Raw genomic sequence first — 115,343 nt, forward strand, 5'->3', positions numbered from 1 at the left:
CGGCAAAGGTGGTGTCATCACCCAAACCGCTACTATCAGTGTCGCAGCAGTGAATGATGCACCGGTATCAGAGAACAGCACGATTGCGGCAACAGAAGACACCGTTGCTAAAGGAATACTCGCTAAAGCCACTGACGTTGATGGCGATGCACTGACGTATGTTATCGCTTCAGCTGCTAAAAACGGTACGGCGGTTGTCAATAAAGATGGTAGCTACAGCTATACGCCAAATGCCAACTTTAATGGTAAAGATAGCTTCACCTATACCGTCACTGATGGGACAGAAACGATAATTAAAACGGCCAATGTTACTGTGGCTTCAGTGAATGATCTACCCATCTCAAAGAACAGCACTATTGCAGCGACTGAAGACACCGTTGTTAGTGGCAAGCTAGAAGCGGCGACTGACGCTGATGGTGATACCTTAACCTATGCCATCGCAACCAATGCTGCTAATGGTAAAGTAGTCATCGGTAAGGACGGCAGCTACACCTACACGCCTAATGCAGATTTCAATGGCAAAGACACTTTCACCTATACCATCAATGACGGCAAAGGTGGTGTCATCACCCAGACCGCGACTGTAAACGTTGCAGCAGTGAATGATGCACCAGTATCAGAGAACAGCACGATTGCAGCGACAGAAGACACTGTTGCTAAAGGCATGCTGACTAAAGCCACTGACGTTGATGGCGATACCTTAACGTATACGCTAGCCACTGCTGCCGCTAACGGCAAAGTGATCATCGGTAAAGATGGTAGCTACAGCTATACGCCAAATGCCAACTTTAATGGTAAAGATAGCTTCACCTATACCGTCACTGATGGTACAGAAATCATTACTAAAACGGCCAACATTACTGTGGCTTCAGTGAATGATCTACCGATCTCAAGCAATACTGCGATCACAGCGACTGAAGATACGGTAGCAACAGGCAAATTGGCCGCAGCGACAGACGCTGATGGCGATACCTTAAGCTATGCGTTAAAAGACACAGCCGCTAATGGCATCGTGGTGATTAGCAAAGACGGCAATTATACCTATACGCCAAATGCTGACTTCAATGGTAGCGACAGCTTCACCTATACGATTAGTGATGGACAAGGCGGGGTTATTACGCAAACGGCGAGTATTACCGTGGCCTCTGTCAATGATTTGCCAGTCTCAAGCAATACTGCGATCACAGCGACTGAAGATACGGTAGCAACAGGCAAATTGGCCGCAGCGACAGACGCTGATGGCGATACCTTAAGCTATGCGTTAAAAGACACAGCGGCTAACGGCAAAGTAGTCATCGGTAAAGATGGCAGCTACACCTATACGCCAAACGCTGATTTCAATGGCAAAGACACTTTCACCTATACCATTAATGACGGTAAAGGTGGTGTCATCACCCAGACTGCTACGGTTAATATGGCAGCAGTGAATGATGCACCCGTATCAGAGAACAGCACGATTGCTGCGACAGAGGACACTGTTGCTAAAGGCATGCTAGCCAAAGCTACTGACGCTGATGGCGACAGCTTAACCTACGCCATCGCCACTAATGCCGCTAATGGCAAAGTAGTCATCGGTAAAGATGGCAGCTACACCTACACGCCAAATGCCAACTTCAATGGCAAAGACACTTTCACCTATACCATTAATGACGGCAAAGGTGGTGTCATCACCCAAACCGCTACTATCAGTGTCGCAGCAGTGAATGATGCACCGGTATCAGAGAACAGCACGATTGCGGCAACAGAAGACACCGTTGCTAAAGGAATACTCGCTAAAGCCACTGACGTTGATGGCGATGCACTGACGTATGTTATCGCTTCAGCTGCTAAAAACGGTACGGCGGTTGTCAATAAAGATGGTAGCTACAGCTATACGCCAAATGCCAACTTTAATGGTAAAGATAGCTTCACCTATACCGTCACTGATGGGACAGAAACGATAATTAAAACGGCCAATGTTACTGTGGCTTCAGTGAATGATCTACCCATCTCAAAGAACAGCACTATTGCAGCGACTGAAGACACCGTTGTTAGTGGCAAGCTAGAAGCGGCGACTGACGCTGATGGTGATACCTTAACCTATGCCATCGCAACCAATGCTGCTAATGGTAAAGTAGTCATCGGTAAGGACGGCAGCTACACCTACACGCCTAATGCAGATTTCAATGGCAAAGACACTTTCACCTATACCATCAATGACGGCAAAGGTGGTGTCATCACCCAGACCGCGACTGTAAACGTTGCAGCAGTGAATGATGCACCAGTATCAGAGAACAGCACGATTGCAGCGACAGAAGACACTGTTGCTAAAGGCATGCTGACTAAAGCCACTGACGTTGATGGCGATACCTTAACGTATACGCTAGCCACTGCTGCCGCTAACGGCAAAGTGATCATCGGTAAAGATGGTAGCTACAGCTATACGCCAAATGCCAACTTTAATGGTAAAGATAGCTTCACCTATACCGTCACTGATGGTACAGAAATCATTACTAAAACGGCCAACATTACTGTGGCTTCAGTGAATGATCTACCGATCTCAAGCAATACTGCGATCACAGCGACTGAAGATACGGTAGCAACAGGCAAATTGGCCGCAGCGACAGACGCTGATGGCGATACCTTAAGCTATGCGTTAAAAGACACAGCCGCTAATGGCATCGTGGTGATTAGCAAAGACGGCAATTATACCTATACGCCAAATGCTGACTTCAATGGTAGCGACAGCTTCACCTATACGATTAGTGATGGACAAGGCGGGGTTATTACGCAAACGGCGAGTATTACCGTGGCCTCTGTCAATGATTTGCCAGTCTCAAGCAATACTGCGATCACAGCGACTGAAGATACGGTAGCAACAGGCAAATTGGCCGCAGCGACAGACGCTGATGGCGATACCTTAAGCTATGCGTTAAAAGACACAGCGGCTAACGGCAAAGTAGTCATCGGTAAAGATGGCAGCTACACCTATACGCCAAACGCTGATTTCAATGGCAAAGACACTTTCACCTATACCATTAATGACGGTAAAGGTGGTGTCATCACCCAGACTGCTACGGTTAATATGGCAGCAGTGAATGATGCACCCGTATCAGAGAACAGCACGATTGCTGCGACAGAGGACACTGTTGCTAAAGGCATGCTAGCCAAAGCTACTGACGCTGATGGCGACAGCTTAACCTACGCCATCGCCACTAATGCCGCTAATGGCAAAGTAGTCATCGGTAAAGATGGCAGCTACACCTACACGCCAAATGCCAACTTCAATGGCAAAGACACTTTCACCTATACCATTAATGACGGCAAAGGTGGTGTCATCACCCAAACCGCTACTATCAGTGTCGCAGCAGTGAATGATGCACCGGTATCAGAGAACAGCACGATTGCGGCAACAGAAGACACCGTTGCTAAAGGAATACTCGCTAAAGCCACTGACGTTGATGGCGATGCACTGACGTATGTTATCGCTTCAGCTGCTAAAAACGGTACGGCGGTTGTCAATAAAGATGGTAGCTACAGCTATACGCCAAATGCCAACTTTAATGGTAAAGATAGCTTCACCTATACCGTCACTGATGGGACAGAAACGATAATTAAAACGGCCAATGTTACTGTGGCTTCAGTGAATGATCTACCCATCTCAAAGAACAGCACTATTGCAGCGACTGAAGACACCGTTGTTAGTGGCAAGCTAGAAGCGGCGACTGACGCTGATGGTGATACCTTAACCTATGCCATCGCAACCAATGCTGCTAATGGTAAAGTAGTCATCGGTAAGGACGGCAGCTACACCTACACGCCTAATGCAGATTTCAATGGCAAAGACACTTTCACCTATACCATCAATGACGGCAAAGGTGGTGTCATCACCCAGACCGCGACTGTAAACGTTGCAGCAGTGAATGATGCACCAGTATCAGAGAACAGCACGATTGCAGCGACAGAAGACACTGTTGCTAAAGGCATGCTGACTAAAGCCACTGACGTTGATGGCGATACCTTAACGTATACGCTAGCCACTGCTGCCGCTAACGGCAAAGTGATCATCGGTAAAGATGGCAGCTATAGCTACACGCCAAATGCCAACTTCAATGGCAAAGACAGCTTTACGTACACAGTCAGTGATGGCACAGCAACCATTACTAAGACTGCTAATGTGACTGTTAACTCATTCAGCGAAGTGTATAACCGTGAACTGCAAGAAACGTTTGAAACTACTGTTGTTAGTGAAAAGCAAGTATTAGTAGAGAAGCAGTCATCTAATGCTTTGTATGACACTATAGTTTTTGAAGTAACGGGTGATAATGCAGGTGTAACTTTAAGTCTTTTTGATTCTTCTCGAAATATTAATGCAAATGGTAGTTATACATTAACTGGTCCATCAGGCTCTTCTTCAGGGAATATTAGTGTTTTATCGGCAGGATCGAGCTCATATAATAAGAGTTTAGGTAGTAACCTTTTACCAGGTATCTATACTCTAAATATAGGTATACAAGAAAATGGTTCAATCATTAGTGTTGATGTCATTGAGTTTAAAGACGTTGAGAAAACTGAGTTTACGGGTTATCAAAGTGTCACTGGTAATATCTTTGCTGATGACGACGGCGGTATCAACGCACCTAATGATTATGAGCTTCAGATAAACGGACAATCACTGATATCTCAAGCAGGAAGTTCAGCATCTAGCCCTATTGTTATAGATACAGGGAATGGTCAACTGGAGTTATCAGCTGATGGCTCTTACGTCTATCGCTCAAACGGTAATGAGCTTGGTTTAGACTCAGCTCAGTTGGCAGAAAAGTTCGATATCAAAGTAGTTGATTTACAGGGGAATTATGTTGGCGCTTATCGTGTCAATATCACTTCTGATACAACACCTCCAGAATCAGGTGAGTTAGTATTCAATAACTTTGAAGATACAGGACTATCGCAGGACGATGGTATTACCCAAGACAACACCTTTGATCTAACCGTTAAGAATAATGAAGTAGGTAGCCAAGTTGAGTATCAGTATTCAACGGATCAAGGCGTGACTTGGGCAGTCTTGGCAAACGGTATGGCTTCTAACCTTTCAGATGGTGACTATAGCTTTAGAGCTAAGGTGACAGACGAAGCGCTCAATCAGAGCTTTACCGCGGTAAAAGATATTACTATCGATGCTACTGCTCCTGTATTGGGCCAAATTCTAAACTTCAACACCGCTACTAATCAGTTAGAAGTTAATGCAGATATAGATCAAGACACGCTACAAGCCTTTAAATCCGAAAACGGTACTTTAGTACCTATTGCTGATGCTTCTAACATTCCATTTGCAGAAGGTGATTACCAGATTAAAGCGTCTGATGTGGCTGGAAATAGCACAACCTTAGATTTCGTTATGGCAAATGCGTCTGGCGAGTATAAACCATCAACTGATAGGATTAATATTGTTAAAGGTTCTACTGGAGACGATACTATCTATGGTGGCAATGGTGACGATATATTAATCTCTAATGGTGGTTTTGATAGTTTGTATGGTGAAGCTGGTAATGACACTTTAATTTATGGCGGGAACTCATCTTCTCAAACCGGTCTTCGTGGCGGAGAAGGAGACGACACTTACATCGTTGATACTAGAGATATATCAAATAACTCGAATATTACTATTCAGGATTATTCTGGCTCTAATAGATTGAACTTAGAAGGTGTTAATCCATCCGATCTAATATTGAATAGGAACGATACAAGCCTAGAGATATCAACTGTAAACGGAACCATTAATCTAGTTGATCAGTTTCAAACTGGAATTCTTACTGGAGGTGTTGATAATATCTATTTCGACGATGGAACCGTTTTAGATAGGGCTGCTATTGAAACATTAACGGGTGGAAAAGTAGTTGGTACCGATAGTGACGATGTATTGACGCTTGATAGCGAAAACTCAGTACTTTATGGTTTAGATGGTAATGACACACTAAAAGGTGGTGTAAATGACGATACTATCTATGGTGGCAATGGTGACGATATATTAATCTCTAATGGTGGTTTTGATAGTTTGTATGGTGAAGCTGGTAATGACACTTTAATTTATGGCGGGAACTCATCTTCTCAAACCGGTCTTCGTGGCGGAGAAGGAGACGACACTTACATCGTTGATACTAGAGATATATCAAATAACTCGAATATTACTATTCAGGATTATTCTGGCTCTAATAGATTGAACTTAGAAGGTGTTAATCCATCCGATCTAATATTGAATAGGAACGATACAAGCCTAGAGATATCAACTGTAAACGGAACCATTAATCTAGTTGATCAGTTTCAAACTGGAATTCTTACTGGAGGTGTTGATAATATCTATTTCGACGATGGAACCGTTTTAGATAGGGCTGCTATTGAAAATATGGTAAATAATGGCAATAGCAATGCTCGTAGTACAATGTCATTCGATGAAGCGGAAGACTTTTCTGATGATGCTTTCAGCATAAGTGATGACTCTATTGAGTTAAGCGCACTAAGTAATAATGGTTTTTATTACAACAAGGACATTAATTTAGCTTTCGAAAGTTCAGACTCTAATATTCAAATGAGTACCTTTACAGAGTCACAACCAGCAGAGATACCTAGTATTAACGATTTACTTGATATAGGTAGTAATGAGTTAGTGTTCGAAAGCGCCAATGTAGAGGGATCGAATGCAATTAACGAGACCGTTGCTACGTCAGTATTTAGCGGAAGCTCTGAGCCGTCGATAATAGCAGACTTCAATATAGGGCAACAATCGCTTAGTGATAATATGCAGACAGAAGTGATGTTCCATATTATGTAGAACTCTGTTGTATAAATTAAGCAGTATTGAAAAAGGTGGGCGATTGATCTTCGCTCACCTTTTTTAATGCTTAAAATCAGGATTGGCGAGATACTTCTGCGCTGAAATGCTAAAAAGAAAACTGTAACGATACATTCGATAAAACAATTTAAAAAAGCAAACCTCGCTTACCAACACATCTTAAACAATGATTTATTGATAGATACGCTATGATTATAAAAATCACAGCAAGCTGTCGCTTACATTATCAAAAACTAGGATTTGTTATGCCAGTTAATTCGACCAAAACTAACTTTAAATGGCTAATAAACCCTCTGTTAGCGGTCGTTGTAGGTAGCGCGTTTACGATTCATGCAAGCGCCAGCACTCTGATTAGTAGTACCGATTATCTAGAGTATGAGTTACCACAGACTATTCAAGATGAGTGTTACGAGCGCAGCAACTGTCCAAAGATTGAAGTCAAATATCTCAATACTAATCACGATTGGATAAATAGTATCGTCAATGCGCGTATCAACAATATAGTTGTGTATGATCAGTCAAAAGAAGCGCCTATTGATATGACCATAAATAGCGATTTGGTCAAGATGGCTATCGATACCTTTGTCAAATCTCAGTTTGAAGATTTGCCAGATGATGTGCCGTGGTCTTATGAATTGATCATAAAGCCTGATTACCTTGGTCATGTGAAGTTAAGACAGAGCGAGGACTTAGAGTTATTTGAGATTAACTCTTACGTATTCACTGGCGGTGCTCATGGTATGCCCTTTAGCGAATATCTAATGTTTGATCCGAATACTAAAACACAAATTATGTTTGCTGATATGTTAGAGCAAGGCCAAAAACCTTATTTTGAAGCTTTGGCTTATGACGCTTATAAAGAGTGGGTCAAGACAGTTGACGACGACATTAGCAGCTATGAGGAAAGTTGGCCATTCATGTTAAGTGATAATGTTACTTTGACCGATAAAGGCATTGATATTCGCTACCAGCATTATGCTATCGGTCCTTATGCTTATGGAATGCCAGTATTGAGTATTTCTTATAACAAGTTAAACGGTATTATCAAACCAAATTTTTTGCCAAAATAGTTTTTGCTAAAATAATAGAACCGTCAAAAAGTTATCAGTCTTAGATTAATTAATGACAGGGTAGTTAGAGCGATTAAGTAACCACTCAGTTAAGTATCAAATAAATTAATGATTAAATAAATTAAAACGAGGAGTAGGGTATGAGCGATCATTTGAGCGAATTGGATGTGGATAATACAGATAAGCAAGCGAGCTGGCAGCTCAATGCACTGACAGAGGCGCTAGGTGATTTGAAAGTGACCGTCAGTAATAGCTTATCGATAGGTCGCGGTAGTGACAATGACGTGGTGTTAGGCAGCAAAGAGGTTTCGCGTAATCATGCGCTACTTAGCGTATTAAATGGTCAGCTATACGTCAAAGACTTGACCTCATCGAATGGTACCTTCGTTAATAATGAGCGTATTGAGAGCAATCAGTCAAAGCTGTTAGAGCTAAATGATACTTTGGGTTTTGCCAGCTTTAACTTTACCGTGCTCCAGCCTGACGTCATTACTGATGCTGATGCTGATGCTGATGCTAATGCTAATGCTGATATTGATATTGATACTAGCGTTGCAAATGATATAACCGCAGCTCCTGTGACGGATGCTGATGCTAGTATTGACACACAGAGTGAGATCGAAGCGCTGTCAGCTGGCGTTGAAAGCGACATAACGACAGATCCTGCATCCGACTTTAGCCCTAATACCTCAGCTGATCCAGTAGCAGAATTAGTGCAGAACGATGTCTCTGAACTGGTTAGTAATGAAGCCGAGCCGCCTGTTGTGAAAAAAACAATTATAGAAGATGTTTTGCAGTCTAGTGACGCTATTAATAATGAAAGCTCGGTCAGTGACAGCACAAATAATAACATTGCAGCGGCGATGCCTATAGCAGCAGCTCTAGCGACAGAATCAACAACATCTAAGCCAAGTACGGTAACTGAGACAGTAGCTGAGAAAGAGACAGCGACCTCCAATGAGATACCTACACAGCCTTTAGTCGAAGAGCTGCCAACCAAAGAGCCAGTCTCGCCAGAGCCATTGACCACAGCGCCAGTAACCGACGAGCCATTAATGTATAATAACGCCAGTCATCAAGAGTCGGTAGTCAGTCCTGAACATGACAAAACGACGACTACTGAGCTTCAAGAGGAAGCAGATCCTGATGTATTGCGCGCCAAACAAGCAGCAACGTCACAGTTCTCAGGCACAGCTAATTTAGGTGCAGGTCGTGACTTGGGCACTGAGGGTAATAACGCGATGGATCAAGCTATCGATAATCCTGCCAATGCGGGACACCCTGATAAAAAGCCTAGTGGCGGCTGGTTTATTTGGGTGTTTTTAGCCATTGTTATTATCGCTATAGCGATGTGGCTATTCAATATGGGCGGTGCATAGCGGTCAGTTAAATAGCTATTAAGTGAATAGTCTTTATTAATTAATATAAAGTAGTCGTTCATTTATGAGCGGCTACTATTTACGTATTGGCTAACAGTTTAGTTCTAAGACCGTCATTTAGGCCTATAAAGCTTGCCAGTTTTGCTATACTGGCGGGCTAAGCTATAGTTAGTATTTATACTTTAACGCTATTTTGTCTTATCTATATAGCATTCAATTATTACTACGCTTATTCCCATCTTTTAATCTGCATTTTTTATATTGCGTATTAGAGTCTTACTCTTTATTACCTTAAACTTTGCCAATTCATACCTAATTACTTTAGCATTAAGAGATCGTTTATTATGATGACCTTTAAAGAGTATCAAGCCCTTAAAGACGAAGGTTTTAGCCATGTCCCTTTAGTCAAAAAGCGTCTTATGGATGCGCAGACTCCCGTTTCGGTGTTCTCTAAAGTACGCGATTTAAGCGGTTCTGCTTATCTGTTTGAGTCAGTAGTAGGCGGCGAGCGTTGGGCGCGGTATTCGATGATTGGCTTAGGTAGCGATTTAATTTTGCAATACGCCAACGGTATAATGACTGTAAAAAAAGATGATCAAATAGATAGCGATGCGGTAGATGAGCCGTTCAATTATATTCGTAAGCTGATGGCGCAGTACAAAATGCCAACTGCGGATGATGTAGCAGGCTTACCTAGCTTTAGTGGTGGGCTGGTCGGTTATTTTGGCTACGATATGGTACGTGTCATTGAGCCAAGCGTTGGTGAGTCTGATGCGCCAAATACGATGTCGCTACCTGATATGTGGTTGATGCTGTCGATGAGTGTCATTGTCTTTGATAACCTAGAAAACACCTTATCGATTATCGTCTATGCAGATTGCAGTAATGAGGATGGCTATGGTACTGCTATCCGTGAGCTTGAAAAAATCGAAGATAAGCTGGCGGAGATGCCAGATCTGCATGCGCCTATTATGCCGACGCCCAAGTTTATCTCGCAAACAGGTAAAGAGAAATACTGCGCCGACGTGAATAAGATAAAAGATTACATCATGGCAGGGGATGTGATGCAGGTAGTGCCAGCGCAACGCTTAACCGCTGACTATAGCGGTGACTCTTTAGCTGTTTATCGAGCGCTACGATTCTTAAATCCATCGCCTTATCTGTTTTTGGTGCATGGTTATACTTTGGATGATCATAAACGCTTCGATATTATTGGTGCATCGCCTGAAATTTTATCGCGGGTTGAGGATGGTAAGGTAACCGTGCGTCCATTAGCAGGCACACGGATGCGTGGTCGCGATGAAGCGGAGGATTTAGCGCTTGAGCAAGAGCTGCTCTCAGATACCAAAGAAATCGCCGAGCATCTAATGCTGATTGACTTAGGTCGTAATGATATCGGCCGCGTTTGTGAATACGGTAGCGTTAAAGTCACCGAAAAGATGTTTATTGAGCGTTACTCACAAGTGATGCATATCGCCTCTAATGTCGAGGGCACCGTATTGCCTGACAAAGACGCGTTAGATGTGTTTTGTGCGACTTTTCCAGCAGGTACGTTATCAGGTGCGCCTAAGATCCGCGCGATGCAAATTATCGATGAGGTTGAGCCAGTACGCCGCACTGTCTTTGGTGGCTCAGTGGGCTATTTAGGATGGCATGGCAATATGGATACGGCTATCGCTATTCGCACAGCGGTAATGCGCCGAGGTAAGATTCATATTCAAGCAGGTGCTGGGGTAGTAGCGGATTCTGTGCCAGAGGCAGAATGGGATGAAACTAACAAAAAGGCCTTGGCGTTGGTTAAAGCGGTCAAAATGGCTTGTGATGGTTTGCGTATTCGCTAGAACTGACATATTAATAATATTTCCATGTATAAAAACTAGAGTAGAAATATTTGCATGCGAAAATTAGTAATATAATCAAAGTATTAAAATTTAATTTTAAAAAGTTAATAAAAAAGAAGAAAAAGGGCTTGCGTTCCAGCAAATATTTGATAGAATACACCCCTCTTTGAGAGAACAAGCCGACTTAGCTCAGTTGGTAGAGCAACTGACTTGTAATCAGTAGGTCGCCAGTTCGATCCCGGCAGTCGGCACCATCTCTTTCAAAGACGCTTTTATTAAAGACAGTTGAATATTATTCAAAGTCATTTTATAAAAGCAAACTAAGGTGGGATTGGGGAGCGGTCAAACCCAACAGACTGTAAATCTGTCGCGAAAGCTTCGAAGGTTCGAATCCTTCTCCCACCACCATATTTTTTAGTTTTGCAATCATTTTTGCAAAAAGTATTGTAAGACATCATAGCGCCAAGCACACTCTAAGCAACATCGTTTGATTTAAATTAGAGTATTGCGGGTGTGGTATAATGGTAACACCTTAGCCTTCCAAGCTAATGACGCGGGTTCGATTCCCGCCACCCGCTCCATATACAGCACTAGTCTTAGACAATGTACGATCAATCACGACAATCAGTTATTTTGGCTGTTTCGTGATATTTTTTTATAAGTGATACGATAAGTTATCAGTTATAGCTTAGTTATAAAAAGCATGCTCATATAGCTCAGCGGTAGAGCACTCCCTTGGTAAGGGAGAGGTCTTGAGTTCAATTCTCAATATGAGCTCCATTTTTTAAAGCGGCTACAATCACTATATAAAGTTTTATGCTAATATTGAAAATGATAAAGTTAACTCGGTAGTGATAGATTGAAGGCGACACTGAGGTGTTGCCTTTTTGCGCTGTCTACAGCTGATTAAATAATATCTGTTGACCGTACTATATTAATAATACGGTCATTAGTGAATAAAAATCGTTACCAGAATTAATATTAAGATTGAAAAATTCAGTCTAATACCCATATATAGTAGCTAAGTTAATATACTGTATTTAGTAGATAAGCCATAGCGTCAACGGTGCGATGTTTTCATTGTGTCATAAGCCGTCAAACCGCTATTTATTAATCTTACTGTTTATTATTTTTTAAGCATAAAGATTCACCAATAAAAGAGGAAACACCCATGGCAAAGGCCAAGTTTGAACGCAAAAAGCCACACGTCAACGTCGGAACTATCGGACACGTTGATCACGGCAAAACCACATTGACAGCAGCTATCGCAACAGTTGCTGCTATTACCTCAGGTGGCGAAGCCAAAGACTACGCGTCTATTGACTCAGCCCCAGAAGAAAAAGCACGTGGCATCACCATCAACACCTCACACGTAGAATATGACACAGATGCCCGTCACTATGCTCACGTTGATTGCCCAGGTCACGCCGATTATGTTAAAAACATGATCACCGGTGCAGCCCAGATGGACGGCGCAATTTTAGTCGTATCTGCAACTGATGGCCCAATGCCACAGACTCGTGAACACATCTTGTTATCACGTCAGGTTGGCGTACCGTACATCGTCGTATTCATGAATAAATGTGACGTAGTAGATGACGAAGAACTACTTGAGCTAGTCGAAATGGAAGTACGCGAATTACTTTCTGATTACGACTTCCCAGGTGATGACACCCCAATCATCCATGGTTCTGCGACTGAAGCCCTAAAAGGCTCACAAGAAAAATATGGCCAACCAGCCGTAGTTGAACTACTAAATATTCTTGACACCTATATCCCAGAGCCTGAGCGTGACATCGACAAAGCATTCCTAATGCCAATCGAAGACGTCTTCTCAATCTCAGGTCGTGGTACCGTAGTAACCGGCCGTGTTGAATCTGGTATCGTAAAAGTTGGTGACGAGATCGAAATCGTCGGTATCCGTGACACTCAAAAAACCACCTGTACCGGTGTAGAGATGTTCCGTAAACTGCTTGACGAAGGTCGTGCAGGCGAAAACTGTGGCGTACTACTCCGTGGTACTAAGCGTGAAGACGTTCAACGTGGCCAAGTACTTGCTAAGCCAGGTTCAATCACCCCGCATACCAAGTTTGACGCTGAAGTATACGTACTAAGCAAAGAAGAGGGTGGTCGTCATACGCCATTCCTAAACGGCTATCGTCCACAGTTCTACTTCCGTACTACTGACGTAACTGGCGCAATCCAATTACAAGACGGTACTGAAATGGTTATGCCTGGTGATAACGTTGAGATGGGCGTAGAGCTTATCCACCCAATCGCTATGGACAAAGGTCTTCGCTTCGCTATTCGTGAAGGTGGCCGTACTGTAGGCGCTGGTGTTGTTGCTAACGTTAATGTTTAATAGCTGATATCATTTACTGATATTAGACTTTGAATAGTTAGTCGAAAGCCATTCTCGAAAGAGGGTGGCTTTTTTGTGGGTTAGGGTTTTGATATCGATTGCTATTAGTCTTAAAATTGACTTAAATTAAGCGCTTAAATTAATGTAAGGTATCGAAGTGACAATTCTTAAAATTAGTAGCCAAATTAAATCCATGTTTAATCAGGATAAAAATCTTGATGTTTCAGAATGGAATAAAGTTTTCATTAACTTTGAAGATGCACTAGAAAAATGTTCAGACGCAAGTACTTTAATCAAATGCATTTTAGAGGACAATAATTGGTATATTCCATTTGACTATAGAATGAAGATAATGGAAAAAGCTAAAAACTTAGGAGCGAATTCTCATGAATTCCTTTGTGATTATTATTCTTATAAATGTGCATATTTAGATCCAAGTATCGAATGGGCAGAAGCAAGTTTGAAGCTAGATGAGTTAAATAAAAGACACAACTTATTATCAGAAAATGATTAGTCATTGTGTAGTTGGTGTAGGGTGGGTTAGCTCAAGCGTAACCCACCAAATTTTCGGTTTAAAATCAGGTGGTGGATTACTTTCACCCTTTAAAATTTACAAGAGCTTGAATAAATCTACCCTACGCGCTGTTCATTCCATTTTATTAGGTGAAATATGATATGCCCACGCTGTAATTAGGGTAGTGTTCTTAAGGTTTTAATTAGAGAACTGCAAGCTGAAACGTTTTTATGTGATGAATGCGATGCAATGTGGTTCAATCGCACTAATATTGGAAAAATGCCCTTTGTGGATTTTGAAACCTATATGATTAGTAAAGGATTAAAATCTGCTTGGAATGAAATAATTGTGGTTGATAGTAGAATATAAAAAACTAAAATTGTATTTTACTTAATTAAAGAGTATTTAAAAGGCCTTTAGGTAATACAGAGTATGAACAATGCAAACCATCGAATCATTCAATAAAGAACCATCCAACGCTCAAATCGCTATTCAATTAGTTGCCGATATAGAAACTATTATTCAACCGCAAGATGCTTGGTCTTATCAGACAATAACAGAACTGCTTGCACAAGAAAGCATTGATTTATTGATCGTTTATCAAAGCGATAAAGTCGTTGGCTATTGCTTGTATCAAGCCCTATTTGAGCAAGCAGAGATATTACGCATAGGCACGCATCCTGACTATCAGAGGCAAGGCATCGCTTCGCAATTATTTAAGGTATTAAATAAAGGACTGCAAGATAACAAGGTAGAGAGTTTATTATTAGAAGTGCGGGCAGATAATTTGCCTGCAATTGCCTTATATCAAAAGCAGCAATTTTGTATTATTCATCGCCGTAAACGCTACTATCAGATGGCGCAACAACCTGCGATTGATGCTTTAATTATGCAGCTTACATTTAAAAAAAGTTAAATGTATAAAGAATAAAAATTAGGGCAAAGTAGAAGATTTAAACGCTTTTTTATTATTAAAGCTATCAGCACTCTTCATTTGCTCAAGGGTAGCAATGCGCTGAGCTAATAGCTCGACCATTAGATTGATATTGGCTTGTTGTTTTTTGACTTGTTCAAGCTTTTGCTCAGTGAGTATCAGCTGCTCATCTAGATCAAGATTGCCGTCATAATAGTCATTCAGGCTATCTTTGATTTCTATCAAGGTAAAGCCAATCGCTTGCGCACTTTTTATTAGCTCAATACGCTCAATACATTCAGGATGAAACTCAGTGTAAAGCCGTGATCCTGCTTGGCGCTTACGTGATTTGAGCAACCCCAGCTCATCATAATGACGGACTGTGTCTTTGGTGGTATTGGCTTGAGCAGCTAATGTACCGATTAGTAGAAATGTACTATCTTTACTCATAGCTCACCTATTTATAGCGCGAGCTGCCAAGGTGTGACAGTCGCTAATTGAGACACGGCTAAGGGTCTGTGGGAATTGGCTTGCCATCGGACAGAACGGCTACTGATAAAGGTCTCTAGTTGCGTCAAAAACTCAGGACGAGCCAAAGTCGTAGCACCTAAGCTCATTAGATGGTCATTAGGTAATTGGCAATCTACTAGCTCGACATTGCTTTGTTCACATAAGCGCATCAGTCCCCAAAAGGCTAGTTTGGAGGCGTTAGAAGCGGTATGAAACATCGACTCGCCAAAGTAGATACTGCCTATCTTGAGACCATATAAGCCACCGATAAGCTGTCCATGCTCAGGACCGTCTTCATCCCAGACCTCAACACTATGAGCAAAACCGTAGCGGTGTAGCTCAGTATAGGCGTCAATCATCTTATCGTGAATCCAAGTGTGCGCGCCCTCATCAAGGCCATCACAGCGCGGTAAACTACACGCTCGTATGACCCCATCAAAAGCTTGATTGAGTGTCAGCTGCCAGCGTGAGTTTTTGGCTTGTTTGCGTAGCGATTTACTAGGCTTATAGTTTGTTGGCATAATGATACAACGTGGATCAGGACACCACCAAGCGATAGGTTCGTCTTCATTGAACCACGGAAATAGCCCTTGCGCATAGGCAGATAAGATAGTCTCAGACGCCAAGTCAGCGCCCATAGCGACTAGTCCCATACCATCAGGATCAACGCTTATAGGATCGGGAAAGTCATAATGCCCAAGACTGCGAATGGTTCGACCATAAATCTCAGGCGTTATATCATTAGCAGTATCATCAGCATAGCTAGCATCAGTCATCTTACCAAATGCAGAGTCACTCACTGATTAGACCTCTGACGCTTTATCAGTCGCTTGGTTATCAGCAGTCAAAGTGGAGGCATAAGTATGATCGCGAGCAACGGTTTCGCCTATAGCGTCTAAATATTTTTCGGCATCAAGGGCAGCCATACATCCTGTACCTGAGGAAGTAATGGCTTGACGATAGACATGATCGGCCACGTCTCCGGCGGCAAATACGCCTTCGACACTAGTCTGAGTGGCATTACCGTTAAGACCACTATTGACGATGATATAGCCATCTTTCATTTTTAATTGGTCTTTAAAAAGATCAGTATTTGGCTTATGACCGATCGCGACGAACATACCAAACACATCTAATTGCTTAGTGCTGCCATCAACGGTAGATTTAATTATCACCCCATTAACGCCCATATCATCGCCGACCACTTCTTCGACGCTATGGTTCCATTCAATTTTGACATTACCATTTTTGGCTTTTTCGAACAGTTTATCTTGTAGTATTTTCTCTGAGCGTAAGCTGTCACGGCGATGGACTAGTGTCACCTCAGCTGCGATATTGGATAAATAAAGCGCTTCTTCGACAGCTGTATTACCGCCACCGATGACCGCGACTTTTTGATCTTTGTAGAAGAAACCATCACAAGTTGCACAAGCCGATACGCCTAAGCCTTTGAATTTTTCTTCAGACTCAAGACCTAAGTACTGTGCAGAAGCACCCGTTGAGATAATCAGTGCATCACAAGTATAGCTACCATTTTCACCGGTTAACTTAAAAGGGCGAGAGCTAAAATCAACCGCGTTGATATGGTCATAAACCAGCACCGTACCAAAACGCTCGGCATGGGATTTCATACGCTCCATAAGCGCAGGGCCCGTCAAGTCATAAGCATCGCCCGGCCAGTTATCGACCTCAGTGGTGGTGGTTAGCTGTCCACCGACTTCTAGACCTGTCACCATAACGGGCTTTAGATTCGCGCGCGCCGCGTAGACAGCAGCAGCATAACCTGCTGGGCCTGAGCCCAAGATGATGAGTTTTTCGTGACGTGGGTCTTGGTTGTCGGAGGTTGTATCAGTGCTCATAGAGAGTCCTTATTTAGATTAGAATTTTTAATGGATATAGAAGTTAACTATCGGTTTTTCAATATGTATTGTTGTACTGGGTATTTGTGTTTTCTACTTATATTTTGAATTATTATAGGCTAGCACTAACATAAGGGCTGAGAGCCAAAAGTGCAAGTTTGCTAAAATAAACGTGGGTATTGTTATAACTTAATCTAGTTCTTAAAAACAACACTAATTATATCGCAAACACAGTCGCCACTTAGCGTAGGTATTTGTTATTATAGGCAGTTAAAGCCCAGTCTAAGTTCAAATTCAAAATTTTAAAACTAATTACTCATCAGTATCGATTATATTTAGTATTGATTATATAGAGGCAGACCTTACGTGATATCAGCAGCGACTATCGACTATTTAAAAAAAGGCATTTTTACTATTTTGGGGATTATAGTAGCTATCTATCTATTTGTCATTTTGCTCACCTTTACAGGTAACGATCCTAGCTGGTCGCATATTAGTAGCGATATGACGACCATAAATAATATGGGCGGCGCTATGGGCGCTTGGTTATCTGACTTATTGTATAGCTTTTTTGGCTTTGGCGCTTGGTGGTTACTGGCATTTTTGATTTATGAATCTATACTAATTTGGTGGGATAGTAAGCCGACGTTTTGGGTTTTACGTCTAGTGGCTTATGTGTTTTTGCTATTGAGTGCCAGCGCCTTATTTGCGCAAGTGGTCGCACTCATTCAGCACGTCACCGATCCTTTAACAGTTGGCTTGCATGGGGTGGCAGGTGGTATTGTCGGTCTAGAGCTACAAGCGCGCTTGGCGCAGCTACTGACTAAATGGGGCAATGTGGCATTCTTGACGGTATTTGTCATTATTACCGCAACTTTTGCCTTTAATATCCATTGGCAGGCGCTATATCATAAGCTGACTCGTTTGACCAAATTTGGCTCTGGCGTGCAAGCTCAAGAGCAGCTCAGCACTCAAAAGACAATAGAAGATAGCGACGAGCAGCTGCAAGATGACGCATTGCCACGACGTACAGATGATAAAGACCTAGTAACCAGTACGCTTGCTCGGAATAAAACAGATTTTGATCAGCTACCGCTTGAATTGCAACCGCAACCATCTGATACAGCTCTAGAAGCTGACGATAGTCATTCTCGCTTCGGTCATGTGTTAACAGACTTTTTGAGTAAATCAGGGCTGGGTGCTAGTGTCAAAGCTTCGATGCTTGCGGCTACAGAAGTGGCGGCGACTAATAGAATGATAAGCGATAATCTACAACCTTCTACCGCTGTATCAGGTACTCAAAGTAGCGCAAATAATGCTCATCATTCAAATGCGTCAGTAACTAAAATAATTGAGCCTAACGCTTCTATCCGCAAAGTTGAGCCAAGTTTTGCTTGGAATGATTCAGGTATGGTCGATGACTTATTAGCTAATAATGAGTTTGCACCTCAGTCGCCTATGCCTGACTCTACTACTCCTGCTACTGAGTCTACTAATAAAGAACCAGTAGCGCCTAGTCATCGGGTTGATCAAGCTAATCAATACGATCAGCCCAACAATAATGAAAGCGCCTATAGTGAGTCAGCTCCAGCTCATATCGAAATCGATACTAGTGCTGAGACCAATATCAGCGCCGATACTGACGAATCACAGCCTCAAAGCGAACAATCTCAAGCGACGACTGTTGATAAGCTGGCAGACTCATGGTTAGCAGAGCATGAATCGAACCTAGTAGAGATAGAGCCTACTGCTATTGATAATGCAGCTGAGACAAGCGCTGGGCAGACGATAGAGCAGCCTGCTAAATCTGAGACTGTAGCACCAGTAAATGCAACGCCAGTAGCCACGCTGCAAATACAAGAAGCGCCTGAACTGGATACTAAGCTTGAGAAAAAGCTAACCGTACAGCAATCAGCACCAGTGGCAAATGAGTCAGTGTCGGCAGTAGATATGACCCCGACTAATACGCCACCTGCCGATCCAAAGGCTGCACCGACTGCTACTGCTAAGCCAGCAATGAGCTTCGCGGTACCTGATGGCGACTCTAGCAATCATATCGAAGATATGATACCTGAGGAAGATGATTCGCCAGCGCCAACGATGCCAGAAATCCATGATGATGCGGCGTTCAGTACTAAGTCAAGATCGATGCAAACTGCTCAATATCGAGCACAACTGACGCCGATACCTGAAGTGTCAATGTTGGATAAACCTGATCCTAATCGTGAGCCAAGCTATACTGTTGCTGAGCTTGAGCAATTATCGGAGTTGCTTGAGATTAAATTGCAAGAGTTTAACGTCAAAGCCAATGTTGTGAACGCCATTCCAGGTCCAGTTGTTACCCGTTTTGAAGTAGAACTGGCTGCTGGGATAAAAGCCAGCAAAGTCACGGGTATCTCGCGTGATTTAGCACGTTCCCTATCGATGGCGTCATTGCGGGTGGTCGAAGTCATCCCAGGCAAACCTTATATCGGTATTGAGGTGCCTAATAAACAGCGTGAAATGGTACGCTTGATTGAGCTGCTCGACACCGATAAATTTAAAGATCCAAAAGCCCAGATCAGTATGGCGATGGGTAAAGACATTGGTGGTAAAGCGATTATCACCGATTTAGCACGAGCGCCGCATATGCTAGTCGCAGGTACGACAGGCTCAGGTAAATCAGTCTTGGTTAACTCTATGTTGCTATCGATGCTACTCAAATACACACCAAATGAGCTACGACTGATCTTGATTGATCCTAAGCAGCTTGAGCTGGCTAATTATAACGACATACCGCATTTGCTCACGCCAGTCGTGACTGATATGACCGAAGCGGCCAGCGCCTTATCATGGTGTGTGGCTGAGATGGAGCGTCGTTACCAGCTGATGAGCTTGCTCAAAGTGCGTAAATTAGATGAGTTCAATAAGAAGGTACGTGCTGCTGAAAAAGCGGGCAAGCCAATGCTCGATCCTCTATGGCGACCTAATGATAATGTCAGTATTGATCAAGCGCCTAAGCTTAAAACGCTACCTATGATTGTCATCGTCGCGGACGAGTTCGCCGATATGATTATGCAGGTCGGTAAGCAAGCTGAAGAGCTGATCACACGGCTAGCGCAAAAGTCACGGGCAGCTGGTATTCACCTCATACTTGCGACTCAGCGTCCGTCAGTCGATGTTATTACTGGTCTGATCAAAGCCAATATTCCAGTGCGAGCAGCGCTACGGGTTAACTCAAAAGTCGATTCGCGCACGATCCTAGACAGTGGCGGTGCTGAGGATATGCTTGGTAACGGCGATATGCTGTTCTTAGGGCCAGGACAGATCGAACCTGATCGCGTCCACGGTGCTTATGTCAGTGATGAAGAAGTCAACCGCGTCTGTGATGCCTGGCGTGAGCGCGGCGCTCCTGATTATATTGATAATATGGCAGGCAACTTTGAGCTATCTAGTTCAGGTAGTGGCAGCTCAGGCGGCGCGTCTGGTGAAGATGACGATCTGTATAATGACGCAGTCGCCTTTATTATAGAAACCCGTAAAGTCTCCGCATCGTCCATTCAGCGCAAATTTAGCATTGGTTACAACCGCGCTGCACGTATTGTCGACTCGATGGAGGAGGCAGGATTGGTCAGCTCTATGGGCAAAAGTGGTAAGCGTGAGTTATTGATGTAGCGCTTACAGGAGTTTATTTTTAGCAAATTATAAAAAGCGAGTTACGAAAGTAGCTCGTTTTTTTTATATAGAATAACTATTATAGTTTTATTGAAAGTTTTAGTTACGCTTAAACTATTAAAATATTAATACTCAAGGACGATAAATTATGTTTAAAGAATATACCCAATACGACGCATTAGGATTGGCAGAGTTAGTCAGCTCTAAACAAGTTAGTGCTAAAGAATTACTCGATGCTGCGGTTCATCAAGCGAATAAACTCAATCCAAAGCTCAACGCTATTATTCACCGCTTTGATGAGCGAGCCTATGCTTCAGCCGAAGCAGGACTGCCAACGGGAGCGTTTACGGGCGTGCCTTATTTGCTAAAAGATTTATCGTTCAGTCTTGAAGGTGAGCCTATCACGATGGGCAGTCGTAGTGTCAATATCATCTCAGAGCAAGATAGCGAAATCGTTAAACGTATGAAAGCATCAGGGGTCAACACTTTTGGTAAGACCAATACTCCAGAGTTTGGTCTGATTATCACTACTGAGCCCAAGGCGCATGGCGTCGCTCATAATCCATTCAAAAAAGGCTATAGCACGGGCGGCTCATCGGGTGGCAGCGCAGCAAGTGTTACTAGTGGTATCGTACCGATGGCAGGCGCGGGTGATGGTGGCGGCTCAATACGTTTTCCAGCGGCGTGGTGCGGGGTATTTGGCATGAAGCCTAGCCGAGGTCGTAACCCAATGGGACCCGCGATTGGTGAAAGTTGGGATGGTGCGGCGACTGATCATGTGATAACCCGAAGTGTGCGTGATAGCGCGGCGATGCTAGATGCGACTAGTGGCGCGGAAATTGGCGCGCCATATGTAATAGCGCCACCTGATGGGACGTTCCTACAAGCGGCAATGCGCGCCCCTCGGCCACTGACTATTGCACTACAAAAGCGGCCTCTGATTGCTAATACAGTAGTCGATAAAGAAGTACTGGCGGTGCTAGAGCAAACCGTTAAGCAGCTAGAGTCCATGGGTCATCGAGTGGTATCTGCTGAGCCTACTATCAATATAGAGCAGTTCTGGCACGACTTTATCGTCGTGGTGTGCGCGCATACTGCTTTTACTATCGATAACATTGAGCGTAATTTTGGCTCAGAGCATATCAAAAATTTAGAGCCACAAACCTATAACATGGCATTGCTAGGACGCTCATTATCCGCGGTGGATTTAGTGCATGCCAAGCATGGCTGGCATAATAGTCAATATCAGACAGGCCTGCTGCTTGAGCAGTACGATATGATATTATCGCCGACAGTGCCGACCTCTGCGGTCAAGCATGGCGTATTACCACCGAGCCGTATGGATGAGCTATTAATGCGTAGCTCAGGCGTTCTCAATAAAGGTCTTAATATGGGTAAGTTTGCTTTTAATTCGGGCGCGATTGAGAAGCTTAGCCATCCAGTATTGAGCAAAATGGCCTTTACTTTACTCGGCAATATTACAGGGCTACCCGCGATGTCCGTACCGCTTGGCATGAGTAAAAAAGATCTACCTATTGGTATGCAGTTCATCGGGCGTATGAATGATGAGGCGACTTTGTTTAGCTTAGCAGGAGAGCTGGAACGCGCAGGTCTATTTACCAAACCTGCTTTTGAGAAATAGGGTTTTAAATAGGTTTAACAATAGTTAGACATTACCCTTAATCAAAACGATAAATATCCATACCTAAGCTATGATGCGCCATGCTTTGATGCACAACCGAAACCCGTTGACCCGCGCCTAAAGCAAAGAACAACGGTAACAAGTGCTCATCGCTAGGATGGATATCTTTGTATTGAGGATACTGCTGCCAGTCTAAAGCTGTAGGAATATCGATTTTTAATTGTTGCAATAACCACAGCTTAAAGTCTTTGGCTTGTTTGTCGATGCTATCAGCATCCCAGCGCATCGCTTGTAGGTTATGAGTGATATTACCTGAGCCGATAATCATAATCTGCTCATCGCGCAATTGTGCCAGTTGCGCTCCTAACTGATAACAAGCTACGCTATCGTAATTTTGCGGTAGCGATATTTGCACAATAGGCACATCAGCCTCAGGATAGAGGTGGCGTAACGGTGCCCAAACTCCGTGATCACAGACTCGTATCGGGTTCACTCTACAAGTGATGCCGCGCTCGCTCAGTTGCTGCGCTAATGACTCAGCCAGCAGCGTATTACCCGCTACAGGATACTGTATTTCGTACAGCTTTTGGTTAAATCCCGAAAAGTCGTGCCACGTCTTAGGACTAGGGTTACTGCTAATCTCAAGCTTAGCCGATTGCCAATGTGCTGACATGATTACAATCGCGCGCGGCTTAGGTAGGTTCTGACCGATACGCGCTAGAGCGCTAGTAGTTGCTGACTGCTCAAGAGCAAGTGTTGGCGCACCATGCGAGATAAAAAGCGCAGGCAAATGTGCCGCATTGGTCAAGCCAACAGGCATATCTGCCCAAGCGGCAGCACCTGTGATCGGTAGCACTGATAAAGGAGAAAGTGACACTTTGGACTTACTAGGTTTTGAATAGCTCATGTGCCATTTATTAGGGCGCAGAGCCATTTTTCAATCATAGGTTGGGTAGATATTTTTATTGGACTATTTTGTTAAACTATTGCTTTAAATAAGGAACGTGCTAATTGCCTCGATGATAGGGATGATTGTTATTGATGCTCATCGCCCGGTATAACTGCTCCATCAATACTACTCGCACCAATGGGTGTGGCAGCGTCAAAGCAGATAGCGACCATTTCATATCGGCCTTTGCCAAGACCTCAGGTGAAACACCGTCTGCGCCGCCTATCACTAATGCTACGTCATCACCTTGTTGCATCGCCTCAGATAGTTTGTCCGCCAAGCCTTCGGTCGATAGCATCTTACCCTTGACATCTAGCACCCATAATTGCTCGTTATTAGCGCTATTATGCGTGGCTAAGATAGTGCTGCCCTCACTGTCACGGTACTGTGCCAAATTAGCATCAGAGGGGTTTTTGGCGCGTTTAGCAGCTGCAAGCTCGACGATCTCTGTCGTTAGCATGGGCTGAATGCGTTTATGATATTCATCAAAGCCGCTTTGTATCCAGCTGGGCATCTTATTGCCTACGGTCAAAATTCTTAATTTCATATTGATAGCCACTTTTAATTGATAGTCATTTTTAAAATTGAGTTGATTGACAGGCGCTAATGAATCACTCGTCCACAATAAATCATTGTTTTTTTGAGAGATTTACTATAATAATAGCGCTGATTGTACTTAGAGCTAAACACGCCCTAATCTTTATTTTTCATTTTTATTATACGAAAGGAATCGTTTATGAAACGTATTATACCAAGTCTACTCATTGCAGTTACTAGTACTCTGCTCTCTACTGCGGTATTTGCCGCCTCTTTAAATAATACCCAATGGCAAACGGTCGATGAAAAAACAGGTGAGAAAAAGGCTATTATTCAATTGAGTGAAAGCGGCGATCAAGTATCAGGCAAAATCATTAAAGTGCTTGATAGCAAGAAGGCTAAAGCCAATTGTGAAAAATGTACAGGTAGTCTGAAGAATAAACCCATTGAGGGCTTACAGATATTGACAGGTATGCGTGCAGACGGCACCAATCAATGGAGTAACGGTAAGCTGGTCGATCCTGAAACGGGTAAGATATACTCAGGCAAGATAAACTTAAGTGATAATGGTCAATCGCTAAAGCTACGAGGTTATGTTGGTTCACCTATGTTCGGACGTACGCAAACGTGGCAACGTATAAAGTAGCTTTATTGACTCTAAACAGTGCTCTTAAGCATTAAATAGTACTCTTAAGTATTAAATCTAAATAATGTCTCTAGACTTTGACTTTAAACAAGGCAGTCTTTAGCCACTTTATGACGCTTTAATCAGTCAGTGGTTTTAGCGTCTCTGAAATACCAGCACTGCCTTTTTCTTTATCTTTGGTAATGACATTGAGCGTAGCATCTGATTCAAAGACGATAGCTTCTATCTCATCAAAGCTATGAATACCGTTTGAGCGCATAACACTCTCGATCTCTTGACGGGTCAAACGCTCGTCTTGCATGGCTTCTGGTAAAAACTGCCCTTGATAAAAGACAATCTTTGGATCGGATAAAATAAAACTACTAAATTGTGGTGAGATAGAGGCGTATTTAGTCACTAAAAATTGCAATACATATAGCACTATAATGGAGGCGACACCTTCAATAAAAGGAACGTTTTTTAGCAAAATAGTACTAGCACCGATTGAGCCGATCATCACTGTGACTATCCAATCAAAGTTATTCAGCTGAGAGGTTGAGCGTTTGCCAGATATCTTGGTAATAAGTACTATAAAGATATATACCATAACAGTCGTCAGAATAATCCGTGCTAGCTTTTCAATATCGTCAAAAAACAACATGTCCATTATATTTCTCCTTATGCTGATACTTTAAAATATCACTGTTTAAAATGAGCGTAACGGATTTTATACCAAAGTAGTGCAAAAGTTTTGTAGCGGCGTTGAATAAAGGGTACAGACTAAACAAAACTGGCTTATGAATAGCGCTAGCTTATAAATAAAGAGCGCAGTCTTTATTTGTAAAGAATCAAACAGCTCCTAGTGTTTTGGCGCTAATAGATGATTAATAGCCCATAGGCTTAGGCGAGTGACTAGTAGCGTAAAGACAATTATCATAGCCAGCGCGAATAATAAAGGCATGGGTTGCTGGCGCGTCATATCTATTAATACTTCGCGACTGACAGCATCGAACACCAAGAGCCACAGACATAAAAAGTACAGTGCCGCTAGTAGCCAAATGATAGCAGTACTACTAACGGTCAATCGGTTTATCTCCTTGGCCGTTAGTGCACGCTGTTGATGTTTGACAAATTTATAGATAGCGACATAAGCACCCATAACGATAGATAGCCCTGTGATTAGTTGCGAGTTTAGGGTGATTTTGCTTTGTATCATCATAAATAAAGCGCTGGCGATGATAAACCCAAGCGCGAAAAAGCCGACATAGAGTGTCAGCGCTGTACTGGCTAGTTGCTGATTGGGCATGTTTTTCGCTTTTGACTTAGCCTTGGATTTAGCTTTTGACTTATTTAGGGTAGGGTGTGACATAACATTGCCTATATAGCAGGATAACAGGGTTTTATTGATAGCTATTAATTATAAATAGCTACTTATAATCAATAGCTATTTGTAGTCGATATAGTGTGGTTGATTGTCGATCTAGCTTGGGAGTAGAGAAGGCGCTAGTGCTGAGCCGTCCAGTCAAGCATCGTATCTAATACCACTCTTGCGTCATCGGCATTGATAGCTTGTTCGGCATTAATGATACCAACCACCGTATAGTCTTGCCCTGATTGGCCCTTTACGTAGCCTGCCATTGCAGTGACATTATTGAGCGTGCCTGTCTTAATCCAAGCCCGTCCGATAGCGGCTGAGTCAGGCAGTCGCGCACTATGATGACTGATCGTACCACTGATCCCAGCGACTCCCAGTGAGTCGACGTAAGCATCAAAGCTCGAATGGTTATAAGCATAGCCTAGCAGCTCACTTAAGTTGGCCGCGCTCACTGTGCACTCGCGGCATAATCCTGAGCCATTGGTCAGAAAGGGCGGCGGCGTTATCAGATGAGTCTGCCACCACTGCGTCATCGTTTGCAGCGCCTGTGGATAGTCAGTTGTGTTCGGTTTATCGAACTGATATAGGCTAGTAGCGGCTAGCTTTTGCTTCTTTGAATGGGTGGTTGTCGAGCCTGCGCTATTACTAGCAGTAGTACTTATCGCTACGTTAAACGGTGCATAGCTGCCAATCGATAAGGCAACTTGCTCGGTCATCACATTGTTTGAGAAGTGATTAATATCGTAAATTTGCTGGGTCAAATTGAGCGAGGGATAGCTCACTAATGGCAGTGGCGATACAGTCGTCGCCAAGAGACGGTTATGCGATCTATTATTATTGATGGTTTGATCTGTGAGATAAACGCTATTTGCGGCATTAGAAGTAGTAGTAGTATAGGGTTTTTCTTGAGCACGCACTGTACCTGTCAAAGTATTGCCTAAAGCTTGCCATTTGGCGGCTATAACACGCGAGGCAAAGTTCTTGGCATCAGGGTAGGCCACATAAAACACATGCTCACCGCAGCGCTCTGGTAATGGATTATCAAAGGTGAGCTTATCAGTCTGCCATTTTGGCGCTAGGCTATAACGGGCGCTTGAACAAGATGCCTCTCGCGTGTTGACTTTACTTGGCAGCTGATAGTTTGCAAGCTGCGGCTCATAGCTCAGTTGCGCTTGATTATTAGCTAGCGAATGACTACGAATACTGACGCTATTAAAATTTACTAAAAATCCATCAGGACTGGCATTATAAGGTCGCAGAGGCGAGCGATCAAAGCTAGCTGGGTCTTTAGTGACATTATTAAATATCGCACTATCTACGATGATATCACCGTCAATATGATGAATACCTGCTTGCCCAACTCGATAAAGCATCTGCTCTAAGCGCTCATGAGTCATTTTGGGATCGCCACTACCTTGGATGATCAAGTCACCTTGCAGACGATTACCGATAATCAGACCTGTATGATAGATGCGAGTAAACCAGACAAAATCAGCGCCCAAAGTATCTAAGGCGATAAAGCTCGGTATTAGCTTCATAGTACTGGCAGGGGTGCGCGCGCTATCAGGATAGTGACTGACTAACGGCAAAGGTGTGGCTATGGAGTCTTTTGATACGTCATCATTGCTGGAAACATTGCCATCGTCATTAACGCTACTATCGGTATAATCGTTACCACTTTTAGGGACTATAGGTGGCATGCTTACTAGACTTTGATGGGTATAGGCATCATCAGTGTAAGCCTGTAGCTGTTGCTCTTGCAGCTCGATAGTTTGTTTTTCGATTATAATTAAAGGTGTGACAGCTTTATCTAGCGCATTAATGTTAGCTGTATTGGTACTAGACACATTGATATTAGGTTTATACTGATCAGTGACAGTAATTACAGATGGCAATCGGCTGCTATTCTTATGACCTACTGGGGTAATAAGTATGCTGATGTTATCAGAGGTTAGAGCCGCGCCATCAAGTGCGCTTTGTATCGACTCAGGCAATGCAGCGTGTGCGTATAGAGGTAATGAAAAGATCGCAGTCACAGCGCCAGTCATCAATAACGAGCGTCGATAAAGAGGGTTCAAAAGAGCGGGCATGAAAAAGATTCGTCTAGTCAATAAAGCCCGCCATGATAGCATAAGTCGCTATAGCTATCTTGCAATAGCATAAGCGGGAGCGTGCTAACTATAAAAATTTTGACTATTAACTGTTTTTAACGAACATGTAAAAAAGCCATTGCCGTCATCATCGCATCATTATAAGCATCATGATTACCAAACTCTGGAATATTATAATGCGCTAGTATCTTGGGCAGTTGCTGTGATGATTTGGGTACTTTTGGATTACTATCGCCCATCCGCTGAGCGTAAAGATAGCGTACATCGAGCACCTGATTGGGTAGCGCCATACCCATGTACTGCTTAATCAAGGGATTTAAAAATGTGATATCTATTTGCGGACAAAACCCAACGATAGCTCTATTACCAATAAAGGGCAATAGTAGCGCTAGCATCTCATCATAGCTCATACCATGAACCACATCAGTGGTGCGCAAACCATGAATGACTATAGTATCGCGTTCAGGCATAGCTGGTGGACTACAAACCAGATGCAGACCATTACCCGTATCGATCATATTGCCATTAATGTGAATAGCCGCTACTGATAATATATGATGCTTTTTGGCATTGAGCCCTGTCATCTCACAGTCAATGGCTACCCATTGATCTGCTAATGGCGGCACAAACATTGAGGCAAGCTCAGGACGCTGTAGCTGGTTTTTTTGCCATGAAGATTTTACTTGTGAAAACCAGCCCATAATATCCTCCGTTATAGCTGCCATAGGTTTAAAGCTAAGGCGTATTTGATTATTCGACCGTGGCACTGACCAAGACTACTGTTAACTACCGAATCGTTAATTACCAATCTCTAGCTGATAATGTTGACGTAACTGATTTTTAAAGCTTTTGACTACGCTTAAACACTCTTTTAAGACGTCGCGCTCAAGGGCAGACAAGGTCATCGGATCGACATGGCGCGCATACTTATCGTCCGTGAGTAACGCCACATCCAAGCGCTGCGCCATAAAAAACTCTAGCGCCTCATTTAAGGTATCAGCGCGTTCTTGGGTCATGACACTCGCTTGTACTAAGGCTTTTAGACGGTTTTTGCTGCTGGGCACATGCAAGATATCTCGCTCTAAGGCTAGAGCGCGAATACCATGTACCAATGGAAAAATACCAGACTTTTTGAGATCGACGGTGTTGGTGTCAGGCTTACCTAGTAGCGGTACAAACCTTTGCCACCACTGATTACCATCACCAAACTGCAGAGCTGCACGCGCGAATTGACGTATAAACATAGGATCGGACTGACGATGGGCTACTTTTAGATGATCGCGTACTTGTGTGAGCAGCGATTCATCGCCGCAGACATACTCGCCATCGAGTATCGCTGATAGATAGATACTGTGTATAGGATCGGTGTTTCGAAACCATAAGCTTAGCTGAGCCTTAAAATCCTTGAGCGGCTGTCGCCACATCGGATTGGTCATCATAATATTGCCATCGCATAAGGGATACCCAAAGTCTGCTAATTGGCTGTTAAAGGTATCCGCAAATTGCGCTAAATCTGGATGTGAATAGCCATCACGAATGAGCAGGGCATTATCTTGGTCAGTACGCATGATCTGCTCACCACGTCCCTCTGAGCCCATGACGATCACACAGGTATTTTGCATGACTTCCTCAGGGACGATAATTTGCCACAGCTTTGTAAAAACTTGCGCATTGAGGGTCTGTACCATGCGACTGACAATACCGATCTTGACTCCGTTTTGTTGTTGAGCGCGAATATAGCGTCCAATCAGCTCGACGGCAGTACCGATACTTGCGATATCATCGGCTTGCTCAATCTGAATACTGATAAGCTGTGAATGATGACCAAGATAAGCCAATACATCGCTTTGTCCCAATATGCCTGCGACATTACCGCTATCATCAATAACAGGCAGCCTGTGAATGCGATAGCGGGTCATAGTCAATAGGGCATCGCCAATCTCGTGATCAGCATCGATAGTACGTAGATTAAAGCTGGCAAAGTCTTGACAAGGTGTGACCGCCATATCTTGCCGCTGGCTGACCGCGCGGCAGATATCAGTATCAGTCAAAATACCCAGTTCACGATCGGTGCTATCGGGATTTGATAAATGATGGGTAGGACGCACTAACACATGTTTGAGCCGCGCTTGCGTCATCACTTGTGCAGCTTGATACAGGCTTTGGCTCGCCTCAATAATGTGTACGGGCAACAACGTTACATCGGTCACAGGTTGGAGCATGATTTGTTGGACTTCTTGTTGCTCAGTATAGCTGGCTGCTCCTAAGCCTTGAGAGCCACGGCGCTGTTTTAATGCCTTGAGACGCTCGGGCAATTTATCAGATAATAACTGACGAATAAGGTGGTTTTGAGCGCTGATTTTGTCAATGGCACTGCCTTCTACTTGTAGTAGTAGGGTGTCCTCATTGGCACGGTAATGATAGTTATCGGTGTTATCTATATTGTTGGTATCATTGACTTGACCGTTATCCGTTTCAGTAGCTGGCAATTCTGGCGTTCGTCTACTATCGAACCAATCATTACTGTTGAGATGGTCGGAATGATCGCTACCTAAATAAGCGGTGACTAGTTCGTCGTTGAGTGTTTGCTCGATCTGACCTTTGAGTACAATAAAAAAATAATGCAGATCTGCAGCTGATAAGGATTCCTCAGCAGCAAGGTAGCGTACTTGCGTATGCTTTTTGAGACTTTGACGCTCAGCTGGGCTTAATACGTCAAAGGGGGGTTGAGCAAAATCAAGAGTGGGCATAGCAGCATCCTTGAGCGCTTTTTGTAGAATTGAGGTCTGTAGTAGCAGAAGCTATAGTAATAAAAAGGAATAAAGCTTAACTATAGCATTATCCCTAATAACTTTGTGGTTATAGTTTTATGGCTATAGTTTTTATGATTCAAACGCCCTTATGTTTTAGTCCACTTTGTGATCTGAATCATTCTATGATTAGTATTAATTACTAAGTAGCTTACGTATGCGACGAATGGCCTCTAGATTCTCTTCAATACTAGCCACAAGAGCGATACGGACATAGCCTTTGCCAGGATTATAGCCCTGCACTTCACGGGATAAGTAGCTGCCAGCCAAAGCATAGATATGCACCTGCTCATACAGAGCTTTGACAAAAACTTCATCGTCACCATTGAACGCTTCAGGGACTTTTATCCAAAAATAAAACCCAGCCTCAGGCATACGCAGATCTAAAAGCTGACCTAGCTCCTGCATCCATAACGCAAATTTTTCTTTATAAAGTGCGCGGTTTTGTATGACATGTCTCTCATCTTGCCAAGCGGCGATAGAGGCGAGTTGATGAGGTATCGGCATGGCACAGCCTTGATAAGTACGATATTGTAGATAAGGCGCAAGCAAGTCAGCATCTCCTGCAATAAAGCCTGAACGCAAACCTGGCAAGTTTGAGCGCTTTGATAAAGAGTGAAAGACCACACAGTTTTTGAAGTCATCACGGCTTAGGTTAGCGCAAGCTTGTAATAAGCCAATAGGTGGCTCATTAAAATACAGCTCGCTATAACACTCGTCACTAGCAATAATAAAATCATACTGATCAGATAAGCGAATCAGCAGTTCCCAATCCTCCATAGTCATCACGGTGCCCGTTGGATTATTAGGACTACAGACGAATAGTAGTTGGGTCTGCTCCCAAACACTTATAGGAACGCTGCGATAGTTTTCTTTAAAGCTATTTTCTGAGCTGCAAGGTATAAAGTAGGGCGTTGCCTGCGCTAGAATGGCTGCACCTTCGTAAATCTGGTAAAAAGGGTTGGGCATTATTACGATAGGTCTCGGCTCAACGTGCGCCACATCTTTTGACGTCGGCAGTGAACTATTTGGCTGATTCGTTTCGTGGCTAATTTTTTGGCTAATTTTGTGGTTTAGGCGACTCGTATCAATCGCTGCTTGTACAAAACTAAAGATCGCTTCACGCGTGCCCATGACAGGTAATACTTCGCTATTGGGATTGACATGATGCAAAAAAAAACGCTTCTCAAGCCAATGAGCGATGGTTTGACGCAGCTCAAAGCTGCCTATAGTCGTCGGATAACGAGCTATACTGTCCAAATTTTCTTTTAATGTGTCCAGCACAAAGCTTGGTGGTGTGTGTTTTGGCTCACCAATACCGAGCTTAATCTCAGGATAGGCGGGGTTTGGCGTACTATCGGCAAGTAGACGACTCATCTTGGCGAAAGGGTAAGGATGCAGGTTATTCAAGTTGTTATTCATAGTTAGGCTTATTATAATTAGCAGACATAAATTATAACGAAAAGTTATGGTCAAGAAAGTTTATTTAGCAGTAATCATAAAGACATCTTATCTTAATGATTAAAATTTTGAGTACTGATATGGGTAATGTTGAGTTTTATAGACAGCTAAGACATCACGAGCAGCATTGGTGGCTTTTACGTCAGCGTCTTATTGTACTTAAAGAGCGGCAGATTTTTTGGTATGGTGAAAAAAGCTTAATGATGTGGTTACTGTGGCAGCTGGTCAGCTATGTCGTCGTCGCGATTATAGTTATGTTACTCAGCAAGCTGTTATCGGTGCAATTAACATTGTGGCAATACCTGACTATCTTTGCGCTACAAACCTCTATTTTCTTAATCATGCTTTTATTGAAAGAGCGCATGGCTAAAAAAATGCAGATAAAAATCCATAAAGAGGAGTTAGCAACTGAGCAAACGCTCAACGAGATGACGATATTAGCCACTGATAGCCTCTTTGATAAGGTGCACAGTAGCTCTCCACTATCTTTACAGCTTATCCATCAACAGTACGCCTCACATTTGCACTTAGTCAGCTTGTATCATTTGCTACAGCAAGAGGTAGGTAGAGGGCGTTTATCTCTATCGCAGCACGCTAGAGACACGCTTGCCTTGCCCCTTGATTTGGCTGATGATGAGCTTACTCTGCATGCCGATGAAATACTTTATAAAAGCCTTGTTTGAACGCTAATGTATTTAGAACTTACTAGGGCGTGTCCTCAATTTGAAAATGGTGATAAAAATGAGCGAAATTGCAGCAGGGCTAGGATAATAGCGCTATTAATATCGAGATATTGATGAGCTATTTGACACCGCCCTGCCAACATTATTTAGCCTTTTTTAGCCCATTTAGTCCTATACATTCAGATTAGGGACACGCCCTATATTAGCGGTAATCAATCACTCTAGGCAATCAGACAATACGCTTAAACAATCAATCAATGCTTGCTTTAGCGTTTCAAGCTTGGCTGGCGTCAAAGGCGCATCTTCTTGATCGCTGAGATAGAACATATCCTCAGCACGCTCCCCTAAGGTGGTAATACGCGCTGCATGTACCTCAATCCCTTGTTGTAAAAATACTTGTCCAACGCGGGCAAGTAATCCTGGCTGATCAAGGGTTTGCAAACTCATAATATGCTGATTAGAAGCCTCATTAAACTCAAAGCTAATCTGCGTTGGTACTTCAAAATGTCGTAGCTGACGTGGCAAGCGCTTTTGGGTCAGCTTAGGCACGGTTGGATTCTTAAAAGCATCGATGAGTCGCTGCTTGAGCTCCTGTTGACTATCAGCATCAGCCAGTAGCGTACCACTACGATCTAATAGCACATAAGAGTCTAGCGCAAAGTCGCGCGTTGCGGTAATGATCCGTGCATCTAATACATCAAGATTCATCTGATCAAATACTGCCATAGTCACCGCAAATAAATTCGCCTGATCTTGAGTATAGACGAACACTTGTACCGCATCTAATGCCAGCTCTCTATGCTCACGTAATACCACCAAAGGTGTACTTTGGGCATCAGAGGCACGCCCAACTGGGGGATGATTTAGGATCGCTTCAGTATGCCATAAGACATCCTCAGCAAGCTCACGCAAAAAGTACTCATCGCCTAGGTCATCCCATAGACTGAGCACTTCATCACGATTCATCCGCTGATTATCGACGTCATCTAGCAAAGCCTGCGCTTGCTTGCGCGTGGCACTGATCATATCTTGACGGTTGGTTGGCGCGTCGATATCAGCTCGCAGTATACGTCGCGTTTGCGAGTAGAGCTGCTTCATGAGGGTTGCCCGCCAGCTATTCCAAAGCTGAGGGTTCGTCGCATTCATATCTGCAACGGTCAATACATACAGATGATTGAGGTGGGTCACGTTACCGATGAGATCGGCAAACACGGAGACCACTTCAGGATCAGAGATGTCCTTCTTTTGGGCGGTCAACGACATCAATAAATGATAGCGCGTGAGCCAGCCCACTAGATTGGCATCGGCCTCGCTCATACCATGAGCTAAGCAAAATTCAATAGATTCACTTTCGCCAAGCAGACTGTGATTGCCGCCACGACCTTTGGCAATATCATGGAACATCGCGGCTAGTACCAAGATCTCTTTGCGCTCAATACGTTGATACAAAGCGCTGACCAGTGGGAACTCTTGCTGCAAGCTCGGATCGGTAAAGCGATGCAAAATACGAATCAAAAACAGCGTATGCGCATCGACGGTATAGCGATGGAATAGATCGTATTGCATAAGCCCCGTCACTTGCGCAAAAGCGGGAATGTAATTGCCGAGTACCCCATAACGGTTCATCGCCCGCAACCGATGAAACAGATAATTTTGTTCTTTTAGATTGGCTAAGAACAGCGCTTGGTGCTCAGGGTTATCCCGATAGGTCTGATCGATACCACGCGCGGCAATCTTCAGCGCGCGTAGGGTATGCGTACGGATATTCTTGATACCGTATTGACCCATTAATAAGAACATCTCTAAAATTGATTCAGGGTGTTGGGCGAAAACCCGATGATGCGAGATGGCGATTTGATTGCCTATTTTATTAAAATGCGCGTTTAATAATTGTTTGGTAGGTCGCTCATCAGAGGGGAGTAGAGGCTCGATAATCGTCTCATAGTAGTGATTGATGAGCATCTCAGACAACGTCGATATCTGCATCGCACAACGATAATAATCACGCATGAAGCGCTCAACCGCCGCATTTGGCTCATCATCGGGCTGGGTCTCATAACCCATACGCTGGGCGATATCACGCTGATAATCAAATAATAATTTGTTCTCGTTGCGTCCCGTCATCTCATGCAAATAGTGCCGTATTTGCCATAAAAAGCTTTCAGAGAAGCTGAGCTCATCGAACTCTTTTTCGGTCAAAAAGTCTTGTTGCACTAAATCATAAAGCTTACCAACTCGAAAGTAGCGTTTAGTTACCCAGCCGATAATATGGATATCACGCAGACCACCTGGTGCGGTCTTTATATTGGGTTCAAGATTGTATTCCGTGGCATTATGACGCAGATAGCGCGTCTTAGCCTCAGCTATTTTTACCTCATAAAAATCGAGCTGTGACCAAAGCTGGTTGACGATATCAGTTGGCGTGTCTTGCAGATCCTCATTGCCTACTAAAAACCGTGCCTCAAGCAGGGTGCTTGCGACCGTATGGTCTGTTGCGGCCTCCAAGCAGTCAACGATACTACGTACCGCTAAAGCAGGCTCAAGTCCAACATCCCACAGCATCGCTACCAAAGCGTTTATTTTAGCGCTAACCTCATTACTCATATCCTGTGGGGACAATAATAAAATATCGATATCAGAGTGTAGAGATAACTCACCACGCCCATAACCGCCAGTCGCAAAAAACGCTAAATCAGTTTCATCAAGCTTGAACCAACAAAACATCGCAATGAGCAGCTCATCAATGGCACAGGCGCGTGCTGCTACCAGCTGACGAATATTAATACCACGTTCAAGCGCTCGGCTGATGTCGTCATTTATTTGAGCAAGCCATTCAGGAATGCCAAGCAGTGAGGCTCTAGTAGGATCACTAACCACTAACAAGGGCGTATTTGTTGTCCCATCAGGCGGTATTAACGCAGGTAATGGCGTAATATAAATCGAAGCAACATCGCAAGTGAACATGAATAATTTCCATTTTGATGATCGAGTGAATCAAAAATTAGCATAAAATAAAATTAAAAAAAAGACTACCAAAAAAAAGACCACCTAAGCGATCCTTTATACTATCAGTTTCTGTATAGCTACTGCGTCAAAAAACTCAAATCTTCTTCAGGGCGAGTAGTGAATACCTCACAGCCATTGTCAGTGACGACCATCGTATGCTCCCACTGTGCGGAGAGCTTACGGTCTTTAGTAATTGCCGTCCATTCATCTGGCAAGATTTTAGTCTGCCATTTACCCTCATTAATCATCGGCTCAATGGTAAATGTCATGCCCGTCTTAAGCTCAAAGCCAGTGCCCTTTTTGCCGTAGTGCATGACTTGTGGCTCATGATGAAACTCATTAGAGATGCCATGACCACAGAACTCACGAACGATACTAAAACGCTCAGGTTCAACCACCGCTTGAATAGCGGCGCCAACATCACCTAAACGCGCGCCATCTTTTACGACACTCATACCCGCATATAGTGCTTGTTGGGCAACCTTGCAGATACGCTGAGCCATGATAGAGCCATTGCCGACGATCCACATTTTTGAGGTGTCTCCATAGTAGCCGTCTTTGATAACAGTCACATCAATATTGATGATGTCACCGTCTTTGAGCAGTTTGCTCTCTGTTGGGATACCGTGGCACACTACATGATTGACTGAGGTGCAGATAGATTTTGGGAAGCCGTTATAGTTCAGGGGCGCAGGGATAGCCTCTTGTACGTTAACGATATAATCATGAGCGAGTTGATTGAGCGCTTCGGTACTGATACCTACCTTGACGTGCTCATCTAACATCACAAGGACATCGCTGGCAAGCTTACCAGCAATACGCATTTTTTCGATAGCCTCTGGAGACTGAATTAAAGTTTTTTTAATCATTATTATTAATCTTATCGTTATGAAAATATAAGTTGATCGAACACATCAAATTATAGCATATATGCATGATTTATATAATTGATGCTATAACGATGACTTTAATATAGATTTCAAAAGAAGCTTACTAATCAGATGTTTACAATTGACTAAACGGTCATCTGTTTATATTCACTAAGCTAGATTATCAGTTGAATGTTACGGAATTTACAAGTAATGTAAGCATCACTATCAAATGGATTGATAGTTGTTTTTGATACCCTATGTGCTATGTGCTATGTGCTATTTGCTTTGTAAATGGTCGTACTTTAAATAGGTTCGTACAAAAACTACCATACCGTCACAACGACAAGGAAGTTGCTATGAAGCTGAACGCTTATTTTTCTGCTGCGATCTCACCAAGTAAATTTTTACCGACCTTAGGTGCTCTAGGTACTGGTCTACTCCTCATGACGATGCAAACCACTTCTGCTCAAGCCGCTGGACAGCATTATAACTGCGCCAATGCGAATGGTTGCCAGCTGGTCGATAGTCAATATTTTACCTCAAGCTATACCAAAACTCAGTATCCTGTGGTTATGGCGCATGGACTTGGCGGCTTCACGTCAATGTTTGGCGTCATTGACTACTTTAATGGCATCCCTGGAGCGCTAGTAAGAGGTGGCTCAGAGGTATATACCACCAAAACGTCAGCCGTTAATAATAGTGAAGTTCGTGGTGAGCAGCTACTACAGCAAGTCAAAACAATCTCAGCGATCTCAGGCAAGTCTAAAGTTAATCTATTGGGACACAGTCAAGGCGGTATTGATATTCGCTATGTCGCTGGTGTTGCCCCAAGATACGTCGCTTCAGTAACGGCCGTTTCAAGCCCAGAGCAAGGCTCAAAAACGGCAGATTTTGTCAAAGCCACGCTTGAGCCAAGTAACGATGATAACTCTGGCGATCAGCTCAATCTAGGCACGCAACTGGTTGCGGGTCTGTTTCACTTGATTGGCGGCTTTACCGATATCGGCTCTGGTATTAGCTATAACGAAATACAAGAGCAAGATGGTTGGCAAACGTTGGTCGCTTTATCTACTAGCGGCGCTGCTACCTTCAATGCAAAATTCCCAGCCGCCATGCCAACGAGTTATTGTGGTCAGCCAGCCGACACTGCAGTCAACGGCATCAAATACTACTCATTCAGTGGTGTTGGACAACTGACAAGTGCGCTTGATCCCAGCGATTATTTGCTAGCAGCAACCAGCGTTCCGTTTCTTTTTGAGGCTAATGATGGATTAGTCTCGAAATGCTCAAGTCGTTTAGGTTACGTGATCCGTGATGACTATAGAATGAATCATTTAGATTCAGCAGACCAAGTATTAGGTCTGACAGCATGGGGTAGCTCTGAACCCAAATCTGTCTATCGTGCGCAGGTCAATCGCCTCAAAAACGCGAGTCTTTAAAATCATAAGCAGACTACCGCTTTGAATCTATTGCTGTTGTAAAAATCAGGGTCAACTGAGTTGACCCTGATTTTTATATATCAAACTTAATACATAACGGCGCTTATATCATTGAAACTTTAGAACCGTACTGTACCTAATTTATAAAATAAGGTATCTCGATCATGCCCAATAAACATCGCATTCCCTATTTTTCGCTTATCACTATCGCGATCATCGTTGCTATCACGGTAGCCGTTATTCTGTGGTTCAGACCTGATCAAAGTGATGCCGATGTCGCAGCCGACACCTCAGTGACAGTCGATAACGGATCTAGCAACGCAATGACAGATATGTCTGATCCTTATAAAGGACTAGAGGTCTCATCGACGCAGAACAATACTGAATTTACCACTGGTTTAGAGCGGCTGCCATCCTCATTACAGGGGACACAAGTTGATGGTGAGATTATCATCGATGAAAACAAACAGTTGGTTGTCACCGAAGGGTTACGGCGCTTGTTTGACTACTTTTTATCGGCGCTAGGAGAGGAGGATGAGGCGACTATTCTTGCACGTGTGGAGAGTTACATCCGTCATCACACCCCAGAACCTGCTGCCAGCCAAGCCATTGCAATCTTTAATCAATACGTCATCTACCTAAAACAGCTGTCAAAAATAGAAGCGAGCTACGGTAATTTACAATTGCAAGCCACCCAAGATGGCAAACTTGATCTCAATATGATTGCCCAGCGTCGCCAAGATATTACCAAAGCTCGCCAGCAAAATTTTGATCAGGCAACGATTACTGCGTTTTTTGGCTCAGACGATACTTATGATGACTATAGTATTAGTATGCTCACTATTGAGCAGGATGGGCAGCTCTCTAGCACCCAAAAGGCCGCCGCAAGACAAGACTACATCAGCCGTATGTCTGATAATGCTATCAAAGCAAACATCGAGCAGCAAGCTAACTTAAACGAGCTGATAACCCGCACTGAGCAGATGAAAGCACAAGGCGCTAGTGCTGAAGCTTTATATAATATGCGCCGTAAGTTAGTTGGCGAGGCCGCTGCTGGCAGGTTAGCGACTGTCGATGTCGAGGATGCCAACTTCGATCAGCGCTTTGATCAGTATCAAGCCCAAAAGCAAGGCATACTGACACAAAATTCTGACAACGCACAAGCTCGAGCGCAGATTACGCAGTTAGAGCAGCAGCTATTTAATGATGCTGAGCGTAAGCGCTTAGAGGCTTATGGCGCTATGCAAGCAGACAAGTAATAACTCTCCTAATCTCCCTACAAAAAAGCCAAATAAGGGATAGCAATAACTCAGAAATAAAGCTACTGTATTAAATGCTAAATATTAAGTAGCACAAAGCTATGCCTTTGACGTCAATAAGGCATCAGTGACATAGCTTTTGGTAAAGATGGATCTAACTTAATGATTAATTTAATCCCCTCAGGAGCTCTTATGAAGAACATAACCAAAGTATTAATGACAGGTATTGTAATGGCAAGTTTACTGGTAGGTTGTCAGTCGCTTACCAAACAGCCGACTCAGCAGCCAGACATAACGGGTACAGATGTCATATAAGATGATAAATGGCTTAATTGTAAGGCCAGATGACTGTTAAATCAGATAGTGGTTAATAGCTACAATCACTAAAAAATCTTAGGCTTTGCCAATAAGAACCTCATTTTAATAAATGGGGTTTTTATGCAAATGATAAATAATTATTAAACCACCTTACTCTTAATTTTTTAAGTTATTGATTTCAATGATGTTATAAATTAGAGATTTGTTTTAAACCGATTTTAGACTACTAAAATTAAAGGTTATTTTAAGTTGAGAGTGGCGTCAAACAGTTAGCAGGTAATGCTATGAGTAGCAAGAGGTAATAGCAAAACACCTATAGGTCAGAACAATGTATGAATAAAGCATATACACAAGGCTGCATGACAATAATGATTAGCCAGTCCATAATAGCGGCATTGTTTAACAGACATACACATTCAATTTAATTGTCTTTTAATAATTAGAGGGTTTTATATGAAAAACGTGACCAAAGTTATGATGGCTAGTGTATTGGCAGTAGGGACGCTGGCAGGTTGTCAGACAAGCCCAACGGTGACTGCACCAGTGACTCAACCTATCACAGTTAACACGCTACAATCTTATGATTGGCAATTGGTTGATGCTAAGCGCGCTAACGGACAAAAAGTAGCTCAGTTATTCTTTGATCCAGCTAAGCCATTAACACTAAAATTCTTTAAAGATAGTGGCAATGACCGTGTTACTTTTGCCAATACTTGTAATAATATGGGCGCTAGCTACACTGTCGTAAATGGCAATGTCGTGTTGGGTAATGTCTTGTCTACTATGATGGCATGCCCTGAGCCACAAGCAAGTTTTGATACCGCTACTATGGCGACTGTTCAAGGTAAATATAGCTTCAGTACTGGCGCTAACAATGTGCCTACGCTAACCATCAGCAATGCTAATCAAGTTGCACAGTTTAAAGCAGTTAACAAATAAGCTGACCGTATTTTTTATTTAGCTTAATACTGTTTTAGTATAAGACTGTTTATAAATGCCTTACTAATTAGTGAGGCATTTTTTTATTCAAAATTTGCTGACTTTTAGGCTACACTAGGCTTTACCAATAATGCGCTCGTAAATAAAACCTGAACGCATGTTGCTCATAAATTCTTGGCTTCACGAGATTTGACATGACTAATACTAGCCGCACAATCAATAGCTCGATAACACTGAGCGTAACGACAATAATCACTGTTCTGGCTCTAACAGGTTGTCAGACTATGACGACTGGTAAAGCCGTATCTAACAATAGTATGACAAGCAATCCACTAACTGCGCAAATGCCAGTGATAGATCGCCAAGGGCGTATCGCTTATGTTGAGGAGCAAGGCGTTGGCGCAGCGAAGATTTCTACTCTTTACAGTATTAGTCCTGATGGTAGCGATAGACGACTGATCGATCAGCTCAATGGTTATATTTATGCGCCTGCGTGGTCAGCTGACGGTCAAAGGCTGGCTTATAGTAAACAGCCTGCGCGCCAATACCCTTTTATCTACATCTATGATCACAGTAAGCAAACTCGTCGATTAATAGTCGATGCTCATGGCAGTAATTTATCACCTAGCTTTTCACCCGATGGACAGCGATTACTTTATAGCTCATCAGTCGGTGGTAATGCGGATATTTATGAGCGCTCGCTAACGACTGGCATAACCAAGCAGCTGACGACACTATCCAGCACAGAGGTGCAGCCAAGCTATGCGCCCGATGGACAGAGCTTTGTCTATGTCAGTGACAAAGTACGCGCGGGGCGACCTAGCATCTATCGTTATACCTTTGCAACTGGCAATGCCGCACTACTATCAGCAAATGGCTATGCCGCCAGTCCTCAGTTAAGTCTAGACGGTCAGCTTATAAGCTACCTTAATGGTCGTCAAGCTGCCGTTATGACTTTGCGTAATAAACAAGTTGTTTATCTAGCGGAAACTGGTCTCGATGAGCCAGCACGCTTTTCACCGAGCGCTCAGTATGTGGTCTACGCTATGCAAAATAGCAAAATAAATGGACAGACGGGTAGTAGCTTAGTAGTACGCTCTTTGGCTAGTGGCAGTAGCTATATTATTAGTAGCAAACTTGGCAATAGTCAATCTCATAGCTTGGTACGTTCGCCCGTATGGGGACGTTAAAAACAAATCTTTTGAATATAACTAGCTGCGATTGATAAGTATTATTGAATTATTTTCGCTATAATCACTAACTAAGAAACATAAGTTGATTTTATTCAGTGTAAAATCACCACTCAAAATATCTTATAACTTATAGAGTCAGGTGACAAAAAGAGAATACACAATGCAAGAGTCTTTCTTAATTTTTATGACCAAAATCAGTCTATATCCGACTTTCGTTTTTACGGGTTTAGTAATGTTTGTCACCTTATATTGGCTGGTATCCTTGCTCGGCATGGCAGATATGGACGCGGTAGACTTAGGTAATGTGGGGGGCGATGCTGGCGCAGATGTGAGTAACAATAGTGGTGATATATCCTCAGCGGGCGTTTTTTCTGGTCTGCTGCTCAAATTCGGTCTCTATGGCGTACCGCTAATCATCATACTTAGCTTAGTCAGCTTGATCGGTTGGCTACTCAGCTATCTATATACTAGCCTATTACATCAGTATTTTGATTCAGGCATCTTGTACTATGTCTTTGGTACAGGGGCATTAATACTAGTACTCGTCGTCTCCATGTGGCTAACGGGCGTTATTATCTCACCTATCCGCAAAAAATTTGCCAAGATTCCTAAGCGCATTGCTGCAAATAATATTGGCAAAATCGCTATTGTGCGCACCTTGTCAGTGACAGATATTCATGGTGAAGCGGAACTAAACGATGGCGGCGCAGGACTCATCCTTAGAATCCGGCCAGATATCAGTAGTGATAAACAACCCCTGCAGCAAGGCGATAAGGTAGTATTAGTAGAGTACTTAGATGAATCCAACGCCTACCGCGTTACTGCGGTTAAAGACTGATTATATGAATAAAAGCACGCAATCTATTGATCTATCTGTCTATCTACTTATAGGCAAATAAGCAAATAAATAATTAGTAATCTTAAATTTAGTTTGACGGTTTAACTTAAAGGAATAGTTATGGACACACTTATTATCGTTGGCGTCATAGTGGTGCTGGCGTTTGGCTTTCTTATGGTCATGCTTTTGATGCTCAAAGCGTTTTATTATAAGGTTGAGCAGGGCACAGCACTGATCATCAACGGCGTGAGCAAGATTGACGTACGTTTTGATGGCGGTATTATTTGGCCGATCATCAATAAAAAAGAATTAATGCGTATCTCGTTGATCACCTTAGAAGTCGATCGCCGTGGTAAAGAAGGTCTTATTTGCGCCGATAATATGCGTGCTGATATCACTGTCGCCTTTTACTTGCGAGTCAATGAGACCGAAGAAGATGTGTTAAAGGTTGCCAAATCAGTTGGCGTTGAACGCGCCTCTGACAAAGTAGCCGTCAATGAGCTGTTCAATGCCAAGTTCTCAGAAGCCCTAAAAACCGTCGGCAAGCAGATTGATTTTGTCAAACTATTTGAGAACCGTAGCGAGTTTCGTGACAGTATCGTCAAGGAAATAGGCAATGATCTAAACGGTTATATCCTAGAAGATGTAGCGATTGATTATCTAGAGCAAACGCCAAAGGCATCGCTTGATTCGAGCAATATTTTAGATGCTGAGGGTATCAAAAAGATCACTCAGTTGACCGCTTTTCAAAACGTCATTACCAATGAGCTTGAGCGTGACGAAGAGCTTGCGGTTAAGAAGAAAAACGTTGAGACTGTCGAGGCAATGCTAGAGCTTGAGCGCCAACAAGCTGATGCCGAGGCCAAACAACATCGTGAAATATCATCAGTCATTGCCCGTGAAACTGCCGAAACGCGCAAGATTGAAGAAGAAGAGCGTAAAAAGTCTGAAACCGCCATTATCTCAGTTGAGCAAGATCTGGCTATTCAGCGTGAGAATCAGCAGCGTGAAATCGAAGTTGCTGGACAGAATCGTCTGCGTGCCGTGATCATTGAAGAAGAAAAAGTGACGCGCGCACAGGATTTAGAAATCGTCTCGCGTGAGCGTGAAGTCGATCTGCAACGTATCGAAGCAGAACGCGCTATTGAGCTTGAGAAAAAAGAAATCGCTAACGTCATTCGTGAGCGTATTGCTGTTGATAAAACGGTCGCGCAAGAAGAAGAGCGCATCAAAGAAGTTCGTGAAGTCAGTGAAGCGGATCGCTCGAAACAAACTCGTGTCTTAGCGGCTGAAGCAGACGCCGAAGAGATCAAAGTCCGTCAAGTCAAAAAGGCCGAAGCCGATGAGATGGCAGCTAAGCACAAAGCGGTCGAAATCACGACCCTTGCCAATGCTAATCTAGAAGCGTCAGCAAAAGAGTCAGAAGCTAAAGTGCGACTAGCTGAAGGTATTAAGGCTGAAGAGTCAGCACATGGTTTTGCTGAGGCGGCTATTCAAGAAGCTAAAGCATCTTCGCTTGAAAAAGAAGGCATTGCCAAAGCCAATGTTATAAAAGCCACAGGTCAAGCGCAAGCCCAGTCAGATCGCGAACGCGGTATGGCAGACGCTGAAGTTATCGCCGCTCGCGGTGAGTCAAACGCCAAGGCGCAAAGAGATATCGGCATGGCAGATTCTGAGGTCATCGCCGCTCGTGGTCAGTCCAACGCGCAAGCTGAGCGTGAAGTCGGTCTGGCTAAAGCCGAAGTTACTCGCGCCCATTTCCAAGCCGAAGCTGATGGTCTGGTTGAGAAATTCAATGCTATGGGTAGCATGAGTCCTGCAGCTCGCGAGCACGAAGAGTTCCGTATGGGACTTGAGACTGCACTACAAGAAGCAATGGCGTCTATCGAAGCTGGTAAAGAGATCGCTAAAGAGAATGCTGAAGTGTTAGCAGTAGCGCTACAAAAAGCCAAAATCGATATCGTTGGTGGTGAGGCGCACTTCTTTGATAACTTTGCCAAGTCACTATCTATCGGCAAAGCCATTGATGGCCTTGCAGGTAAGTCAGATACGCTAAGCGGTATTATTAATACCATGATGGCGAGTAAGTTAAGCAATCAGAGTAATCAGCATGCTAGTAGCAATAACGATAGCAAAGCAGATAACGTGTCTGCTGAGCATGATGATTAGTTTGTGGTGACGTAGGGTGCGTTGCACGCACCGATGGTTAACTAAAACCTTATTATCGGTGCGTGAAACGCACCCTACGGCTACTTTAATGTTCGTAAATGCTGCTATGTTTTAACTAAGTTGGCTAGTCTAAAAATATCAAACCACTTAACATTATTTTAGACTAGCTAATTTTAATCACTATTATTGAATTTTCTTATTGCCTAAAACTCTCTTATTGCCTAAAAACAGAAATGGACGACCACCAATGGCAGATACGCAAAACCCAACCGATTTAAGTAGCACTGGCAAACAAGACCAAGCGGACAAGGCCGTTGCTTCAGGCAATGCTTATGAGCTGATTAAAAAGCGCTTAACCGAGCAGGGCAGTCGCTTACAGACGCAAACAGCAACACTGAATAATGCGCGGCTTGAAGAGTTTGGTAGCACGCAAATGCAAGTCATTGCTCGCACGCGTATTCGTACTGAATACAACTGCGTCGCGCAAGATATGGTGCAAGTCGGCGAGTATCTGCTGTTTGGCTACAACGTGTTTATGGGGCTTAAGCGCGCCAGCAATATCAAAGATGTGCTCTCGCTATATCGCTTGCTTGAGCCAGCAGGTGGCGAAGAAGAGTATCAGCTCGAAGAAGTAGAGCTAAAAGATACTTTTTTAGATCAGACCGCCTTTGTACAAGACTTCAATGAGCTATATCGCTATTATAAACAAACCCGTCTGATTCAGATCACAGTCAAAGACAGCAAGCTGCTATTGGCGTTTCAGATCGGTGAGCGTATCACGGATATTCGGGTGTTTCGCTTTGCCTTAGACTTTAGTGAAGGCACGCCAGAGTCTGCACAAGTCGCTTACGTGGACAATCGCGGCGAGCGTGATATTGAGCTGCCACCCGCTTATGATTTTGAATGGATTGATACTACCCGCGAGCAGGTGGTCAACGGCAAGCACCCACATATGAATATCTTAGATACGGTATTTGTCGAGACTATCGGCGGTGATTTAACCATTAAGATCGAGGATAACACCCAATCAGGATTGGGGATCTACAAAGAATCGGTAACGGATACCACGCAGTCGCTGACCGACGCTCAGATCGCTTATGCCAAAGTGGGCAGCTTAATATTACTCAAAATACTGCCGTATCGAGAAACAGATTATCGCTATTTTGTCTATAACACTTTGACTGAGACCGTACTGCGCCTAGACGCTATCGGCCAGTCGTGTGTACAGCTGCCTGAGGATCACGGCATTATTTTCCCTGGTGGCTATTACTTACAAACGGGTGAGCATAAGCTGTTTGAGAGCCAAGAAGCTAGCGCTAAAGACTTGAAGTTTAAGCGCAAAATTGTCTCGCCTAATGGTGAGGATGTGTTGTATTTATTTTATGATATGGCGCTTGGGGTTACTGGATTATTCCCTTATAACTTAATCAAAAAACAATTGGCAAACCCAATTTATTGCAACGGCATGGCGCTGGCTGAGAACGGTCAATTGGTACTGTTTAGCGCCCAAACTGAGCCATCACGTATTCATCCGATGCAAATATGGCATACCCCTTATGCCTCAGATGAGTATATTAGCGAGCTACCCGAGAGCACCAACTTTTATGGCAAAATCGGTAATAAAGAGCTAGTACGCGGTATCTCAGATCTATATAGCATCACCCGCTTGATTGATAATCAAAGCGTCTCACAAAAGCTTTATGAAGAGCTTGCCGATAATACTAGCCGACTGTTTGACAGCTATTATTGGCTAAACGAGCCTGAGCTTGCCGAGGTCGCCAGCAGTATCAAAGAGGTCACAGCGACCGCTGAGCTGGTCATTGATGAATTTGCCAAAGTTCAAAGCGTCCAAAAGCAAACGCAGACCGCCTTAGCCGATGCCGAAACCAAGCAAAATGAGATTACTCGGCAGATTAAAATCACTACCTTTGAGTCTGCAAGCGACTATGTTGAGCAGTTATCAGCGCTTAGGCGACAAAAGGGTCATTTAGTCAGCTTAGAGAACTTACGTTATTTAGATAGTGATAAGTTGCAAGCGCTACAAGAGCAGCTTGAGAGCGCAGAGAGCGAGCTTGCTGAGCAAACCGTAAAATATCTTAGTGGCGATGATGCATTATCGAGTTACGAGGGTATTTTAGTCGATGTCAACGAGCGTTTGCAGACGAGCGAGACTAATTCTGAGCTCAAACCCGTGTTAGAGACTATCGATAATACCGCGCAAGGCTTAGATCTATTAACTGAGCTACTCGGCACGCTTGATGTCGCTGATGCGACGGTGCGTACTCAAATCATCGATGATATATCTGCTATCTACTCACGTCTCAATCAGACTAAAGCTAAGCTGAATCATAAGCGCAAAAACTTAGGCTCAGTCGAAGCTATTGCGCAGTTCGGCGCGCAGTTTAGGCTGTTTGGTCAGTCGATAGCCAATGCCTTATCTACCGCCAATACTCCTGAAAAATCAGATGAGCAAATGGCCAAGCTGCTGGTACAGTTAGAGGAGCTTGAAGGTCAATTTGCTGATCCAGAAACGGGCGGTGGTGATCAGTTTTTAGCAGATATCATCAGCAAACGCGAAGAGATTTATGAGACCTTTGAGAATCATAAACAGCAGCTGCTCGATGCGCGTAACCGCAAAGCTCAGAATTTAGGCGATGGCGCTCTGCGTATGCTAGAGAGCATAAAAAAGCGCACTCAAAGCACTGGAGTCACAGGCTTTAAAGATGAAGATGGCCTCAATACTTATTTTGCCGCCGATGGACTGGTACAAAAGGTACGCGCCATTGCTAAGAGCCTGCAAGAGATGGGTTTTAGTGTCAAAGCGGATGATATCGATGCGCGACTAAAAGCCATTCAAATTGAGAGCTACAAGAGTCTAAAAGATAAGTCAGACTTATTTGAAGATGGCGGTCAAATCATTAAGCTTGGCAAACACCGCTTTTCGGTCAATACTCAGCCATTGGATTTAACCCTGCTCAGTCGCCAGCAAACCAACGGCCAGCGTATTCTTAACCTACATTTAACGGGTACGGACTATTACGAAGTGCTCGATAACGCTGAGCTAAACGCATTACGTCCTTATTGGGATATGAATATCGCCTCCGAGTCCGAGCAAGTTTACCGCGCCGAGTACTTAGCTTATAGCATTATTGAAAGCGCCAAGAATAATAACGATGGCCTAACGGAAGCGCGACTTTATCAAGCTTATGACGAGACAGCGAATACTATAGATAGCAGTGGCGAGCTAGATGATGACAGTTCATTATCTAAGCTAGTAAAAGCCTATGCCACGCCGCGTTATCAGCTTGGCTATGAAAAGGGCATCCATGATCATGATGCCACCTTGCTGCTCATGCAGATATTGCCAACGCTACGCGAAGCGGGCTTGCTGATTTATACCCCGCAAGTACGTGCTTTAGCCCAGCTGTTTTACTGGCAGCTCAGGCTAGTACAAGCTTTAGGATTGCCTGCATTAAATCAATACAATTACAGCCAATGGCTAAATGAGCAGACATTGACGCGTATTAATAATTGGCTGGATCGCGCGATTACCGCTGAGCAGTTGCGTCGCAGCTTAGGTAGTGATACCGCCAAAGCCTTACTAATCGATGATATAAGTACAGTGATGAGCGACTTTGTGTCCGCTTATAATGATATTGATACTGATAGTAGTGATGACAGTAGTAACGATAGTAAAGGTGACGCAGACAGTAGTATATTCGCCCAAAGTCACGTACAGCTGGCTTGTGAATATTTGGTCAGCGTGATGGGTCAAGCCGCCGAGCATAATGCAGCCCAAGGAATACAGTGGCAAACCAGCCAAAAAGCCCAACAGCTATGTGAGCAGTTAAACAAAACGCTAAATAAAGCAGCAAGCAGTACTGTGAATAAAGGCAGTGCCAGCTTTGAGCAGTTGCAAACCTCAGTTGCCAAGTTAAGCTTCCAGCCTAAATCTGCTTATGAGTTACTAGCCACTTGGTTTAATGCGCTACTAGATAAAACCTATGGTAGCGAGGTGGCAGGCGAGTCAACCGCTGATAGCAACGTTGATGCTAATGTGGATAGTCAGGGCAACCCGCTCAGCGAAGCGCAAATCGCTACTATGGAGGAAGAGGAGGCACAGCGTAAGCAGCAGCTGGAGAGCGGTCGTCATTATATACCTGAAGCGATCAGCATGTTATTGACGCAGCTAACCGATAGCCAGCGCGAAACGCTTATGCAAGGGGTGCTGGATTCAGGTGCGAGCGCTAATAAAACCAATAAGCCTATAACTAGTGGCTTGTCTACCCAAGCTACTCAAACATCACTAACCAGCCTCAATAATCCACTCAATCAAGCGCAGAGCTTTGAGCGTAGCACAGGCAAGGTATCACTTGAGATAAAAGTAGATAATTTATTAGGTGAGCATGAGCGCATCCACAGCCAAACGCTCACCTTTGCGGTTGATGACTTCTTAAATCGCTTGCACTATCATGATGCACAGGTCATCCCTAGCTATAAGCGCTACTTGTCGTTACGCTCAGAGATATTAAATGACGCCAAAGAGACGCTAAGACTTAATGAATTCATGGCGCGTCCATTATCCTCGTTTGTGCGTAACCGCCTAATTAATGAGAGCTACCTACCATTGATAGGTGACAACCTCGCCAAGCAGATGGGCAGCGTCGGTGAGGATAAGCGTACCGACTTGATGGGTATCCTGATGATGATATCGCCACCAGGTTATGGTAAGACGACTTTGATGGAGTACGTGGCGAACCGTCTGGGCTTAATCTTTATGAAGATCAACTGTCCGTCATTAGGTCATGATGTAACCTCTCTAGACCCTGCCAAAGCGCCTAATGCTACCGCGCGTGAGGAGCTCAATAAAATTAACTTAGCCTTTGAGATGGGCAATAACGTCATGCTCTATCTTGATGATATCCAGCATACCCATGCCGAGTTTTTGCAGAAATTTATCTCACTAGGTGATGGTACGCGTCGTATCGATGGCGTCTGGCAAGGCAAGACTAAAACTTATGATATGCGCGGCAAAAAGTTCTGCGTCGTTATGGCGGGTAACCCGTACACTGAAAGCGGTGAAGCCTTTAAAGTTCCTGATATGCTCGCTAACCGTGCCGATATCTATAACTTAGGCGATATCATGAGCGGTATGGAAGAGGTGTTTGCCCTCAGTTATATCGAAAACTCGTTAACCTCAAATAGCGTACTTGCGCCCTTAGCTAATCGTGATTTAAGCGACGTACATCGCTTAATTAAAATGGCAAAAGCTGACAATACTAACCTCGCCCAAGCACAAAGTAGCGAGCTGAGCTATCCGTATAGCACCTCTGAGATCAATGAGATTATCGCCATCTTGCGCCATATGTTCACCGTGCAAGAAGTGATCCTCGATGTGAACCAAGCCTATATCGCCTCGGCATCACAAGATGATAGATATCGGGTTGAGCCGATATTTAAGTTGCAGGGCAGCTATCGTAATATGAATAAGATGACCGAAAAGCTATCAGCGGTCATGAACAAAGATGAGCTAAATCAGCTGATTGACGATCACTACCTAGGCGAGTCACAGCTCTTAACTCAAGGGGCTGAGAGCAACTTACTTAAGCTTGGCGAGATGCGTGGTGAGCTGGATGAGGCAGAAGCGGAACGTTGGGAGCAGATCAAAGCGGACTTCCTACGTAACAAAGCTATGGGCGGCGCAGACGGTGATGTTGGCGCGCGCATCGTGGCGCAACTGGTCGATGTGGTCGGTGGCTTTAAGACCATCAATAGCCAATTCGATCAATATCTCATTCAAAACGATCCAGAGCAACTGGCGCGTTTAAAAGAAGCGGAGCAGCAAGTGCGGATAACCGCACAGTTAGAAGCGCAAAAGTTGCTAGCTGATGATTGTGTCAAAAGTCTTGTTACTAGTTTTGTGGATAATGCCAATGTCGTGAGTCAAAGTATCGATAGCGGCTTTGAGCAGAGTTTAGATAAGCTCACTCAGATCTATCGTCACGATCATAAGATAGAGGGCGAGCACCTACAGCAAAACCAAGCGCTACAACAACAGCTGGTCATCAAGCTGATCACAGCGGTTGAGCAGCTGGCAGGGTCTATGTCAAAAAATATGGCGCAAAATATCGGCGATAGCTTATCAAAAAGTCTACTCGATAGCGGGGTGGCAAATACTACCAATCATACGACTGATACTGCACAGCAAACTGAGCTAATGGCAAATGCATTGAAGCAAGCATTAGCGCCACTAACCACGCGTATGGATGAGAAGCTGGCACTTGATACTAGTACAGAGCAGTCTGGTAAAATGATCGTAGAGTGCTTAAATCGACTGAACACTATCTTTGATGAGCATAACCAATAAATAATTTATTAAGAGAAAATCATGGCGCAAAAAAAGAAGAATGTCCGCAAAAAAGAATGTCCCGTCTGCGAGCGCGAGTTTAGCTGGACGAAAAAGTTGGATAAAAACTGGGAAAGCATGGTTTATTGTTCAGACCAATGCCGAAGGGTTAAGAAATATGAAGGTTTAGAGCATCAAAAATAATGCAAAAAATTGAGTTTGAAATTTATGGTCGGTTGTAGGCTGGGTTTTTAACCCAGCATTTTATGTCTCGGTAACAAAATTTTTGCAATTGACGAGTAGGGTGCGCCCCGCGCACCAGTTTAGAAAGCCATCCTATTAACACAATATTAGCCTTCTAAATAACTATGAAAATAATAAAAGGGAACGTCATGGCACATAAAAAGGTTGATCTACCTACCAAAATCTGCCCGGTTTGCCAGCGTCCCTTTACTTGGCGTAAGAAGTGGGAGAAGGATTGGGAGCAAGTGATTTATTGTTCTGAGCGTTGTCGGCGGGCTAAATTAAAAAATGATTAGCGCAAAATAAAAACATTCAGCCTATGCATTGATAAGCTGAATCTTGTTTACCTACTTTTGTTTTTGTAGAGTTATTTTTGATAACTATTGACGATCAAAATTTAAGAATTCATTACTATCTATTGTACCGTTTTTATCGTCATCAAACTCAAAGGTAAGTATGTCCCCAGACACTCGTGCATAACGAGTTAGAGGGTCTGAGAGTCCAGTTGTACCATTGTTGTCAAATATCTGACTGACGGTTAAAGCTCCTGTCGTAGTGTTTAAAGTGTAATTTCCCCACTCCATGCCAGAAGTTTCATTTTCTGCATTATCAAAGGGTGCTTCTTCATCGACCTCTAAATGAACATAGGTACCATCGTCAAAGAAAGCAAGCGCCAGTAGCTCATTTCCAGTAGTGTCATTTTTCCAAAGGCCTAAAATGTTTTCAGATTTAGCTTTTGAGAACGTAAAAGACTCATTGCTTTCTATAATACCGTTTTTATTCTCATCTACTTCAAGTGTGAGTGTATTACCAGATACGCTAACATAACGAGTAAGAGAATCTGATAATCCAGTATCACCATTATTGTCAAACCTTTGATTAACGGTTAACTCTCCTGTTCTATTGTTTAAAGTGTAATTACCCCATTCCATACCAGAGATTTCATTGTTTAAATTATCAAACGGTATGTTTTCGTCAACTTCTAAATGAATATAGGAGCCGTTGTCTAAAAAAGCCAAAGTTAATAGCTCGTTATCGGTATTTTTATTTTCCCAAAGTCCTATTAGATCCTTGGGGTCTATTTTGTTTATGGGGTTGTTATCAGCGGTAAGTTTTGAAAAGCCAAATATCTCGTCATTATCTATAGTGCCATTTTTGTCTTCATCAACTTCAATGATTAGCTTACCGTTCACGATTCGAGCATATCGAACGAGCGGATCGGACAATCCAGATTCGCCATTGTTATCAAACAGTTGAGTGGTAGTGAGTGACCCAGTCACATTATCAATAACGTAAGTTCCCCATTCCATGCCGTTTTTAGGATTGTTAATTGATCCGTCTTCTTCATCGACTTGTACGTGTACATAAGTACCATCTTCAAAAAATGCCACTCCTAGCAAGCCTTCATCGATATCATCACTGCCCCAAGCACCTAAGAGGCCTTCAGACTTGGTTTCTGAAAAACTGAAAACTTCATCGCTACCTATTATACCGTCATTATTTTCGTCTATTTCAAGCGTGAGCGTGCCATCTTAAACCCGAGCATAGCGTGTGATAGAGTCTGACAGTCCAGCGCTACCATTGTTATCAAAGACGGGGGTCGTGGTCAACTCTCCAGTATCATCATCAATAGTATATTTACCCCATTCCATACCTCCTTCTGAATTAGTCACTACTTGTCTTAAAGATTGCATCTTAGCAATTTCAGGTCTTTCATTAGCTTCTAAATGAATGTAAGTCCCATCGTCTAAGAAAGCTATAGTCAAAAGCTCATCATCGGTATCGTTACCAGTCCAAACCCCAAGGATTTCAGCCTTTATATCTGATTGATCGGGGGGTGTAGTCGAAGATCCATCATCGTCATTATCACACCCTTGCAAAAAGAGCGCGGTGGTAATGGCGAGCAGGGTTAATTTAAATAATTTCATTTTCTTTCTCTCCTTGAATGAAAAATGCAAACCTAGATAAACTAAAAGCGCTACGTCATCACCTTTTTTTGTCTTAAAAAGTAAAATATTGAAACGCTTATATAACAAGGTATCATTTTTGAAACGTTTGTCAATATGCGTTTATATGAATATATTAAATATCTTTAACACTGTTGAATAGGATAGGATGTCTTCTGAAGATAAAGCATTTAATGAATAGCAATTTAGCTAAAAGACTGATAGCTATGCTTATTTTTAAATTTTATCGAGATCAAGAGCGGAGAAAAAGTCACATATTGCATCTTAAAAAAATATCTGTAGATGAATTACGATTAATTCGGTATATTGAATATAAAGGAAAGTCTGGTTTTGAATGCCACACGTCCACCTTACTGTACGGATTATGAAGAGATCTATTTTATCTTTGATATAAATAAACGAATCGAGGAACTGATAAGTTTTTGCTGATGAAATGACTACAAGGATGTTTTTTATGAAATATATAGTCGTTGTTCTTTGCTACTTTATATTGAGTTCTTGTGCGACTATTTCTGATCAGGCCTATCACAAAATTGATTGCCTAAATAAAGAGACTTGCTCCGATGTAGAGTTAGATACGTATATCAACCCTGTCACTACTATGGTCATCAAAAATGGATTGTCAGCCCATAAAAGCGACGACGCAAGCATAGAAAAGGGTGACAAAATTGACCCAACGGTTTTTGGCTCATTTTATTTAGAGTATAACGAGAGGGGTCAAAAATTTGAGGGTGATAGGCAGATGGCTGTTATCAGGCGTGCTATAGATACTTCTGACAAGCCGATTTATTTGGTAGTTTATGTGCATGGCTGGAATAACAATGCAGACACCACTAGCGTGCAAAAAGAATTCGATACTGTCACTTTCCCCTATCTACTCGCTCGTCGCAGCTTTCAGAATCCTGATATGAATATCATAGGTGTCTATGTTGGCTGGCGTGGCGCCAAATATAAGTATTTTCCAGCAAAGTTTTTGAAGCCGCTGGACGGAGCTCGTACAGCGGATACGATTGGCAGCTATGGGGAGGTACGAGGTGATCTGATTGCTTTGGCCAAGCGTGTTGAAAAAAGCACCCATTCAGGATATTCGCTGATTATAGGACATTCTTTTGGCGGTAGGCTGTTGTCGCGGGCTTTTATGGATGACTTAGCCCATATAGAGTCTATTGATGATTGGCCTTTAGGAAGTCGATCCCTATTGATGTGTTTGAATCCTGCTATAAGTGCAAAAGCTTTTGACGAAGTATTTAATAAAGCTGATGAGAATAAGGCGGGCTTGCAACGACCTGTTTGGCTGAATGTAACCTCTAAAGATGATTTTACTACCCGTCGCCTATATCCGATGGCGCGTTTTATTGGGCAAAACCTATCTACCGAACCTTCTACTGTTAATCAAACTCATAAAACCATAGGGCATTATGAGCCTTATCTCTCCTATGAGCTTATCATCGCTGAAAAAGATAAGTTATCTGACAAGAGTCACTGTAGCCCTAATAATGATAGTTGGTTTGCAGTACCTTCACGCGAGTCAAAACACAATAATAGTAATAACAATAATCACCAAGCCAATAAAGCCTGTAGTGAAGCTCTGTATCTCTATGGAAACAAGGGCATCACCAGCGAAGAGCAGCGTTCTAAGATGACAGAGCTAATAGCGCTTTATGAAAAGCCAGCAAAAGAGTCAGGCTATATCTGGAATATAAGAATAGATGAATCCATGCTGGAACACGGCTCTGCTGAGTCCGTACTCAAAAAAGGCGGTCACTCTGCGGATGTACGGGCAGTCCTTGGGCGTATGCTGGATGATATGTTATTTACCCCACCTGAGAAGCCGTTGGAGTGATTAGGGTTTTAGTTTATCGGGTCAAGGTAGTTTGATTGGCGTAAGAAAGGAGAGTAGGTGGTTTGTTGTTTTGGGTGTTGTCGGCGGGGTAAGGGTAAGTCAGACTAAGTTAAAATTAGGATATAAGAAGACCGCCACATTTCTTGTCGAGACATGCTCAAGAAGTAGAGGAGGCGGTGCTGTTAGAGCGATTATAGCTTATTTAGAACTTAAAAAATAGTAAGTAGCTAATCCTGCTTTACGCTCATATCTGCTAGTCTATGCGAGGCACTGGCTAAGGTTTGGTGCGTCGCCTGCTCTGCGCGCCACCCCAAACCAAGCCATTGCAACTCGCCCAACCAAGCAGGATAACCGCTGCAATCAGGGCTAAACCGCACCTACAGCAGAGATTCTAGCTTTTAAAAAATATCAGGATAGTATCTACAAATCAAACTTTGCGAAAATGGTAGCGTGGGTGCCAACATACGATTCGTTATGCTAATTTGTAGGCTTCGCGTTGCATCCACGCTACACTCATTGAAAGGCTATCTAAATATACCAATCGAAAAAGTGAACATAGACAATCCTATTAATAATATATTTACCGCTATTAAGACAGATACACTATGCGACTCTTCAAACATATATCCATGTAGTAAATTCTGTAATACATGATAAGCATTATATAATAGAGTTATTGGTAATAGGAGACTTGCTATGAACATATCAAGTGATAAATTTCTACCGTAATCATTTAATTTATTATATATCTCCAAAATACATGTAAACTTTATATATAGCTATAAGCTTAAAAACAATAGCTATGGGGACTTTTTTATTCTGTTACGTAGGCACAGGTCAAGATTAACAGTACAAAATAATTAAAATTGGTTTCAGTTTATGGCAAATATAATTAAGATTAAAAGAGTGAATGCTACGTTAAAAAATTGATAGACATAAATGATATATTTCATAGCATAAATGTCTTTTGTTAATATCTGTCGAGGCTTTGAAATCTTTTCTTCTTGAATACCAGATTTCTGTCTAATTAAAGCTATCTCACCTTCAATCTTGGTTTCTAAATAATGCACATTACGATAAGTTTTTGAAGTTATCAAATAATTGAAGATAGACCAAGCGATTATTGTAGCTACAATAAGAAGTATTGAGGTAAAACTATCGTTAAATTTCGATAGTAAGTAAATATATACTCCAAACTGTATGGGTATAGCCATAACTTTGCTTTGAAAGCTTGTTGTCAACTCTTGTAATTTCTTAATATTACTAGAAAGGTTATCATCAAATTCTTTTTCGAACTTTTCAAAAGAGAAGTTCTGCTTATAGAGACTTAATGCATTAATAGCATTTGTTAATAAAAAATCAAAATTACTTAAAATAGTATATATATCTTTATCTGGGTTGTCAGATAAGAACTTAGCTATAGAGTTTTTATAGAACTCGGGGAAAGACTCTATTTTTAATAACTCTTCTAATTTTGTTAAATCTATAGGATGCTCTGTTTTATAAAAACCTATCTTTTCTAGATTAGTAGAGTAGCTTAATACTATCTTGCCATAATCACTTGAAAGTATGAAATAATCTTTCGTTATTTTGTTTTCGAAGTCAACGATATTGTCATTATTTAAGATTTTTTTTATTGTTTCATAGTAATATATATTATCAAATAAATTCTGCTGTAAGAAGTTTATGTTTAAAGCAATACTAAGGTTATAATCTTGTTTGCTACTACCATATTTTATAGCATCTGCATAAGTTTTAAATATTCTTATGTTAGGGCTTTCAAGATATATTTTGACCGAATTACCTTCATAAATATAATTAATATTATATTTTTGTAGTAAAGACTCATCAAGTATTTCTTTGTTAGTCACTACAAGCTCTCTAGCATTAATAGAGGTGTCAGTTTTTAAACACTTCTCTAAAAAACTAATAAGCTCTTGGACATTATTCATTTTGATCAGTGCTCCTTTGTCTTTGCTCATTAATAATGTTCACTAATTCCTGTGATCTAATCAGTATAGAACCTTCTTCTTCAAAAACTTGAATATCATGGTCATTAAACTTATCATAATTTGCTTGTAACCAAATCCCGTCAGTTTTAGCACTAATTTTATAAAATTTGTTTAAAGCCTTTCCTTTTAATTTAAATTCGTGGCTAATTTCTATTTGGTGAGCTTCACAATAATTAAGTATTTTTTCAGGGTCACCGAAAACATAGTCGCTTAGATTTCTAATATTAATTAGTCTATTAATCTGCTCTTTAGCATAATTATAAATTTGACGTTTTACTTCGTCTCTATCTTGATTATCGTTGAGATCAATATCGTTAATTATTTCAAATAATTGTTGAGCATCTATGCTTTCAGAGGTTGGGTTAGTAACACCAATCCAATCTATAAAATAATCAGATATGTTTGTGTTTCCTTTTACTAACTGTAAATATCTAGAATCTTCATCAGCTAGTAAAGTTGTAATATTTATCCTTGCGCCCATAGCGAAATGTTTAACATCTAAATATCTAACAAGTTCTAAGTCCCAACTGCTATCAGGATCTTGGAACTCAAGGTTTGAACCAGTTGTCTTTCGAACAAAAAACACACCTAAGTAGTTGTAGTTCATGTGATTATAAAGCGTAAAGATTAGGTAGCCACCTTTAGCGCTTGACAGAGTTGAGGCTTGCATCCGTTGATGTAAACTTGTGCATAACAGTTGAGAAACAGATAATAAATTTATACTGTTGAAATCAACTATAGTTCTTTGAAAACCGAAGTCTAAGTCCGAAAAAATAGCTCTTTGCACAATCCTATCTGAAAAGGAAGCATTGAGAATCTTTACTATATTAAGTATTTGTTCATTCGTATTGTCTAAGTATGTTTCACTTATAATAAGATGGACGTTATCAGCACCTGTATCACCTTCTTCTTTCTCAATCTTATGAACAACAACACTTCCAATTTCCATAATTCCCTCTTTATGTAGACAAATATTTATTTGACATTGCATATAATGCCGAATGTCAATGATACTCTAATAACACTACATTATTCTACTTTTAAGAGGTATTATCCGAGTCAGGTATATGAATTTTGGTAATCAACGAAAAACAAGAGTGGATTTAGACTATAAATAACGATAGTTATTGTAACAATTAGACATTATCCACTTTAGATATTACCGTTAATGCTAAATAATGTATATATCAATAATAAAGCTCACGACAGCTGTTGTCGTGAGCTTTATAAATAAAGAGTTAAGTAAGTATCTGATTATAAAGTAATATTTAAAATTTTTTATCTCTACAAATTCGGATTTAACCACTTCTCAGCAGTTTTCATATCCCAGCCCTTACGCTCCGCATAACTCTCTAACTGATCGGTGCTAATTTTACCGACATTGAAGTACACGCTTTCAGGATGCGAGTAATAAAATCCGCTGACTGATGACGCAGGCCACATCGCGTAGCTTTCCGTCAGCGTCGTACCGATAGCCTCAACCGTACCGAGCCAATCGAATAGTTTGCCTTTTTCCGTATGCTCAGGACAGGCAGGATAGCCAGGCGCGGGACGGATGCCGATGTATTTTTCCTTGATTAGCTCATCATTGCTTAATTCTTCTTCAGGCAGGTAGCCCCAATAGTCGGTACGGATTAACTTATGCAAATGCTCAGCAAAAGCTTCGGCTAAGCGATCAGATAACGCCTGTACCATAATCGCATTATAGTCATCGCCGTTGCTCTTGTATGCTTCAGCGATCGCCTCAGTACCTGTCATTGAGACGGTAAAGCCACCAAGATAATCGGTATAGGCATCGACTGACGAGATAAAGTCCGCCAAGCTATAGTTAGGCGTGCCACTGGCTTTGTCGCTCTGTTGACGTAAATGCTCAAACTGGTATTCTGCGCTGCCGCCTGCAGTCGGTGCTTTGTCGTAGACAGTGACCGTGTCGCTACCCGTACGCCGTGCTGGCGCTATCTTAAAGACACCTTTGGCAATGACTAGCTTTTCATCGATCATCTTTTTGAGCATATCTTCTGCATTACTATATAAGTCCCGCGCGGCCTCACCAACGACATCATCTTGCAGGATCTTAGGATATTTACCTGCCAGACCCCACGAGATAAAGAACGGTGTCCAGTCAATAAAGGGAATTAACTTCTCTATCGGATAATCATCAAAGATAACTTGACCTAACTTATTAGGCACAGGCGGCGTATAGTTTTCCCAATCAGCTTTATAACCTGCCTCGATTGATTCAGCATAGGAGAGCTTGGCGGCTTTGGGTTGGCGCTTAGCTAGGCGCTCGCGAACTTTGATATATTCTTCGCGAGTCTCATCGATGAGGGCTTGGCGATTGTCTTTGGAGAGTAGCTTAGTGACTACACCGACGGCGCGTGAGGCATCAGAGACATAGATGACGCCATCGTTTTGATATTGCGGCTCGACTTTGACCGCAGTATGCGCTTTGGAAGTCGTTGCGCCACCGATCATTAATGGCAAGGCCATACCGCGCTCTTGCATTTGCTTGGCAACGTAGACCATCTCATCCAGACTTGGGGTGATCAGCCCTGATAAGCCAATGATATCGACTTTTTCCGCGATCGCGGTATCGAGAATTTTTTCGCACGCTACCATCACGCCCAAATCGATAATATCGTAGCCGTTACAGCCGAGTACCACGCCGACGATGTTTTTACCGATATCATGGACATCGCCTTTTACGGTCGCCATCAGGATTTTACCTTTGGTTTCGCCTTCGACCTTTTCAGCTTCGATATACGGGTTCAGCCAAGCGACCGATTGCTTCATCACGCGTGCGGATTTGACGACCTGCGGTAAGAACATTTTACCCGCACCGAATAAGTCACCGACGATATTCATACCATCCATTAATGGCCCTTCGATGACCTCTAGTGGTTTGGGGTATTTCTCCCACGCCTCTTTGGTATCGGCTTCGATAAAGGTGGTAATGCCTTTGACAAGAGCATGAGCGATACGCTCTTCTACCGTGCCTTCGCGCCAAGTCATATCGACAGTGCTGTCTTTTTTCTTGCCGCCATCTTGGTAATTTTCGGCAGCAGTCATCAGCCGTTCAGTCGCATCTTGTCCGCTCTCACCTTGATTGCGATTGAGCATGACATCCTCAATCGCCTCGCGAGCATCGACAGGAATGTCATCATAGATCTCCAGCATGACAGGGTTGACAATACCCATAGTCAAGCCGTTTTGAATCGCATGATAAAGGAATACGGAGTTGATCGCTTCGCGAATCGGATTACCACGGAAACTAAACGAGACGTTAGAGACGCCGCCTGATACCATCGCATTGGGCAGATTATCAGTTATCCATTTGGTCGCGTTAATAAAGTCCGCGCCGTAGTTATTATGCTCAGTGATACCCGTGGCGACCGCAAAGATATTGGGGTCAAAAATAATGTCCTCAGACGGAAAGCCCACTTCGTTGACCAATACATCATAACTGCGCTGACAGATTTGAGTTTTGCGCTCAAAGGTATCGGCTTGTCCGTCTTCATCAAAGGCCATAACAATGATAGCCGCACCATAGCGCATGCAGAGACGGGCGCGCTCGACGAACTCAGCATGACCTTCTTTTAAGGAGATAGAGTTGACGACGGACTTACCTTGGATACGTTTGAGACCTTCTTCGATGATGTCCCATTTCGAGGAGTCAATCATCAAAGGCACACGGCTGATATCAGGCTCGCCAGACACGAGGTTCACAAAATGAATCATCGCCTGCTTGGAGTCCAGCATGCCCTCATCCATATTGATATCGACGATCTGCGCGCCGCCTTCGACTTGGTCACGCGCCACATCCAGCGCCTCGTTATAGGCTTCGGTCTTAATCAAACGTAGGAACTTTTTAGAGCCTGTAACGTTGGTACGCTCACCAACGTTGACGAATAAGCTATCGGCGGTAATATTAAACGGCTCAAGTCCAGACAATCGACAGGCAGGGGCAATCTCAGGAATCACCCGCGGTGGGTAGTTGGCGACCATATTGGCAATTTGCCGAATGTGCTCAGGGGTTGTACCACAGCAGCCGCCAACGATGTTTAAGATACCCGCTTTAGCAAAACCCTCAAGCAATGCTGTTGTTTCTCTCGCGCTCTCATCATATTCACCGAACTCATTGGGCAAGCCAGCATTAGGATGCGCAGACACATACATGTTGGCGATATTAGATAGTGTCTGAATATGTGGTCTGAGCGCATCGGCACCAAGCGCACAGTTAAAGCCAACCGATAATGGTTTGGCATGGCGCACTGAGTTATAAAAGGCTTCAGCAGTTTGCCCCGATAACGTACGACCCGAAGCATCAGTAATCGTGCCTGATATCATAATCGGCAGCTCAAAACCGATATCAATAAAGACGCCTGTTACCGCAAAGATTGCCGCTTTGGCATTGAGCGTATCAAAGATAGTTTCGATAAGAATAATATCGACACCAGCTTCTATCAACGCAAGTGTTGATTCGCGATAATTCAGCACCAGCTCATCAAAGGTGATATTACGAAAGGCAGGATCATTGACATCAGGTGATAGCGAACAAGTACGCGAGGTTGGCCCAATGACGCCAGCGACAAAACGCGGTTTATCAGGATTCTGTGCAGTAAATTCATCAGCGGCCGCACGTGCAAGCTTTGCTGCGGTTTTATTGAGCTCAGGCACTAGATATTGCATATCATAGTCGGCCATCGACAGCCGTGTACCATTAAAGGTATTGGTCTCAATAATGTCAGCACCTGCCTCTAAGTGCGCCAGATGAATCTCTTTAATCATATGCGGCTGGGTTAGCACGAGCAGATCATTATTACCACGCACGTCTTGCTCGATATCAGCAAAGCGCTCACCGCGATAGTCCGACTCCTCCAGCTTATAATTCTGGATATGAGTGCCCATCGCCCCGTCAAGCATCAAAATTCGTTTTGCCATCTGCTCAGTAATACGCGCGCGTGCTGTCAGTTGTGCTTTTTTGAATGGGAACACCTCTGGCGGCGTCAATATAAAATCGTTAGGGCGAGAGTTATCGGTGGCAGGCACAGCCGTTATTGAATCAGTCATAGGAAATAGCTTATATCGTCAGATTTAAAGGGGAGAGGGCTTAAATAATAAGCAACAAATACTGAATATTTTAGCATGGAATGATTAGTGAATAGGGACAACCTATAATCAATATTCGACTAATAAGTAATTCGTTAATAGTGTTTCATGTAAAGCATAGTGATCTAAGCTCTCTAATTAACAACTGTAGTTACATGGATATTACAAAAAGTAGCGTAATCACAAGATAACATCTTTACTTTGTATGTTAATTTAAGTTCAGAAGGATAGCTCCTACATTAGCTTTACTTATAAATAGTTCAGTAATGAAGTCAATAATAGCTATGCGAGCTTGCTTTTATATCAAAAATTCTCGTAAGACTAATTTTTTTATCAAGGATATGATTATGAAATTTACTAAAATTGCCACCATTGGAACGCTAGCACTTTCAATAGCTGGGCTATCTGCTTGTAATAACATGATGCCTATGCAAAAAGCAGAAATGAAAGCGCCAATGCACAGTCAATCTATGGCTAAAATGAATATTGTGCAAGTTGCTCAAAGCAATCCTGATTTTTCAGTATTGGTTGAAGCAGTACAAGCAGCAGGATTAGGCAGCATGCTATCTGATCCTAATGGTCATTATACTGTGTTCGCTCCTACTAATGCTGCATTCATGCAAGCACTGCAAGAAACAGGAATGACTAAGGCTCAGTTATTTGCTAATAAGCCTTTATTAACTAAGATTCTAGCGGGTCATGTTGTTGATGGTGATATGGCAATGTACGCCAAAGACGTCAAACCAGGTAGCGTTATGACGGCCAGTAACGATACTATCGTGATAACTCCGCAGATGATGGTGATGGATGAAAATGGTCGTACTGCTAAACTATTAAAAACAGATATAGCAGCCAACAATGGTGTCGTCCATGTTATCGATAAAGTACTATTACCAAAATAAATAATATCTATACATTAGCTTATATTACATAGGTCGAACATAAGTTAATATTTATGATAAGCTGATCTACTGGGTTGCCAATAATGAATGCTATCCTTATTGGCAATTTTGATATCTAACTCACTGTTCATGTTTAGTAATGCATGCATTGCTAGCCGTTATTCTTCACGAGTTACTTGCACAATGGCTGCTGGTATCTTTTTAATATTTTAAAGTCAATAGTTTAAAGTCAGAATGTTTATTTTTACTAATCGTTTGACTAATATTTAATTTCAAAAGGAAATATCTATGTTTAAGAAGAGTTTATTATCGCTAGCAATCGCTACAACAGCTTTAACTTTAGTTGCTTGTAATAATGCAGAAACTGTTGATCCTGTTGAGCCAGAAGTAACCACTGAAGAAGTCGTTGTTGAGCCAATAGCAGAAGCCGATCCAATGGTAGAAGCTGATCCTATGGCTGAAACTATGGCTACTCAAAGCATCGCAGAAATCGCGGCTGGTAATGAGAATCTAACTATTTTAACAGCAGCGCTTCAAGCAGCTGGCCTTGATACGATGATGATGGATGCTGGTACTTACACGGTATTTGCTCCTACTGATGATGCTTTCGCTCCTGTTTTAGAGAAGCTTGGCGTAACCAAAGAAGAGCTATTGGCTAATACTGACTTGTTGAAAAAAGTACTTCCTTATCATGTAGTACCTATGGTTGTTATGGCAGCTGATATTCCTTATGGTACTGATGTTGAAACTGTAAACGGTGCAACTATCAATATCAGCGATGCTAATGTCATCACTGATGCATCAGGCGGCACGGCTAACATTACTGGTACTGATATCATGGCAACCAACGGTGTTGTTCACACTATCGATGCCGTATTAATGCCTGAGTAATATCTAATCTAAGCAACATTCAGTAGTTAACACTGATAAGAGCCCAGCCACTAACGCTGGGCTTTTTCATGGCTGCTCAATTCTTTAAAATTAAGCTATCCATAGAGTATGCTCTTTGCATCAATCATTTGTCATATTGTTCTCTACTAGTAAAACACTACTGATAGCTACAGCCTTCTGTCTCGCTTTAAAAACTAATAATAGTCTTATCACTTGGCCTTGCATAATTAAAGAGTTTGTTAAACCTGCCTTGGACTCATTACACCTCTTCAATCATAAAAAATAGCAGACTAGGTGTAATGGACATTTTTCATGCTGTAATAGGGTCTAAAGCTATATACTGTCTGGATTTGCAAGGAATCAACACCATGAATCAAAAAACTGCCCTTTTTGTAGTGATAAACACACCAAGAAGAATGGACGTAAGCTTGGCAAACAGCAGTATCAATGTCTAGCTTGCAGGCGGCAGTTTTTAGGTGGCATCAGACTAAATAATCAAACGCTTTGGACTCAATATACTCAAGGTAAACAGACCTACAAACAACTGGCTGATAAGTACCACTGTAGTGTTAAAACCATACAAAGGCGGTTAGATAAAGTCAGTATTGAGTATCAGATTAAACGTCCTGAGACTGCTAATGTCATCATGGACACCACTTACTTTGGTCGCAAGTTTGGTTTGATGGTCTTTATGGATAACACGACTAGAACCGTACTTTATTACGCGATAGTGAGTCATGAAACCAACAGTGCCTACAAGCAAGGGATTGATCTCTTAGCATCGTCAGGCGTTGATATACAAAGCATCACCTGTGATGGAAGACGAGGACTGAGAGCCCTGTTTAGCAGCATCCCTTGTCAGATGTGCCAGTTCCATCAAGTACAAATAGTGACTCGTTATTTAACTCGTCGTCCTAAGAACATCGCTAGTATTGAGCTTAGATACCTCACTTCAAACTTAACACAGCTCGATAAATCCGACTTCGTAGAGCGCTTAGATCAGTGGTGTTTAACTCATGAAGACTATCTTGATGAACGTAGTACTAATGAAGATACGGGTAAAACGTGGTACACACATAAGCGTCTTAGAAGTGCTTATCGAAGCCTCAGAACCAATAGCGATTGGTTATTCACTTATCGAGAATATGAGCATTTGGACGTGCCCAACACCACAAATTCTCTTGAAGGGTTATTTAGTGAATTAAAGCGACAATTACACAGTCATCATGGTCTAAATGAGCATCGTAAGTTACGGTTTATTAAAGACTTTCTAGGGTCAAAGTCACTCAAATAGCATGAATTATGTCCATTAGCGACTACGTTCTACTTTCTAGCATGAATTTTGTCCATTACACCGCAGACTGCAAAAAAGCCCGAGACTTTGGTCTCAGGCTTTTAATGTTTTGCTAGGTTTAACTATTTAAGCTTAAATTATACTCTAGGCTCTTTACGTAGCACTTCCTTCTCTTGCAAAGCGACTTCAGCAGCATGACGCTCTTCCCAATAAGTTGCGTTCTTGATACCGAATTTCTTAGGATCAAAGACGAATCTCTTGGCAGTCGTACCACCACCCGCTTTTAGCTGGGCTTCGTAATCTCGTAAGATGTCGATAGCAGGACGGGCAACAAAGAAGATCACGAGGATACCAACAATGTTGAGCCAAGCCATTAAGCCAACACCAACATCGCCAAGTCCCCAAATATAACCCGCTGAGTTAAGACCACCATAAGCGACCATAAACATGATAACAAGCTTAACAACAAACTGACCTGCTTTACTAGCGCCTTTACCCATAGAGCGAGTAAGGTAAGAGATGTTGACCTCAGCGATGTAGTAGTAAGCCAGGATTGTCGTAAAGGCAAAGAAGAATACCGCTATCGCAATAAAGGTATTACCAAACTGACCGTAGACTGATTCCATCGCCATCTGCGTAAATGAAGGTGAGTTAATCTCAACAGTCGCCGCTACGTTTTGGACTAAGAACTGACCATCAGCAAGTTCACCTTGGATATTGTACATGCCTGTAGATAAGATCATAAAGGCAGTAGCAGAACAAACAAGTAACGTATCAACATAGACTGAGAACGCTTGTACTAGCCCTTGCTGTGCTGGATGATCGACCGCTGCAGCTGCTGCTGCGTGAGGACCTGTACCTTGACCTGCTTCGTTTGAGTAAATACCACGCTTAACACCCCAACCGATAGCAGCACCAAAACCTGCTTGAGCAGTGAAAGCGTCACCAACGATTGCACCAAACACTTCTGGAACGGCACTAAAGTTTGCGAACATGATAAATAGTGCTAGAACGATATAGCCTACTGCCATAAAAGGAACAGCATATTCAGTAAAGGTAGCGATACGCTTGATACCACCAAAGATAATGAAGGCTAATACCAATAAGATAATACCAAGGGCGATAACACGAGTAGTACCCGTCTCAATACCCATGAAGTTCATGACTGACCCTTCACCAGCGACCTGTGCTACCGCATTGATAACGCCGTTGGCCTGTACACCAGGTAGGAACACACCACAAGCAATGATCGAGGATATAGCAAATAAAATACCATACCATTTTTGACCCAGCGCTCGCTCGAAATAATAAGCAGGACCACCACGATACTCGCCCGTGACCACGTCACGCTCTTTATAAATCTGACCTAAGGTAGATTCTACATAAGCGGTTGATGCGCCCAAAAAGGCCACAATCCACATCCAGAATACGGCACCTGGACCACCAAAACCAATGGCAGCGGCAACACCTGCGATGTTACCCATACCGACACGACCTGCTAGAGAGACTGCTAATGCCTGAAAAGATGAGATACCATCATTGTCAGGTTTTCCTTTAAATAGCAGACGTATCATTTCGCCGAATAGACGAACTTGCACGAAGCGGGTCATAATTGAATAAAACAGACCGGCACCCAAGCATAAATAAATTAATGCTGGGCTCCAAATAATATTGTTCGCTAAATTGACTAAACCTTCCATATCTATATTCCTTTAACTGTCTCAAATTGGATACGCTCAGTGAAGATAACTATTCTTCATTGAAGCATACCGATGAGTATGGATATCAGTTGTCTGTATTTGTCCGCTAAGCTTTAGTATTATCTTGTTTACCATGTCGATAAAAACTTGAGCTGCAGGGCAATTCCTTTTGCCGTAATAGTCACAGTAACGCAGGGTTATCAACAAGCTATAATACTTTAAAACATCATAAACTAATGTCTTAAAACATCATGCGATAATAATAATCCTGTTAAAAGCTAATGCATAACGCTAATAATGATATCTAAATCTAATCTACAAATAGCAATATGAATCTATGAGTATTAAATATGTTATCAATTACTTACTAAATGTATGTGAACCATACGGCTACGTAACTGCAATTTGCCATAATTTCAATGTAATTGCTAGGTATTTTTTTGATTCATCAGTCTCAAAGCTAGTAAAATTGAGCTAATTAGATAAATGTAGAGTAATTCAACTGTCTTGGTATTTACTCAAATTGCAAATAGGCAGAATCTGCTTCTTTTGTCTTTAAGACAAACTATGAAGTTGTATTTTGTAACGGTGAATTGTAAAACAGCCGCCATATCGTCATTATTATCACCATATACGCAGTCTGAGTGTTATTTGCTACAAGCTATCACTGCATACTGAATAATATTTAAAACGACTTATTTATCTGTTTATAGTTATTTATTAGGAGAAACCTATATGATATCGAAATCTATCGTAAAACCCATGCTGCTATCAGTGGTATTAGCGACCTCTACTATCGGCCTGAGCGGCTGTGGCTATAACAATCTACAAGCGCAAGATGAGCAAGTAACGGCTTCTTGGTCAGAGGTGGTCAACCAGTATCAGCGCCGTGATGATTTAGTACCCAACTTGGTCAAAGTCGTCAAGCAGTATGCCGATCAAGAGCAAGAAGTATTTACTGGTGTGGCTCAAGCGCGCTCACAAGCAGGGGGTATTACTATAACGCCAGAGCTGCTCAACGATCCACAAGCGATGGAGCGTTATGCTGAGGCGCAGCAGCAGATGACAGGTGCTTTATCACGTCTGATGGCGGTGTCTGAGCGTTATCCTGATCTCAAGTCAGACGCGCTATTTCAAGACCTGCAAGCACAGTTAGAAGGCACGGAGAACCGCATCGCTGTCGCGCGTAACCGCTATATTCAAGAGGTACAGGGCTATAATACTACGGTACGTCAGTTCCCAACTAATATCACCGCCAAAGTATTCGGTATGGATGCTAAGCCGAACTTTAGCGTAGCTGATGAAGAGGCTATCTCCACCGCTCCTGACGTTGAATTTGGTGAGTAGCTTTTTGCATAACAGCGAGATGAGCATAAGAGCAGATAAAGCATGGTTTTGTCTGCTTTGCTGATAATGCGGTAGGCTTTACTCATTATCGATAAGTTTGCTGTATTTTCTAGTAGGAATAACTAATTATAATTTTAAGGTACTGATTTTAAGTACTGATATTAGGTGGTAGAGAGCAGATGACCAATTCAAAAGCAATCGCAGCAGCCTTACTTCTAACGCTTAGCGCTACTAGTATGACGGCGCTACATGCTGCATCGAATGACGTTGCTGTTGCTGCCGCTAATGATATCGCCAGTGGCAGTAACGAGCAAAATCGCAGTGTCGAGGACTTAATTGCTATCGCCAAAGCGGGCGAGAACAATGAGGCGATCAATGATGCGGTGCTGGGTAATGAAGCGATTAACGAAGCTATTTTAGGTAACGATGCCTTAGGCAACGATGCGATTAACCCAAATGCGCGCTCAGAGGCTAATAACAGTGCTACGACCAATCAAGCGCCTGTTACTTCTAGTGCTACTGGTGTTGACGTGGACAAATTGATTCTCAATAGTCCAGTCGTCGATCAAGCCAATATCTTAAATCCACAACAAAAGCAGCGCTTAGAGGCGCAGCTACAAGGTATCTATCGTCAGGGCTTAGCACAAGCGGCTGTCGTCATTGTACCGACGACTAGCGGTACACCTATCTTTGACTACTCTCTACAAGCCGCTGAGAAGTGGCAGTTAGGCGAGGCGGATACTGACGATGGCTTGCTGATTGTGGTCGCTGTCAATGATCGAGATATGTACATCTTAACGGGTTATGGTCTAGAGGGCGTATTACCTGATGGTGCCTTGAACCGTATCATTCGTGAAGATATTACTCCTTATTTTAAGCCTGAAAACGGCAGTCGCTACTTTGAGGGCATATCTAACGGTATTAGCCAGATCGAAGCGCGCTTGACCGCAGATCCAGAGATATTAGCGCAAGCCGATGCTCAAGCCGCTGAGCGTGCCCAAAGTACTGGTAGTTCTGACGAAGTGCCATCTCCTGTTTTCCTATTCATCATGGCGATGATATTCGGTAGTTTTATTACTAATATATTCGGTCGAGTATTCGGGTCAATCTTGACTTCTGGGGGTTTCTTTGTCGGGTCGCTAGCGTTAGGCGGTGGCCTTTTTATGACCATTATTATGGCTATCTTCCTGTGGTTATTCTTAATTTCACGAGGTTCAGGTGGCGGTAGAGGTGGTGGGAAAGGCGGACGTGGCGGCGGTGGGATGATATTCCTCCCAGGTGGTGGCTCTAGCGGTGGCGGCTTCGGCGGCGGTGGATTTGGTGGTGGTGGTTTCGGTGGTGGCGGTGGTGGTTTCGGTGGCGGTGGTGCTGGTGGCTCTTGGTAGCGACTATCTATTTTGCCATCTTGCTATAGCAGCTATTTTAGCGACTTTGGTTTAGCTGCTTTGGATTAACATTTAGACTGATAACGTAATTTGCTTTTATTTTGAGGAATACCCAATGGAATCACTGCGCACGCAGACCACAACGACCAGCTTTTCACGCTGGTGGCGGCAAGTGCTTTTCGTACCGCTATTGCATAGTAGATGGATCACCACAGAGACTCGCCAACGGCTAAGCGCAAAGGTGACCGAGGCTGAGCGCGGTCATCGTGGCGAGGTTTTTTTGGTCATAGAAAATCATCTACCGATCAGTAGTGCCTATTATAGTAGTGCCCACGATCGCGCGGTTGAGCTATTTAGTCACTGCCGCGTTTGGGATACCCAAGAGAACACTGGGGTTTTGGTCTACGTTAATGTTTGTGAGCACTATTTGGATATCGTCGCTGATCGGGGCATCAATGCGCATGTCAGCCCTACGGTGTGGCAGGCGATGTGCGATAAAGCCATTGCAGGTATTGCCAACAAAAACACCGAGGATAGCTTAACGGACTTGCTCGATGAGATCGGACAGCTATTGCGTCATTATTATCACCTAGAAGATGATCCAGCAGGTAATGAGCTGTCTGACACCGTGCTTTATATCAAGTAAGTACCACAAAACTAAGTACCACAAAACTAAGCATCATAAAACAAATAACGCATATTAGATAAAAATTTATAAAAGGCGAAGATATCATGATTGAGCTCATCAAACGACTGCCAAAAGCCGAACTGCATCTGCATATTGAAGGTTCACTAGAGCCTGAGTTGATGTTTAGATTGGCCAAAAAAAATAACGTTACTATTCCTTATGAGTCTGTTGAAGAAGTACGCGCGGCTTATGATTTTACGAATTTGCAGAGCTTTTTGGATATCTATTATGCTGGGGCAAAGGTACTGATCACCCAAGACGACTTTTATGATTTGACTTGGGAATATGTCCTAAAATGTGTAGAGAATAACATCGTCCATACGGAAATATTCTTTGATCCGCAAACTCATACCGAAAGAGGCATTGAGTTTGCTACTGTTATTAACGGTATCAAGCAAGCGCTAGCCGATGCTAAAAAGCAGTATGGTATTACCTCAGCTATTATTATGTGTTTTTTGCGGCATTTATCACAAGAGGAAGCTTTTGCCACCTTTGAGCAGGCCCTAGAGTTTAAAGATGATATTATCGGCGTTGGGCTTGATTCAGCAGAATTAGACAATCCACCATCGAAATTTACCGAAGTGTTCAAAGCGGCTAAGGATAAAGGCTTTAAACTGGTCGCTCATGCTGGCGAGGAAGCGGATTATTCTTATATTTATGAGGCCTTAGATTTGCTGGATATCGAGCGTATTGATCACGGCGTCCAGTCTATTAATAGTCCGGAGCTGATGCAGCGCCTCAAACGCGAGCAAATACCGTTGACCGTCTGCCCGAACTCCAACATAGAGCTAAAAGTATTTGACAGCTATGATGAACATAATATCAAAGAGCTGCTGGACTATGGTCTAAATGTCAGCGTCAACTCTGATGATCCTGCTTATTTCAAAGGCTATATGAATCAGAACTTTATTAACTTGTATGAAAACATAGACCTTTCAGAAGCGGATGTGATTAAGCTAGTAAAAAACTCATTTCGCTCAGCATTTATTAGTGATGAGCTAAAAGCCACTTATTTAGCACAAGTGGATGCTGTGGTATAGCGCATAGAGTAATAGCGTTTTATAGAATCCCATCTACCAATAACGGCATGACCTCGCCTGCTTTTGCGGCTAAAGTAATATCGACGAATGAGTTAGCCGCAGGGTGGGGGTTGATCTCAATAATTTTAGCGCCGTTTTGCTTGGCAAGTTGCGCCAGCCCTGCGGCAGGATAGACTAAGCTTGAGGTGCCAATGCTAATGAACACCTCACAATGAGTCGCGGCTTGCTCAGCGATTTGCCAAGAGTCCACTGGCAGCGACTCCCCAAACCAGACGATATCAGGTCTGATAAGCCCGTCGCACTCACTACAATGAATGAGCTTAGTATCAAAATCGATATCAGATTTTGGCTGAGCTGATCGCTCAGTATAAGGCTTATGGCATTGGCTACAGCGATTACGCCATAGATGTCCATGCAAATGATGCACGGTACTGTCAAAATTATTCAGATTACCTAATGGTTTACTGTCATTTGACGGCTCATGTCGGCTTGTTCGTTCATGATGCTTTGCCTGTTCATGTAAGTCATCTACGTTTTGAGTAACTAATGTAATCTTGTGCGATCCTGCTTGCTGCCAGCGCGCTAGAGCAAGGTGCGCCGCGTTTGGGGCCTTGTCATGTACCAGCTGACGCCGCCACTGATACCAAGACCATACCAGCTCTGGATCACGCTCAAACGCTTCAGCACTCGCCAAATCTTCAGCGCGATACTGCTCCCAAAGCCCTGTCTGCTTATCTCTAAAGGTAGGAATACCACTCTCAGCTGAAATACCAGCCCCTGTCAAAATACAAATTTGTGACGATTGAGCCAAAATTTGCGTAGCTTGTTGTAGGTTATCGGTTAATTTTGCCGAGGTTTCTGCTAACATAGTATTACCCTCTAATAAAAATGGATGCCCCTCTATGATAGACGGAATTTGGTGGCTTGTCATACTACTAGCAGTTGGTATTGCCTTATGGCTAGTAGCCAAATCGCGCGGTGAGTCGGGCTCAAAAGGTGAGTCTGCTGTAGATATGAATTCATCTGCTAATGATGCGCTACAAAAGACCCTAAAGGTAGTCAAACAGCATTTTCCCGACTATCGAGTCGCCCGTAATCGTAACCACCTATTGATCACCAAGCAAGGGCTAAAGGTGGCTATGATTACTATTGATAAAAAAATAGCCGTTGGTCAGCGTCACTTAGGAGGCGTGCCTGTCGTTAACTACCACCGAGTACCAAATCGCACTCAGCTAAACGCTTATTTGCAGAGCGTAGAATAAGCACTATAATTTTTATAAGTGAAGTTCTTCAAATAGGATTTTTGATAAAACTATACTTACTAATATGGTTACTAATCTTATGTGGGGTCTTATTTAGGTTCTAAAGTAGAGATAACTATAGATAAGGTGCAGGTTTTGCAGGGCACATTATAGGTATTTTTGAAATTATTAAAATAAACGATTGTTTATTGGGGTTAGGCTACGTATATTTTAAATTATTGAAAACGGATATTAATTATTTGTACTGCGCCTTTATTTTGTAGGAACCCTAATGACCTCATCTCTATTCAAACAAAAACTCACCTATAAAGTGATGGCTATGGGAGTAGCGCTGGGAATCTGCGTATCAGCGCAGGCGACTAGCCTAATCACCACTGAGACCCTAGCGGATAGAGGCTATGCCGCCGCCCAACTTAGCCTCGGCATCAAATACGACGTCAGCGGAGCCAGCGCACAAGATATCGCAAAAGCTGTGTATTGGTATACCAAAGCGGCCAATCAAGGCAATGTCTCTGCTCAGAACAATCTTGCTTATATGTATGAGACAGGAACAGGCGTCGAGCAGGATTCTGTCAAAGCGATGTACTGGTACAAAAAATCGGCACAGCAAGGCAATGCACTGGCACAAAAAAACCTAGGAACCTTGTACGCTACAGGTCGCGGCGTTACAGCAGATGATAATCAAGCAGCGCTGTGGTACCAGCGAGCCGCTGAGCAAGGGGAAGCCTCCGCTCAGTACAATATCGCCATTTTGTATCAACAAGGCCGCGGTGTCGAGCAAGATATTAGCAAGGCGGTCGAATGGTATCAAAAGGCGGCAGCTCAAGGCGATAGACGCTCACAGACGAGACTTGGCATCCTGTACTACAACGGCTTAGGCGTGGTAAGGGACTATAATAAAGCCTACGAATGGTATCGAAAAGCCGCTGCCCAAGAAGAACCCTCGGCACAGTATAATATCGGCCTGATGTACGATTTGGGTATAGGGTTCCAGCAGGATTATGCTGAGGCCATAAAGTGGTACAAAAAGTCAGCCGAGCAAGGTTATGACTCCGCACAAAACAATCTTGGCGTAATGTATGAGGCAGGCACAGGTACGCAGCAGAATTATGCTCAAGCGCTACAATGGTACAAAAAAGCGGCTGATCAAGGGCATGCAAACGCGCAAAATAATATTGGTCAGTTATATCAAAAGGGTTTGGGCGTCACGCAAGACTATAAGCAAGCAGTCTACTGGATGCGCAAAGCGGCGGTACAAAGCAATGTACTGGGTCAAAATAATCTTGGCTATATGTATGAGAGAGGGTTCGGTGTCGAGCAAGACTATGCTCAGTCAGCTACTTGGTATCAAAAAGCCGCTGAGCAAGGTAATGCAATAGGTCAAGGCAGTTTGGGCTGGGCGTACTACTCAGGATTGGGCGTCACCCAAGACTATGCCCAAGCGCTCAGCTTACTTGAGCAATCAGCCCAAAAAGGCGCTGCTGTCGGTCAAAATAATCTCGCCATCATGTATCTAGAGGGCAATGGCGTACCGCAGGACTATGCCAAAGCGCTTGAGCTGCTGCAAAAATCAGCGGCACAGAACTATGCCAATGCTCAGCGTAACATAGGCATTATGTACGTCAAAGGCCAAAAAGTTGCGCAAGATCTCGAACAAGCCAAGCGTTGGTTTAGCCAAGCCTGCGATAATGGCAGCTCATCTAGCTGCCAAAGTTATAAAGCGCTAAACGGTGATAAACAAGAGTGACTCATGCTCGATGTGAGCCAAGTAAAAGCTGATAGAGTGTATTCCATACATCATTAAGCCTTGCTACTACTCACAGAGCATACTTATCATAGCGGCTAATGCTACATACGATATAGCGCTAGCCGCCTTTTTTATGATCGTTAAGTGTTAAATATCTTTACTAAGCACTGTAAAGTAACGCTCGATATCTGACTCAGTTAAAGCTTCTAATTTGTTAGGATGCCAATTTGGCGAGCCATCTTTATCAACCAGTACCGCACGCACGCCTTCATAAAAGTCAGGGGTATCCATAAAATGAATGGCCATGTCCTTTTCCATCTCCAAGCATTCGCTAAGCGATTTATCTTCACCATTGATGAGCTGCTGTAAGGTCACTTTTAATGAGGTAGGTGATTTTGCAAGGATGGTTTTTAAGGTCAGTGCGGCCCATTCGTTGCCATTAGCGGCTTCACTTTCTAATGATGCGACTATCTCTTCGATGGTGTCATATTGGAAATGACGATTTATGTCATCTTGGTTTGCTTTTAGCTCGGTAATATCTGCTGATTTAGTAGAGTTTGATTCAAAGAAGGCATCGAGATCTTTATTGATTGAGTTCTGTGACCACTTTTGAGTGAGTAGTTTTTCTTCTATAGTTTCCCACTCACTGCTGTCTATAGTGTAATCAGCGCTGCCACTATAAATAACGTCATTTGCCTTGATAACCTTAGCGGTTAGAGCGAGATAACGACCGGTGTACCTTGGCATTTGATTGAGGAAAAAGCTTGCGCCTACGTCAGGGAAGAAGCCGATGTTCATCTCAGGCATGGCCCATTTTGTTTTTTCGGTGACGATACGGTGAGAGGCGCCGACAGACAGTCCGACACCACCTCCCATAACGATGCCATTCATATAAGCGATAATAGGTTTTGAATAGTTATGAATAAGAGCATCTAAGCGGTATTCTATAGAGAAAAACCGCTGCGCATAAGCTGTGACGTCTTCAGCTGGCAAATCATAGAATTTGCGCATATCGCCTCCAGCACAAAATCCTTTTTCTCCTGCGCCAGATAGGCAAACAAATAGCACATTAGCATCGTCTTGCCATTCCTCTAAAGCGTTCGTTAGAAGTTCAACGACTTCTGCATTAATAGCGTTTAAGACTTTAGGTCGGTTTATTTTTAACCAACCCATACCGTTTTTTACTTCCGATGTAACCACCATTTATATCACCTCATGATTTGTTTTATTTACGCTATACGAGATTAAATTTTTCTAAAATCGTTATAAAAAATAAAGCATGATCACCGTTATATATCACAATCAGTATAACGATAACCATGCTTTAGATTGAATTTACTGACGACTAAAAAGAGAACTACCCCTTAAAGTTAGGCTTACGTTTTTCCATAAAAGCGTTAACGCCTTCGACCATATTCTCTGTCTCGAATAGCTGCGCCCATTGTTCGGCTTCTATCTCCAGTCCTTTTTCTAAGGTGGTTGCCATGCCTTCATTGACAGCTATAATCGTTGCTTTGACAGATTCGGCGCTTTTGTTAAGAGCAATAGATTCAGCTAGTTTTTTGGTCTCATCCATTAATTCAGCGAGGGGAACTGATTTATTAACTAGACCGATTTTTTCAGCCTCTTGACCACCGATAAATCGACCTGTAAGGATTAGCTCTAATGCTTTAGCTTTATTAGTAATACGAGCAAGGCGCTGAGTGCCTCCGAATCCAGGTATCAGACCTAGATTTAGCTCTGGCTGACCTAACTTGGCTTCATCAGCGGCCAGACGCAAATGGCAACTCATAGCAAGCTCTAACCCGCCACCTAGACAAGCACCGTTGATAGCGGCGATAACGGGCTTGGTAGAGGCCTCAATAGTATTCATCACGGCTTGAGCATCTTGTGAGAGTTTTTTACCTTTTTGAGCATCGTTAAACGCTTCGGTAAACTCTTTGATATCTGCACCAGCGACGAACATCTTACCTATACCCGTTATGACGATTACCTTGACACTTTGATCAGCTTGCGCCTGTTTGAAACACTCAGATAATCCTTTAATTGTAGCCGTACTTAACGTATTGGCAGGTGGGTTATTGATAGAGATATAACCTACTTGGTTTTCTACACTGAAATCGATGTTTTCGAAAGTTCGATTCTGCATGGTGTTTTACCTTATTGAAGTGATATTTAAAATTCTGCTAATAAAAAAAGACTTATAAAAAGTTATTTATAAAATAGGATTGATAAAAAATAGCGGTTAAGTCGGCATAGAGAATTGTTTCTCTTCTCGTAATGCCGCACTAGGCCAGCGCTGGGTAATGGTTTTGCGTCGAGTAAAGAATCTCACGCCATCAGGTCCATACATAGCCAAGTCACCAAACAGTGAACGTTTCCAGCCGCCAAAGCTTTGCGATGCTACGGGCACGGGTAATGGAATATTGACACCGACCATACCGACTTGAATATTGTCAATAAAATAACGCGCCGCTTCACCATCTCTAGTATAAATACAAGTGCCGTTACCATATTCATGGTCATTGATGAGCTGTACGGCTTCGCTCATAGTCTGTACTCGTATCACTTGTAAGACCGGACCAAAAATTTCGGCCTCATAGCTGTGCATCTCTTTGGTGACATGATCAATCAAAGTTGGACCGACAAAGAACCCTTTCTCGTAGCCTTTAGGTGAGGCATCAGAGCCATCAACAACCAGCTTGGCACCTTGATCAGCAGCGCTTTTGATATAGCCTAAAACTTTAGATTTGTGTGCCTCTGTAATAACAGGGCCAAAGTCGTTACCTTTATCTGAATGCACACCAAACTTGAGGCCTTCAATAGCAGGTTGTAATGCTGCAATCATTTTGTCAGCAGTCTCATCACCGACTGCAACGGCGACAGACAGAGCCATACAACGCTCTCCTGATGAGCCAAAAGCGGCACCTAACAGTGAGGTCACTACATTATCTAAGTCAGCATCCGGCATAACGATTGCATGATTCTTTGCACCGCCTAATGCTTGACAGCGTTTGCCCTGCGCGGCGGCGGTGGTATAGATGTATTCAGCGATAGGGGTAGAGCCGACGAAGCTAACGGCTTTGACATCAGGGTGATGTAAAATAGCATCGACGGCTTCTTTACCACCATTGACGACATTGATAACGCCATTTGGCAAGCCCGCTTGTTGCAAAAGCTGCGCGATAAATAGGCTAGCACTGGGATCACGCTCAGAGGGTTTTAACACAAAGGTATTACCACACACAATAGCCATAGGAAACATCCATAGCGGTACCATGACTGGAAAGTTAAAGGGCGTGATTCCAGCGACGACGCCTAGCGGATGAAACTCACTCCAAGAGTCGATATCAGTACCTACATTACGACTGTGCTCGCCTTTGAGTAATTCAGGTGCGCCGCAAGCATATTCGACATTCTCGATACCGCGTTGTAGTTCGCCCGCAGCGTCGTGAACAATTTTTCCATGCTCTTCACCAATCAATCTACATATCTCGTCAGCATTTTGCTCTAATAACTCTTTAAATTTGAACATGACACGAGCGCGTTTCATCGGTGGGGTTTTGCTCCACGCTGGAAATGCCGCTTTTGCCGCAGCGACGGCTTCACCGATGGTTTTTTCACCGCCTAGTGCCACTTGCTTGCTAATTTCACCTGTCGATGGGTTGTAAACATCTTGAGTTTTGCTGTCATTGTTTAACAGGCTGCCGTTAATAAAATGTCCAATAGTGTGCATAATGTGTTTCCTTTGAGAGTTTGGATGATAAGTAAGTTAAAAATTAATGAAGACTGTTTCTGCTCGGTGTACTAGCTCGGTGCATTTTCGACCGAGTTAGTGTCATTCCATAACAAGGTATATAGCTGAATCATCTCTTCTAAACTGGGTATGCGAGGATTATTATTAGGCGACCCTGACGCAAATGCTTGCTTACACATGGTATCGATTAGCGCATCGAAATCTGCTTTTTGTACGCCAAATTCAGCGAGTGTCGGCACCTGCAATTCTTTATTTAAGTTTTTTAGGTAACTCACCAAGCTAACGTTTGCCTGATCGTTGGTGTCGCTATAATCAGATACGCCTAGTGCGCGCGCACAGTCAGCATAACGATCGGGCGCACTCGCTATGCCGAATTCTGTAATGGTTGGCAGTAACATCGCGTTAGATAAGCCGTGCGGAACATGAAAAAAAGCACCGATTGGACGACTCATACCATGTACTAAGGCCACTGAAGAATTACAGAATGCAATACCAGCTAAGGTAGAACCTAGCATCATTGCCTCACGTGCGGTCTCGTCTTTGCCATCGTGATAAGCGGTTTGAATATTGGGCCCAATCAGGCGTAAAGCGGCGAGCGACTGTTGATCGCTATAAGCATTACGTTTGGGGCTGATATAGGCTTCGATAGCATGGGTCATCGCATCGATGCCAGTGTCTGCGGTGGTGCGCGGTGGTACGCTCATCGTCAGACTATAATCGATAATGGCTGCAACGGGCATAAATCCCATACCCACGCACAACAGCTTTTCGTTATTAGCGTCATCGGTAATGATAGTAAAACGGGTCACCTCTGAGCCTGTGCCAGCTGTCGTTGGTATCGCGACAATAGGTAAGCCTGCCTCGTTCACTTGACGAGGAAACTTATAATCGCGCATGACACCACCGAACTTTCCTAGGATAGAGATGGCTTTTGCACTGTCGATAGGACTGCCGCCGCCTAAGGCAATGAGTCCGTCGTAGTCTTGAGCTTTTACTAGCGACACTCCAGCTGCGATAGAGCTTTCGGTAGGTTCTGGCACGGTGTCTGAGAAGACATCGGCAACGATATTCACCGCTTTTAAAATAGCTTGTACATTATCGACATAGCCAAGCTTGACCATCATCTCGTCAGTAATGATGAGCGGCTTTTTTATACCTAAACTGGCTAATATCGTGGGCAGGTTTTGACAAGCCTCGCGTCCAATCTCCATGGTTCTGGGTAAAACAATACTGTGTGACATAGTGACTCATCCTTGCATTAATGACTATAAATGAGGTCTTAGTAAATCGCTGATTTATAGTACAAACTACTCACCAAAGTAGACGGTATTTAGATAAAAAATTCGTATAACGATAAATATTTTATCGATATTTAAAATTTAACAGAATATTTTTGTAATAGCAAGACGCAAAAAGATTAATTTTATCGTTATAATAAATAAATTTATTCGCTGAGAATCAGCTAGAGGTTTAGAGTAAGTAATGAGTAATACTAAAAAGAAGGGCTCAAGTGTTGAGCGCGTTTTGCAGATAGTAGAGGTTCTCGCCGCTTCGCAACGGCCATTAAGTGTCAGCGACTTAGCAGAAACGTTAGATGTGCCTGTGCCTAGTATGTATCGGTTATTGGATCAATTGCAGAACCTTGAATTTGTTCAATTAGATTTGCCAGGGAAGGTCGCTTGCGGGAAACGCACCTACAAGCTTGCCATGAACTTATTGCAAAACAGCGATTTTAAAAATGAGCGGTTAGCCATACTCAATGAGCTGTCAGCAAAAATAGGGGAGACGGTAGGTATCTCGATCATGCAAGACTTAGACGTGGTTTATATCGACCGTGTTATGTCGGATTGGCCGCTACAAATATTTTTACCTTCGGGCACTCATGTTCCCGTTTGGGCGAGTGCCAGTGGCAAAGTATTGTTATCACAGTTAGCGGATGATAAATGCGAGCGCATCGTTGAAAAAATGTCGTTACATGCGCTAACGACCAAAACTCAGACCGATAAAAAGCAACTGATGCAAACGATTGCCACAACGCGCGAGACAGGAGTAGGAGTAGATAATGAGGAGTTTATTCCAGGTATGGTCGCTTGTGCTGTCATGATTCCTAATGGCGATCAACAAGCCTTTGCGACGGTGTTCACCCATGGACCGACAGTGAGAAAAAGTCTAGAAGAGTTGCTCAGCTACGTGCCTCTTATGCAAGAGGCAGCTAAGGAGCTGTCAGTGATTTTCAGTCAGGATTACGAGTAGATAATGTTTTTGTAAGGTCATTTTATATTACTTACCAAAAGGTAAAGTTTTAAAAGACGGTAGTTCAATCTGTACGACTAGCCCTTGATGATCTGTCCTATTACGAGCATGTATTTGACCTTTATGCGCCATTATCACGGCATGGGCAATCGCCAGACCGAGCCCATAACCGCCCGTTTGACGCTGGCGCGCTGAGTCAAGACGGACAAAAGGCTCAAATATTCGCTCCACATCTTTTTCAGCGATACCGCCACCTTCATCTGCTATATTAACTTGTATTATTGATACCTGATCCGTTCGGGCTTTGTCTATAGTTATAGTTACTGTTGAGTGCTCAGGCGTATGTATAAAGGCATTACGAACCACATTCTCAAGAGCGCTATGTAATTGCTCCTGATTGCCAAAGGTTGAATACTCTACTTCATTGGTAGGGCGCTGCCACTGCAAATACACATTTTTATTTTGAAATTCAAAGCAGACATCTTGACTAATGTCACTGATTAAGTCGATCAGATTTATCGCTTCTTTGTCTGCTTTAGTCGTCGTATATTGCTGCATTTGTAAAGATTGAATGTTAATAATTTGCGCAATTAGCTCATTCATACGAGCGGATTCTTTTTGAATACGATCGAGGTAATGAGTAGCTTCTGGCGCATAGTCGCGAGTGAGCTCAGTTGCCACCTCAAGACGTGCCAAAGGCGAGCGCAGTTCATGGGAGATGTCACTGAGCATCTGTCTGCGTGACAGCTCACTATCCGCCAGTCGATCAGACAATTTAGCGACATCTTTAGCCAGTACGCCCAGCTCATCGTCACCTAGCTTAGATAAGTCGTCACCAGCTCGATAATCGCCTTCGCTCATACGGTGTATCGTAAACTGAACCCGACGAATCCGTTTAGACAGAGCATGGCTAAACCAATAACAGGCCAATAGACTGAAGAGTAAAATAATGCCAAAGCGTACAGGAAAGTTACTTTTTTGCAGTGCTATAAGCTCTGGTAGAGGCAGACGAGGTTGTAGCTGCACGGTATAAATAGTGCCATCGAGCGTGGTGACAGATACATCTTTAAGCTCAGGATAGTTATCTGTGTTTGGCACAACCTCTTGAACCCTCTGATTGGGTGGTAGCGTCGGTGGCAAGGCTGGATTATTCAATGCTTCGGATGGTCTATTACTCCCTCCTATTAAGGATTTAAACCGAGAGTATATAGGCTCGCCTTGTTCATCGACGATGATAATCTGACCTCGAAGACCACGCTCATTGCGATAGAGTCGTCGCAGGGTATTATAGTCACTTGATTCTAGTGCCTGTATCACGTCTTCACGGACAGCGACTAAATGCGATACTTGCATCGCCATCCGTGACTCTAATGCTTGCGCATTTATCCAGCGCTCTATAGTGACTGATATCACCGACGTTAATAGTAATAGCAGTAGCAGACTCAAAAATAGTCGCCAAAACAGCGGTAGTGACGGCGTCACTTTGCGCTTTTTGTTTACGTTGCTATCTAAGCTTTTATCTTGAGTATTCATCACAGTACCAACTGATAGCCTTTACCACGAATGGCTTTGATCGGCTCATCATGAAAGGGCTGAAGTTTTTTACGCAGGCGCGAGACATGGACATCAAGGCTGCGATCAAAGGGCTGTAGTTCGCGCTGTAGTACCGTTTGTGATAGCCACTCTTTACTGACTACTTCGCCCTTTTGCTGTAGCAGTGCAACTAGCAGATCAAACTCAGTGCCTGTCACTTGCAGCTCAGTACCATCGATAGTACAGATTCGATGACCTTGATCTAAAGTCAATCGGTCATGCGTGAGCGTAGGCGCATCTACTTTTGGCATAGTCGTGCGTTTGATAACGGCATTGATACGCGCTAGCAGCTCCCTTGGATTACAGGGCTTGGCAATATAATCATCAGCGCCGAGCTCAAGCCCAATGATCCGATCAATCTCATCGCCTTTTGCGGTTAGCATAATGACGGGCAATTGACTGCTGGCAGGTAATTGTCGCAATACGCTTAAACCATCTATTTTGGGCATCATAATATCGAGCACCAGTAGATCATACTGATAATCGGGGTCTTGTAATCGTTCTAACACTTGCGCGCCATCATAGACGCAATCGCAGCTAACCTCGTGATTGCCTAAGTACTCTTCTAGCAATTGAGTCAACTCTTCATCATCATCACCAAGTAATATATGAGTCATAACACAGTCCTATATTTTTTATTATAACGGTGTTTTTAGAATGCACTCACATTTTAAAAACGCTCATGCTGTTTGATCTGAAGCTATCAACGTATTACGCAAGTTTACTAAAGATAATAGCTCAGTGGTGACAAACGTTACCTTTCTTAAAGTTTCATAAATCTACGTAACCTCATTATTACTTATACTTTCCTTCGTAGACAAAACATCAATGATTACGACAACGTTATATTATTGATAATTAATATAGAACCTTGAGGAAATAATGATGAAAAAATTAATGATCAGTTTAGTTATAGCGGCTTCTAGCTGTTTCGCGATGCTCAGTCCAGCCAGTGCTGCTAGTCATAAAACAGAAACGCATTCCTCTCAAGTCCAACATCAAAAGGAGAAAGCAAAGACTAAGCACGCTGTTGTATCAAAGCACAAAGTAACCAAACAGCACTCAAAGCATGAGTCTATTAAAAAGGCTGCTACTCAGCATAAAAATATACATGCCAAGGCCAAGTCTGTACCTGCAAAACATTTCACGGCTCAGAAAAAAGTCAGTCAAAGATAGTCGTTATAGAGCATAAATTAATGACAGACACTTTGCATAAAAACCAACCTAGCAAGGTTGGTCTTTGTATTTGCAAAAGCTAATAACACAGAATGTAGCAGCAATCGTTACCTTTCTTAAAGTTTCATAAATCTACGCAACATAGAAAAGGAATATAATTTTTTATAAAGTAGGGAAACAACTTCAGTGTTTTTAATCGTCGATTCAAGCCGCTAAATTATAGCTGTTCATAATTGAAATTTAAGTGGAATAACGATGAGAAGTTAAAGTAAAAAAATTTAAACTCAATCAAAGAGCTGAATTTAGAAGCTCTTATCTTTTTATACTGATAAATATTTGAATGAGTATCTGAGCACTACTGTTATATCAAGGAGCATAGCCATGAAAAATTATTTTACTCTGTTTAGCACTAAAGTACGATTACTCTGTTTAGGCTCAGCATTAGCTATAGCGCCACTAACCTCTGCGTTTGCAATATTACCTATGATGTTAGAGGTATTTGAACCTAGCTCAGTTACTGTTGCTTCTGCTAATGAAAAGCAATGGAATAACCTCAATGATTCAAGTCGTGAAGACAGTTATTTAGATATTGACAGCAATACAGCTAAAAAATATGAGTCTGAATTATTAGCATCTGATGTGCAGCAAATACCTACTGTACGTCTTAGTGAACGAACGACCATTATGAGATCGACATCATAAACACAGTGATCTGCTATCGATAGCAAACACAGCAAACACAGTATCGAAAATTCAGCTAATATTTTTGATTATTAAAAATATTGGTTAGATAAAATAAATCTTTATTAACCAAAACAAATAAAAGGTATCACAATGAAAAAATTATTAATGGCATCCGTATTGGCAACCTCTAGCATCTTTGCAGTTACCGCTTGCACCAGCGTAGGTGCTACTACAGACACCTCTGCAAGCAGCTCACTGCAAAAACAATATAAAGGCACCAACAAGGACGGTACAAGAGGGCCACTAGCGCAGCTCAATCTAAGTGCTACGCAGCAGGCACAAATACAAGCCATCAAAAAAAATAGTCGTAACGAGCGTGTACAAACCCGTGAAGCGATACAGCAGGTATTAACCGTTGAGCAAAGAGCGCAGCTAGATAGCATGAAGTCAGAGCGAAAAAATAAAGGTCATCAAGGCCAACATAAAAGAGGTCAACAAAATCCGCTAGCGCAGCTAAATCTCAGCAGCGCCCAACAAACACAGATTGAAGCGATCAGAAAAAACACTAGTATCGATCGTATGCAAAAACGAGAGGCTATGATGGCGGTCTTGACCAATGATCAACGCGCGCAGCTCGAAGCCGCAAAATCTCAAAGACAGGATAAAGGACGTCGTGGTATGAATCAATAAACCTAGCAGTCATGACGGTATAAAAAAGCGCATCAGTTTTTAGGATGCGCTTTTTTGCATTGCCTAAAAGCAGAAGCCGTTACTTATACCGCAATTAGCGGTTCAAGATTTCGATGTGTTAGGCAATAATGTATTAGGTATTACTAGGGAAGGGGATAATATGATGATTGGTGCGCTCGGCGGGAATCGAACCCACGACCCTCGGCTTCGGAGACCGATACTCTATCCAACTGAGCTACGAGCGCATTAAGCAGGTTTGAATTAAAGACCGCTAGTCTAGCAAATAAAAGCCCCAATGCCAATAAACAAAGTTTGCTATTCAAGTTTTTGTATAAAAAACAACTCAGTTAGCAAACAGGCATGGCAATTTGCCCCGCTTTTCCCTTATAATGGCAAGGAGAATAACCACTAATAACCACTAATATTCATCGATCACAAGTGTGCCTGCAAAATAGCCAGCCACTTGTATTAGATATAAGAGAACGTGACGAATGAGAAAAGTAGTGATGTTATCGGCAGCTGCCATTCTAGGAATCGCTAGTATCGCGGTGAGCCAAGCTGAAGATGTTGTAGATACTCCTGTAGCTATCTCTGCAGTAGCAGAAGGTCAAGAAGCCGTAGCTGAGGCTCCTGCAGTATTAGGCGATGAAGTACAAGCCGCTGCGGATACTACTGATGGTGAAGCTCCCGTTGATGGCGCTGAGCTTGCAACGGATGCTCCTGTAGCTGTAGCAGCAGCTCCTGCTGTTGAAGAAGAGCCTATCCCTGAAGATACCCCACAAGTACAAAAGCTGATTGCATTATATCCAAACCTGATTGCTCGTATTCAGCCCGTTGGTACTGTCTGCTTTGAAGAGGGCGAGATATGCGATGTAACCGCGCGCTCATCTGGCCCAGCTGCTGGGGATGGTCCACGTGATGGTGCTGCTGTGTATAATGCAGTCTGCCAGACTTGTCATGCTTCAGGTTTGCTCGGTTCACCGATGTTAGGTGATGCTGGCGCTTGGGGACCACGTATTGCCAAAGGTGCAGATACTTTATATACTCATGCTATCAACGGTTTTAATGCTATGCCCGCCAAAGGTGGCGCTGATATTCCTGATGAAGAAGTTCAAAACGCAGTTGATTATATGATTGGCGAAGCCAGCTAATTTGGATGTTTTGCAATAACTAAAGGTAGTATGTATACACAAGGCACTTACTTTATTGAATAAGGTAAGTGCTTTTTTGTGGTCAATACTTATCAGAATTTATGACCTACTGAACGTTGTTAACTAGTGAATGTTAGTAGCTGATTAGTTTTACTTATCTCGTCATTATAAATAGTTGACAGTTGAAATCGGTGTCAATTAGCCTCACATTAAGGCCTTAGATTGATCTTAATATTTTATAAATTAATTGATAAACAAATAATAAAGAGGCTTGCATGTCTGAAGTACCAGCGTTATCTATTAAGAATTTATCCAAAACCTACGATAATGGATTTTCGGCTTTAAAAGACGTCAGCTTAACGGTACCGCAAGGCGGGTTCTTCGCTTTATTGGGGCCGAACGGTGCTGGTAAATCAACGATGATCGGAATTATCAGCTCATTGTTCAAGCCAACAACGGGCAGCGTTGAGATATTCGGCACTGATTTATTAGCTAACCCTTCGGTCGCCAAGCAGTATTTAGGCATTGTACCGCAAGAGTTTAACTTCAATATGTTTGAAAAAGTTGAAGATATCATTATTACACAAGCAGGGTATTTTGGTATACCTGCTAAAGAAGCTAAGCCACGTGCCGAGCGTCTGCTCAAAGCGTTAGGTCTATGGGATAAGCGTGATAGTAAATCCCGCGAGCTCTCTGGTGGTATGAAGCGCCGCTTAATGATTGCCCGTGCGCTTATTCACAAGCCTAAGCTGTTAATTCTCGATGAGCCAACCGCTGGCGTAGATATTGAGCTGCGGCGCTCGATGTGGGAGTTTATGCAGCAGATCAATGTCGAAGAAAACACCACAATTATTCTAACCACCCATTATCTAGAGGAAGCCGAGCAGCTGTGTAAGCGCATCGCTATCTTAGACCATGGTGAAATTCGTATTAATACTGAGATGAAAGATCTCTTAGCGCAATTATCCGTTGAAACCTTTGTTTTAGATTTAGAGCAGCCACTTACGAAGACGTTAACTATCGATAAAGTAACCGCGATTGATCAACCTGATGAGCAAACGATAGAGGTGACTTTAAGTGAAGGCGAGACTCTCAACGCTGTGTTTGAGCAGTTAACCAATCTAAACATTAAAGTAGCTAGTATGCGCAATAAGTCCAACCGCTTAGAAGAGTTATTCATGCGCTTAGTGGATAAAAATATTCAAAGTGCAGATAGTATGAAGGAGGCAGGGTTGTGAAAAAGGAAATTATTATAGATCCTAACGAGACCATGTCATTTAGTAAAAAATGGATCGCTTTTAATACGATATTGATGAAAGAGATCCGCCGTATTCTGCGTATTTGGCCGCAGACTTTGCTACCACCTGTCATCACTATGGCGCTGTATTTTGTGATTTTTGGTACGATGATTGGCGATAGAGTAGGCGAGATGGGCGGCGTACCTTATATGCAGTTTATCGTGCCAGGCCTAATTATGATGGCAGTGATTACTAATAGTTACTCTAACGTGGTTTCCAGCTTTTTCAGTGCTAAGTTCACCGCTAGTATTGAGGAGCTGTTGGTTTCCCCTGTCTCTAAACACGCTATATTAGCAGGCTACGTCAGCGGTGGTATCTTTCGCGGTTTAGTGATCGCAATCATTGTCTCTATCGTTGCGCTATTCTTTACTGAGCTGGGCATTGAACACTTATTTGTGACGGTATTTACGGTGCTAGGAACAGCGATTTTATTTTCGCTAGGTGGTTTTATTAATGCAGTATATGCACGCTCATTCGATGATATCTCTATTATTCCAAGCTTTGTATTGACGCCCTTAACGTTCTTGGGCGGGGTGTTTTATTCAATGGAAGATTTATCAACCTTTTGGCAAAATATCTCATTATTGAACCCGATCGTCTATATGGTTAATGCCTTCCGCTATGGCATCTTGGGATATTCTGATGTCAATGTTTGGTATTCGATGGCAGCTATTTTTGTCTTTTGCGTAATTTTTTATATTATTTGCTATCGTTTGCTTAGCGATGGTTCACGCATTCGCTTGTAGATTAATTGGTAAAAATACGCTTATCGCTTTATTTTAAGAGTCCAACGTTGTTGGGCTTTTTTATGTTTAAAGTAAGCTGTCTAACGGGTATTTATAAAGGCATATTTGATTCTTCAAATTCGCTTAGTCAGTAAGTGTCTAAAGTGAATTTATTAAGGTAAAATGCCTCAAACTATTATATTTCTTTATAAAGTCACTTCTTATAAAAACAGGTTAAATTTGGAAGGTAAACTATGAGCATTCACGGTATTTTAGGCGAGCAAACCACCGATTATCCAACTGAGTATAGCCCTGAGACGCTATATCCTATTGCTCGCAGCTTAGGTCGTGATTCTATTGGCTGGCAAGATGACAAAGTAAGCGTCGGTATGGACTGGTGGCATGCGTTCGAGATGTCTTGGCTCAATACGCAAGGCATTTCACAAGTGGCGATGGCGCGCTTTAGCATTCCAGCCACATCTGTATTTATTGTTGAGTCCAAATCGTTAAAGCTATATCTTAACAGTATTAACTTCACTGAATTTACCAGTTGGGATGAAGTGCAAACGCTAATTGCCAAAGATTTATCAGCTTGTGTACAGGCAGAGGTACAAGTTGAGCTATTCGATTTAGAGGATCGCAATTCAGAATTGATGATAACTCAGCCCGATGGCGTCTGTATTGATGATGCTTTGGCTGATAGTAAGGAAAAGGTAGCACTAACCCTTCATCCTGATGCATCGTTGTTAGAGGTTTTGAAAAGTAGTAGCGTTGATTCAAATAGCAATACAGAACGAACTTATCGCTTTTATTCAAACCTTTTGCGTAGTAATTGCCCTGTGACTAATCAGCCTGATTGGGGAACTTTAGCAGTTGAGATGACTAGTAAACGAGAGTTTGATCAGGCTAGTATGCTGCATTATATTTTGAGTTTCCGTCAGCATAATGGCTTTCATGAGCAGTGTGTTGAGCAGATATTTGCAGATTTGAGCCGACATTATCAGCCAAGTGAATTGATAGTAAGAGCTTGGTATACGCGCCGAGGCGGTATTGATATTAATCCTTGCCGCGTCAGTGATTTGAAATTACTACCTCAACCGAGTCGTTTGATTCGGCAGTAAAAACTGAGTACCAAATACATACCCCAAGCACGAAAAAGCGCCTATCTTTCAAGAAGACAGGCGCTTTTTTATAACATCAAAATTATTAATAAATTTATTTACTAATGATCTTCGCCAATACTTCATCATGGCTGAGCATTTGCTTTTCACCATCGCGACGATTGACGTATTCGTATTTGTCTTCAGCCAAATTGCGATCAGAGACAACAATGCGATGCGGAATACCGATGAGCTCTAAATCGGCAAACTTGACACCTGGACGCTCATTACGGTCATCGAGTAGCACATTGATACCTTGTGCTTTTAGCTCTTCATAAAGCGCGGTCGCGGTCTCCATGACCGTGTCTTCTTTTGACTTCATCGGTACGATAGCGACTTCAAAAGGTGCTAATGAGTCATTAACGTCCGGTGTTGCTGGCCACATGACGCCATTTTCGTCATGGTTCTGTTCGATAGCAGCAGCAATGATACGACTCACGCCGATACCATAACAGCCCATTAATAAGGTAACAGGTTTGCCATCTTCACCTGAGACCTTACAGCCCATGGCTTGCGAGTACTTATCGCCTAATTGGAAAATATGACCGACTTCGATACCGCGTTTGATCTGTAGTGTACCTTTGCCATCTGGAGATGGGTCGCCTTCAGAGACATTGCGAACATCGACAATACGTGTAATGCGAGCGTCACGAGCCCAGTTCATACCAATAGTATGCTTATTGACTTCATTAGCACCGCAGACAAAATCAGATAAAGCAGCTGCTGAGCGATCGACGAAGACAGGCATATCTAACTCTACACCGATATAGCCTTTGAGCAGACCTGCTGCTTTTAATTCTTCATCTGAAGCCATAGTAAGTGGCAAATTAGCCTCTTCTATTTTTTCAGCTTTGATGGTATTTAATTGATGGTCGCCGCGTAACACAATAGCGATCAATTGTGGCTCATCGTCTTCAGTATGACCATGAACGATAAGCGTTTTAACGGTGGTTGATAACGGAATATCTAAGTGTTCAGCGACCATTTTGCAGGTGGTCATGTTTTCTGTTAAGACATTCTCGCGCGCCGTTGCAGGCGGTTGACGCTCAGCGGTACTAATAGACTCAGCAAGCTCGACGTTCGCAGCATAATCAGAGGCGTTAGAGAAGGCAATATCGTCTTCGCCGCTATCTGCTAACACGTGAAACTCATGTGAAGCAAAGCCACCTATAGAGCCAGTATCAGCTTGCACTGCACGGAAATCAAGACCTAAGCGAGTAAAGATACGCGTATAAGCATCGAACATATCGTCATAAGTCTTTGCCAATGATGCTTGATCGACGTGAAATGAGTATGCATCTTTCATCGTAAATTCACGCGCGCGCATCACCCCAAAGCGTGGGCGAATCTCATCACGGAACTTACCTTGAATCTGAAAAAAGGTAATAGGCAGCTGCTTATAACTACGCAATTCACCTTGCGCTAGAGTGGTGATGACCTCTTCGTGAGTTGGTCCTAGTACAAAATCGCGATCATGGCGATCTTTGAAGCGTAGCAGCTCAGGACCGTAATCATCAAAGCGCCCTGTCGTTTGCCATAATTCAGCGGGCTGAGTCATTGGCATAAGCACTTCTTGTGCGCCAATATTCTGCATCTCTTCGCGAACGATACGTTCGACCTTTTGCAGCACCCGTAGACCTAGCGGCAACCATATATATAACCCAGAAGCGATTTTGCGAATGAGACCGGCGCGCACCATCAATTGGCTTGAGGCGATATCAGCGTCACTTGGGGTCTCTTTAAGTGTGGCAAACAAAAATTGACTGGCTTTCATAAATAAAGCGTAACCTTATCTTTGATTAATTAATAATAAGCAGGGCAGTGCGTAACAAAGGATCGCAAGCTTGATGCACAGGGTCTGTTTGATCATTCGACCGTGGCACTGACAGAGACTATTTTTTGATCGATTCTATATTAAAAATATCTAGTTTAGTCATTCTAAGCGGATCTTTTTAATGACGAATCGGTAAAAAAGAGCTCTGTCCTTGCAGGCTGGTGCTAAAATCGCCCTACTCGTTGTAAAAATCTAGCCAAGGCATCTGCATTACCTGCGATTTTTACCTAGACTAGGACCATTTTAGCTATCAGCAGTGCCTTCTTGTGAAAGATCAAACAGACCCTACATAAATGTTGATTATTCATCAACACAACTAGACCATGTTAGGTAAACTTCTGCTAAGACGCAATACCTTTTTGTCTTTTCGCTGATAACAGGGTGCAAACTCGTCATTCTAAGCATTAATAAGGCTAAGCGTGCTGCTTTATACTAAATATTTAACAGACCCTAGTTATCTATAATAACTTTTTGTCATGCCTTTATAAGCAATTGTGTAGAGAAATAGTAGCAGTAACTTGAAGTGACTTTCAAAAGGCTGCATTTATCATAAAGTAAGCAATGATGTCGATGATTTTAACCGACAGCCATTCAATAGCTATTAATGAGGCTGTTAATCACAATAAAGGTAGCAAATATGCCCACACCTGAGAATAGATCTGATAATGGCGACACTGTATTAAGCAAATCGCCCAAATCAAAGCCACAGTCCAAACCAGCTATTGCCAAAATGTCATGGTTATTATTGCTTATTGGCTTGGCCGCATTAGTTGCTGCTATTTATATTGCACAAAACAACAGCGACGACCCAGAGATTAACACGATCACCCGTGAAGGAGTGGTGACACAGATTCAGCAGCTCAATCGCCTGCAAACAGTGGCTTTTAATGTCGATACTATTATTACAAGCGAGCGTGAAGGCAGCTGGATGAAGCTGTGGCAGGATGAGCAAAAGGCGCTATTTATCGCTAAAGGACGCGTACAAGCAGGGATTGATTTGAGTGCACTAACCCCTGAGATGGTGCAAGTCGTGCAACCTACTAATGAGCAGCTAGAAGCCGCGGATAATTCGACTACGCCACTATCAATCATGCCGCAGATAAACATCACCATACCGCCCTCAGAGGTATTCGCGGTCTACTTAGATGATATCGAGATTTATGATTGGCAAACAGGTGTATTTGGGATGATGCAAGTGGACCCTAAAATACTTGAGCAAGCGCAAAGTATGGCCAAAAAAGAAGTACTAGAGCGCGCGTGTCGTGGTGATGTGATGACAGTAGCGTTAGATAATGCACAGACTCAGTTGCAGCAGCTGTTTTCCTTGACAGGGGCTACGGTGACGGTGAATACGCAAGGTGCTGGTGCTTGTCAAATGCCTGCGAGCACAGCATAACCTTTATAGATAAAAGCCTATTGATAGTTTTTGCTTGATATTACTGGGAATAGCGTTATCATATTATATAGCAAGACTTATTTATTATTCATCGTAGCCTTATCAATGCTACCGATAAAATAGGCTCGTATAATAGGAGGCGTTTATGACCGTTCCTAACCACAAACCATCTACTGATACTAAGCGCAACAAATTGAGTAAACGCTCTAATGCTAATGAAAGGCTATCATTTGAAACTTGGGTGCTATTGATTATTAGCTTTGCCTTATTGGGCTACGCTCTATATGTGATTCAAACTCGAATATTAGACACCAATATTGATAATATTCAAGCGACCCCAAGCGTTACTCAGCAATCACAATAGCGCAGCGACTAGTGAATTGATTCCTTTTTTAGCTTATTCACTAGTGCTGCCATATTATTAATTAGAGCATCATTGTTTTTTAAATTCTGCAATAGCGGCTAGTCGGGCGTCTTTGTGTTTGACGATAGGCACTGGATAGTCAACGTTAGCAAATTTACCTGATTTAGATAGCTCCTTACGTAGCTTGTCCTCATTATGCAAGATGCTGGCAGGTACGTCTTTGAGTTCAGGTAGCCACGTCTTGATAAATAAACCCTTAGGATCATGACTATTGCCTTGGCTAAACGGGTTCATAATGCGAAAGTAGGGTGAGGAGTCCGTGCCAGTGGATGCGCTCCATTGCCAGCCGCCATTATTGGATGCAAAATCACCATCTACGAGCTGCTGCATAAAATAACGCTCACCCCAGCGCCAATCAATAAGCAAGTCTTTGGTCAAGAACATCGCTGTCACCATACGCAGACGGTTATGCATAAATCCCGTAGCGTTAAGGCAGCGCATGGCGGCATCGACTAGGGGTACTCCCGTGTTGCCCGCGCACCATGCGGCAAAGTCCTCTTTATCATAAGACCAGCTTATCTTTTTATCGACGGCTTCTTTATAGGCGTGATGGCGTACTAGTCTTGGTTTATTGACTAAGACATGTCGATAAAAGTCGCGCCACGCCAGCTCACTTATCCAGCGGTTGATATCTTCGTTATCGCCATCGTTACCATGCAGCTTTTCCTGCGCTTTTGCCGCCTCAATATAGCAAGTTCTAGGGCTGATACTTCCTATAGTTAGATACGCGGACATATGGCTGGTGCCCTGCAATATAGGTTTGTCGCGGCTGACATCGTAGTTATTGATATCGTCAGTAGTAAAATCCTTGAGCCGCTGGCAAGCTGCTGTCTCGCCCGCAGCATAGTCCTCGCGTGATTGCTTGAGCTGTGCATCGCTATCGCTATATTTTAGAGCGTCCGTTTTTTGTAGCGCTTGTTTATAGTCAGTCAATAGCGTATCGCCAAGCGCCTCTATATCATCTGCATTATGAGCACTGGCAGTAGTCGACTTCAGGGTGATTGGCTCAAGCGATTTTGTATCAGCGTTATCACTGCTAAGGGGCTCAGCATTATGGTTTTGTATTTGGCTGGCCTCTAGCGTATCGCGCCATTTTCTATAAAAAGGGGTAAATACCTTATACATACTGTCGCCATCATTAGTGGTGATGCTAAGCGGCGGCAAAATACACTGATCATGATGACGGATAAATTCAATATTTTGTTTATCGAGTTGCTCAATCAATTGTTCGTCACGGTCAATCTCGTTCCCTTCGTACTCGTGATTTGCCATTACGCAGCCGATATTTTGACTGGCGCAGAGCTCATCGATAGCTTGTATACAAGTCGCAAAATCTGGGCAAACATAAACGTTTAAGGTGATATTTAATTGTTCATGCAGCTCTTGGGCTAAGATAGATAAGGTACGCGCAATATGATCGACTTGCGCAATTGAGCAATCATGCTCTTGCCACTGCTCAGGCGTACAGAAAAACACAGCGGAGACTTGCGCCTTGTCCTCTTGCGCACGCGCGCACAACGCGGCTAGTGCAGTGTTATCATGAATGCGTAAGTCACGACGAAACCACATCAAGTAATGCGGTGGCGTCGTGTTACTGTTATTTTCATTTTTAGCATTGGTTGTAGCGTTAGCTTCAGTCTTTTTAGACATTAAAAAATCCTTATCGTAATCATAAACAAAACTATGAATAAAAGTATGCTAGGATAAGTTTTTAGATGCAATTAATTTGGCATTCAGGTAACAAATCATAATCATTTCTTATGAATAGTGCGCCTTTATATTTCGTATAGGTGCTTACTCTTCACTAAGGTCACTCAATGCACGTAAAATTTTGTGGTTTTACTCACCTTGCTGATATTCAAGTGGCCATCGCATTAGGGGTTGATGCCGTCGGTTTAGTGTTTTATCCACCGAGCCCTAGAGCGGTAAATCCTATACAGGCAGCAGCCTTAGTCGCTGCCGTACCAGCTTTTGTTAGTGTGGTAGCATTAGTAGTCAATATGAAATCTGATGAACTGACTGAGCTGGCTAATACCGTTGCTTTTGATATTATCCAATTTCACGGCGATGAGAGTCCTGAGCGGTGTCAGCAGCTGGCAGACAGCGTTAATAAGCGTTGGATAAAAGCTTTACGGGTCAATACTGAGCAAGATAGTCAAGCTAGCGTGCTAGCTCAAATTGAGCAGTTTGCAGCGGCAGGGGCGAGTAGTATCTTGCTCGATGCTTATCATGCGCATAAATATGGCGGTACAGGCGCACGCTTTGATTGGAGCTTAATACCTACTAACAGCATCTTGCCTATTATTCTAGCAGGTGGTCTTGACGCGAAAAATGTCGCTGCTACCCGTGACTTATCTATTTATGGCGTTGATGTCAGCGGTGGCATTGAGTCTGCTAAAGGCATCAAAGACAGCGCAAAGATGCGCAGCTTTATGAAAGCGGTCAAAAACGATCGATGGCAAAGCGATATTTTAGTAGAAAGTTAAGCGAGCTTTACGAGCATATTTCATTATCACTGCTCAGCTTTTTTAATCATAAGTACTCTGTTTTATTATTCAAACTTAATCCCAAATATCCCATATCGTAGGAAATCCCATGAGTTATACTGAAGAAAAAGCACCATCTGCTACTACTCCACAAGATATCAATAGTTTTACCAATCCCACAGGCGTCGCTGACTTCAATCAGTATCCCGATGCGCGTGGACATTTTGGTGTTCATGGCGGCCGCTTTGTCTCCGAGACCTTGATGGCAGCGTTAGAAGAGTTAGAAGCACTATATACCAAAGTCAAAGCCGATCCCGCATTCTGGGAAGAGTATCATCATGACTTAGTCAACTATGTCGGTCGTCCAACGCCGCTGTATCACGCCAAACGTTTAAGCGATGAGATTGGCGGTGCGCAAATTTACTTCAAGCGTGAAGATCTAAATCATACGGGCGCGCATAAAGTAAACAACACGATTGGTCAGGCGCTACTGGCCAAAATGTGCGGTAAACAGCGCATTATTGCCGAGACAGGCGCAGGTCAACATGGCGTAGCGACGGCGACTATTGCTGCGCGTTTGGGACTTGAGTGTATCGTCTATATGGGTGCTGACGATGTTGAGCGTCAAAAGATGAACGTCTATCGTATGCGCTTATTGGGCGCAACGGTCGTACCTGTGACCTCAGGCTCACGTACCCTCAAAGATGCGATGAACGAAGCTATGCGCGATTGGGTTACGAACGTCGATACGACTTATTACATCATCGGTACGGTTGCAGGCCCGCATCCTTACCCGCTACTCGTACGTGACTTCCAAGCGATCATCGGTAAAGAAACTCGCATTCAGCATTTAGAAAAAACAGGTAAGTTACCAGATGCGCTAGTCGCGTGTGTCGGTGGCGGCTCCAATGCTATTGGTTTATTCTTTGACTTCTTAAACGATCCTGAGGTCAAAATGTATGGTGTTGAGGCGACAGGCGACGGTATTGAAACAGGTCGTCATTCTGCGCCACTTGCCGCAGGTCGTATCGGGGTGTTGCATGGTAATCGTACTTATTTGATGGCGGATGATGATGGACAAATTCAAGAGACTCATTCGATCTCAGCAGGTTTGGATTACCCAGGTGTCGGTCCTGAGCATAGCTTCTTAAAAGATATGAACCGTGTCGAGTATGTGGGCTGTACTGATAAAGAGGCGCTAGAAGGCTTCCACGAAGCGACCCGTAAAGAAGGTATCATCCCAGCGTTAGAAACCGCTCATGCGGTCGCTTATGCGCTTAAACTTGCGAAGACGATGAGACCTGATCAAACTATCGTGGTTAATATGTCAGGTCGCGGTGATAAAGATCTACATTCAGTTATGAAGGCGGAAGGGATTGAGATGTAATAGCTATGAAAAGCTTATTCAAGGGCTACTATCAACCAACGCCTGAACAGTTCAAAGAATTATGGGAAGAAGGTACATTTGTGTTTGACACAAATGTACTTCTTGGTTTGTATCGTTATAAAGTAGGGTCGAGAGACGAAGTTTTAAATGTTATCAAAAAAATAGAGAATAGAATTTGGATACCTTACCAAGTGGGTCTAGAATTTCACAGGAATAGATTGACCGTATTGGGTGAGCAGAACTCTAGTTTATCAACTATTAAAAACTCTATTAAAGACTCAATAAATATTATTGAGAAAAAGTGTAAGGATTTAGACCTAGATAAGAGACACAGTGAAATTGAAACTTCAAATTTCATTGAAAGATTTAGAGAGTTATCTGAAAGTGTCATAAATGAACTAGATGAAATCAAATCTAAGAAATTAACTAATGATGTTGATGAAGATGTGATTCTAACTGAATTATCAAAATTATTTAGTATGAGTAGAGGAAGTTTAGGTTCTCCTCCTAAAGATCAAAAGGTATTAGAAGAAATTTATAAAGATGGAGAGTTTAGAGCAAAGAATAAGATACCGCCAAGTTTTGAAGATATTTTAGCAGCTCAGAAAAATAAAAGTTCGGAAGAATATTATGCTTTTGAAGGCCTTAACTATAAATATGGCTATGGCGATCTTATCGTTTGGAAACAAATTGTTGAGTTTGCTCGCGAGAATCAGAAGAAGAATATAATTTTTGTTACTGATGATACTAAAGAGGATTGGATGCGAATTATAAGTTCGCATGGTAAAAAGACAATTGGTGCTAGGCCAGAGTTGGTTTCTGAAATATTTAAAGAGGCTGGTGTAGAGGTTTTTTACGTATATGATACTAATAGTTTTTTGGACTACTCTAAGGAGTATTTCGATATTGAAGTTTCAGACGAAACAATTGAAGACGTAAGATACACTAGTGATAAGAAATACACCGATAGAACTAAATACACTAAAAAAAGTTATTTTGTTGAAGATTTATGGACGATTGAAGATTGGGTGAATGAATCATACTTGTTCACCAATGAATCAAAAAATTTAAACATATATGATTTTCTAGCATTTGATGATTTCACTAGTAGTATACCTGTACTAGTAAGGCCTATAGCTAAAATACAAACTAAAATTTTAAAAAATCTGTTTGTAAGTCTTCGTGTGGACATAAATAATTTATTGATTGAAGATCCTAGTTATACAGGTTTTCACGTAGTTATAACTGTTCCAGAACCAAGTGATAATTTATTTGGTGAAAGTGAGAAATACAAATATTTTGAAAAGTCTGTGGAAATAAAAAATATTTTAAATGATATGTTCGACCCTAGTTTGAACTTAATTTTTACTATAGGCTTTACTTCTAAAGACCTTGGGAAATTTAGTAAAATATTCGAATATAAGATTAATAACTAATAATGAGACGCCCTATGACCCGAATTGAAAGTACTTTTGCCACTTTAAAATCTCAAAATAAAAAGGCCTTGATCCCTTATGTGATGGCAGGCGATCCAACTCCTCATAGCTTCGTCGGCCTGCTACATGACTTAGTCAAGCACGGCGCGGATATGATTGAGGTTGGTTTACCTTTCTCAGACCCTATGGCGGATGGCCCAACCGTTGCCTTGGCAGGCGAGCGCGCCTTAGCAGCAGGTACCAGCACTCGTGAAGCCTTAAACATGGTCGCTGAGTTTCGCAAGCAAGATACGCAAACGCCTATTATTCTTATGGGTTATCTAAATCCTGTTGAAATCATCGGTTACGATAACTTTGTCGCACTATGTGAGCGCTCAGGCGTTGATGGTATTTTGATGGTTGACTTGCCACCAGCGGAGGCGGGTAGCTTTACTCAGCATCTAACCGAGCACTCGATGAATGAGATATTTCTATTATCACCGACCACTTTAGCGGAGCGTCGCCAGCAAGTATTGACCCATTGTGGCGGTTATATCTATTACGTATCACTCAAAGGCGTAACGGGTTCTGCAACACTAGATACTGACGATGTCGCCACTCAAGTACAGGCGATCAAAGCGGAGACCGATCTGCCTGTTTGCGTAGGCTTTGGTATTCGTGATGGCGCTTCGGCCAAAGCGATTGGCGAGCATGCTGATGGTATTATCGTCGGTAGCGCTTTAGTGCAGAACTTTGCTGATATCGATGCCAATGATGCTAATGCTGTAGCGGCTGCCCAACAGCGCATTATGACAAAAATGGATGAACTGCGCACTGCGCTGGATAGTTTATAGCTCATAGACCATAAATGACTTTGCTAAATTTAGTTTACGTGTGTAAACTAATGTGATGTATAAATATTCATTATTAAATTAGACTATATTTGTCACAGGCAGGACGCACAATAACTGACGCAAATATAATGGTATATCCAAATACTCACTACACTTCTAAAATTAGCTATTAGGGATAAGCGTTTTTAAGCTCAATAGCCTTAGACGATGGCAAATAATATGACTGATACGATAAATAAATCTGAAACTCAAGACGATAGCGCCACTGATGCGACTGCTACGCAAGCAGGTCACTCTTGGTTTAATCGTCCTGTACCTGGTGTTAAACAACAATTAATGGCGCCTTTGACAGCGGTTGAGACTGAACCATCAACCAAATGTAGCAATTGTCATTCGGTCATTACTAATACAGCGCTGATATTTAACTGCTACGTTTGCCCCATTTGCGATCATCATCTGCCTATGTCGGCTCGCGAGCGCTTGCAATGGTTCTTGGATGAAGTCGATGGCGAGCTTGGGCAGGAATTTACCGCCAAAGATCCATTACGCTTTGTCGATAGTAAGCCTTATCCAGCGCGGATGGAGGAAGCACAAGCTAAGACGGGTGAGACTGAAGCGCTAATCGTATTGCATGGTAAGCTACGCAATATTGAAGTCGTCGCTTGTGCGTTTGACTTCAAGTTTATGGGCGGCTCAATGGGCTCAGTGGTTGGCGATAGATTTGTACAAGCGGCTGAAAAGTCTTTAGCCGAGCGTAAACCTTTAATCTGTTTTGCGGCCTCTGGTGGTGCGCGTATGCAAGAAGGTATTTTATCCTTGATGCAGATGGCGCGTACCGCTGCGGCTGTTGAGCGCTTAAGATTGGCAGGTGTTCCTTATATCGTCGTGTTGACCAACCCTGTTTATGGTGGTGTTACTGCGTCATTAGCTATGCTAGGTGATATTCATCTAGCAGAGCCAAAAGCGATGATAGGTTTCGCAGGTAAGCGCGTGATTGAGCAAACTGTACGCGAAACCTTGGAAGAGCCGTTCCAACGCGCCGAGTTCTTATTAGAGCATGGTGTGGTCGATGAAGTGGTGCATCGTCATCAGCTAGTCGATACGACTTATCGTTTATTGGCTAAGCTATGCCATCAGCCTAACGTTGACGCTTAGCCTATAATTGAACACGTCCTAAGCTCTCTAAAAGCATTTATCAATGATTGGTAAATGCTTTTTTTATGGTAACAACATATCCAAAAATAATATCAATGAGCAGTTTCCATAATTTATTAGCCATATGAATAGACAGCAACTCAATAGGTAATAACTTCTAACTGGGCTTTATATTTTGGTTTTTAGCCCGTTTGTTATACACTGAGCTAATACTTTGAATGCTGTTGTTACCTTCTCTTTTATTTAGGTTTTATTCATGTCCTTGCCCCTCCATCCTGACAGTACTCCTGATACGCCCAAACTTGACGCCAGCTTGAGCGAATGGCTCAATTATATGCAGCAGATCCATGTGTCAGCGATAGATATGGGGCTGGCGCGTGTGTTACCAGTAGCAGAGTCTTTAGGGCTAGTGCAGTCTGCCAAAGACGATGCTTTCGTATTTACTGTCGCTGGTACTAATGGCAAGGGTTCAACCACTGCTGTTATTAGCGCACTGTGTCAGGCAGCAGGCTATAAGACCGCCCTGTATCAGTCGCCGCATCTCAGCCAGTTCAATGAGCGTATACGTATCGATGGTGAGATGGTTAGTGACAGAACCTTGATTGATGCCTTTAATAAGGTAGAAGCAGCACGCTTAACATGCGCATTGACTCTATCGTTTTTTGAGATGACGACATTAGCGGCTTTGTTAATATTCGCTGAAGCTAATTGTGACGTTTGGGTGTTGGAGGTAGGGCTTGGTGGACGCTTGGATGTGGTCAATATTATCGATGCAGATATGGCAGTGATTACCAATATCGGCATCGATCATGTCGATTGGTTAGGAGATAACCTTGAGGCCATAGGTCGTGAGAAAGCGGGTATTTTACGCGATGATATTACGCTGATTTATGGTTCTACTGAGATGCCAAACAGCTTACAGCAGCTCATTGATGAGCATCGAGCGACTTGTTATCAAGTGAGTAAAGACTTTAGCTTCCAGGCTCAAGATAAAGATACTTGGCACTATAGCAACGCTGCACTCACATTACAGTTACCGCGACCGGCACTTTCGCTGACTAATACTGCCAACGCCTTATCAGCAGTATTGGCCAGTCCGCTCAATGTCGATATCGATGCGATTGAGCGAGCATTGACGACCGTTAAATTAGCAGGCCGCTTTGACTATCGAGAGATTAGAGATCGTCACTGGCTGTTCGATGTGGCGCACAATGAACAAGGGGTTGAGTTTTTATTAGTGCAGCTAATGCCTTTATGGCAGCAGCATCTTGCTGATATCAATAGCGCTCAGCAAGATGCTGCTGATGTCAAAGAATCTAACATCAAGATACTCTTCTCCATGCTAGCGGATAAAGATATTAATAGGGTAGTCGAGCAACTCACCCAAGCCCATTTGCCGATTACTGACTGGTATATTGGCGAGATTGATTATCCGCGTGCCGCGTCTATAGAGCAGTTAGAGACTGTAGTAGCGTCTTATGTTGATAAGAGTAACTGTCATGCATTTGCTAATTTGCCACAAGCGACAGCGGCAGTTATAGCCAACAGTCAACCGCAAGATTTGATAGTCGTATGCGGCTCATTTCATACGATTGGCGAGACGCTAACAGCGCTTGCAGCCGATTAAAAGAAGCGATAGTTAAAATAAATTAAAATGAATAATAAGCAGACAAAAACAGGGCGATAGCAGACAGCGTCAAAAATATGTTTTATAATCAAAACAATAGCAAAATGTGCTGATCAACCATTTATCAACTAAGAGATGTGAGAAGATGAACTTTTCGAGACAAGCCTTATTGGGCATTGGGATGATACTTGGCGGCAGCGTCATGCTATATGCGATGGTGCAGCAAATTGGCGCAAGTGATGAGCAGGCATCAGCACCTGTTGTAGTTGAACAAGCAGAGGTTGCTCCAGCCACATCAAGGCCTCTGACCACTGATATCGATACCGAAACACGCCTCTTGGCACAAAAGCAACAAGAGCGCATCGCCCGCATCAAAGCTCAAGAGCAACGTGCAGAGCAGTTTTTGACAGAGCAAGAGTCTGCTGAGGCGCAGGCACTGGCTAAAGCAAGAGCTGAAAACCAACGTTATCTCGATAACACTACACCAGCGGTTGAAGTTGACAGCGACACCACTCAAACCGTTATTACCACTCCTCAAGTTCAGCCGCGAGTTGATAAAGTTGAGCCACCGGTTACTCCTAAACCTAGTGCCAGTAATAATGTCAGTACTAATGCCAGTACTACCAATGACGAGGTGCAAAAAGCGGCACAAGCTAAACAAGCTGCTGCTAAAAAGAGTGCTGAGGATGCGGCAAAGAAAACAGCACAGTTAAAAAAACAAGCGGATGCTGAGCTTGCCGCTACTAAAAAAGCCGCTCAAAAAGAGGCGGATGCTCAAAAAAAGGCCAAACGAAAAGCTGAAGATGACAAAAAGGCGGCTGAAGTTGCCAAAACTGAGCCACCCAAAGCGCCTACTGATTATAAAGTCCAATCTGGCGATGGTTTAATAAAACTGGCTCGAGAATACAATGTACCTGTTGCCGCTCTAGCACAGGCTAACAATACCTCACCGTCAGCATCGCTACAGCTTGGGCAAACTATCACTATCCCCTCTCGTAAACAAGTTCAACGTTTAGAACGAGAGGCTGAAGAAGCCGAAAAAGCGCGTGCCGCTGAACAAGCCAAAGCTGAAAAATCAGCGAAAGATAGACGTGAGGCGCAGCAAAAATTGCGCGAAGCCCGTAAAGAGGTGAAAGAGACCGATGCTAAAGGTAGCTTTGGCGTGCAAGTGTCACTGGCAAGCAATCAGGCAAAAGCGGATGAAGTCGCTAAGAAGTTTAAGGCGGCAGGTTATGATGTAAAAACCAGTGCAACCAGTCGCGGTGTACGTGTTGTTGTCGGCCCTGAACGTGGCAAAATAGCCGCACTGGCGCTAAAAGATAAAGTGAACAGTGATCCCAAAGTTGATACGACAGGTGCTTGGGTGCTCTACTGGTAGTTAGTAACTGAGCTGATCATCACCTGATTATTTTTGATTAAAAAAATCTTCTAAAACACGACATTTATTGTCGTGTTTTATCGTTTATGGATTGCCGATCACCATGGGCTTAGCTACTATAGGCGCCACTAATATAAGCGCAATCATATAAGCAAAACTACTCACTATATCCTATAAGCGTAGTCGCCGATACAGGCTGCTGCGCTGTGATTGCTATTTTGCTCGCAATCACTCTACATTTTCATAAGGCAGAACTATGTCAATTGGCGTTATATTCTTAATATTAGCCGGAGCCTTCTTGGTGCTAATTATACTGCCAAAAGTATCAAAAAGCCGTCCTGCTAATAAAGAGCCAGATCCACAGCCCGTTCGCGGTGATGATTTGGCTATCTGGCCATTTACGCCTATGCCTATTATGACTGATACTGAGGTTATATTTTTTCATAAGCTGCAAAATGCACTACCTGAGTATCACATTTTTGTGCAAGTACAGCTATCGCGTATTATAGAAGCCAGTAGTGACGAGGCAAGCGAGCGCAGCTTTTGGTTTAATCGTATCTGTCGCCAAAGCGTCGATTATGTCATTACTGATATCGATGGGCAGACCACTTTAGTCGCGATCGAGCTGGATGACTGGACGCACAGTAGTAAATCAAGACAAAAAGCCGATGACAAAAAGGATAAAGCACTCGCCAGCGCAGGTATTGCTATCGTACGCTTTCATGCTGAGCGAATGCCCAGCGCTGATATGCTCAGATATGAGATTATGCAAGTTATAGAAACATACTAAAAAGTATCGAGCCGTACTAAAAAATATTGAGAGTTATTGATTTAGAATTAAGTTTTTGTATGAAGCTTCTAGAGCCCATTGTCGCTATGTCCAGATACATGCGGATAAATAACAATAGCTCTGTCGCCATAAAAGTATAACCCTGTTACTAGCAACTGCTCATCTACCCAGTTCACTGAAGGCAGGCGCTCATCATAAAAGCCGCGCTTGGTAAACCATTCTACATAAGTCGCTTTACGCAACCTGCTGCTATCAAGGGTTGCTAGAGTGGCGTTATCTTGCTTATCACACCACCTGTGCAGTGGAAAATCTTTCGCTAACCAGTCAGGATAAATAAAGTCAGTATTATGAATCGGCAAGAAAAACCGTCCTTTAATCACTGCATAACGCTTATCAATTTTGACCCGTCCATCCTCATCGGTACCAGTACCAGTATCGACCCAAACTGATCGAAACTGCTTAGTCTGCATATGCGTCATCTTACGCTCTAGATTATCATTGGAGTTGATGCCGACCCAATTTGATGGGACAAACGGCGCTGATCCCATAAAGAACTTAATCGCAAGTTCCCAATGTTCAGTGAGCTTGTCTCGATGATTATATAAAATCAAATCCAGCTCACCAATGGTTTGCTTGCCCTGATACAACTGTACGTTACTCGCCAGCATCTCATGAGCATGTAGCCCATGGGTATAGCCATCAGTTAGCCAAAATGATAACAAGCCCTCAAAGTGAAAGCCCAAGCGTTTCGGACTTGGTCGCCTTATCAAATAGCGGGTTAGCTGTTGGTAGGCGATAGTATTATCCAGCTCATGCAAGCGCTGTTGATAGGCCTCAAACTGAGTCAACCAAAACTCGCTACTGTGAACTTCAATGGTATGAGTGTTTTGTTGAGGGGAGAAGTCAATCCAGCGCGTCAAGACGTTAGGGCAGGCGAGTACATAAGCCAAATCACGAACGTACGGACGCTTAAATTGCTCCCAAGGGGCGTCGTTAGCGAGAGTAGAAGAAGAGAATGGAAGGGCAGGCTCGGACATAACGTATATCATATAAGGTTATAGAACATTAACCCTAACCGCTGGCCCGGTAAAAGTCTATAGACAGTTACACCCTTTTTAACAAAGCTTGTAGCTAGCTTTTATATATTATTAGCGCTATATTATATTAAATTTTTGGTTAGCGATTAATGGGTTTATGATAGATAATTTACACTCTATAGATGAAAAATCTAATGCTCATACTGGCTCTGAGGTTGTAGATCCATTTGACCACAACCATCTTTGGCATCCCTATTCAACCCTGCCGCCAGCTTATCCGAATGTCATTATCGACCGCTGCAATGGCGTTTATCTTTATACTAAATCTGGCGAGCAGCTCATAGATGGCATGTCGTCGTGGTGGGCTTGTGTTCATGGATATAATCATCCCAAATTAAATCATGCTATTCATGAGCAATTAGCTAAGATGTCTCATGTTATGTTTGGCGGTCTTACGCACCAACCCGCCATAGATTTAGGTAAAAAACTGCTCTCCATTGTACCTCAAGGTCTGGATGCTATTTTTTATGCAGACAGCGGTAGTATCTCCGTTGAGGTCGCATTAAAGATGGCAATGCAATACCAATTAGCTAAAAACAAACCTGAAAAAAACAAAATTGCCACGACCTACTCTGGATATTATGGGGACACTTGGCATGCTATGAGCATCTGCGATCCTGTCGGTGGCATGCACAGCATCTATGGTAGTCAATTACCCGTACAGTTATTCGCAGACAAGCCTGTTGAAGGCTTTGAGAGTGAGATGACAGGGAGTGAGAGCGATAAACTGACTCAATTCTTCGAAGAAAACCATAATGATATGGCCGCATTTATCATCGAGCCTATCGTGCAAGGTGCTGGCGGTATGCGTTTTTATAGTCCTCAGTATCTACAACTGATACGTGAGCTATGTAGTCAGTATGATGTGCTGATGATTGTGGATGAAATTGCCACTGGGTTTGGACGTACGGGCAAAATGTTTGCCTGTGAGCATGCCTTTATATCACCAGATATTATGACCGTTGGGAAAGCACTAACAGGCGGTTATATGACGTTTGCAGCGACGCTGTGCCAACGTTATGTAGCGGATATTATTGCCAATAGTCGTTATGCTGCCCTGATGCATGGTCCGACTTTTATGGGTAACCCGTTAGCTTGCTCAGTAGCTATTGCTTCACTAGATTTACTCATTGAGCATGACTATCCTGCTCGAGCTAGACAAATAAAGCACTATCTACAGTCGCATCTATCTGAAGTAGCAGACTGCTCTGAAGTAGCAGATGTTCGTACACTAGGTGCTATCGGTGTGATTGAACTAAAAGAAACCGTTGATATGCCTAAGTTTCAAAAACTTTTGCTCATCAATAAAATTTGGGTAAGACCCTTTGGTAAACTGATTTATATCATGCCACCGATCATCATGACTGAACCAGAAATAGCCAAACTATGTTGCCGATTAAAATTAGTGATTAAGCAGTACTTAGCTTTGGGTGCTGATTAATTTTACTTTATAAATGTGATATAAGACGGGTGCAGTCCTCTACGGTTAGCTTAGCGTTCATCACCATCCGAATGCGTGCGGCACCTACAGGTACGGTAGGTGGGCGGATTGGCAGCACATAAAATCCAGCATCTCGCAGCTCTTGCGCCTTATTTACAGCACTTGCATTATCCCCTGTTATAAAGGGAATGATAGGAGACTGATAGCACGCAGTTGAACCATCCTCTATAGCCCCTACCAATTGCAACGATAGCTGGGCAAGATGAGTACGTAAATGGTGCAGCGAAGGCATTTTTGCGAGTATAAACCTTGTCCAGCTATGAGTAATAGGAGGTAGTGCGGTGCTAAATATGAAGGAGCGCATTTGATTGATCAACCAGTGCCTAACCTTTTCATTACAAATGATATAAGCGCCCATCGAAGCAAACGCTTTGCCAAAGGTACCTACTAGATAGTCTATGGATTCTAATGTTTGGGTCTCCTCGCTCAAACCTAGTCCGTTTCGACCTAAAACGCCAACCGCATGTGCCTCATCGACATACAATTCAATGCGAGGATCACACGCTTTTAGCTCGACTAATGCCTTTAAGTCTGCTCGATCGCCGTCCATGCTAAAGATGCTCTCGGTGACAATGATAATGCGTTCAATAGAAGTATCCGCGCTCTCAATGATAGACGCTAAATGCTCTAAGTCATTATGGCGATATCTCTGTTTAGCACACTGCTTATTACTGATCAGACGTATCCCGTCAATGATACTGGCATGAATGAGCTCGTCAGATAAAATGAGAGTGTGAAGGGGCAGCTTAGCGAGGGCAGGTAAAATTCCAATATTGGCATGATAGCCGCTATTCATGACTAATACAGATTTTGTCGAGGTTTGTCGTTGCTGTGGCGATAAGGCAAGTTGGTACCACTGTAGTAATTCTTCTTCAAGCAGTTGCAACTGTTCATGATTACCGGTTAGCAAACGAGAGGAGGTAGATCCCATGCTCGGTAACAGTGAGTCAGGTAGCGCTTGCAGTTGATCTAAAAACTGTGTTTGCAGACGGGTGTCACTACCTAAACCTAAGTAATCATTACTCGAGATATTCAGTAATGAGTTATCATTAGATATGATCCACTGGTCTCTATGCTTAATAATAGGAAGCTTTCGATATTGATCCTTAGCATTTAGCTCATCTAAGTGATGAGCAACGCTTGATAATGTGGGTTGTGTCATAAAAGTAGTCCTGAAATACTAAAATAAATTGGAAAAACAGCGCTAGAGTCTGTTTAATGTTTGATCAAAATACTATTGGTGACTATTTTTTAGACGATATGAAGCTAGAACACTAAGGGTAGTTATTCTAATTGTATATGCTTCTCAATGAAATGGCACTAGGGAATGAATTCTTCCTCTGTCCAATAATAAAGAGTGAGTAGAATTTTGCCAAAACTATATGTTTTAAATTGAGGAACAGTAAGTATGACAGTACTATTTATAAGTGGTATTGATACAGATATAGGTAAAACAATAGCGACAGGACAGTTAGCAAAAGCTCTGTATCAACAGGGATGTAAGGTAATTACGCAAAAACTGGTACAGACAGGATGTCACGATATTGCAGAAGATCTGATTGTTCATAGAAAGATGATGGGAATGCCGTTGCAAAGGGCAGATAAGGATGGGACAACTTGCCTTTATGTCTTTAGCAAGCCTGCTTCGCCGCATTTATCATCAGCTTTAGAGCACACTGTAATTGACCCTGAGCTTATTACTACTGCAACGAATAAGCTCTTGAACGATTATGATATTGTGCTTTTAGAAGGTGCTGGCGGGCTTATGGTACCGATTACTCCTTCATTGTTAAGCTTAGATTATATTGCCGAACAGGGTTATCCTATTGTTTTAGTCACCTCTGGTAGACTCGGCAGTATTAATCATACCTTGCTGAGCATTGAGGCAATAGAGAGTCGCTCGTTGAGCCTGCACGCGGTGATATATAATCAATGGCAGCCTGGTAATTCTGACAATGACGACTCATCTTATAAGAAAGATGATGAGATCGTCGATAGTACCAGACAATATCTATATCAGTATCTGCAAGCTAAACACCCGCAAGCCTATTGGGTTGATTTGCCTGATAGCTCATCTGATCAGCACGTTCAAGCTGCCAATAGTGATATTCGTTTTTCACTGGCAAACTATGTAAAAGTATTTGAATAGAGCGCGGTAAAACTACACTCTTACATGGAGCGCTATGTAGAGTGTTAAGCTTGAATTTTAAAAAATGGAGCAAAATATGCAATACCTTTTACAGATGGACTTTCCCTATACTGGCCCTTTCGGTGACGATTTTTACAAGCAAATGAAAGATCTAGCTGAAGACATCGTTACCGAGAAAGGTTTGGTTTATAAGCTATGGACTGAAAACCAAGAGACTCAAGAGGCAGGTGGTATTTATGTTTTTGATAATTTGGATGACGCTAATAGATATCTGGCTAAGCATACAGAGCGTTTAGAATCATTTGGCTTTACTGATATTCGTGCCAAGACTTTTATTATTAATGAAGAGTTGAGCGCTATTACTAAAGCGTCTGTTTAACGTTTAGCTGACAATAATTAATAATAGAAAAGCCAGCTCTTGGATTAGGGGCTGGCTTTTCGTTTCGGTTCAAGCGACTAATCGTTCAACAAACTCATCTCTATGAGACCAAGGTATACCAACAACGTTATAATTATCTAAAGATTGTTGAATAGTTGGAGATATCTTATTATCAATGTCATTCATGATTGCATACAGTTTAGAGTTTTCTGGTCTAGTTTCCTTTGTATCTGACCAGCTAAACAACAAATGCTCTATATTACTTTTATTAGGAATATTAACAGTTTGCAGCAACCGTTCTGGATGCTCCCTGTGTTTGGCAATAACAAAGTCAAATCTAAAGTCGAAACCTGACTTACCTTTGAATCCAATAGAAGGAACATATCGAATATCATTGACTTCTAGCCAATTTTCTACATCTTCATAGAACAAACTAGCTATATTAGAGGTAGCCAAGGCGAACATATCGTTCACTGCTAACATAGCTTGTATTAGATTATTTTTTTTAACAGCAAAGTTTTCAGTATTACCTTTTACCATTAGCTCATTGTTATTAGAAAGCGTAATACCAAGACCATTTAATATTTCATTCAATATTTTACGGCGTTTTGGTGAGTCTAGTTGAACGCCTGAAGCTTCCAAGTCGTCAAGAATATAACCGCCATCGGTAAATACGATATCACTATCATCGCTTTTCACATAGAACTGTAAACAATCATTATGCCTATCTAAATGTGGAGTAGTAACCTCTACCCAACCATTCCTAACTTCTCTAAAGCAAGTCTTATCTCTAAGCCACTTGATATAATTATCAAAATGACCTTCTATTGAGTCAATAGTCAGGAGCGATGTGTTCATATTAAAAACCAATTACTGGTTGATTAAATGGATTCTGAGATATATTACAGAATTTGCAGAACTCTTCTAAGAAATCCCATAAATTTGTACAATTATCAAAGTCCTTAGGTAATGTATACGCCCATTTGTCACCATATCCTTCTTTATAAATATGAATATGAGGGCAAGGTATTTCTTCATCATCAGGGTTTCTATGTGGTGGACCCTCGATGTCCAGTCTAACTAGAATTATACTTTTTCTAGCTCTTGTTTGATAGGTGATTTTCTTTATTTCATAACGAGAAGGTATAACATTAAAATGAAACTCTTCTCTTCCATCTAAGCTTTTAAGTTTGACAAGTTTTTTTGTATGATCAAAATCTAACCCTCCTTCTATTTCATGAGGCACCTTAATCATAGCTAATAAGGTTCTAGCTTCTTTTTGAGTTAGCTCCATTCTAAATTTCTACCTCGAAAGTTATTTGATATTAGTCTTATATTTTTCTATAAGTATACGACTTTAATTTAAAATTAGAACATTGTCTATGAATTAAGCTTTGAGTAACTTGTACGGACCAAAAAAAAGCCAGCCATTAATTAAAATGACTGACTCTCTTAATACTGCTATGTTTGGTTGGAATGGCAGGATTTGAACCTGCGACCCCTATATCTTTCACAACTTATAAATAGTTCTGAAGCGTCGACAGTTTAGTTATCTCATTCTACAGCTTTTATAATTTTAGTTTTGATAACACTCTACCTTAAATTTAATAAAGTCTGCGGTGATTGAGTCGCGACTTTAAGTAGAGTAGCTGCTGAGCCTGAAGGTTGACGTTTACCTTGTTCCCAAGCTTGCAATGTGCGAATAGAGACCTGCATAATATCGGCAAACTCTCTTTGAGATAGTCCTGTCTTATGACGAGCTTCGATTGCTTCGTTTACCGTCACCGTATGAGTTCTACTAATTTCTCCAGCATTCATTTGCTGAACACTGGCTAACAATAGATCTCCAAGCTCATCACCTGTAAATTTGTGAGTAGTTATATCAATATTATCTAAATCATTAGTATTCATTTGGTAAGCTCCTGCTTAATCTGACGGAGTTTATGACTAGGTATAGTATCCAAATTTGATTTGGCATAAATAAGTAATAAAGTAATTAAACCGTCTTCTAATTGATTAAAATATATAATTCTAACGCTACCGCTTTTACCTTTACCTGCTTGCTTCCAACGTATTTTACGACAGCCACCGCTACTTTGAATAACATCACCTGCGTCTGCGTGACTAGCAATAAAAGCGTTCAGCTCTCCTTGCTCCTCTAACGATAATAGACTATCTACCATCTTAGTGTAGATAGGTGTTTCTCTTAGAGTATACATTCTGTTATCTCTTAGTCTTTATACTACATTGTAGCATAAAGACTATTTTCTTTGTTTTAATATAAAAAATAACGTTTGTTTAAAAGGTAGGCTAGTTAAATCTAGTCTTTATAACCAAAAAAAAGCCAGCCATTAATTAAAATGACTGACTCTTTTAATATTGCTATGTTTGGTCGGAACGGCAGGATTTGAACCTGCGACCCCTACACCCCCAGTGTAGTGCGCTACCAGACTGCGCTACGCCCCGAATGACTGACTATTTTACGCAAATTTACTTATATTGCAAGGGTTAATTGTTTTGTAGATTAACCGCTAAATTTACATATCATAATCAGCTTATTCTATTGATCGAAGCTGCTTAATCCAACAACACTTTTAAAATCTCATTGACTTGCTGTGGATTAGCGCTACCACGACTGGCTTTCATCACTTGACCGACGAGACCGTTAAAGGCTTTTTGCTTACCACCGCGATACTCATCGACCATTGCTTGGTTATTAGCAATAACTTCCTCAACGATAGCTTTGATTGCGCCCGTATCGGTTTCTTGTTTTAGACCTTTAGACTCAATGATTTGATCAGCGGCATCATCGCTATCGCCACCTTCGCGCGCGTATAACGCACTAAAGACAGTCTTAGCCATTTTACCAGAGAGCGTATCATCAAAAATACGTTTGAGCATATTAGCCAATTGTTTAGCGCTGATAGGTGAGTCAGTGATCTCTTTATCGTCTTTATTCAATGCACCAAGTAGCTCACCCATCACCCAGTTCGCTGCGATCTTGGCATGCGACTGTCCTGTTTCCTCAACTACCGCTTCATAATAATCGGCTAGTTGACGACTACCCGTTAAGATACGCGCATCATATTCAGACAGATCAAGGTCATGCTCTAAGCGTGCTCGACGAGCCACAGGTAGCTCTGGCATAGCAGCTTTGATCTCATCGACCGTATGCTGCTCAATACGCACGGGCAACAGATCAGGATCAGGGAAGTAGCGATAGTCGTTAGCGTCTTCTTTAGTGCGCATAACCCGAGTTTGATCTTTTTCAGGATCATAAAGCATCGTCGCTTGTATGACTTTACCGCCGTCCTCTAAGATATCAATTTGACGCTCGATTTCGCGATGGATAGCGCGTTCGATATTCCTAAATGAGTTTAGGTTTTTCAGCTCAGTACGCGTGCCAAGATCGCCGCCAGGCCTACGTATCGAGACGTTACAGTCACAGCGGAACGAGCCTTCAGCCATAATGGCATCAGAGATGCCGAGCCAAGTGACCAGCTGATGGATGGCTTTTATATAAGCGAGTGCCTCGGCTGCGGAGCGCATATCAGGCTCAGAGACAATCTCAATCAGTGGCGTGCCAGCACGGTTCAGATCGACACCTGTCATACCGTCGACCGCATCATGTACTGATTTGCCTGCATCTTCTTCTAAATGCGCTCGCGTGATACCCATGCGTTTAGGGTATTCATTTTTATCCCCTTCATTGACCACCACATCGATATGTCCGCGACCGACAATAGGATTGGCCATTTGGGTGATCTGATAGCCTTTTGGCAAATCAGGATAAAAGTAGTTCTTACGGTCAAAAGTATTGAATAGCCCCAACTCCGCATTGATACCGATACCGAATTTTAGCGCACGATCGACGACGCCTGCATTCAATACTGGAAGCACGCCAGGTAAGCCCAAATCGACAATACTGGCTTGAGTATTGGCTTCATGACCAAAATCAGTTGGGGCACTTGAGAATATCTTACTGTCAGTATTTAGCTGACAGTGAATTTCAATACCAATAACTACTTCATAGCCATCGACGAGCAATTCTTCGCGAACGGCAAACTCTGTCATTTCCATCATAAAATCCCATCATAAAATTTAAATAGATCTTAAAACTGCATTTATTACTTATTATTAACTTATCTAAAGTGTTCTAACTAATACGGCTAGCGAAGTAGGCTTAGTATCAATCCGTTTGTTAAGGATTAATTCATTAAGCACCCTTTAATGATGATTCAACATCTGCGTATAAGTGTCCGCAAAAATCTCACTATTTCCGCCACTTTGATAAAAGGCAGGAATAACATAACTCACTAAGATTCTAAACTTACCTTGACGGTACAAACTGCTTATTAAAGGTTCCGCTTGCTCAGCATCTTCAAATCCATAGGGTGTGATCGTTTTTTCAAACCTTTGATAAAAGGTTGTAAAAAAACTTGGCTTATCTTCGAAGTGTTCGTCAAAAAATACTTCTAGCTCTTTGAGCTTTGTCTTTAAAGTCAGAGCTTGATTATCATCTAAGCCGTAATCTTGTTTTAACATGTCGATAAAAGTCATCTTATATCCCCAGTAAAGTTAAAAGCGAAGTTGAAAATTTGCACACTCTAAAGTTTTAGGCCGATGCAGTAGTTCATTCAACTATCATACTGTCTTAAACGCCCTGTTTTGCGATAAGCGAATGCTGCAAGTGGTGATCGGTATGCTGCTGGAATAGATGCGCTGTGGTCAGCAGTTTACTTTCCTCCCAATGTTTACCGATAAGCTGCAAGCCTACTGGCAAACCCTCAGAGGTCAAACCTACAGGCTGACTCAGTGCTGGCAAGCCTGCTAAATTGACGCCAATAGTATAGACATCACCTAAATACATTGTTGCTGGATCAAGGTTGTCACTAAGCTTATAGGCAGCGGTCGGTGCGGTTGGGCTGGCGATAACATCACAATTGGTAAAGGCTTTTTCGAAGTCTGCCACGATCATACGGCGCACCTTCAATGCTTTGGTATAGTAAGCATCGAAGTAGCCTGCCGATAGCGCATAAGTGCCTGTCAAGATACGGCGCTGCACCTCAGGACCGAAGCCTTCTGAGCGTGAGCGCGTATATAAGTCAGTTAAATCCTTCGGGTTCGCGCAGCGATAGCCAAAGCGCACTCCATCGAAACGAGATAGGTTTGAGGATGCCTCAGCAGGCGCTAACATATAATAAGTGGCAAGCGTAACGTCAGGGTTGGTAATGTTGACTTCTACGATAGTCGCGCCAAGCTCCTCGTATTGTTTTAAGGCCGCTCGCACTATTTGTTCGACCTCTTTATCGAGTCCTTCGGTGAAATATTCCTTGGCCACCCCAATACGCAGTCCTGCGAAAGGTTTGTCGCTAGCATTAGCCTCAGCGTCCTTAATATCTTGCACGTAGTCTGGAACGTCATGTATCACCGAGGTAGCATCACGCGGATCGTAGCTAACCATCGGCTGCAAAAGGTACGCGCAGTCTATGGCATCGCGGCCCATAGCGCCTGCTTGATCGAGGCTTGAGGCATAAGCGATCATACCAAAGCGCGAGACACGTCCATAAGTTGGTTTGATACCCGTAAGACCACAAAACGAGGCTGGCTGACGAATAGAGCCACCCGTATCACTACCTGTCGCCACTGGCACAAAACCTGCTGCTACTGCTGCGGCGCTACCACCTGATGAGCCACCAGGCACATGCTTAAGATTCCAAGGATTCTGTACTTTGCCATAATAAGAGCTGCTATTGTCTGAGCCCATTGCAAACTCATCCATATTGAGCTTGCCTAAATTAATCATGCCTGCTTCGCGTATATTGGCAACGATGGTGGCATCATAAGGCGAGATAAAGTTATAGAGCATTTTTGAGCCGCAAGTGGTCAGCACACCTTGGGTACAAAAGATATCTTTATGTGCCATTGGCACGCCAAGTAGCGGACGCTCATCACCTTGAGCACGCTTGCTATCTGCCGCTTGTGCTTGCGCACGCGCAGTATCGAAGGTGGTAGTAATAAAGCTATTAATCTTGCTATCTAGGCTTTCTA

At 42.7% G+C, this 115,343-nt stretch carries 89 protein-coding genes and 6 tRNA genes (2 of these 95 only partly in view); 56 read left to right on the forward strand and 39 right to left on the reverse strand.

The window, feature by feature from the left end:
- The 11 genes from ACR63T_RS02460 to rimI all read left to right on the forward strand — a co-directional run.
- On the forward strand, window positions 1–6,808 hold the 3' portion of the coding sequence (locus tag ACR63T_RS02460; RefSeq protein ID WP_472784662.1) for a beta strand repeat-containing protein. 2,363 nt of this gene lie to the left of the window's left edge; the window shows 6,808 of its 9,171 coding nt (coding positions 2,364–9,171); its start codon lies off the left edge, out of view; its stop codon occupies window positions 6,806–6,808.
- Window positions 6,809–7,074: 266 nt separating this feature from the next.
- On the forward strand, window positions 7,075–7,899 hold the full coding sequence (locus ACR63T_RS02465; RefSeq protein ID WP_472784663.1) for an RsiV family protein: 825 nt from the start codon (window positions 7,075–7,077) through the stop codon (window positions 7,897–7,899).
- Between the two features lie 140 nt (window positions 7,900–8,039).
- On the forward strand, window positions 8,040–9,278 hold the full coding sequence (locus ACR63T_RS02470; protein WP_472784664.1) for an FHA domain-containing protein: 1,239 nt from the start codon (window positions 8,040–8,042) through the stop codon (window positions 9,276–9,278).
- A 344-nt stretch (window positions 9,279–9,622) separates the two neighbouring features.
- On the forward strand, window positions 9,623–11,119 hold the full coding sequence (locus ACR63T_RS02475; RefSeq protein ID WP_201571696.1) for an anthranilate synthase component I family protein: 1,497 nt from the start codon (window positions 9,623–9,625) through the stop codon (window positions 11,117–11,119).
- A 178-nt stretch (window positions 11,120–11,297) separates the two neighbouring features.
- Window positions 11,298–11,373 (forward strand) — tRNA-Thr (locus ACR63T_RS02480).
- A 70-nt stretch (window positions 11,374–11,443) separates the two neighbouring features.
- Window positions 11,444–11,527 (forward strand) — tRNA-Tyr (locus tag ACR63T_RS02485).
- A 99-nt stretch (window positions 11,528–11,626) separates the two neighbouring features.
- A tRNA-Gly gene (locus tag ACR63T_RS02490) sits at window positions 11,627–11,700 on the forward strand.
- Between the two features lie 124 nt (window positions 11,701–11,824).
- Window positions 11,825–11,899: transfer RNA gene (locus tag ACR63T_RS02495), tRNA-Thr, on the forward strand.
- Between the two features lie 391 nt (window positions 11,900–12,290).
- Window positions 12,291–13,481 (forward strand): elongation factor Tu, encoded by a 1,191-nt coding sequence (gene tuf, locus ACR63T_RS02500; RefSeq protein WP_201570221.1) that lies wholly within the window; start codon window positions 12,291–12,293, stop codon window positions 13,479–13,481.
- 157 nt (window positions 13,482–13,638) lie between these two features.
- Window positions 13,639–13,995 (forward strand): hypothetical protein, encoded by a 357-nt coding sequence (locus tag ACR63T_RS02505; RefSeq protein WP_472784665.1) that lies wholly within the window; start codon window positions 13,639–13,641, stop codon window positions 13,993–13,995.
- A gap of 439 nt (window positions 13,996–14,434) precedes the next feature.
- Window positions 14,435–14,911 (forward strand): ribosomal protein S18-alanine N-acetyltransferase, encoded by a 477-nt coding sequence (gene rimI / locus ACR63T_RS02510; protein WP_472784666.1) that lies wholly within the window; start codon window positions 14,435–14,437, stop codon window positions 14,909–14,911.
- 18 nt (window positions 14,912–14,929) lie between these two features.
- Here the strand turns inward: rimI and ACR63T_RS02515 are convergent, their stop codons facing one another.
- Genes ACR63T_RS02515 through trxB form a run of 3 tightly spaced genes read right to left on the reverse strand, consistent with a single transcriptional unit; the run spans window position 14,930 to window position 17,277 of the window.
- Window positions 14,930–15,358: a MerR family transcriptional regulator gene (locus ACR63T_RS02515; RefSeq protein WP_472784667.1), complete on the reverse strand. Its 429-nt coding sequence runs from the start codon at window positions 15,356–15,358 to the stop codon at window positions 14,930–14,932.
- Window positions 15,359–15,369: 11 nt separating this feature from the next.
- Window positions 15,370–16,194: a leucyl/phenylalanyl-tRNA--protein transferase gene (gene aat, locus ACR63T_RS02520; protein WP_472785218.1), complete on the reverse strand. Its 825-nt coding sequence runs from the start codon at window positions 16,192–16,194 to the stop codon at window positions 15,370–15,372.
- Window positions 16,195–16,221: 27 nt separating this feature from the next.
- Complete coding sequence (trxB, locus tag ACR63T_RS02525; RefSeq protein WP_201571724.1) at window positions 16,222–17,277, reverse strand: thioredoxin-disulfide reductase; 1,056 nt, start codon at window positions 17,275–17,277, stop codon at window positions 16,222–16,224.
- A 366-nt stretch (window positions 17,278–17,643) separates the two neighbouring features.
- Between trxB and ACR63T_RS02530 the strand changes: the two genes are divergently transcribed.
- Both ACR63T_RS02530 and ACR63T_RS02535 read left to right on the forward strand, forming a co-directional pair.
- On the forward strand, window positions 17,644–20,931 hold the full coding sequence (locus ACR63T_RS02530; RefSeq protein ID WP_472784668.1) for a DNA translocase FtsK: 3,288 nt from the start codon (window positions 17,644–17,646) through the stop codon (window positions 20,929–20,931).
- A gap of 148 nt (window positions 20,932–21,079) precedes the next feature.
- Complete coding sequence (locus ACR63T_RS02535; protein ID WP_472784669.1) at window positions 21,080–22,573, forward strand: amidase; 1,494 nt, start codon at window positions 21,080–21,082, stop codon at window positions 22,571–22,573.
- Window positions 22,574–22,610: 37 nt separating this feature from the next.
- Here the strand turns inward: ACR63T_RS02535 and ACR63T_RS02540 are convergent, their stop codons facing one another.
- Both ACR63T_RS02540 and rlmH read right to left on the reverse strand, forming a co-directional pair.
- Window positions 22,611–23,393 (reverse strand): DODA-type extradiol aromatic ring-opening family dioxygenase, encoded by a 783-nt coding sequence (locus ACR63T_RS02540; protein ID WP_472785219.1) that lies wholly within the window; start codon window positions 23,391–23,393, stop codon window positions 22,611–22,613.
- A 187-nt stretch (window positions 23,394–23,580) separates the two neighbouring features.
- Entirely contained in the window at window positions 23,581–24,069 is a 489-nt protein-coding gene (gene rlmH, locus ACR63T_RS02545; RefSeq protein ID WP_201571738.1) for a 23S rRNA (pseudouridine(1915)-N(3))-methyltransferase RlmH, read from the reverse strand.
- Between the two features lie 189 nt (window positions 24,070–24,258).
- On the opposite strand from rlmH, the gene ACR63T_RS02550 reads away from it, so the two are divergent.
- On the forward strand, window positions 24,259–24,705 hold the full coding sequence (locus ACR63T_RS02550; protein ID WP_201571740.1) for a DUF2147 domain-containing protein: 447 nt from the start codon (window positions 24,259–24,261) through the stop codon (window positions 24,703–24,705).
- Window positions 24,706–24,823: 118 nt separating this feature from the next.
- Here the strand turns inward: ACR63T_RS02550 and ACR63T_RS02555 are convergent, their stop codons facing one another.
- The 6 genes from ACR63T_RS02555 to dapC form a co-directional block, all read right to left on the reverse strand.
- Window positions 24,824–25,351, reverse strand: coding sequence for a DUF421 domain-containing protein (locus ACR63T_RS02555; protein ID WP_305899592.1), 528 nt, complete (start codon window positions 25,349–25,351; stop codon window positions 24,824–24,826).
- A 192-nt stretch (window positions 25,352–25,543) separates the two neighbouring features.
- Window positions 25,544–26,053 (reverse strand): ABZJ_00895 family protein, encoded by a 510-nt coding sequence (locus ACR63T_RS02560; RefSeq protein WP_472784670.1) that lies wholly within the window; start codon window positions 26,051–26,053, stop codon window positions 25,544–25,546.
- A gap of 134 nt (window positions 26,054–26,187) precedes the next feature.
- Window positions 26,188–28,149, reverse strand: a complete 1,962-nt coding sequence (locus ACR63T_RS02565; protein WP_472784671.1) for a D-alanyl-D-alanine carboxypeptidase/D-alanyl-D-alanine-endopeptidase — start codon at window positions 28,147–28,149, stop codon at window positions 26,188–26,190.
- Window positions 28,150–28,265: 116 nt separating this feature from the next.
- On the reverse strand, window positions 28,266–28,895 hold the full coding sequence (locus ACR63T_RS02570) for a 3'-5' exonuclease (RefSeq protein ID WP_472784672.1): 630 nt from the start codon (window positions 28,893–28,895) through the stop codon (window positions 28,266–28,268).
- A gap of 72 nt (window positions 28,896–28,967) precedes the next feature.
- Window positions 28,968–30,920, reverse strand: a complete 1,953-nt coding sequence (locus tag ACR63T_RS02575; protein ID WP_472784673.1) for a DUF294 nucleotidyltransferase-like domain-containing protein — start codon at window positions 30,918–30,920, stop codon at window positions 28,968–28,970.
- Between the two features lie 195 nt (window positions 30,921–31,115).
- Window positions 31,116–32,402 (reverse strand): succinyldiaminopimelate transaminase, encoded by a 1,287-nt coding sequence (gene dapC / locus ACR63T_RS02580; RefSeq protein ID WP_472784674.1) that lies wholly within the window; start codon window positions 32,400–32,402, stop codon window positions 31,116–31,118.
- A gap of 107 nt (window positions 32,403–32,509) precedes the next feature.
- On the opposite strand from dapC, the gene ACR63T_RS02585 reads away from it, so the two are divergent.
- Complete coding sequence (locus ACR63T_RS02585; RefSeq protein ID WP_472784675.1) at window positions 32,510–33,124, forward strand: hypothetical protein; 615 nt, start codon at window positions 32,510–32,512, stop codon at window positions 33,122–33,124.
- 216 nt (window positions 33,125–33,340) lie between these two features.
- On the opposite strand, the gene glnD is transcribed toward ACR63T_RS02585, so the two are convergent.
- The gene (gene glnD / locus ACR63T_RS02590) at window positions 33,341–36,088 is read right to left on the reverse strand and encodes a [protein-PII] uridylyltransferase (RefSeq protein WP_472784676.1); all 2,748 of its coding nucleotides are present in this window, start codon (window positions 36,086–36,088) and stop codon (window positions 33,341–33,343) included.
- 119 nt (window positions 36,089–36,207) lie between these two features.
- Entirely contained in the window at window positions 36,208–36,999 is a 792-nt protein-coding gene (gene map, locus ACR63T_RS02595; RefSeq protein ID WP_472784677.1) for a type I methionyl aminopeptidase, read from the reverse strand.
- 359 nt (window positions 37,000–37,358) lie between these two features.
- On the opposite strand from map, the gene ACR63T_RS02600 reads away from it, so the two are divergent.
- From ACR63T_RS02600 to ACR63T_RS02645, 10 genes are all read left to right on the forward strand, one after another.
- Entirely contained in the window at window positions 37,359–38,441 is a 1,083-nt protein-coding gene (locus ACR63T_RS02600) for an esterase/lipase family protein (RefSeq protein WP_472784678.1), read from the forward strand.
- A 164-nt stretch (window positions 38,442–38,605) separates the two neighbouring features.
- The gene (locus ACR63T_RS02605; RefSeq protein ID WP_472784679.1) at window positions 38,606–39,700 is read left to right on the forward strand and encodes a lipase secretion chaperone; all 1,095 of its coding nucleotides are present in this window, start codon (window positions 38,606–38,608) and stop codon (window positions 39,698–39,700) included.
- Between the two features lie 192 nt (window positions 39,701–39,892).
- Window positions 39,893–40,015: a hypothetical protein gene (locus ACR63T_RS02610; protein WP_305899603.1), complete on the forward strand. Its 123-nt coding sequence runs from the start codon at window positions 39,893–39,895 to the stop codon at window positions 40,013–40,015.
- A 456-nt stretch (window positions 40,016–40,471) separates the two neighbouring features.
- Complete coding sequence (locus ACR63T_RS02615; RefSeq protein WP_472784680.1) at window positions 40,472–40,957, forward strand: META domain-containing protein; 486 nt, start codon at window positions 40,472–40,474, stop codon at window positions 40,955–40,957.
- Window positions 40,958–41,151: 194 nt separating this feature from the next.
- Entirely contained in the window at window positions 41,152–42,147 is a 996-nt protein-coding gene (locus tag ACR63T_RS02620) for a Xaa-Pro aminopeptidase (RefSeq protein WP_472784681.1), read from the forward strand.
- A gap of 163 nt (window positions 42,148–42,310) precedes the next feature.
- Complete coding sequence (locus ACR63T_RS02625; protein WP_472784682.1) at window positions 42,311–42,988, forward strand: hypothetical protein; 678 nt, start codon at window positions 42,311–42,313, stop codon at window positions 42,986–42,988.
- Window positions 42,989–43,108: 120 nt separating this feature from the next.
- On the forward strand, window positions 43,109–45,157 hold the full coding sequence (locus tag ACR63T_RS02630; protein ID WP_472784683.1) for a hypothetical protein: 2,049 nt from the start codon (window positions 43,109–43,111) through the stop codon (window positions 45,155–45,157).
- Between the two features lie 247 nt (window positions 45,158–45,404).
- A complete protein-coding gene (locus ACR63T_RS02635) occupies window positions 45,405–51,524 on the forward strand; it encodes a DNA repair ATPase (RefSeq protein WP_472784684.1) in 6,120 nt (2,039 codons plus the stop codon).
- A 21-nt stretch (window positions 51,525–51,545) separates the two neighbouring features.
- Window positions 51,546–51,707, forward strand: coding sequence for a DUF2256 domain-containing protein (locus tag ACR63T_RS02640; protein ID WP_472784685.1), 162 nt, complete (start codon window positions 51,546–51,548; stop codon window positions 51,705–51,707).
- 188 nt (window positions 51,708–51,895) lie between these two features.
- Window positions 51,896–52,042 carry a DUF2256 domain-containing protein gene (locus ACR63T_RS02645; RefSeq protein WP_472784686.1) on the forward strand — a complete coding sequence of 49 codons (147 nt, stop codon included), beginning with the start codon at window positions 51,896–51,898 and terminating at the stop codon, window positions 52,040–52,042.
- 84 nt (window positions 52,043–52,126) lie between these two features.
- Here ACR63T_RS02645 and ACR63T_RS02650 read toward each other — a convergent pair whose 3' ends face one another.
- Together ACR63T_RS02650 and ACR63T_RS02655 are read right to left on the reverse strand one after the other, a co-directional pair.
- Window positions 52,127–53,137: a hypothetical protein gene (locus tag ACR63T_RS02650; protein ID WP_472784687.1), complete on the reverse strand. Its 1,011-nt coding sequence runs from the start codon at window positions 53,135–53,137 to the stop codon at window positions 52,127–52,129.
- 141 nt (window positions 53,138–53,278) lie between these two features.
- Complete coding sequence (locus tag ACR63T_RS02655; RefSeq protein WP_472784688.1) at window positions 53,279–53,674, reverse strand: hypothetical protein; 396 nt, start codon at window positions 53,672–53,674, stop codon at window positions 53,279–53,281.
- Between the two features lie 493 nt (window positions 53,675–54,167).
- Here ACR63T_RS02655 and ACR63T_RS02660 point away from each other — a divergent pair, with 493 nt between their 5' ends.
- A complete protein-coding gene (locus ACR63T_RS02660; RefSeq protein WP_472784689.1) occupies window positions 54,168–55,556 on the forward strand; it encodes a hypothetical protein in 1,389 nt (462 codons plus the stop codon).
- An 872-nt stretch (window positions 55,557–56,428) separates the two neighbouring features.
- Here ACR63T_RS02660 and ACR63T_RS02665 read toward each other — a convergent pair.
- The 3 genes from ACR63T_RS02665 to metH form a co-directional block, all read right to left on the reverse strand.
- Window positions 56,429–57,508: a hypothetical protein gene (locus ACR63T_RS02665; RefSeq protein ID WP_472784690.1), complete on the reverse strand. Its 1,080-nt coding sequence runs from the start codon at window positions 57,506–57,508 to the stop codon at window positions 56,429–56,431.
- On the reverse strand, window positions 57,501–58,517 hold the full coding sequence (locus ACR63T_RS02670) for a nucleoid-associated protein (RefSeq protein ID WP_472784691.1): 1,017 nt from the start codon (window positions 58,515–58,517) through the stop codon (window positions 57,501–57,503). The genes ACR63T_RS02665 and ACR63T_RS02670 overlap by 8 nt, the downstream gene beginning before the upstream one ends.
- 335 nt (window positions 58,518–58,852) lie before the next feature.
- The gene (metH, locus tag ACR63T_RS02675; protein ID WP_472784692.1) at window positions 58,853–62,638 is read right to left on the reverse strand and encodes a methionine synthase; all 3,786 of its coding nucleotides are present in this window, start codon (window positions 62,636–62,638) and stop codon (window positions 58,853–58,855) included.
- Window positions 62,639–63,024: 386 nt separating this feature from the next.
- On the opposite strand from metH, the gene ACR63T_RS02680 reads away from it, so the two are divergent.
- The 3 genes from ACR63T_RS02680 to ACR63T_RS02690 all read left to right on the forward strand — a co-directional run bounded on the left by ACR63T_RS02680 (window position 63,025) and on the right by ACR63T_RS02690 (window position 65,764).
- Window positions 63,025–63,579 carry a fasciclin domain-containing protein gene (locus tag ACR63T_RS02680; protein ID WP_201571816.1) on the forward strand — a complete coding sequence of 185 codons (555 nt, stop codon included), beginning with the start codon at window positions 63,025–63,027 and terminating at the stop codon, window positions 63,577–63,579.
- A 288-nt stretch (window positions 63,580–63,867) separates the two neighbouring features.
- On the forward strand, window positions 63,868–64,470 hold the full coding sequence (locus ACR63T_RS02685) for a fasciclin domain-containing protein (protein WP_472784693.1): 603 nt from the start codon (window positions 63,868–63,870) through the stop codon (window positions 64,468–64,470).
- Window positions 64,471–64,810: 340 nt separating this feature from the next.
- Entirely contained in the window at window positions 64,811–65,764 is a 954-nt protein-coding gene (locus ACR63T_RS02690) for an IS256 family transposase, variant Zn-binding type (protein ID WP_472785207.1), read from the forward strand.
- Between the two features lie 137 nt (window positions 65,765–65,901).
- On the opposite strand, the gene ACR63T_RS02695 is transcribed toward ACR63T_RS02690, so the two are convergent.
- Window positions 65,902–67,464, reverse strand: a complete 1,563-nt coding sequence (locus ACR63T_RS02695) for an alanine/glycine:cation symporter family protein (protein WP_305899615.1) — start codon at window positions 67,462–67,464, stop codon at window positions 65,902–65,904.
- 735 nt (window positions 67,465–68,199) lie between these two features.
- Here ACR63T_RS02695 and ACR63T_RS02700 point away from each other — a divergent pair.
- The 4 genes from ACR63T_RS02700 (at window position 68,200) to ACR63T_RS02715 (ending at window position 71,924) form a co-directional block, all read left to right on the forward strand.
- A complete protein-coding gene (locus ACR63T_RS02700) occupies window positions 68,200–68,811 on the forward strand; it encodes a LemA family protein (RefSeq protein WP_472784694.1) in 612 nt (203 codons plus the stop codon).
- Between the two features lie 179 nt (window positions 68,812–68,990).
- Entirely contained in the window at window positions 68,991–70,196 is a 1,206-nt protein-coding gene (locus tag ACR63T_RS02705; protein WP_472784695.1) for a TPM domain-containing protein, read from the forward strand.
- A gap of 115 nt (window positions 70,197–70,311) precedes the next feature.
- Window positions 70,312–70,842, forward strand: a complete 531-nt coding sequence (locus tag ACR63T_RS02710; protein WP_472784696.1) for a TPM domain-containing protein — start codon at window positions 70,312–70,314, stop codon at window positions 70,840–70,842.
- An 86-nt stretch (window positions 70,843–70,928) separates the two neighbouring features.
- Window positions 70,929–71,924, forward strand: coding sequence for an adenosine deaminase (locus tag ACR63T_RS02715; RefSeq protein WP_472784697.1), 996 nt, complete (start codon window positions 70,929–70,931; stop codon window positions 71,922–71,924).
- 19 nt (window positions 71,925–71,943) lie between these two features.
- Here the strand turns inward: ACR63T_RS02715 and ACR63T_RS02720 are convergent, their stop codons facing one another.
- On the reverse strand, window positions 71,944–72,792 hold the full coding sequence (locus tag ACR63T_RS02720; protein ID WP_472784698.1) for an NAD-dependent deacylase: 849 nt from the start codon (window positions 72,790–72,792) through the stop codon (window positions 71,944–71,946).
- A 34-nt stretch (window positions 72,793–72,826) separates the two neighbouring features.
- Between ACR63T_RS02720 and ACR63T_RS02725 the strand changes: the two genes are divergently transcribed.
- Entirely contained in the window at window positions 72,827–73,186 is a 360-nt protein-coding gene (locus tag ACR63T_RS02725) for a hypothetical protein (protein WP_305899620.1), read from the forward strand.
- 271 nt (window positions 73,187–73,457) lie between these two features.
- Window positions 73,458–74,933, forward strand: a complete 1,476-nt coding sequence (locus ACR63T_RS02730; protein WP_472784699.1) for an SEL1-like repeat protein — start codon at window positions 73,458–73,460, stop codon at window positions 74,931–74,933.
- Between the two features lie 147 nt (window positions 74,934–75,080).
- Here ACR63T_RS02730 and ACR63T_RS02735 read toward each other — a convergent pair whose 3' ends face one another.
- From ACR63T_RS02735 to ACR63T_RS02750, 4 genes are all read right to left on the reverse strand, one after another.
- Complete coding sequence (locus ACR63T_RS02735) at window positions 75,081–76,136, reverse strand: enoyl-CoA hydratase/isomerase family protein (RefSeq protein WP_472784700.1); 1,056 nt, start codon at window positions 76,134–76,136, stop codon at window positions 75,081–75,083.
- 154 nt (window positions 76,137–76,290) lie between these two features.
- Window positions 76,291–77,082, reverse strand: a complete 792-nt coding sequence (locus ACR63T_RS02740; protein WP_472784701.1) for an enoyl-CoA hydratase-related protein — start codon at window positions 77,080–77,082, stop codon at window positions 76,291–76,293.
- A 96-nt stretch (window positions 77,083–77,178) separates the two neighbouring features.
- Window positions 77,179–78,669: a CoA-acylating methylmalonate-semialdehyde dehydrogenase gene (locus ACR63T_RS02745; protein WP_472784702.1), complete on the reverse strand. Its 1,491-nt coding sequence runs from the start codon at window positions 78,667–78,669 to the stop codon at window positions 77,179–77,181.
- Window positions 78,670–78,740: 71 nt separating this feature from the next.
- A complete protein-coding gene (locus tag ACR63T_RS02750; RefSeq protein ID WP_472784703.1) occupies window positions 78,741–79,931 on the reverse strand; it encodes an iron-containing alcohol dehydrogenase in 1,191 nt (396 codons plus the stop codon).
- Between the two features lie 241 nt (window positions 79,932–80,172).
- On the opposite strand from ACR63T_RS02750, the gene ACR63T_RS02755 reads away from it, so the two are divergent.
- Entirely contained in the window at window positions 80,173–80,943 is a 771-nt protein-coding gene (locus tag ACR63T_RS02755) for an IclR family transcriptional regulator (RefSeq protein WP_472784704.1), read from the forward strand.
- Window positions 80,944–80,970: 27 nt separating this feature from the next.
- Here the strand turns inward: ACR63T_RS02755 and ACR63T_RS02760 are convergent, their stop codons facing one another.
- Together ACR63T_RS02760 and ACR63T_RS02765 are read right to left on the reverse strand one after the other, a co-directional pair.
- Entirely contained in the window at window positions 80,971–82,476 is a 1,506-nt protein-coding gene (locus tag ACR63T_RS02760; protein ID WP_472784705.1) for a sensor histidine kinase, read from the reverse strand.
- Window positions 82,476–83,153 carry a response regulator gene (locus ACR63T_RS02765; RefSeq protein ID WP_472784706.1) on the reverse strand — a complete coding sequence of 226 codons (678 nt, stop codon included), beginning with the start codon at window positions 83,151–83,153 and terminating at the stop codon, window positions 82,476–82,478. Before ACR63T_RS02765 ends, ACR63T_RS02760 begins: the two co-directional genes overlap by 1 nt.
- A 265-nt stretch (window positions 83,154–83,418) precedes the next feature.
- Here ACR63T_RS02765 and ACR63T_RS02770 point away from each other — a divergent pair, with 265 nt between their 5' ends.
- The 3 genes from ACR63T_RS02770 to ACR63T_RS02780 all read left to right on the forward strand — a co-directional run bounded on the left by ACR63T_RS02770 (window position 83,419) and on the right by ACR63T_RS02780 (window position 85,086).
- Window positions 83,419–83,712 carry a hypothetical protein gene (locus ACR63T_RS02770; protein WP_472784707.1) on the forward strand — a complete coding sequence of 98 codons (294 nt, stop codon included), beginning with the start codon at window positions 83,419–83,421 and terminating at the stop codon, window positions 83,710–83,712.
- 381 nt (window positions 83,713–84,093) lie between these two features.
- Window positions 84,094–84,414, forward strand: coding sequence for a hypothetical protein (locus tag ACR63T_RS02775; protein WP_472784708.1), 321 nt, complete (start codon window positions 84,094–84,096; stop codon window positions 84,412–84,414).
- A gap of 132 nt (window positions 84,415–84,546) precedes the next feature.
- The gene (locus tag ACR63T_RS02780; RefSeq protein WP_472784709.1) at window positions 84,547–85,086 is read left to right on the forward strand and encodes a hypothetical protein; all 540 of its coding nucleotides are present in this window, start codon (window positions 84,547–84,549) and stop codon (window positions 85,084–85,086) included.
- A 168-nt stretch (window positions 85,087–85,254) separates the two neighbouring features.
- Here the strand turns inward: ACR63T_RS02780 and ACR63T_RS02785 are convergent.
- Window positions 85,255–85,331, reverse strand: a tRNA-Arg gene (locus ACR63T_RS02785).
- 246 nt (window positions 85,332–85,577) lie between these two features.
- On the opposite strand from ACR63T_RS02785, the gene ACR63T_RS02790 reads away from it, so the two are divergent.
- The 4 genes from ACR63T_RS02790 to queF all read left to right on the forward strand — a co-directional run bounded on the left by ACR63T_RS02790 (window position 85,578) and on the right by queF (window position 89,381).
- On the forward strand, window positions 85,578–86,237 hold the full coding sequence (locus ACR63T_RS02790; RefSeq protein WP_472784710.1) for a c-type cytochrome: 660 nt from the start codon (window positions 85,578–85,580) through the stop codon (window positions 86,235–86,237).
- Window positions 86,238–86,512: 275 nt separating this feature from the next.
- Window positions 86,513–87,475: an ABC transporter ATP-binding protein gene (locus ACR63T_RS02795; protein WP_201571893.1), complete on the forward strand. Its 963-nt coding sequence runs from the start codon at window positions 86,513–86,515 to the stop codon at window positions 87,473–87,475.
- A 32-nt stretch (window positions 87,476–87,507) separates the two neighbouring features.
- Complete coding sequence (locus ACR63T_RS02800) at window positions 87,508–88,281, forward strand: ABC transporter permease (RefSeq protein WP_201573713.1); 774 nt, start codon at window positions 87,508–87,510, stop codon at window positions 88,279–88,281.
- Between the two features lie 233 nt (window positions 88,282–88,514).
- Entirely contained in the window at window positions 88,515–89,381 is an 867-nt protein-coding gene (gene queF / locus ACR63T_RS02805; protein ID WP_472784711.1) for an NADPH-dependent 7-cyano-7-deazaguanine reductase QueF, read from the forward strand.
- A gap of 94 nt (window positions 89,382–89,475) precedes the next feature.
- Here the strand turns inward: queF and ACR63T_RS02810 are convergent, their stop codons facing one another.
- Window positions 89,476–91,194, reverse strand: coding sequence for a proline--tRNA ligase (locus ACR63T_RS02810; RefSeq protein ID WP_305899632.1), 1,719 nt, complete (start codon window positions 91,192–91,194; stop codon window positions 89,476–89,478).
- A gap of 697 nt (window positions 91,195–91,891) precedes the next feature.
- Here ACR63T_RS02810 and ACR63T_RS02815 point away from each other — a divergent pair.
- Both ACR63T_RS02815 and ACR63T_RS02820 read left to right on the forward strand, forming a co-directional pair.
- Window positions 91,892–92,650, forward strand: a complete 759-nt coding sequence (locus tag ACR63T_RS02815; protein ID WP_472784712.1) for a DUF4230 domain-containing protein — start codon at window positions 91,892–91,894, stop codon at window positions 92,648–92,650.
- Between the two features lie 145 nt (window positions 92,651–92,795).
- The gene (locus ACR63T_RS02820) at window positions 92,796–93,014 is read left to right on the forward strand and encodes a hypothetical protein (protein ID WP_472784713.1); all 219 of its coding nucleotides are present in this window, start codon (window positions 92,796–92,798) and stop codon (window positions 93,012–93,014) included.
- A gap of 69 nt (window positions 93,015–93,083) precedes the next feature.
- On the opposite strand, the gene ACR63T_RS02825 is transcribed toward ACR63T_RS02820, so the two are convergent.
- A complete protein-coding gene (locus ACR63T_RS02825; protein ID WP_472784714.1) occupies window positions 93,084–94,724 on the reverse strand; it encodes a cryptochrome/photolyase family protein in 1,641 nt (546 codons plus the stop codon).
- Between the two features lie 167 nt (window positions 94,725–94,891).
- Between ACR63T_RS02825 and ACR63T_RS02830 the strand changes: the two genes are divergently transcribed.
- The 8 genes from ACR63T_RS02830 (at window position 94,892) to ACR63T_RS02865 (ending at window position 104,166) form a co-directional block, all read left to right on the forward strand.
- Window positions 94,892–95,560: a phosphoribosylanthranilate isomerase gene (locus ACR63T_RS02830; protein WP_472784715.1), complete on the forward strand. Its 669-nt coding sequence runs from the start codon at window positions 94,892–94,894 to the stop codon at window positions 95,558–95,560.
- A gap of 109 nt (window positions 95,561–95,669) precedes the next feature.
- Window positions 95,670–96,947, forward strand: coding sequence for a tryptophan synthase subunit beta (gene trpB / locus ACR63T_RS02835; RefSeq protein ID WP_472784716.1), 1,278 nt, complete (start codon window positions 95,670–95,672; stop codon window positions 96,945–96,947).
- Window positions 96,948–96,952: 5 nt separating this feature from the next.
- A complete protein-coding gene (locus ACR63T_RS02840; protein ID WP_472784717.1) occupies window positions 96,953–98,383 on the forward strand; it encodes a PIN-like domain-containing protein in 1,431 nt (476 codons plus the stop codon).
- Between the two features lie 14 nt (window positions 98,384–98,397).
- The gene (gene trpA / locus ACR63T_RS02845; RefSeq protein WP_472784718.1) at window positions 98,398–99,216 is read left to right on the forward strand and encodes a tryptophan synthase subunit alpha; all 819 of its coding nucleotides are present in this window, start codon (window positions 98,398–98,400) and stop codon (window positions 99,214–99,216) included.
- Window positions 99,217–99,423: 207 nt separating this feature from the next.
- Window positions 99,424–100,371, forward strand: coding sequence for an acetyl-CoA carboxylase, carboxyltransferase subunit beta (gene accD / locus ACR63T_RS02850; protein ID WP_472784719.1), 948 nt, complete (start codon window positions 99,424–99,426; stop codon window positions 100,369–100,371).
- 256 nt (window positions 100,372–100,627) lie between these two features.
- Window positions 100,628–101,998: a bifunctional tetrahydrofolate synthase/dihydrofolate synthase gene (gene folC / locus ACR63T_RS02855; RefSeq protein ID WP_472784720.1), complete on the forward strand. Its 1,371-nt coding sequence runs from the start codon at window positions 100,628–100,630 to the stop codon at window positions 101,996–101,998.
- 145 nt (window positions 101,999–102,143) lie between these two features.
- Window positions 102,144–103,376 carry an SPOR and LysM peptidoglycan-binding domain-containing protein gene (locus ACR63T_RS02860; protein WP_472784721.1) on the forward strand — a complete coding sequence of 411 codons (1,233 nt, stop codon included), beginning with the start codon at window positions 102,144–102,146 and terminating at the stop codon, window positions 103,374–103,376.
- A 256-nt stretch (window positions 103,377–103,632) separates the two neighbouring features.
- Window positions 103,633–104,166, forward strand: a complete 534-nt coding sequence (locus tag ACR63T_RS02865) for a DUF2726 domain-containing protein (protein WP_472784722.1) — start codon at window positions 103,633–103,635, stop codon at window positions 104,164–104,166.
- 68 nt (window positions 104,167–104,234) lie between these two features.
- On the opposite strand, the gene ACR63T_RS02870 is transcribed toward ACR63T_RS02865, so the two are convergent.
- On the reverse strand, window positions 104,235–105,203 hold the full coding sequence (locus ACR63T_RS02870) for a DUF1853 family protein (RefSeq protein ID WP_472784723.1): 969 nt from the start codon (window positions 105,201–105,203) through the stop codon (window positions 104,235–104,237).
- Window positions 105,204–105,360: 157 nt separating this feature from the next.
- On the opposite strand from ACR63T_RS02870, the gene bioA reads away from it, so the two are divergent.
- A complete protein-coding gene (gene bioA, locus ACR63T_RS02875; protein WP_472784724.1) occupies window positions 105,361–106,704 on the forward strand; it encodes an adenosylmethionine--8-amino-7-oxononanoate transaminase in 1,344 nt (447 codons plus the stop codon).
- A gap of 7 nt (window positions 106,705–106,711) precedes the next feature.
- Here bioA and ACR63T_RS02880 read toward each other — a convergent pair whose 3' ends face one another.
- A complete protein-coding gene (locus tag ACR63T_RS02880) occupies window positions 106,712–107,926 on the reverse strand; it encodes an 8-amino-7-oxononanoate synthase (protein ID WP_472784725.1) in 1,215 nt (404 codons plus the stop codon).
- Window positions 107,927–108,172: 246 nt separating this feature from the next.
- Between ACR63T_RS02880 and bioD the strand changes: the two genes are divergently transcribed.
- Window positions 108,173–108,913, forward strand: a complete 741-nt coding sequence (gene bioD / locus ACR63T_RS02885) for a dethiobiotin synthase (RefSeq protein ID WP_472784726.1) — start codon at window positions 108,173–108,175, stop codon at window positions 108,911–108,913.
- A 76-nt stretch (window positions 108,914–108,989) separates the two neighbouring features.
- Window positions 108,990–109,292 carry a monooxygenase gene (locus ACR63T_RS02890; protein WP_472784727.1) on the forward strand — a complete coding sequence of 101 codons (303 nt, stop codon included), beginning with the start codon at window positions 108,990–108,992 and terminating at the stop codon, window positions 109,290–109,292.
- Between the two features lie 69 nt (window positions 109,293–109,361).
- Here the strand turns inward: ACR63T_RS02890 and ACR63T_RS02895 are convergent, their stop codons facing one another.
- The 8 genes from ACR63T_RS02895 to gatA all read right to left on the reverse strand — a co-directional run.
- On the reverse strand, window positions 109,362–110,150 hold the full coding sequence (locus ACR63T_RS02895) for a DUF1829 domain-containing protein (RefSeq protein WP_472784728.1): 789 nt from the start codon (window positions 110,148–110,150) through the stop codon (window positions 109,362–109,364).
- A gap of 1 nt (window position 110,151) precedes the next feature.
- The gene (locus ACR63T_RS02900; protein ID WP_472784729.1) at window positions 110,152–110,586 is read right to left on the reverse strand and encodes a DUF6978 family protein; all 435 of its coding nucleotides are present in this window, start codon (window positions 110,584–110,586) and stop codon (window positions 110,152–110,154) included.
- A 299-nt stretch (window positions 110,587–110,885) separates the two neighbouring features.
- Entirely contained in the window at window positions 110,886–111,203 is a 318-nt protein-coding gene (locus ACR63T_RS02905; protein ID WP_472784730.1) for a helix-turn-helix domain-containing protein, read from the reverse strand.
- Window positions 111,200–111,511: a transcriptional regulator gene (locus ACR63T_RS02910; RefSeq protein WP_472784731.1), complete on the reverse strand. Its 312-nt coding sequence runs from the start codon at window positions 111,509–111,511 to the stop codon at window positions 111,200–111,202. The genes ACR63T_RS02905 and ACR63T_RS02910 overlap by 4 nt, the downstream gene beginning before the upstream one ends.
- A 170-nt stretch (window positions 111,512–111,681) precedes the next feature.
- Window positions 111,682–111,758: transfer RNA gene (locus ACR63T_RS02915), tRNA-Pro, on the reverse strand.
- A gap of 111 nt (window positions 111,759–111,869) precedes the next feature.
- Entirely contained in the window at window positions 111,870–113,375 is a 1,506-nt protein-coding gene (gatB, locus tag ACR63T_RS02920; RefSeq protein WP_472784732.1) for an Asp-tRNA(Asn)/Glu-tRNA(Gln) amidotransferase subunit GatB, read from the reverse strand.
- Between the two features lie 144 nt (window positions 113,376–113,519).
- Window positions 113,520–113,852, reverse strand: a complete 333-nt coding sequence (locus ACR63T_RS02925) for a hypothetical protein (RefSeq protein ID WP_472784733.1) — start codon at window positions 113,850–113,852, stop codon at window positions 113,520–113,522.
- A gap of 94 nt (window positions 113,853–113,946) precedes the next feature.
- A protein-coding gene (gene gatA / locus ACR63T_RS02930; RefSeq protein WP_472784734.1) for an Asp-tRNA(Asn)/Glu-tRNA(Gln) amidotransferase subunit GatA crosses the window boundary here: on the reverse strand, window positions 113,947–115,343 show its 3' portion. It continues 100 nt past the right edge of the window; only the last 1,397 of its 1,497 coding nucleotides appear in the window; its start codon lies beyond the right edge, outside the window — the gene reads right to left on this strand; its stop codon occupies window positions 113,947–113,949.

This window comes from Psychrobacter sp. M17(2026), assembly GCF_055699815.1.

What these genes read in the sequence shown, in the direction of transcription:
- ACR63T_RS02465 (WP_472784663.1), top strand. Translation starts at nt 7,075, where the DNA reads ATGCCAGTTAATTCGACCAAAACTAACTTTAAATGGCTAATAAACCCT.
- ACR63T_RS02470 (WP_472784664.1), top strand. Translation starts at nt 8,040, where the DNA reads ATGAGCGATCATTTGAGCGAATTGGATGTGGATAATACAGATAAGCAA.
- ACR63T_RS02475 (WP_201571696.1), top strand. Translation starts at nt 9,623, where the DNA reads ATGATGACCTTTAAAGAGTATCAAGCCCTTAAAGACGAAGGTTTTAGC.
- tuf (WP_201570221.1), top strand. Translation starts at nt 12,291, where the DNA reads ATGGCAAAGGCCAAGTTTGAACGCAAAAAGCCACACGTCAACGTCGGA.
- rimI (WP_472784666.1), top strand. Translation starts at nt 14,435, where the DNA reads ATGCAAACCATCGAATCATTCAATAAAGAACCATCCAACGCTCAAATC.
- ACR63T_RS02515 (WP_472784667.1), bottom strand. Translation starts at nt 15,358, where the DNA reads ATGAGTAAAGATAGTACATTTCTACTAATCGGTACATTAGCTGCTCAA.
- aat (WP_472785218.1), bottom strand. Translation starts at nt 16,194, where the DNA reads ATGACTGATGCTAGCTATGCTGATGATACTGCTAATGATATAACGCCT.
- trxB (WP_201571724.1), bottom strand. Translation starts at nt 17,277, where the DNA reads ATGAGCACTGATACAACCTCCGACAACCAAGACCCACGTCACGAAAAA.
- ACR63T_RS02535 (WP_472784669.1), top strand. Translation starts at nt 21,080, where the DNA reads ATGTTTAAAGAATATACCCAATACGACGCATTAGGATTGGCAGAGTTA.
- ACR63T_RS02540 (WP_472785219.1), bottom strand. Translation starts at nt 23,393, where the DNA reads ATGCCTGTTGGCTTGACCAATGCGGCACATTTGCCTGCGCTTTTTATC.
- rlmH (WP_201571738.1), bottom strand. Translation starts at nt 24,069, where the DNA reads ATGAAATTAAGAATTTTGACCGTAGGCAATAAGATGCCCAGCTGGATA.
- ACR63T_RS02550 (WP_201571740.1), top strand. Translation starts at nt 24,259, where the DNA reads ATGAAACGTATTATACCAAGTCTACTCATTGCAGTTACTAGTACTCTG.
- ACR63T_RS02555 (WP_305899592.1), bottom strand. Translation starts at nt 25,351, where the DNA reads ATGGACATGTTGTTTTTTGACGATATTGAAAAGCTAGCACGGATTATT.
- ACR63T_RS02560 (WP_472784670.1), bottom strand. Translation starts at nt 26,053, where the DNA reads ATGTCACACCCTACCCTAAATAAGTCAAAAGCTAAATCCAAGGCTAAG.
- ACR63T_RS02565 (WP_472784671.1), bottom strand. Translation starts at nt 28,149, where the DNA reads ATGCCCGCTCTTTTGAACCCTCTTTATCGACGCTCGTTATTGATGACT.
- ACR63T_RS02570 (WP_472784672.1), bottom strand. Translation starts at nt 28,895, where the DNA reads ATGGCAGCTATAACGGAGGATATTATGGGCTGGTTTTCACAAGTAAAA.
- ACR63T_RS02575 (WP_472784673.1), bottom strand. Translation starts at nt 30,920, where the DNA reads ATGCCCACTCTTGATTTTGCTCAACCCCCCTTTGACGTATTAAGCCCA.
- dapC (WP_472784674.1), bottom strand. Translation starts at nt 32,402, where the DNA reads ATGAATAACAACTTGAATAACCTGCATCCTTACCCTTTCGCCAAGATG.
- glnD (WP_472784676.1), bottom strand. Translation starts at nt 36,088, where the DNA reads ATGTTCACTTGCGATGTTGCTTCGATTTATATTACGCCATTACCTGCG.
- map (WP_472784677.1), bottom strand. Translation starts at nt 36,999, where the DNA reads ATGATTAAAAAAACTTTAATTCAGTCTCCAGAGGCTATCGAAAAAATG.
- ACR63T_RS02600 (WP_472784678.1), top strand. Translation starts at nt 37,359, where the DNA reads ATGAAGCTGAACGCTTATTTTTCTGCTGCGATCTCACCAAGTAAATTT.
- ACR63T_RS02605 (WP_472784679.1), top strand. Translation starts at nt 38,606, where the DNA reads ATGCCCAATAAACATCGCATTCCCTATTTTTCGCTTATCACTATCGCG.
- ACR63T_RS02610 (WP_305899603.1), top strand. Translation starts at nt 39,893, where the DNA reads ATGAAGAACATAACCAAAGTATTAATGACAGGTATTGTAATGGCAAGT.
- ACR63T_RS02615 (WP_472784680.1), top strand. Translation starts at nt 40,472, where the DNA reads ATGAAAAACGTGACCAAAGTTATGATGGCTAGTGTATTGGCAGTAGGG.
- ACR63T_RS02620 (WP_472784681.1), top strand. Translation starts at nt 41,152, where the DNA reads ATGACTAATACTAGCCGCACAATCAATAGCTCGATAACACTGAGCGTA.
- ACR63T_RS02625 (WP_472784682.1), top strand. Translation starts at nt 42,311, where the DNA reads ATGCAAGAGTCTTTCTTAATTTTTATGACCAAAATCAGTCTATATCCG.
- ACR63T_RS02630 (WP_472784683.1), top strand. Translation starts at nt 43,109, where the DNA reads ATGGACACACTTATTATCGTTGGCGTCATAGTGGTGCTGGCGTTTGGC.
- ACR63T_RS02635 (WP_472784684.1), top strand. Translation starts at nt 45,405, where the DNA reads ATGGCAGATACGCAAAACCCAACCGATTTAAGTAGCACTGGCAAACAA.
- ACR63T_RS02640 (WP_472784685.1), top strand. Translation starts at nt 51,546, where the DNA reads ATGGCGCAAAAAAAGAAGAATGTCCGCAAAAAAGAATGTCCCGTCTGC.
- ACR63T_RS02645 (WP_472784686.1), top strand. Translation starts at nt 51,896, where the DNA reads ATGGCACATAAAAAGGTTGATCTACCTACCAAAATCTGCCCGGTTTGC.
- ACR63T_RS02655 (WP_472784688.1), bottom strand. Translation starts at nt 53,674, where the DNA reads ATGAAATTATTTAAATTAACCCTGCTCGCCATTACCACCGCGCTCTTT.
- ACR63T_RS02660 (WP_472784689.1), top strand. Translation starts at nt 54,168, where the DNA reads ATGAAATATATAGTCGTTGTTCTTTGCTACTTTATATTGAGTTCTTGT.
- ACR63T_RS02665 (WP_472784690.1), bottom strand. Translation starts at nt 57,508, where the DNA reads ATGAATAATGTCCAAGAGCTTATTAGTTTTTTAGAGAAGTGTTTAAAA.
- ACR63T_RS02670 (WP_472784691.1), bottom strand. Translation starts at nt 58,517, where the DNA reads ATGGAAATTGGAAGTGTTGTTGTTCATAAGATTGAGAAAGAAGAAGGT.
- metH (WP_472784692.1), bottom strand. Translation starts at nt 62,638, where the DNA reads ATGACTGATTCAATAACGGCTGTGCCTGCCACCGATAACTCTCGCCCT.
- ACR63T_RS02680 (WP_201571816.1), top strand. Translation starts at nt 63,025, where the DNA reads ATGAAATTTACTAAAATTGCCACCATTGGAACGCTAGCACTTTCAATA.
- ACR63T_RS02685 (WP_472784693.1), top strand. Translation starts at nt 63,868, where the DNA reads ATGTTTAAGAAGAGTTTATTATCGCTAGCAATCGCTACAACAGCTTTA.
- ACR63T_RS02695 (WP_305899615.1), bottom strand. Translation starts at nt 67,464, where the DNA reads ATGGAAGGTTTAGTCAATTTAGCGAACAATATTATTTGGAGCCCAGCA.
- ACR63T_RS02700 (WP_472784694.1), top strand. Translation starts at nt 68,200, where the DNA reads ATGATATCGAAATCTATCGTAAAACCCATGCTGCTATCAGTGGTATTA.
- ACR63T_RS02705 (WP_472784695.1), top strand. Translation starts at nt 68,991, where the DNA reads ATGACCAATTCAAAAGCAATCGCAGCAGCCTTACTTCTAACGCTTAGC.
- ACR63T_RS02710 (WP_472784696.1), top strand. Translation starts at nt 70,312, where the DNA reads ATGGAATCACTGCGCACGCAGACCACAACGACCAGCTTTTCACGCTGG.
- ACR63T_RS02715 (WP_472784697.1), top strand. Translation starts at nt 70,929, where the DNA reads ATGATTGAGCTCATCAAACGACTGCCAAAAGCCGAACTGCATCTGCAT.
- ACR63T_RS02720 (WP_472784698.1), bottom strand. Translation starts at nt 72,792, where the DNA reads ATGTTAGCAGAAACCTCGGCAAAATTAACCGATAACCTACAACAAGCT.
- ACR63T_RS02725 (WP_305899620.1), top strand. Translation starts at nt 72,827, where the DNA reads ATGATAGACGGAATTTGGTGGCTTGTCATACTACTAGCAGTTGGTATT.
- ACR63T_RS02730 (WP_472784699.1), top strand. Translation starts at nt 73,458, where the DNA reads ATGACCTCATCTCTATTCAAACAAAAACTCACCTATAAAGTGATGGCT.
- ACR63T_RS02735 (WP_472784700.1), bottom strand. Translation starts at nt 76,136, where the DNA reads ATGGTGGTTACATCGGAAGTAAAAAACGGTATGGGTTGGTTAAAAATA.
- ACR63T_RS02740 (WP_472784701.1), bottom strand. Translation starts at nt 77,082, where the DNA reads ATGCAGAATCGAACTTTCGAAAACATCGATTTCAGTGTAGAAAACCAA.
- ACR63T_RS02745 (WP_472784702.1), bottom strand. Translation starts at nt 78,669, where the DNA reads ATGCACACTATTGGACATTTTATTAACGGCAGCCTGTTAAACAATGAC.
- ACR63T_RS02750 (WP_472784703.1), bottom strand. Translation starts at nt 79,931, where the DNA reads ATGTCACACAGTATTGTTTTACCCAGAACCATGGAGATTGGACGCGAG.
- ACR63T_RS02755 (WP_472784704.1), top strand. Translation starts at nt 80,173, where the DNA reads ATGAGTAATACTAAAAAGAAGGGCTCAAGTGTTGAGCGCGTTTTGCAG.
- ACR63T_RS02760 (WP_472784705.1), bottom strand. Translation starts at nt 82,476, where the DNA reads ATGAATACTCAAGATAAAAGCTTAGATAGCAACGTAAACAAAAAGCGC.
- ACR63T_RS02765 (WP_472784706.1), bottom strand. Translation starts at nt 83,153, where the DNA reads ATGACTCATATATTACTTGGTGATGATGATGAAGAGTTGACTCAATTG.
- ACR63T_RS02770 (WP_472784707.1), top strand. Translation starts at nt 83,419, where the DNA reads ATGATGAAAAAATTAATGATCAGTTTAGTTATAGCGGCTTCTAGCTGT.
- ACR63T_RS02775 (WP_472784708.1), top strand. Translation starts at nt 84,094, where the DNA reads ATGAAAAATTATTTTACTCTGTTTAGCACTAAAGTACGATTACTCTGT.
- ACR63T_RS02780 (WP_472784709.1), top strand. Translation starts at nt 84,547, where the DNA reads ATGAAAAAATTATTAATGGCATCCGTATTGGCAACCTCTAGCATCTTT.
- ACR63T_RS02790 (WP_472784710.1), top strand. Translation starts at nt 85,578, where the DNA reads ATGAGAAAAGTAGTGATGTTATCGGCAGCTGCCATTCTAGGAATCGCT.
- ACR63T_RS02795 (WP_201571893.1), top strand. Translation starts at nt 86,513, where the DNA reads ATGTCTGAAGTACCAGCGTTATCTATTAAGAATTTATCCAAAACCTAC.
- ACR63T_RS02800 (WP_201573713.1), top strand. Translation starts at nt 87,508, where the DNA reads ATGTCATTTAGTAAAAAATGGATCGCTTTTAATACGATATTGATGAAA.
- queF (WP_472784711.1), top strand. Translation starts at nt 88,515, where the DNA reads ATGAGCATTCACGGTATTTTAGGCGAGCAAACCACCGATTATCCAACT.
- ACR63T_RS02810 (WP_305899632.1), bottom strand. Translation starts at nt 91,194, where the DNA reads ATGAAAGCCAGTCAATTTTTGTTTGCCACACTTAAAGAGACCCCAAGT.
- ACR63T_RS02815 (WP_472784712.1), top strand. Translation starts at nt 91,892, where the DNA reads ATGCCCACACCTGAGAATAGATCTGATAATGGCGACACTGTATTAAGC.
- ACR63T_RS02820 (WP_472784713.1), top strand. Translation starts at nt 92,796, where the DNA reads ATGACCGTTCCTAACCACAAACCATCTACTGATACTAAGCGCAACAAA.
- ACR63T_RS02825 (WP_472784714.1), bottom strand. Translation starts at nt 94,724, where the DNA reads ATGTCTAAAAAGACTGAAGCTAACGCTACAACCAATGCTAAAAATGAA.
- ACR63T_RS02830 (WP_472784715.1), top strand. Translation starts at nt 94,892, where the DNA reads ATGCACGTAAAATTTTGTGGTTTTACTCACCTTGCTGATATTCAAGTG.
- trpB (WP_472784716.1), top strand. Translation starts at nt 95,670, where the DNA reads ATGAGTTATACTGAAGAAAAAGCACCATCTGCTACTACTCCACAAGAT.
- ACR63T_RS02840 (WP_472784717.1), top strand. Translation starts at nt 96,953, where the DNA reads ATGAAAAGCTTATTCAAGGGCTACTATCAACCAACGCCTGAACAGTTC.
- trpA (WP_472784718.1), top strand. Translation starts at nt 98,398, where the DNA reads ATGACCCGAATTGAAAGTACTTTTGCCACTTTAAAATCTCAAAATAAA.
- accD (WP_472784719.1), top strand. Translation starts at nt 99,424, where the DNA reads ATGGCAAATAATATGACTGATACGATAAATAAATCTGAAACTCAAGAC.
- folC (WP_472784720.1), top strand. Translation starts at nt 100,628, where the DNA reads ATGTCCTTGCCCCTCCATCCTGACAGTACTCCTGATACGCCCAAACTT.
- ACR63T_RS02860 (WP_472784721.1), top strand. Translation starts at nt 102,144, where the DNA reads ATGAACTTTTCGAGACAAGCCTTATTGGGCATTGGGATGATACTTGGC.
- ACR63T_RS02865 (WP_472784722.1), top strand. Translation starts at nt 103,633, where the DNA reads ATGTCAATTGGCGTTATATTCTTAATATTAGCCGGAGCCTTCTTGGTG.
- ACR63T_RS02870 (WP_472784723.1), bottom strand. Translation starts at nt 105,203, where the DNA reads ATGTCCGAGCCTGCCCTTCCATTCTCTTCTTCTACTCTCGCTAACGAC.
- bioA (WP_472784724.1), top strand. Translation starts at nt 105,361, where the DNA reads ATGATAGATAATTTACACTCTATAGATGAAAAATCTAATGCTCATACT.
- ACR63T_RS02880 (WP_472784725.1), bottom strand. Translation starts at nt 107,926, where the DNA reads ATGACACAACCCACATTATCAAGCGTTGCTCATCACTTAGATGAGCTA.
- bioD (WP_472784726.1), top strand. Translation starts at nt 108,173, where the DNA reads ATGACAGTACTATTTATAAGTGGTATTGATACAGATATAGGTAAAACA.
- ACR63T_RS02890 (WP_472784727.1), top strand. Translation starts at nt 108,990, where the DNA reads ATGCAATACCTTTTACAGATGGACTTTCCCTATACTGGCCCTTTCGGT.
- ACR63T_RS02895 (WP_472784728.1), bottom strand. Translation starts at nt 110,150, where the DNA reads ATGAACACATCGCTCCTGACTATTGACTCAATAGAAGGTCATTTTGAT.
- ACR63T_RS02900 (WP_472784729.1), bottom strand. Translation starts at nt 110,586, where the DNA reads ATGGAGCTAACTCAAAAAGAAGCTAGAACCTTATTAGCTATGATTAAG.
- ACR63T_RS02905 (WP_472784730.1), bottom strand. Translation starts at nt 111,203, where the DNA reads ATGAATACTAATGATTTAGATAATATTGATATAACTACTCACAAATTT.
- ACR63T_RS02910 (WP_472784731.1), bottom strand. Translation starts at nt 111,511, where the DNA reads ATGTATACTCTAAGAGAAACACCTATCTACACTAAGATGGTAGATAGT.
- gatB (WP_472784732.1), bottom strand. Translation starts at nt 113,375, where the DNA reads ATGATGGAAATGACAGAGTTTGCCGTTCGCGAAGAATTGCTCGTCGAT.
- ACR63T_RS02925 (WP_472784733.1), bottom strand. Translation starts at nt 113,852, where the DNA reads ATGACTTTTATCGACATGTTAAAACAAGATTACGGCTTAGATGATAAT.